General features: G+C 33.1%; 132 protein-coding genes (1 of these 132 running past the window's edge). 30 read left to right on the plus strand and 102 right to left on the minus strand.

Features of this window, described 5'->3' with window-relative positions:
- Positions 1-493 precede the first annotated feature (493 nt).
- The 7 genes from AC3WQX_RS06335 to AC3WQX_RS06365 all read right to left on the minus strand — a co-directional run bounded on the left by AC3WQX_RS06335 (position 494) and on the right by AC3WQX_RS06365 (position 7,734).
- Positions 494-1,558 (minus strand): Mrp/NBP35 family ATP-binding protein, encoded by a 1,065-nt coding sequence (locus tag AC3WQX_RS06335; protein ID WP_002432308.1) that lies wholly within the window; start codon positions 1,556-1,558, stop codon positions 494-496.
- A 143-nt stretch (positions 1,559-1,701) separates the two neighbouring features.
- Entirely contained in the window at positions 1,702-3,144 is a 1,443-nt protein-coding gene (locus tag AC3WQX_RS06340) for an MDR family MFS transporter (RefSeq protein ID WP_049428187.1), read from the minus strand.
- Between the two features lie 83 nt (positions 3,145-3,227).
- Positions 3,228-3,695 carry a SepA family multidrug efflux transporter gene (locus AC3WQX_RS06345; protein ID WP_002432814.1) on the minus strand — a complete coding sequence of 156 codons (468 nt, stop codon included), beginning with the start codon at positions 3,693-3,695 and terminating at the stop codon, positions 3,228-3,230.
- Between the two features lie 117 nt (positions 3,696-3,812).
- Entirely contained in the window at positions 3,813-5,159 is a 1,347-nt protein-coding gene (gene sdrM, locus AC3WQX_RS06350) for a multidrug efflux MFS transporter SdrM (protein WP_492739945.1), read from the minus strand.
- A 143-nt stretch (positions 5,160-5,302) separates the two neighbouring features.
- A complete protein-coding gene (gene trhA / locus AC3WQX_RS06355; RefSeq protein ID WP_002432569.1) occupies positions 5,303-5,986 on the minus strand; it encodes a PAQR family membrane homeostasis protein TrhA in 684 nt (227 codons plus the stop codon).
- Positions 5,987-6,005: 19 nt separating this feature from the next.
- Positions 6,006-7,193: a UTP--glucose-1-phosphate uridylyltransferase gene (locus AC3WQX_RS06360; protein ID WP_023351325.1), complete on the minus strand. Its 1,188-nt coding sequence runs from the start codon at positions 7,191-7,193 to the stop codon at positions 6,006-6,008.
- Between the two features lie 34 nt (positions 7,194-7,227).
- Positions 7,228-7,734: a metal-dependent hydrolase gene (locus AC3WQX_RS06365; protein WP_002432512.1), complete on the minus strand. Its 507-nt coding sequence runs from the start codon at positions 7,732-7,734 to the stop codon at positions 7,228-7,230.
- A 177-nt stretch (positions 7,735-7,911) separates the two neighbouring features.
- On the opposite strand from AC3WQX_RS06365, the gene AC3WQX_RS06370 reads away from it, so the two are divergent.
- Together AC3WQX_RS06370 and AC3WQX_RS06375 are read left to right on the plus strand one after the other, a co-directional pair.
- A complete protein-coding gene (locus AC3WQX_RS06370) occupies positions 7,912-8,172 on the plus strand; it encodes a SunI/YnzG family protein (protein ID WP_002432344.1) in 261 nt (86 codons plus the stop codon).
- A 148-nt stretch (positions 8,173-8,320) separates the two neighbouring features.
- Positions 8,321-8,632: a heme oxygenase gene (locus AC3WQX_RS06375; protein WP_002453758.1), complete on the plus strand. Its 312-nt coding sequence runs from the start codon at positions 8,321-8,323 to the stop codon at positions 8,630-8,632.
- 53 nt (positions 8,633-8,685) lie between these two features.
- Here AC3WQX_RS06375 and AC3WQX_RS06380 read toward each other — a convergent pair whose 3' ends face one another.
- The 7 genes from AC3WQX_RS06380 to AC3WQX_RS06410 form a co-directional block, all read right to left on the minus strand.
- Positions 8,686-10,059: a YjiH family protein gene (locus tag AC3WQX_RS06380; RefSeq protein ID WP_002432704.1), complete on the minus strand. Its 1,374-nt coding sequence runs from the start codon at positions 10,057-10,059 to the stop codon at positions 8,686-8,688.
- A 226-nt stretch (positions 10,060-10,285) separates the two neighbouring features.
- Positions 10,286-11,254, minus strand: coding sequence for a FecCD family ABC transporter permease (locus AC3WQX_RS06385; RefSeq protein ID WP_023351324.1), 969 nt, complete (start codon positions 11,252-11,254; stop codon positions 10,286-10,288).
- Complete coding sequence (locus tag AC3WQX_RS06390) at positions 11,251-12,282, minus strand: FecCD family ABC transporter permease (protein ID WP_049428193.1); 1,032 nt, start codon at positions 12,280-12,282, stop codon at positions 11,251-11,253. Before AC3WQX_RS06390 ends, AC3WQX_RS06385 begins: the two co-directional genes overlap by 4 nt.
- Positions 12,283-12,293: 11 nt before the next feature.
- Positions 12,294-13,292: an ABC transporter substrate-binding protein gene (locus AC3WQX_RS06395; RefSeq protein ID WP_047796549.1), complete on the minus strand. Its 999-nt coding sequence runs from the start codon at positions 13,290-13,292 to the stop codon at positions 12,294-12,296.
- 289 nt (positions 13,293-13,581) lie between these two features.
- Positions 13,582-14,637: an alanine/ornithine racemase family PLP-dependent enzyme gene (locus tag AC3WQX_RS06400; RefSeq protein WP_049428199.1), complete on the minus strand. Its 1,056-nt coding sequence runs from the start codon at positions 14,635-14,637 to the stop codon at positions 13,582-13,584.
- Between the two features lie 3 nt (positions 14,638-14,640).
- A complete protein-coding gene (locus AC3WQX_RS06405) occupies positions 14,641-16,398 on the minus strand; it encodes an IucA/IucC family protein (protein ID WP_492739949.1) in 1,758 nt (585 codons plus the stop codon).
- On the minus strand, positions 16,388-17,569 hold the full coding sequence (locus AC3WQX_RS06410; RefSeq protein WP_049428203.1) for an MFS transporter: 1,182 nt from the start codon (positions 17,567-17,569) through the stop codon (positions 16,388-16,390). The genes AC3WQX_RS06405 and AC3WQX_RS06410 overlap by 11 nt, the downstream gene beginning before the upstream one ends.
- A 104-nt stretch (positions 17,570-17,673) precedes the next feature.
- Here AC3WQX_RS06410 and AC3WQX_RS06415 point away from each other — a divergent pair, with 104 nt between their 5' ends.
- Complete coding sequence (locus AC3WQX_RS06415; protein ID WP_070597536.1) at positions 17,674-19,620, plus strand: IucA/IucC family protein; 1,947 nt, start codon at positions 17,674-17,676, stop codon at positions 19,618-19,620.
- A 200-nt stretch (positions 19,621-19,820) separates the two neighbouring features.
- Here the strand turns inward: AC3WQX_RS06415 and AC3WQX_RS06420 are convergent, their stop codons facing one another.
- From AC3WQX_RS06420 to AC3WQX_RS06445, 6 genes are all read right to left on the minus strand, one after another.
- Positions 19,821-20,342, minus strand: a complete 522-nt coding sequence (locus AC3WQX_RS06420) for an Asp23/Gls24 family envelope stress response protein (RefSeq protein WP_492739950.1) — start codon at positions 20,340-20,342, stop codon at positions 19,821-19,823.
- A 73-nt stretch (positions 20,343-20,415) separates the two neighbouring features.
- On the minus strand, positions 20,416-20,655 hold the full coding sequence (locus tag AC3WQX_RS06425; RefSeq protein WP_002432747.1) for a DUF2273 domain-containing protein: 240 nt from the start codon (positions 20,653-20,655) through the stop codon (positions 20,416-20,418).
- 12 nt (positions 20,656-20,667) lie between these two features.
- Positions 20,668-21,204 carry an alkaline shock response membrane anchor protein AmaP gene (amaP, locus tag AC3WQX_RS06430; RefSeq protein WP_002432799.1) on the minus strand — a complete coding sequence of 179 codons (537 nt, stop codon included), beginning with the start codon at positions 21,202-21,204 and terminating at the stop codon, positions 20,668-20,670.
- 183 nt (positions 21,205-21,387) lie between these two features.
- Entirely contained in the window at positions 21,388-22,962 is a 1,575-nt protein-coding gene (locus tag AC3WQX_RS06435) for a BCCT family transporter (protein WP_030058570.1), read from the minus strand.
- A gap of 198 nt (positions 22,963-23,160) precedes the next feature.
- Positions 23,161-24,174, minus strand: a complete 1,014-nt coding sequence (locus AC3WQX_RS06440) for a zinc-binding alcohol dehydrogenase family protein (RefSeq protein WP_049428216.1) — start codon at positions 24,172-24,174, stop codon at positions 23,161-23,163.
- 88 nt (positions 24,175-24,262) lie between these two features.
- Positions 24,263-25,267 (minus strand): NADP-dependent oxidoreductase, encoded by a 1,005-nt coding sequence (locus AC3WQX_RS06445; protein WP_049428220.1) that lies wholly within the window; start codon positions 25,265-25,267, stop codon positions 24,263-24,265.
- Between the two features lie 147 nt (positions 25,268-25,414).
- On the opposite strand from AC3WQX_RS06445, the gene AC3WQX_RS06450 reads away from it, so the two are divergent.
- A complete protein-coding gene (locus AC3WQX_RS06450) occupies positions 25,415-26,635 on the plus strand; it encodes an LLM class flavin-dependent oxidoreductase (RefSeq protein ID WP_049428224.1) in 1,221 nt (406 codons plus the stop codon).
- Positions 26,636-26,827: 192 nt separating this feature from the next.
- Here AC3WQX_RS06450 and AC3WQX_RS06455 read toward each other — a convergent pair whose 3' ends face one another.
- From AC3WQX_RS06455 to AC3WQX_RS06495, 9 genes are all read right to left on the minus strand, one after another.
- Positions 26,828-27,694 (minus strand): alpha/beta hydrolase, encoded by an 867-nt coding sequence (locus AC3WQX_RS06455; RefSeq protein ID WP_037579012.1) that lies wholly within the window; start codon positions 27,692-27,694, stop codon positions 26,828-26,830.
- 141 nt (positions 27,695-27,835) lie between these two features.
- A complete protein-coding gene (gene lacG, locus AC3WQX_RS06460) occupies positions 27,836-29,248 on the minus strand; it encodes a 6-phospho-beta-galactosidase (protein WP_492739953.1) in 1,413 nt (470 codons plus the stop codon).
- A 15-nt stretch (positions 29,249-29,263) separates the two neighbouring features.
- Positions 29,264-31,009 (minus strand): lactose-specific PTS transporter subunit EIIC, encoded by a 1,746-nt coding sequence (locus AC3WQX_RS06465; protein ID WP_492739954.1) that lies wholly within the window; start codon positions 31,007-31,009, stop codon positions 29,264-29,266.
- A gap of 5 nt (positions 31,010-31,014) precedes the next feature.
- A complete protein-coding gene (gene lacF / locus AC3WQX_RS06470) occupies positions 31,015-31,329 on the minus strand; it encodes a PTS lactose transporter subunit IIA (protein WP_002432608.1) in 315 nt (104 codons plus the stop codon).
- A 24-nt stretch (positions 31,330-31,353) separates the two neighbouring features.
- Positions 31,354-32,334: a tagatose-bisphosphate aldolase gene (lacD, locus tag AC3WQX_RS06475; RefSeq protein ID WP_492739956.1), complete on the minus strand. Its 981-nt coding sequence runs from the start codon at positions 32,332-32,334 to the stop codon at positions 31,354-31,356.
- 3 nt (positions 32,335-32,337) lie between these two features.
- Positions 32,338-33,270, minus strand: a complete 933-nt coding sequence (locus AC3WQX_RS06480) for a tagatose-6-phosphate kinase (protein WP_064212203.1) — start codon at positions 33,268-33,270, stop codon at positions 32,338-32,340.
- An 11-nt stretch (positions 33,271-33,281) separates the two neighbouring features.
- Positions 33,282-33,797, minus strand: coding sequence for a galactose-6-phosphate isomerase subunit LacB (gene lacB / locus AC3WQX_RS06485; protein WP_002432294.1), 516 nt, complete (start codon positions 33,795-33,797; stop codon positions 33,282-33,284).
- A 14-nt stretch (positions 33,798-33,811) separates the two neighbouring features.
- Complete coding sequence (lacA, locus tag AC3WQX_RS06490) at positions 33,812-34,240, minus strand: galactose-6-phosphate isomerase subunit LacA (protein WP_002432864.1); 429 nt, start codon at positions 34,238-34,240, stop codon at positions 33,812-33,814.
- A 286-nt stretch (positions 34,241-34,526) separates the two neighbouring features.
- Positions 34,527-35,282: a DeoR/GlpR family DNA-binding transcription regulator gene (locus tag AC3WQX_RS06495; RefSeq protein WP_049428234.1), complete on the minus strand. Its 756-nt coding sequence runs from the start codon at positions 35,280-35,282 to the stop codon at positions 34,527-34,529.
- Between the two features lie 253 nt (positions 35,283-35,535).
- On the opposite strand from AC3WQX_RS06495, the gene AC3WQX_RS06500 reads away from it, so the two are divergent.
- Positions 35,536-36,267: an NAD-dependent protein deacylase gene (locus AC3WQX_RS06500; protein ID WP_023351310.1), complete on the plus strand. Its 732-nt coding sequence runs from the start codon at positions 35,536-35,538 to the stop codon at positions 36,265-36,267.
- Positions 36,268-36,484: 217 nt separating this feature from the next.
- On the opposite strand, the gene rpsI is transcribed toward AC3WQX_RS06500, so the two are convergent.
- The 35 genes from rpsI to rpsJ all read right to left on the minus strand — a co-directional run bounded on the left by rpsI (position 36,485) and on the right by rpsJ (position 55,277).
- The gene (gene rpsI, locus AC3WQX_RS06505; protein WP_002443706.1) at positions 36,485-36,877 is read right to left on the minus strand and encodes a 30S ribosomal protein S9; all 393 of its coding nucleotides are present in this window, start codon (positions 36,875-36,877) and stop codon (positions 36,485-36,487) included.
- Positions 36,878-36,896: 19 nt separating this feature from the next.
- A complete protein-coding gene (gene rplM / locus AC3WQX_RS06510) occupies positions 36,897-37,334 on the minus strand; it encodes a 50S ribosomal protein L13 (protein WP_002432528.1) in 438 nt (145 codons plus the stop codon).
- 259 nt (positions 37,335-37,593) lie between these two features.
- On the minus strand, positions 37,594-38,397 hold the full coding sequence (gene truA, locus AC3WQX_RS06515; protein ID WP_194251417.1) for a tRNA pseudouridine(38-40) synthase TruA: 804 nt from the start codon (positions 38,395-38,397) through the stop codon (positions 37,594-37,596).
- A 3-nt stretch (positions 38,398-38,400) separates the two neighbouring features.
- On the minus strand, positions 38,401-39,207 hold the full coding sequence (locus AC3WQX_RS06520; protein ID WP_049428239.1) for an energy-coupling factor transporter transmembrane component T family protein: 807 nt from the start codon (positions 39,205-39,207) through the stop codon (positions 38,401-38,403).
- The gene (locus AC3WQX_RS06525) at positions 39,197-40,057 is read right to left on the minus strand and encodes an energy-coupling factor transporter ATPase (protein WP_049428244.1); all 861 of its coding nucleotides are present in this window, start codon (positions 40,055-40,057) and stop codon (positions 39,197-39,199) included. The genes AC3WQX_RS06520 and AC3WQX_RS06525 overlap by 11 nt, the downstream gene beginning before the upstream one ends.
- Positions 40,054-40,863 (minus strand): energy-coupling factor transporter ATPase, encoded by an 810-nt coding sequence (locus tag AC3WQX_RS06530; protein WP_023351309.1) that lies wholly within the window; start codon positions 40,861-40,863, stop codon positions 40,054-40,056. The genes AC3WQX_RS06525 and AC3WQX_RS06530 overlap by 4 nt, the downstream gene beginning before the upstream one ends.
- 489 nt (positions 40,864-41,352) lie before the next feature.
- Complete coding sequence (rplQ, locus tag AC3WQX_RS06535) at positions 41,353-41,721, minus strand: 50S ribosomal protein L17 (protein WP_002432926.1); 369 nt, start codon at positions 41,719-41,721, stop codon at positions 41,353-41,355.
- 16 nt (positions 41,722-41,737) lie between these two features.
- On the minus strand, positions 41,738-42,682 hold the full coding sequence (locus AC3WQX_RS06540; RefSeq protein WP_194251416.1) for a DNA-directed RNA polymerase subunit alpha: 945 nt from the start codon (positions 42,680-42,682) through the stop codon (positions 41,738-41,740).
- A gap of 76 nt (positions 42,683-42,758) precedes the next feature.
- Positions 42,759-43,148: a 30S ribosomal protein S11 gene (rpsK, locus tag AC3WQX_RS06545; protein WP_000101625.1), complete on the minus strand. Its 390-nt coding sequence runs from the start codon at positions 43,146-43,148 to the stop codon at positions 42,759-42,761.
- Between the two features lie 22 nt (positions 43,149-43,170).
- Complete coding sequence (gene rpsM / locus AC3WQX_RS06550; protein WP_002432712.1) at positions 43,171-43,536, minus strand: 30S ribosomal protein S13; 366 nt, start codon at positions 43,534-43,536, stop codon at positions 43,171-43,173.
- Between the two features lie 22 nt (positions 43,537-43,558).
- Positions 43,559-43,672 (minus strand): 50S ribosomal protein L36, encoded by a 114-nt coding sequence (gene rpmJ, locus AC3WQX_RS06555; protein WP_001829709.1) that lies wholly within the window; start codon positions 43,670-43,672, stop codon positions 43,559-43,561.
- A 31-nt stretch (positions 43,673-43,703) separates the two neighbouring features.
- Positions 43,704-43,922 carry a translation initiation factor IF-1 gene (infA, locus tag AC3WQX_RS06560; RefSeq protein ID WP_001829792.1) on the minus strand — a complete coding sequence of 73 codons (219 nt, stop codon included), beginning with the start codon at positions 43,920-43,922 and terminating at the stop codon, positions 43,704-43,706.
- Between the two features lie 188 nt (positions 43,923-44,110).
- Entirely contained in the window at positions 44,111-44,758 is a 648-nt protein-coding gene (locus tag AC3WQX_RS06565; protein ID WP_002432905.1) for an adenylate kinase, read from the minus strand.
- 17 nt (positions 44,759-44,775) lie between these two features.
- Complete coding sequence (gene secY, locus AC3WQX_RS06570; RefSeq protein ID WP_002432720.1) at positions 44,776-46,068, minus strand: preprotein translocase subunit SecY; 1,293 nt, start codon at positions 46,066-46,068, stop codon at positions 44,776-44,778.
- Positions 46,068-46,508, minus strand: coding sequence for a 50S ribosomal protein L15 (rplO, locus tag AC3WQX_RS06575; RefSeq protein WP_001829796.1), 441 nt, complete (start codon positions 46,506-46,508; stop codon positions 46,068-46,070). The genes secY and rplO overlap by 1 nt, the downstream gene beginning before the upstream one ends.
- A 16-nt stretch (positions 46,509-46,524) precedes the next feature.
- On the minus strand, positions 46,525-46,704 hold the full coding sequence (rpmD, locus tag AC3WQX_RS06580; protein ID WP_002432330.1) for a 50S ribosomal protein L30: 180 nt from the start codon (positions 46,702-46,704) through the stop codon (positions 46,525-46,527).
- Positions 46,705-46,720: 16 nt separating this feature from the next.
- Complete coding sequence (rpsE, locus tag AC3WQX_RS06585) at positions 46,721-47,221, minus strand: 30S ribosomal protein S5 (protein ID WP_002432477.1); 501 nt, start codon at positions 47,219-47,221, stop codon at positions 46,721-46,723.
- A 20-nt stretch (positions 47,222-47,241) separates the two neighbouring features.
- Entirely contained in the window at positions 47,242-47,604 is a 363-nt protein-coding gene (gene rplR / locus AC3WQX_RS06590; RefSeq protein WP_002432656.1) for a 50S ribosomal protein L18, read from the minus strand.
- A 31-nt stretch (positions 47,605-47,635) separates the two neighbouring features.
- The gene (gene rplF, locus AC3WQX_RS06595) at positions 47,636-48,172 is read right to left on the minus strand and encodes a 50S ribosomal protein L6 (protein ID WP_194251415.1); all 537 of its coding nucleotides are present in this window, start codon (positions 48,170-48,172) and stop codon (positions 47,636-47,638) included.
- A gap of 25 nt (positions 48,173-48,197) precedes the next feature.
- Positions 48,198-48,596, minus strand: coding sequence for a 30S ribosomal protein S8 (gene rpsH / locus AC3WQX_RS06600; RefSeq protein WP_492739962.1), 399 nt, complete (start codon positions 48,594-48,596; stop codon positions 48,198-48,200).
- 31 nt (positions 48,597-48,627) lie between these two features.
- On the minus strand, positions 48,628-48,813 hold the full coding sequence (locus tag AC3WQX_RS06605) for a type Z 30S ribosomal protein S14 (protein WP_001829713.1): 186 nt from the start codon (positions 48,811-48,813) through the stop codon (positions 48,628-48,630).
- 23 nt (positions 48,814-48,836) lie between these two features.
- Entirely contained in the window at positions 48,837-49,376 is a 540-nt protein-coding gene (rplE, locus tag AC3WQX_RS06610; RefSeq protein ID WP_002432757.1) for a 50S ribosomal protein L5, read from the minus strand.
- Between the two features lie 25 nt (positions 49,377-49,401).
- A complete protein-coding gene (gene rplX / locus AC3WQX_RS06615) occupies positions 49,402-49,719 on the minus strand; it encodes a 50S ribosomal protein L24 (RefSeq protein ID WP_002432326.1) in 318 nt (105 codons plus the stop codon).
- Between the two features lie 39 nt (positions 49,720-49,758).
- Positions 49,759-50,127 (minus strand): 50S ribosomal protein L14, encoded by a 369-nt coding sequence (gene rplN / locus AC3WQX_RS06620; RefSeq protein ID WP_002432661.1) that lies wholly within the window; start codon positions 50,125-50,127, stop codon positions 49,759-49,761.
- A 30-nt stretch (positions 50,128-50,157) separates the two neighbouring features.
- Positions 50,158-50,421 carry a 30S ribosomal protein S17 gene (gene rpsQ / locus AC3WQX_RS06625; RefSeq protein ID WP_002432741.1) on the minus strand — a complete coding sequence of 88 codons (264 nt, stop codon included), beginning with the start codon at positions 50,419-50,421 and terminating at the stop codon, positions 50,158-50,160.
- Between the two features lie 24 nt (positions 50,422-50,445).
- Positions 50,446-50,655 carry a 50S ribosomal protein L29 gene (gene rpmC, locus AC3WQX_RS06630; protein ID WP_000644737.1) on the minus strand — a complete coding sequence of 70 codons (210 nt, stop codon included), beginning with the start codon at positions 50,653-50,655 and terminating at the stop codon, positions 50,446-50,448.
- Positions 50,645-51,079 carry a 50S ribosomal protein L16 gene (rplP, locus tag AC3WQX_RS06635; protein WP_002432945.1) on the minus strand — a complete coding sequence of 145 codons (435 nt, stop codon included), beginning with the start codon at positions 51,077-51,079 and terminating at the stop codon, positions 50,645-50,647. The genes rpmC and rplP overlap by 11 nt, the downstream gene beginning before the upstream one ends.
- Before the next feature lie 2 nt (positions 51,080-51,081).
- Positions 51,082-51,735, minus strand: a complete 654-nt coding sequence (gene rpsC, locus AC3WQX_RS06640) for a 30S ribosomal protein S3 (protein ID WP_002432339.1) — start codon at positions 51,733-51,735, stop codon at positions 51,082-51,084.
- Between the two features lie 23 nt (positions 51,736-51,758).
- The gene (gene rplV, locus AC3WQX_RS06645; protein WP_002432623.1) at positions 51,759-52,112 is read right to left on the minus strand and encodes a 50S ribosomal protein L22; all 354 of its coding nucleotides are present in this window, start codon (positions 52,110-52,112) and stop codon (positions 51,759-51,761) included.
- Between the two features lie 27 nt (positions 52,113-52,139).
- On the minus strand, positions 52,140-52,418 hold the full coding sequence (gene rpsS, locus AC3WQX_RS06650) for a 30S ribosomal protein S19 (RefSeq protein WP_001829710.1): 279 nt from the start codon (positions 52,416-52,418) through the stop codon (positions 52,140-52,142).
- Positions 52,419-52,485: 67 nt separating this feature from the next.
- Positions 52,486-53,319, minus strand: coding sequence for a 50S ribosomal protein L2 (rplB, locus tag AC3WQX_RS06655; RefSeq protein ID WP_002432890.1), 834 nt, complete (start codon positions 53,317-53,319; stop codon positions 52,486-52,488).
- A 31-nt stretch (positions 53,320-53,350) separates the two neighbouring features.
- Positions 53,351-53,626, minus strand: a complete 276-nt coding sequence (gene rplW / locus AC3WQX_RS06660; protein ID WP_002432715.1) for a 50S ribosomal protein L23 — start codon at positions 53,624-53,626, stop codon at positions 53,351-53,353.
- Positions 53,626-54,249 carry a 50S ribosomal protein L4 gene (gene rplD / locus AC3WQX_RS06665; RefSeq protein WP_002432772.1) on the minus strand — a complete coding sequence of 208 codons (624 nt, stop codon included), beginning with the start codon at positions 54,247-54,249 and terminating at the stop codon, positions 53,626-53,628. Before rplD ends, rplW begins: the two co-directional genes overlap by 1 nt.
- 29 nt (positions 54,250-54,278) lie before the next feature.
- Positions 54,279-54,941 (minus strand): 50S ribosomal protein L3, encoded by a 663-nt coding sequence (gene rplC, locus AC3WQX_RS06670; RefSeq protein WP_492739966.1) that lies wholly within the window; start codon positions 54,939-54,941, stop codon positions 54,279-54,281.
- A 27-nt stretch (positions 54,942-54,968) separates the two neighbouring features.
- Positions 54,969-55,277: a 30S ribosomal protein S10 gene (gene rpsJ, locus AC3WQX_RS06675; RefSeq protein WP_001118667.1), complete on the minus strand. Its 309-nt coding sequence runs from the start codon at positions 55,275-55,277 to the stop codon at positions 54,969-54,971.
- Positions 55,278-55,630: 353 nt separating this feature from the next.
- On the opposite strand from rpsJ, the gene AC3WQX_RS06680 reads away from it, so the two are divergent.
- Positions 55,631-56,038 carry a hypothetical protein gene (locus AC3WQX_RS06680; protein ID WP_049428254.1) on the plus strand — a complete coding sequence of 136 codons (408 nt, stop codon included), beginning with the start codon at positions 55,631-55,633 and terminating at the stop codon, positions 56,036-56,038.
- 55 nt (positions 56,039-56,093) lie between these two features.
- Here AC3WQX_RS06680 and AC3WQX_RS06685 read toward each other — a convergent pair whose 3' ends face one another.
- A complete protein-coding gene (locus tag AC3WQX_RS06685) occupies positions 56,094-57,428 on the minus strand; it encodes an NCS2 family permease (RefSeq protein WP_194251412.1) in 1,335 nt (444 codons plus the stop codon).
- A gap of 111 nt (positions 57,429-57,539) precedes the next feature.
- Positions 57,540-59,675 (minus strand): DNA topoisomerase III, encoded by a 2,136-nt coding sequence (locus AC3WQX_RS06690; protein ID WP_049428256.1) that lies wholly within the window; start codon positions 59,673-59,675, stop codon positions 57,540-57,542.
- A gap of 221 nt (positions 59,676-59,896) precedes the next feature.
- Here AC3WQX_RS06690 and AC3WQX_RS06695 point away from each other — a divergent pair, with 221 nt between their 5' ends.
- From AC3WQX_RS06695 to AC3WQX_RS06705, 3 genes are all read left to right on the plus strand, one after another.
- Positions 59,897-60,781, plus strand: a complete 885-nt coding sequence (locus tag AC3WQX_RS06695) for a GNAT family N-acetyltransferase (protein WP_049428259.1) — start codon at positions 59,897-59,899, stop codon at positions 60,779-60,781.
- A 247-nt stretch (positions 60,782-61,028) separates the two neighbouring features.
- Entirely contained in the window at positions 61,029-61,892 is an 864-nt protein-coding gene (locus tag AC3WQX_RS06700; protein WP_047796573.1) for a GRP family sugar transporter, read from the plus strand.
- A 19-nt stretch (positions 61,893-61,911) separates the two neighbouring features.
- On the plus strand, positions 61,912-62,703 hold the full coding sequence (locus tag AC3WQX_RS06705) for a glucose 1-dehydrogenase (protein ID WP_002469711.1): 792 nt from the start codon (positions 61,912-61,914) through the stop codon (positions 62,701-62,703).
- A gap of 116 nt (positions 62,704-62,819) precedes the next feature.
- Here AC3WQX_RS06705 and AC3WQX_RS06710 read toward each other — a convergent pair whose 3' ends face one another.
- The gene (locus AC3WQX_RS06710) at positions 62,820-63,728 is read right to left on the minus strand and encodes an AEC family transporter (protein WP_002432674.1); all 909 of its coding nucleotides are present in this window, start codon (positions 63,726-63,728) and stop codon (positions 62,820-62,822) included.
- 149 nt (positions 63,729-63,877) lie between these two features.
- Here AC3WQX_RS06710 and AC3WQX_RS06715 point away from each other — a divergent pair, with 149 nt between their 5' ends.
- Positions 63,878-64,042 carry an SE1832 family protein gene (locus tag AC3WQX_RS06715; RefSeq protein WP_002432795.1) on the plus strand — a complete coding sequence of 55 codons (165 nt, stop codon included), beginning with the start codon at positions 63,878-63,880 and terminating at the stop codon, positions 64,040-64,042.
- A gap of 194 nt (positions 64,043-64,236) precedes the next feature.
- The gene (mspA, locus tag AC3WQX_RS06720) at positions 64,237-64,554 is read left to right on the plus strand and encodes a membrane stabilizing protein MspA (RefSeq protein WP_002432960.1); all 318 of its coding nucleotides are present in this window, start codon (positions 64,237-64,239) and stop codon (positions 64,552-64,554) included.
- A gap of 54 nt (positions 64,555-64,608) precedes the next feature.
- Here the strand turns inward: mspA and AC3WQX_RS06725 are convergent, their stop codons facing one another.
- Positions 64,609-67,788 carry an efflux RND transporter permease subunit gene (locus tag AC3WQX_RS06725; RefSeq protein ID WP_070597529.1) on the minus strand — a complete coding sequence of 1,060 codons (3,180 nt, stop codon included), beginning with the start codon at positions 67,786-67,788 and terminating at the stop codon, positions 64,609-64,611.
- Between the two features lie 91 nt (positions 67,789-67,879).
- Positions 67,880-69,130 (minus strand): lipid II:glycine glycyltransferase FemX, encoded by a 1,251-nt coding sequence (locus tag AC3WQX_RS06730; protein WP_037549993.1) that lies wholly within the window; start codon positions 69,128-69,130, stop codon positions 67,880-67,882.
- Positions 69,131-69,281: 151 nt separating this feature from the next.
- Here AC3WQX_RS06730 and AC3WQX_RS06735 point away from each other — a divergent pair, with 151 nt between their 5' ends.
- Positions 69,282-69,533: a hypothetical protein gene (locus tag AC3WQX_RS06735; RefSeq protein ID WP_002432919.1), complete on the plus strand. Its 252-nt coding sequence runs from the start codon at positions 69,282-69,284 to the stop codon at positions 69,531-69,533.
- Here AC3WQX_RS06735 and AC3WQX_RS06740 read toward each other — a convergent pair.
- Positions 69,530-70,291, minus strand: coding sequence for a VOC family protein (locus AC3WQX_RS06740; RefSeq protein WP_311002576.1), 762 nt, complete (start codon positions 70,289-70,291; stop codon positions 69,530-69,532). The genes AC3WQX_RS06735 and AC3WQX_RS06740 overlap by 4 nt on opposite strands.
- A 168-nt stretch (positions 70,292-70,459) precedes the next feature.
- Here AC3WQX_RS06740 and AC3WQX_RS06745 point away from each other — a divergent pair, with 168 nt between their 5' ends.
- Together AC3WQX_RS06745 and AC3WQX_RS06750 are read left to right on the plus strand one after the other, a co-directional pair.
- The gene (locus AC3WQX_RS06745) at positions 70,460-70,900 is read left to right on the plus strand and encodes a MarR family winged helix-turn-helix transcriptional regulator (protein ID WP_030056887.1); all 441 of its coding nucleotides are present in this window, start codon (positions 70,460-70,462) and stop codon (positions 70,898-70,900) included.
- Complete coding sequence (locus AC3WQX_RS06750) at positions 70,900-72,099, plus strand: MFS transporter (protein ID WP_049428270.1); 1,200 nt, start codon at positions 70,900-70,902, stop codon at positions 72,097-72,099. The genes AC3WQX_RS06745 and AC3WQX_RS06750 overlap by 1 nt, the downstream gene beginning before the upstream one ends.
- A 58-nt stretch (positions 72,100-72,157) precedes the next feature.
- On the opposite strand, the gene AC3WQX_RS06755 is transcribed toward AC3WQX_RS06750, so the two are convergent.
- The 7 genes from AC3WQX_RS06755 to AC3WQX_RS06785 form a co-directional block, all read right to left on the minus strand.
- Positions 72,158-72,508, minus strand: coding sequence for a SarA family transcriptional regulator (locus tag AC3WQX_RS06755; protein WP_002432752.1), 351 nt, complete (start codon positions 72,506-72,508; stop codon positions 72,158-72,160).
- A 323-nt stretch (positions 72,509-72,831) separates the two neighbouring features.
- Entirely contained in the window at positions 72,832-73,857 is a 1,026-nt protein-coding gene (moaA, locus tag AC3WQX_RS06760) for a GTP 3',8-cyclase MoaA (RefSeq protein ID WP_037549999.1), read from the minus strand.
- Between the two features lie 12 nt (positions 73,858-73,869).
- The gene (gene mobA / locus AC3WQX_RS06765; protein WP_037550001.1) at positions 73,870-74,475 is read right to left on the minus strand and encodes a molybdenum cofactor guanylyltransferase MobA; all 606 of its coding nucleotides are present in this window, start codon (positions 74,473-74,475) and stop codon (positions 73,870-73,872) included.
- 5 nt (positions 74,476-74,480) lie between these two features.
- Positions 74,481-74,714 (minus strand): molybdopterin converting factor subunit 1, encoded by a 234-nt coding sequence (moaD, locus tag AC3WQX_RS06770; RefSeq protein ID WP_002432537.1) that lies wholly within the window; start codon positions 74,712-74,714, stop codon positions 74,481-74,483.
- A complete protein-coding gene (locus tag AC3WQX_RS06775) occupies positions 74,711-75,163 on the minus strand; it encodes a molybdenum cofactor biosynthesis protein MoaE (RefSeq protein WP_037550003.1) in 453 nt (150 codons plus the stop codon). Before AC3WQX_RS06775 ends, moaD begins: the two co-directional genes overlap by 4 nt.
- Positions 75,163-75,642, minus strand: a complete 480-nt coding sequence (gene mobB / locus AC3WQX_RS06780; protein WP_311002578.1) for a molybdopterin-guanine dinucleotide biosynthesis protein B — start codon at positions 75,640-75,642, stop codon at positions 75,163-75,165. The genes AC3WQX_RS06775 and mobB overlap by 1 nt, the downstream gene beginning before the upstream one ends.
- Complete coding sequence (locus AC3WQX_RS06785; RefSeq protein ID WP_311002579.1) at positions 75,639-76,898, minus strand: molybdopterin molybdotransferase MoeA; 1,260 nt, start codon at positions 76,896-76,898, stop codon at positions 75,639-75,641. Before AC3WQX_RS06785 ends, mobB begins: the two co-directional genes overlap by 4 nt.
- 61 nt (positions 76,899-76,959) lie before the next feature.
- Between AC3WQX_RS06785 and moaC the strand changes: the two genes are divergently transcribed.
- The gene (gene moaC / locus AC3WQX_RS06790) at positions 76,960-77,448 is read left to right on the plus strand and encodes a cyclic pyranopterin monophosphate synthase MoaC (protein WP_049428275.1); all 489 of its coding nucleotides are present in this window, start codon (positions 76,960-76,962) and stop codon (positions 77,446-77,448) included.
- Positions 77,449-77,541: 93 nt separating this feature from the next.
- On the opposite strand, the gene AC3WQX_RS06795 is transcribed toward moaC, so the two are convergent.
- The 5 genes from AC3WQX_RS06795 to modA all read right to left on the minus strand — a co-directional run bounded on the left by AC3WQX_RS06795 (position 77,542) and on the right by modA (position 81,287).
- A complete protein-coding gene (locus AC3WQX_RS06795) occupies positions 77,542-78,060 on the minus strand; it encodes a MogA/MoaB family molybdenum cofactor biosynthesis protein (protein WP_037550012.1) in 519 nt (172 codons plus the stop codon).
- Between the two features lie 17 nt (positions 78,061-78,077).
- The gene (locus tag AC3WQX_RS06800) at positions 78,078-79,082 is read right to left on the minus strand and encodes a ThiF family adenylyltransferase (protein WP_070597527.1); all 1,005 of its coding nucleotides are present in this window, start codon (positions 79,080-79,082) and stop codon (positions 78,078-78,080) included.
- Between the two features lie 113 nt (positions 79,083-79,195).
- Entirely contained in the window at positions 79,196-79,807 is a 612-nt protein-coding gene (locus AC3WQX_RS06805) for an ATP-binding cassette domain-containing protein (protein ID WP_049428281.1), read from the minus strand.
- On the minus strand, positions 79,808-80,479 hold the full coding sequence (modB, locus tag AC3WQX_RS06810; protein WP_002469706.1) for a molybdate ABC transporter permease subunit: 672 nt from the start codon (positions 80,477-80,479) through the stop codon (positions 79,808-79,810).
- A gap of 13 nt (positions 80,480-80,492) precedes the next feature.
- Complete coding sequence (gene modA / locus AC3WQX_RS06815) at positions 80,493-81,287, minus strand: molybdate ABC transporter substrate-binding protein (RefSeq protein ID WP_002432765.1); 795 nt, start codon at positions 81,285-81,287, stop codon at positions 80,493-80,495.
- Between the two features lie 217 nt (positions 81,288-81,504).
- Here modA and fdhD point away from each other — a divergent pair, with 217 nt between their 5' ends.
- The gene (gene fdhD, locus AC3WQX_RS06820; RefSeq protein WP_311002581.1) at positions 81,505-82,293 is read left to right on the plus strand and encodes a formate dehydrogenase accessory sulfurtransferase FdhD; all 789 of its coding nucleotides are present in this window, start codon (positions 81,505-81,507) and stop codon (positions 82,291-82,293) included.
- A gap of 45 nt (positions 82,294-82,338) precedes the next feature.
- Here the strand turns inward: fdhD and AC3WQX_RS06825 are convergent, their stop codons facing one another.
- The 6 genes from AC3WQX_RS06825 to yut form a co-directional block, all read right to left on the minus strand.
- Positions 82,339-83,094, minus strand: a complete 756-nt coding sequence (locus AC3WQX_RS06825) for a GNAT family N-acetyltransferase (protein ID WP_492739973.1) — start codon at positions 83,092-83,094, stop codon at positions 82,339-82,341.
- A gap of 36 nt (positions 83,095-83,130) precedes the next feature.
- Entirely contained in the window at positions 83,131-83,679 is a 549-nt protein-coding gene (locus tag AC3WQX_RS06830) for a biotin transporter BioY (protein WP_002432276.1), read from the minus strand.
- A gap of 94 nt (positions 83,680-83,773) precedes the next feature.
- Positions 83,774-84,712 carry a nucleoside hydrolase gene (locus AC3WQX_RS06835; RefSeq protein ID WP_165764339.1) on the minus strand — a complete coding sequence of 313 codons (939 nt, stop codon included), beginning with the start codon at positions 84,710-84,712 and terminating at the stop codon, positions 83,774-83,776.
- A 125-nt stretch (positions 84,713-84,837) separates the two neighbouring features.
- Complete coding sequence (locus AC3WQX_RS06840) at positions 84,838-85,758, minus strand: ABC transporter substrate-binding protein (RefSeq protein WP_049428290.1); 921 nt, start codon at positions 85,756-85,758, stop codon at positions 84,838-84,840.
- A 152-nt stretch (positions 85,759-85,910) separates the two neighbouring features.
- A complete protein-coding gene (locus AC3WQX_RS06845) occupies positions 85,911-87,056 on the minus strand; it encodes an acyl-CoA dehydrogenase family protein (RefSeq protein WP_023351291.1) in 1,146 nt (381 codons plus the stop codon).
- Positions 87,057-87,303: 247 nt separating this feature from the next.
- The gene (gene yut, locus AC3WQX_RS06850) at positions 87,304-88,203 is read right to left on the minus strand and encodes an urea transporter (RefSeq protein WP_049428292.1); all 900 of its coding nucleotides are present in this window, start codon (positions 88,201-88,203) and stop codon (positions 87,304-87,306) included.
- 256 nt (positions 88,204-88,459) lie between these two features.
- Between yut and AC3WQX_RS06855 the strand changes: the two genes are divergently transcribed.
- The 7 genes from AC3WQX_RS06855 to AC3WQX_RS06885 are packed head-to-tail and all read left to right on the plus strand — an operon-like array spanning position 88,460 to position 93,507.
- Positions 88,460-88,762 carry an urease subunit gamma gene (locus AC3WQX_RS06855; protein ID WP_002469713.1) on the plus strand — a complete coding sequence of 101 codons (303 nt, stop codon included), beginning with the start codon at positions 88,460-88,462 and terminating at the stop codon, positions 88,760-88,762.
- A 13-nt stretch (positions 88,763-88,775) separates the two neighbouring features.
- Positions 88,776-89,183 carry an urease subunit beta gene (locus AC3WQX_RS06860; protein WP_023351289.1) on the plus strand — a complete coding sequence of 136 codons (408 nt, stop codon included), beginning with the start codon at positions 88,776-88,778 and terminating at the stop codon, positions 89,181-89,183.
- Entirely contained in the window at positions 89,183-90,898 is a 1,716-nt protein-coding gene (ureC, locus tag AC3WQX_RS06865) for an urease subunit alpha (RefSeq protein WP_023351288.1), read from the plus strand. Before AC3WQX_RS06860 ends, ureC begins: the two co-directional genes overlap by 1 nt.
- Before the next feature lie 11 nt (positions 90,899-90,909).
- Positions 90,910-91,362, plus strand: a complete 453-nt coding sequence (gene ureE / locus AC3WQX_RS06870) for an urease accessory protein UreE (protein WP_049428293.1) — start codon at positions 90,910-90,912, stop codon at positions 91,360-91,362.
- Complete coding sequence (locus AC3WQX_RS06875) at positions 91,355-92,044, plus strand: urease accessory protein UreF (protein WP_002432764.1); 690 nt, start codon at positions 91,355-91,357, stop codon at positions 92,042-92,044. The genes ureE and AC3WQX_RS06875 overlap by 8 nt, the downstream gene beginning before the upstream one ends.
- A gap of 12 nt (positions 92,045-92,056) precedes the next feature.
- Positions 92,057-92,671: an urease accessory protein UreG gene (gene ureG, locus AC3WQX_RS06880; RefSeq protein ID WP_002453820.1), complete on the plus strand. Its 615-nt coding sequence runs from the start codon at positions 92,057-92,059 to the stop codon at positions 92,669-92,671.
- Positions 92,671-93,507, plus strand: coding sequence for an urease accessory protein UreD (locus AC3WQX_RS06885; RefSeq protein ID WP_070597523.1), 837 nt, complete (start codon positions 92,671-92,673; stop codon positions 93,505-93,507). Before ureG ends, AC3WQX_RS06885 begins: the two co-directional genes overlap by 1 nt.
- A 110-nt stretch (positions 93,508-93,617) precedes the next feature.
- On the opposite strand, the gene AC3WQX_RS06890 is transcribed toward AC3WQX_RS06885, so the two are convergent.
- From AC3WQX_RS06890 to AC3WQX_RS06905, 4 genes are all read right to left on the minus strand, one after another.
- The gene (locus tag AC3WQX_RS06890; RefSeq protein WP_002432301.1) at positions 93,618-93,959 is read right to left on the minus strand and encodes a SarA family transcriptional regulator; all 342 of its coding nucleotides are present in this window, start codon (positions 93,957-93,959) and stop codon (positions 93,618-93,620) included.
- Positions 93,960-94,346: 387 nt separating this feature from the next.
- Positions 94,347-94,670, minus strand: a complete 324-nt coding sequence (locus tag AC3WQX_RS06895) for a PH domain-containing protein (protein WP_002432947.1) — start codon at positions 94,668-94,670, stop codon at positions 94,347-94,349.
- A 36-nt stretch (positions 94,671-94,706) separates the two neighbouring features.
- On the minus strand, positions 94,707-95,435 hold the full coding sequence (locus tag AC3WQX_RS06900; RefSeq protein ID WP_037550054.1) for a transcriptional regulator, SarA/Rot family: 729 nt from the start codon (positions 95,433-95,435) through the stop codon (positions 94,707-94,709).
- 35 nt (positions 95,436-95,470) lie between these two features.
- Positions 95,471-97,441 (minus strand): helix-turn-helix transcriptional regulator, encoded by a 1,971-nt coding sequence (locus AC3WQX_RS06905; RefSeq protein ID WP_492739976.1) that lies wholly within the window; start codon positions 97,439-97,441, stop codon positions 95,471-95,473.
- Between the two features lie 601 nt (positions 97,442-98,042).
- Here AC3WQX_RS06905 and AC3WQX_RS06910 point away from each other — a divergent pair.
- Positions 98,043-98,753, plus strand: coding sequence for a CHAP domain-containing protein (locus AC3WQX_RS06910; RefSeq protein WP_492739977.1), 711 nt, complete (start codon positions 98,043-98,045; stop codon positions 98,751-98,753).
- 390 nt (positions 98,754-99,143) lie between these two features.
- On the opposite strand, the gene nhaC is transcribed toward AC3WQX_RS06910, so the two are convergent.
- On the minus strand, positions 99,144-100,541 hold the full coding sequence (nhaC, locus tag AC3WQX_RS06915) for a Na+/H+ antiporter NhaC (protein ID WP_037550066.1): 1,398 nt from the start codon (positions 100,539-100,541) through the stop codon (positions 99,144-99,146).
- 65 nt (positions 100,542-100,606) lie between these two features.
- Positions 100,607-101,677 carry an NAD/NADP octopine/nopaline dehydrogenase family protein gene (locus AC3WQX_RS06920; RefSeq protein ID WP_070597519.1) on the minus strand — a complete coding sequence of 357 codons (1,071 nt, stop codon included), beginning with the start codon at positions 101,675-101,677 and terminating at the stop codon, positions 100,607-100,609.
- Positions 101,678-102,028: 351 nt separating this feature from the next.
- Between AC3WQX_RS06920 and AC3WQX_RS06925 the strand changes: the two genes are divergently transcribed.
- From AC3WQX_RS06925 to AC3WQX_RS06945, 5 genes are all read left to right on the plus strand, one after another.
- Positions 102,029-102,589 (plus strand): DUF4870 domain-containing protein, encoded by a 561-nt coding sequence (locus tag AC3WQX_RS06925; protein ID WP_049428303.1) that lies wholly within the window; start codon positions 102,029-102,031, stop codon positions 102,587-102,589.
- A 327-nt stretch (positions 102,590-102,916) separates the two neighbouring features.
- On the plus strand, positions 102,917-103,591 hold the full coding sequence (locus tag AC3WQX_RS06930; protein WP_049428305.1) for a CHAP domain-containing protein: 675 nt from the start codon (positions 102,917-102,919) through the stop codon (positions 103,589-103,591).
- A 190-nt stretch (positions 103,592-103,781) separates the two neighbouring features.
- Positions 103,782-104,165: a DMT family transporter gene (locus AC3WQX_RS06935; protein WP_492739979.1), complete on the plus strand. Its 384-nt coding sequence runs from the start codon at positions 103,782-103,784 to the stop codon at positions 104,163-104,165.
- A complete protein-coding gene (locus AC3WQX_RS06940; protein WP_002432642.1) occupies positions 104,101-104,415 on the plus strand; it encodes a DMT family transporter in 315 nt (104 codons plus the stop codon). Before AC3WQX_RS06935 ends, AC3WQX_RS06940 begins: the two co-directional genes overlap by 65 nt.
- A 138-nt stretch (positions 104,416-104,553) precedes the next feature.
- Positions 104,554-105,513 carry a 2-hydroxyacid dehydrogenase family protein gene (locus tag AC3WQX_RS06945; RefSeq protein WP_193626863.1) on the plus strand — a complete coding sequence of 320 codons (960 nt, stop codon included), beginning with the start codon at positions 104,554-104,556 and terminating at the stop codon, positions 105,511-105,513.
- Positions 105,514-105,574: 61 nt separating this feature from the next.
- On the opposite strand, the gene AC3WQX_RS06950 is transcribed toward AC3WQX_RS06945, so the two are convergent.
- From AC3WQX_RS06950 to AC3WQX_RS06980, 7 genes are all read right to left on the minus strand, one after another.
- The gene (locus AC3WQX_RS06950) at positions 105,575-106,699 is read right to left on the minus strand and encodes an FAD-dependent monooxygenase (protein WP_492739980.1); all 1,125 of its coding nucleotides are present in this window, start codon (positions 106,697-106,699) and stop codon (positions 105,575-105,577) included.
- A 143-nt stretch (positions 106,700-106,842) separates the two neighbouring features.
- Positions 106,843-107,616 carry an N-acetylglucosaminidase gene (locus AC3WQX_RS06955; protein WP_002432770.1) on the minus strand — a complete coding sequence of 258 codons (774 nt, stop codon included), beginning with the start codon at positions 107,614-107,616 and terminating at the stop codon, positions 106,843-106,845.
- A gap of 21 nt (positions 107,617-107,637) precedes the next feature.
- Entirely contained in the window at positions 107,638-107,859 is a 222-nt protein-coding gene (locus AC3WQX_RS06960; protein ID WP_002443867.1) for a hypothetical protein, read from the minus strand.
- A gap of 168 nt (positions 107,860-108,027) precedes the next feature.
- Complete coding sequence (locus AC3WQX_RS06965; RefSeq protein ID WP_002432356.1) at positions 108,028-108,495, minus strand: helical membrane plugin domain-containing protein; 468 nt, start codon at positions 108,493-108,495, stop codon at positions 108,028-108,030.
- Positions 108,495-111,449, minus strand: coding sequence for a formate dehydrogenase subunit alpha (gene fdhF, locus AC3WQX_RS06970; protein WP_311002586.1), 2,955 nt, complete (start codon positions 111,447-111,449; stop codon positions 108,495-108,497). Before fdhF ends, AC3WQX_RS06965 begins: the two co-directional genes overlap by 1 nt.
- Positions 111,450-111,739: 290 nt before the next feature.
- Positions 111,740-112,690, minus strand: a complete 951-nt coding sequence (locus AC3WQX_RS06975) for an LCP family glycopolymer transferase (RefSeq protein ID WP_002432962.1) — start codon at positions 112,688-112,690, stop codon at positions 111,740-111,742.
- 236 nt (positions 112,691-112,926) lie between these two features.
- Entirely contained in the window at positions 112,927-113,715 is a 789-nt protein-coding gene (locus tag AC3WQX_RS06980) for an inositol monophosphatase family protein (protein ID WP_049428315.1), read from the minus strand.
- Positions 113,716-114,180: 465 nt separating this feature from the next.
- Between AC3WQX_RS06980 and AC3WQX_RS06985 the strand changes: the two genes are divergently transcribed.
- On the plus strand, positions 114,181-114,879 hold the full coding sequence (locus tag AC3WQX_RS06985) for a helix-turn-helix transcriptional regulator (protein WP_002432593.1): 699 nt from the start codon (positions 114,181-114,183) through the stop codon (positions 114,877-114,879).
- A 23-nt stretch (positions 114,880-114,902) separates the two neighbouring features.
- Here the strand turns inward: AC3WQX_RS06985 and AC3WQX_RS06990 are convergent, their stop codons facing one another.
- A protein-coding gene (locus tag AC3WQX_RS06990) for a CPBP family intramembrane glutamic endopeptidase (protein WP_193626861.1) crosses the window boundary here: on the minus strand, positions 114,903-115,343 show its 3' portion. 306 nt of this gene lie beyond the right edge of the window; only the last 441 of its 747 coding nucleotides appear in the window; its start codon lies beyond the right edge, outside the window — the gene reads right to left on this strand; the stop codon is at positions 114,903-114,905.

The raw sequence follows: 115,343 nt of genomic DNA on the forward strand, positions 1-115,343 counted from the left end.
CTGAGCCAGGATCAAACTCTCCATAAAAAATTATGATGTTTGATTAGCTCATAAATACTAAATAGTTTGTAACGTTTCGTTACATTTATTGGAATTAACGTTGACATATTGTCATTCAGTTTTCAATGTTCATCTCAATAAAATCAATCTTTTCAATCATATCTTTTCTGAGAAGAAATGTCAATGATTTCTTAAGATTACTTTATTTATTTTAAAGTGTTTTTATAATGTTTGCAAGGGTAATTTTTACACTCGCTTAACAATTAAATTAAATACTTTACAATCGCTTTTCAGCGACTTTTATATGATATCAATTTCATGTTTTTAAGTCAACATTTAAATTGAATTATTTTTTAATTTTGTGAACAGCTAATTCGTAGCTCACAAAGAAATATTCTAGCACGATTTCTAAATTTTGCAATAGAAAAATCACACAAAAACAAAATTTGTTTCTGTGTGATCAGTATACCTTTGGTTAAATTACATTGAGATACTATTTTTGAGTACTGGCTATAACTTTTCTGGCGATTGATGTATAAATTTCTCCTAAACGATCTTCAGGCTGATAAATAGATGGTGAAAAATCTTTAGGGTTCCACGTAGGTTGTTCAAGAGGCAACTCTCCAAATAGCTGTGTTTCTAATTCATCAGCAAGTTTAGTACCTCCACCTTTACCAAATACATATTCCTTATTACCAGTTTCTTTACTTTCGAAATAACTCATATTTTCGATTACACCTAAAATAGAGTGTTCTGTATGTTTAGCCATAGCTCCAGCTCTAGCTGCTACAAACGCTGCTGTAGGGTGCGGAGTAGTAACTATGATCTCTTTACTAGAAGGTAGCATTGAATGTACATCTAAGGCTACATCTCCAGTGCCAGGTGGTAAATCAAGTAAAAGATAATCTAAATCTCCCCATTGAACCTCTGTAAAGAAATTAGTAAGCATTTTTCCTAACATTGGACCTCTCCAAATAACAGGTGCGTTTTCCTCTACAAAGAAAGCCATTGAAATAACTTTAACGCCATGACGTTCAACCGGAATAATTTCTTTGCCATCTACTCCCGGTCTTTCATCAATCCCCATCATATCTGGAACGCTGAAACCATAAATATCAGCATCTACGAGTCCAACTTTTTTACCTTCTCTTGCCAAAGCTACAGCTAGATTAACAGCTACAGTTGATTTACCTACGCCACCTTTACCGGAAGCAATTGCAATAAATTCAACTGGATTATTTTGAGAAAGTAAACCTTCAATTGTTTTAGGTTTTTCTGTTCCTTTACCACGATACTTTTCTACTGTCTCCGGTGGTAATTCTTCAAAACGAATACCTACTGTATTAGCACCGTTTTCTTTTAGAGCTTTTACAATTGCCATTTGTAAATCTAATTGTGGTTGTCCCCCTAATTGAGCCATTGCAACTTTAACACTAACGTGCTCAATATCTTCTTTGATGGTAACGTTAACTATACCATCAGTTTCTTTCAAAGGTACATCAATAATTGGGTCTTTTAATGCACCTACTATTTCTTCAACTTGATTTACCGTTAACAAAGTAAATCCCCCTTAAATATAATAATTTATCTACATAATAACAAAAGTTATTCGATTACGTAGTTTATCTTTTTTATTATAAGTCTTTTTTTATTATAAAAAAAGAAGTTAGCCCATAATAATAGGCTAACTTCATATATAATTTAGACTTCTCTCATATTTTGAGATTTTCTATTAGGTTCTTTAATAAATAACGCAAATAAGAATGCAACAACAACAAAACCTGTAACTAGAGCGAATGAAACATCAACTCCGGCAGCAACACTTTGTCTATGTAATAATTCTTTACTAGCATGTGCAGACGAGGATGGCCCAATCCATTTCGAACCAATACTCATAAACGTTACCATTAATGCAGTTCCTAATGAACCAGCCATCACACGACCAAAGTTCATAATAGCAGTACCGTGTGAAATATCTTTATTGTCTAATGCATTAATACCAGTTGTATTAATAGGCATCATTAGTAGAGAAACAGCAAACATCCTAATCGCATAAATGACAATAAGATAAATATAAGATGTGTCTGCTTTTAAGAAACAAAGCAATAATGTGCAAATCGTTAATAAGCTAAAACCAGCATATATTAATGGTCTCGGTCCATATTTATCATAAAAACGTCCAGTAAATACTGACATTATTCCATTTATAATCGCACCAGGCATAATCACTAAACCTGATAACAACGCAGATAAACCTAAAGCGTTTTGTACATATAGAGGGATAAGTAGTGCAGGTCCAACCATAGATAACATAATAATCATTGATGTAATTGTACTGAAACAAAAGATTCTACCTTTAAATACATTGAGGTTAAGTAATGGGTTGGAAATCGTTAGTTGTCTTCTAACAAATATTGAGATAATAATAATACTTATGATTAACGATCCTATAACTATTGGATTAGAAAAACCTAAATTTCCAGCACTACTAAATGCATACAGCATAATACCAAAACCTATAGTCGAGTATACAACAGAGCGTTTATCTAATTTTGAATCCTTCGTTTCGTTATAACTAGAAATAGAAATTAAACCAAAGATAAAAGCAATTAAGGCGATACCGACTATAATAATAAATGGCACTCTCCAACTTGCATTATCAATGATTAAGCCTGTGAATGTAGGTCCAATAGCTGGAGCGAACTGTATGACTAAACCAGCTAGTCCCATAGCAAAGCCACGATGTTCTTTGGAGAATAAAGTGAAAAGTGTAAATTGCATTAAAGGCATCAACACACCGGCGCCTATTGCTTGAATAACTCTTGCTGTCATCAACACACCAAAATTAGGCGCAACCGCAGCTACAATTGACCCTAATAAAAATGTACCCATAGCTCCTAAATATAAAGGTCTAGTTTTAACTCTATCCATTAGGAAAGCTGTAAGTGGTATCATGACACCATTTACAAGCATAAATCCAGTAATTAGCCATTGGGAAGTGCTTTCATCAATTTTTAATTCTCGCATAATGTGAGGTAAAGCAGTGTTGAGTAAAGTTTGATTTAAAATTGCTACAAACGCACTCACTAACATCACTGCTACAATTAAATTCCGCTTCGTTTTGGGTAAATCGATACTAGACATGAACGTTTACTCCTTTATTATTTTTATAACAGTGTTATATTCAATCAAATTATAATTAGCAAAGCAAAATAAATGCTTAATTACTATTTCTTGTTATTCAAGTTTTCACTTTCAGGATAAAATATCTCCTTACAAATAAATAGAAATCCTATGATTAACATAATTACCCAAAATTGAATATTAATATATACATAGTGAATATGTACTATAAAATAAAACATCACTGTCGTTACTATATAAGAAATAAGATGAAATGTAATACCCTGAAAATAAGGATTGTTAGGCAATTTCTTCTTAAAGTAGTCCATTAAATGCTCAACAGCAAAAAGAGTAAAATATCCCAATACTATATAACTACCATAGTAAAACAAATTGTCATAAAATCCTTTATTGTAGCCAAAATAACCTAAATGAAAAAATATTAAAATCCTACTTAACCCATATAATCCAAAACCAAGAAATGTTAAGAATATCGCCCCGGATAATACAAAAATAGCGAGAACAATAAGTGTTACAGCTAAATTATAAAATTTATTTTTAAAGAATTTCATCACTCATTGTCCTCCCCTCTTTTTTAATACATATTTATAGTATCACGTATTCATCACCTTATAAAATTTAAAAACGCCTACTCTTATAGTAGACGTTTTTTGTATTTGAAAACCTTTTTAATTATTAAAATTTGAAGTTTTATTAGATTTATAAAATAAAATCCACATCATTGACAAGCAAATTGAAATGACGGCAATCAAACCTAATACATTGTGTAGATGAGTGCCGAATAAACCTGATTTTAAAGTATACATATATCCCATAATTGTAGAACCTACAGATGAACCTAAGTTTTTAGTTAATGCATAAAATGACATCATCTTCTTCATATTTCTAGGAGAGCTTTCCTCTTGTACAATCACGCTATCTTTAGTGTATACATATCCAAAACTAAGTCCAGCAAAGATAACTGAAAATGCTATCAACAATGGCACTTTCATGCCAAATAAAATAATAACACTGCAAATTAAGAGAACTGTAAACGCACTAATATATAATGCTTTTCTAGTAAAGTTTGCTTCAATCTTCGCTAAATTAAAATTTAATATAACCCATGTAACTGATAGTGGTAAAATAACAAACCCACTTTGAAGAGGTGATAAACCTAATTGTTCTTGTAAATATACTGGTATATACAGGTTATATCCTATTAATGACATAGCTATAAATAAATCAGTAATGAAAGCAAGCATTATCGATCTATTAAACTCATTAGTCGGAAGAAATGGATTATTTTGTTTTTGTTCTATTTTAAACAAGCCAATCAATACTAATAAAGCCAAGATGATTGCAATAATATTGAGATATAAATGTTGTTGATTTAATAATCCAAACATAAGCAATGCTATAAATATATAAAAGATTGATAATCCTTTCACATCAAAGTGTGTTTGATTACCATGTTCTTCCTCTGGAAAATGAAATGTCATTAGTACTAATACAATAGCAATAATTGCTATAGGTATATTAATAAAGAACAGCCAGTGCCATGTCGCAAATTCTAAAATCGCACCACCGAGTATGGGTCCAATGATACTGGAAATTCCCCAAACACTACCTACAATTCCCATAATTTTATATCTTAAAGGAATTTCAAACGCTAGTTTAGGGACTATCTGAGATAAAGACATCATGACCCCTGCCCCAAAACCTTGAATCATTCTTGAGATAATTAAAAAAGTAAATGTTTCACTTAAACCTGACATCAAACTACCAATTGCAAATAAAGAAACACCTGCAACGGCAATATATAATATCTTAAAACGAGATAACAGCTCACCTACAATAGGGTTAGCTATGACCAAAGCAATAAAATAAACAGTAAAAACTAAAGATACTAAATTACCTGCATGTAAATTTATCTTAATTGTTGGTAAGGCTAGAGATATAATAGATGTCTCAATTGCAGCCATAAACATGATTAGTATCAATGCGGTTACTGTTAATATCGACCTAAACTTCATTTATATTTACTCCTTTTGTTCTATCTATTTCGAACCCTTAAAATATTAATACGATGATGTTTAGTTCGCAATCATGCAATAGTATTAATTTTCTAGGTTAAAATAAAACGGCAGAGCCATTTAAACTCTACCGTAAACTTACTTTACATAAAATATAATATCCCTATCATGTGTAAAACCGATGCAATCACAATAAAAATATGCCATATCATATGAAAATAAGGTCTATTCTTTTGCGCGTAAAACCAGGCTCCTATTGTATAAGAAAGGCCACCCAGGAATATAAATAAAATAAATAACCAAGAGGTGCGCATGATAATCACTGGTATAAATATCACACCAACCCATCCCATCACTAGGTAAACAATAAGACTGAGCTTATGATTAACTTTCGTAGCAATGGATTTATATAATATTCCCCATAATGTAGTCCCCCATAAAAATAGGGTCACTACCCATCCTATCCATCCACCTACTATAGTAAGTAATACTGGCGTATAAGTACCTGAAATAGCTACGTAAATCATGCTATGATCGATAATACGTAAAATATACTTATGAGCTGTATAATTCTGCATAGAATGATAAATAGTTGAAGAAATAAACATCATAAAAATACTAATAATATAAATAGACACACTTACCGATTCCAATGTGCCACCATGATTGTAGCTATGAACAGCTGCATAAGGTAATACAAACAATGTTAATAATGCAGCCGCACCATGTGAGGCTGCATTACCTATTTCCTCGCCAAAAGATAAGGGAATGATGTCCTTAAATGATTCAACTACCGATGCTTTTTTATGCTTAGATGTATGAGACATCTATTCCACCACCTTTTATTTAAATCAAACTCATACGTTTTAAATCTTCTGTAGCAGTTTCCACACTATCTTTACCTACTTTATTTTTCAGTGGTGAAAACTCCTCTTCTCTAGGAACTTGTAATGTAACAAAACTTGTTCCATATTTGAAAATATCGAAATAAAACAATTCAAATTTTAATGTTGGTAGCTCTACAACGCCAAAGTCTTCATCTAGTTGTTTTAATTTTTTAATAGCTAAATGATATGGTAGTTCCCTATCTACTGCACTTTTAATATAGGCCAGTTTAAATGCATGGATACCAATATTAGCATTATCAAAATCATTGGCTACTTCGGGATCCAATTCTGAATACTCAAGAACTGTATCTTTACTATCAATGTTGACTAAACGTCCAACACTCTCTCCATGTTTAGGTTGAATTGTTTTAGATGTAACATCTTTATTATTACTTACAGTGTAACCAGCAAATAATGGATCTAAGACTTTCACAAGAACATTGTCAATATTATTTAAGAAGATATATTTTACATGATCCTTTTCCATTTTATCTAAGTATCCAGCCTCTTTAAGAGATTTAAATACTCCACCATTACCATTTGGTGTTTCCATAATATGACCATCTCTGTTAAGTACAAGTTTGCCGTCTTCACCTAAGGCTACAATATTTGCTTGTTTAAAGAAATGTACATGTTCTGGATCATAATCAAAATATTGATGTTTCTTAAAATACTCTATTGTTTCATTATGATTTATATCACTAGTCATTATATACCAATTAATTGTATGACCCGTTTGATTCTTTAAATTAATGAGTTGGCGAGCCTGTAACTCAAATAAACTTACACCCTCAATTTCAAAAGAACCTTTAGGCCCTTTATAACCTAATCGCGTTCCTTGACCGCCAGCCATAAGAAGTACCGCGAATTCACCATTTCTAATCGCTTCATAACCCTTTTGTTCATATGTATGCTTATCTTCATCAGAAAGTTGAGATTTCACTTCATACTTAACTTCTGATACCGATGATACATCATCTATTGATTTTCTATTAACATATAAATCATGATATAGTTTTTGAATTCCTTCTAAATCAAGCTCATCAACTTTATTTTCAAGTGCATCTTTTTCATTATTACTCATTAATTTTTCATATTCATACAAATGCTCTTGGTTATATTTCTCCAATTGGTTTTTATCTAACATGATTACTCTCCTTATGTATAAATGATTCAAAGAATTAATTTAGCCACTGTAACATAAATTCATTAAAAAAGGGTTGAAACAACGTGTATACTGTTCCAAAGCTAAAAGCTGTAGCTAAAGATAAATCAACTAATCCGCCTGTTTTAAAATGAAGCGGCGATACAACATTCAATGGTAAGGGATAGAATAATTTAACCCCTTTAGGTGTTAATATATCTAGTATAACATGTGAAGCTATTCCAATAACAATTGCAACCATATAATACATGGGTGTTTGAATTAAGTACAGTAAAAAACCAATGATAATGATGAAAGCAAGAGAGTGAGTAAATGTCCTATGGCCAAATAGAAGCCTAATAACAAAACTTAAAACTCTGAAACGTCTTCCAATTTTACTTTGGGTATGACATATGTCTGGCAATAGGCTTGCTAGAGTTGATAATACCAATATAGTGACTGAAGTAAATAAATCAGTATGAAAATATTGAGTTGTCAAAGCTCCTGTTAAAGCCCCACAGGAGGCATGTGTTTTACCTGTCATTTCTAGTTCTCCTTTTCAAAACATTTTAACACACAATTACATATAAAGCGAACATACTTTCGTATTAATATTTTATTAGTATGACATATTATATTCAAAAGTATCACATAAATCCTTGAAAACGATTTCAAAATAATTTATGATGAATATACAAATTATTTAAAGGATGTGTTTTTAATGGCAATGACAGTAAAGAAAAACGATAATGAAGTACGTATTCAATGGAGAGTAGCAGATATTAAAATACCTAATAATGAAATTAAAAATATCTCACAAGACCAAGATATCCATGCAGTACCTGAAAAAAATGGAAAAGAAATCTCTCGTATTGGTTCTACATTTGGAAAAACAAACCGCGTAATTATCGATACTGATGACCATGAATACATTATTTATACTCAAAATGATCAAAAAGTTTACAATGAACTGACTAAGTAATTAAAATATATATAATTAATAATCCATACAAAAGCCACCAACCATGTATCTATTACGGTTGGTGGCTCTCATTTTTGATATATGAAAATTGATAAGTATAAACAATCCTATTATATTGGAATCAATAATGATTATGGAGGTGAAGTTATTGTTCGTCGTAACAAATAGAATAACCGTGAAAAAAGGTTTTGCAGAAAAAATGGCACCTAGATTTACAAAAGGTGGTCAAATCCAATCCTTACAAGGTTTTAATGGTATTGAAGTTTGGCAAATTGATAGAGATGATTATAGTGAAGATATGTATGTAAATACATGGTGGAATACTGAAAAAGATTTTAAAAATTGGGTAAATAGTGATGCTTTTAAAGAAGCTCATAAAAATACTGGAAAATCCGAAGACTCTCCAGTAATTAAAAGTGAAATTGTTAAAGCAAATGTATTGTCGAAATTAGATAAATAATTTTTTAATAGAGGATTGCTTATTATAATAAAGTATATTAATAAGCAATCTTTTTAATGGATAAATAAATGCGCAAGTAATGCAATAATAGGAAGCGTGATTAAAGTACGTATTAAGAAAATCATAAATAGTTTACCTATGCTGACAGGAATTTTTGAACCTAAAATAACACCACCTACTTCTGACAAGTATATTAATTGGGATATACTTAATGCTCCAATAACAAAACGTGTTATGTCACTTTTGACCCCCTCAATTAATATAGATGGTAAAAACATATCGGCAAAACCTATGAGAATAGTTTGAGAAGCGTGTGAAGCTTCTGGAATTTGCAATAATTCTAGTAGTGGAACGAATGGTTTTCCAATAACTTCAAAAATAGGTGTATAATTCGCGATAATTGTTGCGATTGTTCCTATACTCATTACTACTGGTAAAATGACAAACCACATATCTACAACGGTTTTAAATCCAGAAATAAAGAACTTTTTGAATCCTGGAGCTTTTATACCAACCTCTGTCGCCATGTCATATCCATGTCTTAATGCCGTTTTTCCTTCTGGTAATTGCTCCGTTCTTGCATCCTCTGAAACATCTTTAGCATATTCATCTGGAATATTTTTTAAAGGCCAAATTCTTGGCATTATCATTGCTGCAATTAAACAAGAAACAATTACAGTGATATAAAAATAAAAGAATTGATCTTGCATTTTAATAGTTGAAGCAATAACTATAGCGAAAGTAATAGATACTACACTAAACGTAGTAGAAATGACTGTTGCTTCTCTTCTAGAATAATAGCCTTCCTCATACTGTCTACTTGTAATTAAGACGCCTACCGTTCCATCACCAATAAATGATGCTAGATTATCTACAGTTGATCGACCAGGTAGAGTAAATAGCGGTCTCATTACTGGTCTAAACACAGGTCCTAATAATTCTAATAGTCCGTATTCCATCAATAACGGTAAAAATAGTGCCGCAAATAAAAATACGGCCACAAGAGTTGGTAATAGACTATAAAAGACTAGCCCCCCCGTATCTTCTGAATAAATCATTTTAGGCCCTACCTTCAAATAAGTAAGCCATACAAATACAACTGATAATACTCTTAATATTAGCCAACCTAGTTTGACATTAAATGCATTATACATTAGGCCTTGTGGATTTAACTTGTGTTTATAAATTGTTGAGCACAAAAGAGTTAATACACCTGAAATTGTAATAATTAATACAATTAATATGGGCATAATATTCCCTAACAGATCTTTTAAACAATTTGCAAGAAATGCCACAGGTAATGTTGTTTGTTTTTGTCCATCTTGAACAACTGGTATAGGAATTAAAAATAATATGATACCTAGAATGGACATTGTTATAAATTTAATTCTACCTTTTATAATTTCGCTTTTAGTATATCCGTTCATTACTTTTCAATCCGTTTCTATCTATTTATATCAACTTGAAGTAATCAAGATTCATCTTCACAAATGTTTATATATACAAAAATATGAATAATTACGTATAAATACTATACGCTAATCTATCACTTTTCGCAATTAAAAATTTAAAAAAGGCCGATTTCAATAAACTATAAATTGAAATCGGCCATAGCATACCTAAGAGCGCTCAAATTCATATTTAATGAATAAATCATTTCATTCTACGTAGTAAGAATAAGAAATATGGTGCTCCAATAACTGCAATAACTACACCTACTGGAATATCAAGTGGCGGTTGAATTCCCCTAGCTAACCCATCACCAAGCGTTAATAGTATAGCGCCTATTAAACCTGACATGATAATGACATGTATATTTTTGTGTCCGACGAGTTGTCTTGCTATATGAGGTGCTATAAGTCCTAAGAAACTAATACCACCGACAACTGCAATAGAAGCTCCAGCTAACATTACAGCCAAGATGAGTAATATCATTTTTAAAAATCGAACACGTGCACCAAGAGCTGTAGCGACATTATCTCCCAAGTTTAAAATATCTAGCTGGTAACCGAGTAATAATACTACCGGTACAGTGATAATAAACCAAGGTAAGACACTATAGAAGTTAGAAATATTATGTCCATATAAACTACCAGTTAACCAAACTAATGCATTATTTGCATCCATAGGATTACGAATAAGTAAGAACTGTACGATAGCCGTACAAATTGCGCCAATGGCTAAACCTATAAGAGCAAGTTTCGATCCTTTTACATCAAATTTGGAAATAAGGAAGGACAATATTAAACTAATCACCAATGCTCCAACAAACGATCCTAAAGGTAATACAAATAAAGGTGCCGACGGAAATATCATAATAATAATCACCGCTGCTAGACTTGCTCCTTTAGTAATTCCAATAACATCCGGAGATGCAAGCGGATTTCTAATTACACCTTGAATAACAGCACCAGATATAGCTAAACTGCTACCTATTACTAATCCCAATAATGTTCGAGGTATACGATATTCATTTAAAATAAAGTCATCTTGTGTGAAAAAACCAACAATAGCGTGTATAGGGTCTATCATAACTGAACCTATACATAAACTAAATATTGTACTGACGACTAATAAAATAATCACGATTCCATAACGTATACTATTGCTACTCTTAATCATACGCGATTCACCCCTCTTACAGTAATGAATAAGAAGTAAAAGGCGCCGACAAATGAAGTCACTATACCAACTGGAGATTCAAATGGATAAGTGATTAAACGACATAGAACGTCAGATATTAACAATAAATCTGCACCAAAAATAAACGTGAGAGGTAGCATAATTAGATAATTTTTACTTACATAACGTTTAACTATATGAGGAACAATGAGGCCCACAAAACCGATGGGGCCTGCAATTGAAACAGACATCCCTGCTAATACTATCACTAGCAATCCAATAATCATTCTTACAATTTCAGTACGTTGACCAAGGCTTCTTGCAATGTCGTCTCCGAGTTCCATAATTGTAAGCTGTCTTCCCATAAAAATAGTTACAATTACAGCAATGACTATACAAGGTAAAATCATCATAATTTGATTCCATTTTATCCCAGCTAATGATCCTACTAACCAAAACATGACAGTATCATTAGAATCCTCATTTAAAAGAATGATTCCTTGGGTCATGCTACTAAAGAATAGATGTATCGCCATACCTGCTAAAGCAAGTTTCACTGGCGTAATTGATTTCGTAGATCCTGACAACGTATAAACAGTAAATCCACCAAAAAAGGCTCCAATAATTGCTAGGATAGTTGAATAAGAACCTAGGGATGGAATTAAAACTGTAATTAAAACAATGACGAAGGACGCTCCAGCATTTACACCAAATATTTGAGGTGAAGCAAGTGGATTTCTAGTTATTGCTTGCATAAGTAGACCGGCTATCCCCAATGCACCACCTATCACTAACCCTGCAAGCATTCGAGGCATGCGTACGTTATGAATTAAAAATGTTTGTTCTGATTCAATATGTCCAGTGAAGTAACTTAAAATATCATGAAATTGTATTTTTGAAGAACCAATCGCTAAATTCAAATAGATTGAAATAAAAAGAAAGCACACACCCACTATATAAGTGAGTGTAGTGCGCTTTCTCTTTTTTTGTTCAATAGCGGATTGACTATTTTTAATACCCATAGTCATTATTTTCCACCTTACTTATTATCTTTATTACTATCTTTCTTTGAAAGTTCTACAAGTTCTTTTGCCATCTCTTCAGAAGAAATTAAACCACGTGATCTAGCCCATAGGTCACGATCTAACACATCTACACGATTATGTTTAACAGCGTCTAATTTTTTCCATACAGCATCTTTTTCTAATTCTTTAAGAGAAGGCTCATTAGGACTTGCTTTATCAGTCATGATGAACATACGGCCTGGATTTACTTTAGATAATGTTTCAGTGTTCATTTGTAAGTAAGGTCCTTTAAGATACTTACTTAAACCTTTTGTCACATCATCAGTTAATGCTTCTTTGAATCCAAGTTGATTTAAGAATTGTCCTACATATGAATAACTAGGGTGTGCTAATAAACCTGATTTAGATGCAACTGCAGGTAACACTTTCTCATCTTTATTCATTGTAATTTCTTTTTTATATTTTTCAATCTTTTCATCATGTTCTTTTAGACGTTTTTTACCTTCATCTTCTTTACCTAATGCTTTAGAAATTGTTTTGAAGGCATCAATGTTTTGATTATAGTTTCCATCAAAACTCTTAAGTTCAATTGTTGGAGCAATTTTACTTAAATCTTTATAAATTCCTTTATGTCTATTACTATCTGCAATAATTAAGTCTGGTTTTAGTTTACTAATTTCCTCTAAGTTAGGTTGTTTACGTGCACCTACAGACGTATAGTTACCAATTTTATCTCTTAATGGTTTGATGATACGTTCCTTTTTCTTATCATCTGCTATACCTACAGGTTTTACATCAAGTGAAGCTAATGCATCTACGAATGAATATTCAAGTACAACGACACGTTTAGGGTGCTTAGGTACTTTAGTTTTTCCTTCTTCGTGTTTAATTTCTACACCATCTTTAGATGCAGATTTATTACTTGAATTATTAGAACCATTACTTCCACAGGCCGCAACAAGAACTAATACTAGCATTAAGCCAACAGCACTAAAAAATTTTAGACCTCTCATTGTTCCACTCCTTAATATGTATATGCTTACATATACAGTTTATTGATAACGATTCTCATTGTCAATATCATTTTGTATTGTTTTATGAATATATTTTACTCAAATATAATTTAATTCATAAGTCAGACTAACTACTATGAAAGATAAATCTGAATATCACTTTATATTTGCCTTATATACAATTTAGAGAACAATAACTAACTAAAATAAATAAAACTGCTCTTTTAAATAGAAAATTAAAGAGCAGTTTAAAGTGAAATATAATTTAATGAATAAAATTGAGTCTTCATTACGTATTGGCAAATATGGTTGTGTTAAAATTTTCAATCAAAGTTTGAATCTTTGAATCGTCGTAATATGATTTAGTTAAATTTTTCATATACATACTCTGTGACAAAGCTTCATAATTTAAACTAAATTGAATTCTATCCCCAATTTGATAGTGATCTTGATTATTCAAATCAATCATTAAATGATCGCTTGAGGCGCCAACCATTTTCAGATCATTGGCGATAGGCTTGATACCATCTGTAAATGTATCTAAATAACCTATATCCACTATTGCTTGTAAATAGGATTGGTGTGTCACTTGATTAATACGTGGTTTAATTTCAATAATTTCCGCTTCAAGTACAATCGCATCTTGATAGAGACTTGCAATAGGTTCATTCGTGGTAGTATCTATTCCTCTAAAGAGTGCTTCTCCTATTCTTAATTCATTAATCTTGCCAAGATCATTGTACATTGTTTGAGGTAACATGCTTGAGTTACCTCCTGAAATAATTTTAAACTTGTAACCTATTTCCTTTTCAACGGCACTAATGAACTTATTAATCATAAAGACATCATTTTCTTCTGGAGCTTTGGATTTAAAGCACATAAAATTAAATGCTAATCCTACTAGTTGTATATGACTCATACTCATAATTTCTTTAATATAATCTAATACATCATAAGTTAAGACACCTTCACGGCCGTCTTTCCAATCTACCATTAACATGATTTGATGCTTTACATTCATTCTTTTTGCAATTACATTCAATTGTTTAATCGTATCAAGTTCTGTTTGAATACTCAGTTTTACAGTAGAAACCATAGTTTCAAATTCTGTCGTGGGGCGTAATAGTGTAAAGGTGATATTTAAATCTCTTAGTCTTTCAATATTATCAATTCTTGATTCAGCAAAGTGTGTAATTCCAAGAGATTTTATTGTAGAAACGATGCGTTCATCTCCGGCAACACATTTTACTACAGGGGTAAAGTGAATCTGTCTACGTTCAAGTAATGTCTGAAGTACTTTGGCATTGTATTGTATTTTTGATAAGTTAACTTTGATTCTAGCCATGTACTACACCTCTTTTTTAATAGGATTTTCTAATTCAGTGTTTAAATATTTTTTAACTTTATTTTCCATCCTCATACTTAATAACGCTTTAACTGTTATTGTCGGACCAAATAATACTTTCCTCAAAATGTCGGCATGGGATTTATCATCATCAATCGCTAGATCAATCTCTTCACGAACGATATCAAATAACTCTTTTTCTTTAACATCTTCATATTGATTAAAGTGATGAATCAACTCTGCTAATTGATTTTGTACAACAGCATGTTGAAACTTCGCAATAACTTCCTCAATGGATTGAGCTAATAAACTTTCATTCGTTACTTCAATATTTGTTACCTTCTGTTGTAAAGTATCTAAATCTATACGTGAACCACCTAAATCACGTACTAAGAATTTCATTTGATAGTTAGGACCTAGATTGACAATCGTATTTTGCATATGTGCTTCTAATGCAATTCCATAATCTTGAATGTATGCAATGAGTGGTTGGACTAATGTTTGTGTGTAAGTTGCAATAAAATGTTTAATGTGGTCAATTGTTATTTCAGTTTCAAGCCATTCTAAATAGCTATCTACAATCGCTTTACGATCAATTGGATTAGGATTAACTAAACTTGCTGTGACCACTGTTGAGCCATTTTCAAAGATAACGGGTTTCTGACGAATAATGCATGCAAGTTGTCTTGCCAAATCAGAATCCACGTCGGCATATGCACCAAAGGGTTCCATCGCCACTTGGAGTCCTGGATATTGATCAAGAAGTCCTTGTAATGCATAACTTAATTTAGGTCCATCTACCGTAGTAACCGTAGAAACAGTTCTTACTGCACTAGTTGCTTGAACATTCACAGGAAGTTTAACGTGATAAGGTTTATGAATTAAATCCATCGTTCTAAATGATAACGTTGCTTTAGATTCTACTGTGAATGGTGTTGGTATTAGTATTTTACTAGCAATCCACTGACTAAATTTTCCGCCTATAGTGTGATCGTATTGCCAAGGATGAACAATCATGACTCTATAATCCTCTATATTTAAATTTAAAGGCTCCAAAAATGAATTGAGTTGATGACGATATTCCGGAATGACACGATTTAAAATATATTGGTCATCGTCTTCCATTGACGTAGTGACAATGTGATTCTTTTCAATAAGCATAATTTTTAGAGGAATAACCTTTTCAAACTCTGAAGCATACGCTTTCAACTCGCTTTTATTTAACGGAAGTTTTGTTTTAGTTAAAGGATGGGTAGGATGTCCTTCAACTATCAAACTCTCCGAATAACTTAAATCATCTATAATGCCACTATCTTGTAAATGTTGTAGCCAGGATATAAAGTTTAATGATTCAGGCAATCTTGAAAATTTCATACTTTGATGTATGAGTGATTGTCTGTTGTTAAAATGTTTATATGTTTCAATAAAACTGTCTCTACTATGAATCAATTCTTCATTCAAACGTTCTGAAATTTCAATATTAAAATCCTGTGTTAATGTTTCGAGCAGATCTTCTAAGCTTTCAATAGGTTGTGACTTTTGACCACAACCATACATAATATCGCCTTTAAACACATATCTTTCCATAGCACTTTTACGTTTTACTTGAACAGTTAATCTTTTGCCTTGGTACTGAATTTCCACCACACTATCATCTTTCGTTATTTTCATGCCCTCTGGTGAAATACGTTCCTTAATTATTGCGTTCATGATACGGTATTGTATATTTTTATCTGCTAACAGCCATTCATTACGCTCCATTATTACTTTCCTCCAACTTCGTCATACGCTGTATTAGGTAAAATATTACTGAAATGGCTACGGTAGTTATACCCATGATCATGAATGTCGTCAGTATTCCGAATACATCTGCAAAGAAACTCATAACTAAACTACCGAGAGGTATCATACCACGGTCCATCATAATAATACTTAATACCTTCCCTCTCTCATAGTCTTTAACACTATGTTGAAAATAAACTCTATTCGTTGTTCTTGCCCATTGGCTAAATAGTCCAATTAAAGTGATACAAATGAACATAATAACCAAATTATGTATAACGACGCCTAGTAAAGCTAACCCAAATAGCAAAGAACTTAAATAATACATTTTAACTGCGCTTAGATGATTTAAAATGGTAGGTAAAATAATTGTTGCTACGATACCACCAATAGCACAGAAGGTCATCGCTATACCAAATACTTCTGATTTTCCTGGAAAAATATGATTCGTAAGTACGGGTAATACTGTTGTATAAGAGAATCCTGTAGCCATGATTAATAGAGAAGTAACAAATATCTTACTCCCCTCTAGATTACGTTTGAAATAATTCATAACTATCTTTAATGAGAATTCTTTATTTTCGAGTTGATTTGAAACAACTTCAAAGTGAAGAGGCAGACTAAAAAGTACAGCAACTAAATAACATATCGCTTGTGCTAAGAAAGTTGAAGGCGCATGATAAGCTGCTAGAATGACTCCAGCGATTGCGGGACCTATCGAACGACAGATGTTAATGATAAACGAATGAAACGATACTGCCTGTGTTGTAGAAATTTTATCTGATAAATCAGGTAACACCGCTTGTCTTACTGGTGTTTCTACTGCACTTAGAATACCTCTTAACGATGCATAAATGAGTATTACAGCGATTGGGATAGAATCAATAGTAAATGTCAAAACACATAATACCGCAGTGACTATAAATGAAGAGGAAATCGTTATTCTAAGTAAATTTCCTTTATCATATTTATCAGCAATTGAGCCTGCCCATACACTTAGCAATAAAATTGGTACGAGTCGGCAAAAATTAACTAATCCCAGATAAACTGCGTTATGATATGTAGTAAGTACAAACCAGTTTAATCCTATTTGCCCAATCCAATTCCCCAAAAACAGAAGAAAAGAACTGGAAAAGAAAAATTTTGCCATTTAATTTCCACCTGTCTTTTTTATTGATAATAATTATCATTATCATTAATATGGATTATACAAATCTTATTTATTTTTGTAAAATATTTTTTTAGAGGTGAATTATGAATTTCAATCAATTTATTAACAAACAAGACATTGAGATGACCCAAGATGAGCAAAATGTTTTTCAGTTTTTACAACAATATGATGAACAATGGGCATCTATTTTCCAAGATAAATTATTAACTGGTCGAGATAAAGTAACAAAGCGTTTAGTTACTTCTATACATAGAGAGAATTTAGTTCATGGTAATGATCATAGTCAGTTACTTAATAGACGTAAATTTGCTGGTTATGACACTCATGTAACTGACATTTTAGAAATTCATTTTCCTAAATCAAAGCTATACTTATACGCACCAGTAACTGGTCAGCATGCATTTAATCGTATAGATGTTGAAGGCCCCTTTTATTATAAACGTGAACAATATCAAGATGAATTTAAGCGTATTTTACATCCTAATGACATATTAGACTGGATTCTTACTGAATCACCAGAGTTGGACAATGAAGCGAGCCAACAATTCAGAGATGACCAAACGAACAGTGCAGCCAATATGACATTTGCGCTGAGCTATCAATATTTTAAAATGAAGGATGATCGAGCACCTCTATACGATATTATTAAAAATCATCAAGATAGTTATCTAAGGTCTGAGCAAGCCGTAGTAGAAGGCCACCCTCTTCATCCGGGAGCAAAACTGCGTAAAGGTATGGATGCGTTTGAAACATTTAGATACTCTTCTGAATTTACTCAGCCCATCGAATTAAAAATTGTATTATTGCATCATTCAGTGGCTCGTATTCAAGCTTTAGATGCAAATTACAATGATACGATGAAACATATGTTTCCTGATATATACTCACACTTAGAAAAAGAATTTAGCGGACAAGTCAATTTAGACGACTATCAATTGATGATTATGCATCCATGGCAATACGACCATGTCCTACATCAAGATTACATGGAAGAACTTGATCAACGACTTATGATTGTGAGTGAATATTCTATCCCATATTATGCTGGTTTATCATTTAGAACGTTGGTTCCTGAATTACCTAATAAAGCGCCACATATTAAATTATCAACAAATGTACATATTACTGGCGAAATTCGTACACTTTCAGAACAAACAACTCATAATGGACCTTTAGTTACACACATCTTAAACGATATCTTGACTAAAGATTCAACATTTAAACAGTATGCTTCTACTGTAATTGATGAAGTGGCAGGAATTCATTTTTATAATTCTAATGATAGTGATGAGATACAAACGGATCGTAGTGAACAACTAGGTACGTTATTTAGAAATAATTTCTATCATTCTATAACGAATGATGTGGTACCTGTCATTCCATCAAGTTTAGTTGCAACGTATCCTTACAACTCTGAAACGCCTATTCAAACATTAATTCAAACATATCAAGTTTCTAAGGGATTTCAGTCATTTGAAGAAGCAGCTAAAACTTGGATGAATGAATATAGTAAAGCGTTACTAGGTTTAGTCATTCCTTTATATTCTAAATATGGTATTGCTTTAGAGGCACACCTACAGAATTCTGTTGCAACCTTTAACGAAGACGGTTCACTTAATAAACTATATATTAGAGATTTCGAAGGTTTACGTATTGATACTGAGCGCTTAAATCAATCGGGTTATGAGACGAACCATTTTCATGAGAAATCTAGAATTTTAACAAATTCTAAGACTTCCGTTTTTAATAAAGCATTTTATTCTACAGTTCAGAATCACTTAGGAGAGCTTGTGCTTACAATAGCTAAGTCATCTCATTCTTCTTCACTTGAAAATGAAATCTGGAAGGATATGGCACTCATATTAAAGGATATTTTAAGTAATATCACAGAATTATCTGAAGGTCGTCGTAGTAAAATCGAAGAAGTTATCTTTGCCCCAACAATTGATTATAAATGCGTGACGACTATGCGATTAGAAGATCAAGCACATGAATATACGTATATTAAAGTAAACAATCCACTTCACTAATTAAAATATTAATGTAATTGTAGCTTATAATAAGCAGTCTATGTTTAAGAAAGTCATCTTTTACGCAGACTGCTTATTTTTTGAGGAAAATTAATTATTAATAAACAAAAAGCCTATAAATGGTGTGAGAACACTTTCCATTTATAGGCTAATATCATATAAGTTTCAACTTAAATGATTTATCAAATTGCAATTATGAATTATTGTAAACCTTGTCTATCACTGTGGTTGTTGTCTTTGTTGTCTTTGTTGTCTTTTTCATTTTTTTGTTGCCATTCTTTTTTAGTCATTACATCGTCAACTTGCATGTTCACTTCAACAACTTCTAAGCCAGTGATGTATTTCACTTGTTCTTTAACTAAGTCAGTTACTTTACGGAAGATTTTTGGTGCTGATTCACCATATTCTAAAATAACTTTTAAGTCGATAGCAGCTTGTTTTTCGCCAACTTCAACTGACACGCCAGTAGTCACGTTATTACCACTTGAGAATGCATTAGTGAAGTTGTCAGTGAATCCGCCTTTCATATCTAAGATACCTTTAACTTCACGAGCAGCAATACCAGCAATTTTTTCAACTACTTCATCAGAGAAAGTTAATTTGTTTTCGAATTGTGGTTGTTGATTTTCTTGAACTTCTTTTTGTTGTTCTTGTCTTTCTTTTTCATTTACACCAGTTTGGTTATCGTATGCTTGTTTTGCTTTGTTATTATCTACTGCCATAGTAAATTCTCCTTTACTTTCAAAATTTAGTTATTATTAATAATTAGATTTAATTAATTCCTTTAGAACTGGACTAGCTCCATCTATTGAGGAAATTCATAAAGTCTTGCGTACGGTCTTTAATATACCCGATACCAATTCCAATTAAACACAAGACAATGATTAAAATTGTTTTCCAAAATCCAAGAGTTAGGAATAATATAGCTATAAGTAAAAATGCTAAAAATCCAATAATACGCCACTTAAATGCTTTAAATATATTGATTAATTGTTGTGTAGAGTCTTGTCCGTTTTGATTATTATTTTCAGCCATGATATCCCTCCCTTACAACACACGTGGACCAGACGTTTTCTGGTCACGAACATTAACTTCTAATTTTCGTACTGGAATTTCTGTGAAATGTTCAACATTTTTCTTAATGTCAGAGCGAATACTTTCAGTTAATGATTTCACTTGAACATCATTTGGTACGAAGAAATCTGCTTTAATGTCGATAAATGATTTCTTTTTCTTACTATAAAGCTTACTTACTACATTAGGTTGTCTTACTTGATCATATTTAGTTAATGTATCGTACGCAGATTTTTCAACTGCTTTTCTTGATACATAAATATGACCATCATCAAAAGTTTTATAAAGTCCAGGTTTACGATACGTAGGTTTGAATATGCTTAATACTAATATGAGTCCAATCAATATTAGTAATCCCGCAAGTCCAATTAATAGTGGTTGGAACCAATTGAAATGAAGGAAGTAGTCTTGATAGCTTTTAATACGACTATCCTTTATGTACATAAACAATAGGAACCCAACAATTGCGACTATTAAAAGGCCGAGGATGAAATTTTTTAGTCTTTTCACCTCGCACGGCACCTCCTTATGTCATTGTTGAATTTGTTTACATTTTAAATGAGTACCCTATAAATATTTTTTTGAAACATAAATAAAACAATTTTTTATTCTATTTTTAAAAATATTTAAAGAAGCACTACTTATAATACATTATTCCCATTCTAATTAGATGAAAAACGTATATTTTTATTATTATGTTAAATTTTTTTCGTTTTTAGAACTACGGTATTCTAGAATGTCAGAATTCTTATCCTTAACTAATACCTTATTGCTAGGACGTGGCTTTTCATCACTAAGCGACTTAAAGAGCGACCAAATCATAACTATGATTACGAGTGAAAATGGTAATGCAGCTATGATAAGTAAGTTTTGTATTGCTTGTGTGCCACCAGTGTAAATCATAATTATTGCAAATAGTGCCATGATAATACCCCAGCTTACCTTTACAAATGAAGCAGGATTTATATCTCCACGAGCACTTAACATACCCAGTACATAAGTAGCGGAGTCGGCTGAAGTCACAAAGAAAATCATAATCACTACTAGAGTAATAATACTTAATATAAATCCAAGCGGATATTGTTCTAACGTTGCAAATGTAGCTGTCTCTGTAGCTGCTTTAGCAATATTAGCTATATGATGATCTTGTAAATAAATTGCTGAAGCACCGAAGACTGCAAAGAATAAGAAACATACTAGTGCTGGAACAAATAGTACGCCTAAAATAAATTCTTTGATTGTTCTACCTCTTGAGACACGTGCGATAAAGATTCCAACAAATGGCGCCCATGAAATCCACCATGCCCAATAGAAAATTGTCCATTGTTGTAACCATTTAAATTTCTCTCCACCTGATGGAATTCTCAAACTCATTTTAAAGAAATTGGCTATGTAATTCCCTAAACCATTCGTAAATGTGTTCAAAATATAAAGTGTCGGTCCAACAATGAATAATCCGACTAAAACTAGAAATGCTAACCCCATATTGATGTTACTTAAAGTTTTAATACCTTTATCAATACCTGACCATGCTGACCAAGTAAATAATATAGTAGCAACGATAATAAGGATAACTTGTGTTCCAAAGTTATTTGGCACTTTAAACAAGAAGTTAAGGCCTTCATTAATTTGTAATGCTCCAAATCCTAATGTTGCTGCAACACCTGTTACAGTCGCTATGACTGCTAATACATCTATCGCACCACCTATCGGACCTCGCATAGCTTTTTCACCGAAAATGGGCGTTAATGTTGCACTTACAAGACCGGGATATCCCTTATGGAAACTAAAATACGCAAAGACGAGCGCTACAATGCCGTAAACTGCCCAGGCATGTATACCCCAATGGAAGAAAGAAAATTGCATGGCGTCATTAATGGCTGACTGCGTTCCAGCTTTATGTATTGGAGTTAAAGTAAACGCGTGACTTATAGGCTCCGCAGTGGTCCAGAATACTAATCCGATACCCATACCTGCACTAAATAACATAGCAAACCATGAAGGAAGTGAGAATTCAGGATCTTCTCCTTCTTTACCTAATGTAATTGATGCATATCTAGAGAATAATAAATAAACACTTACTATAAGTATGAGTAGGACAAGTAGAAGATAATACCATGAAAAATGAACTGCTATAAATGAAGTTACAGTTTGCGTAACTTGTTCAAGTTGTTTAGGTAGAATCGCACCATAAATAACAAATGCTGTACAAATTGCTAATGCTACCCAAAATACAATGCTGATTTTACTTGTATTTGTTGATTTCATAAATAAAACAATCACCTCTTTCCTATGTTTATTACCCATCCCAAGTATTATCAATCATTTATACTTTGTATTTTTAAAATATATAACTTTTTAATTGTATAGTTATGATGGCGACAAGATTGAATATAAAATTAGCAGTAAGATGATTCATAATTGAAATCATCTTACTGCTATTCTTTCTAGGAAATATGTCGATAATTATTTTTCCACATTAATAACTAATTTACCTATCATCGTATTTGACTCTAAAATTTGATGAGCTTGGTAAAGTGTCTCGGTGGTTAAACCATTAATCACCTTCGTAGTTGTATGGTGATATTGCCCTTGTTCAACCCTTTCAGAAATATCTTTCAAATACTCATGATGTTTAATCATGTCATTCGTGCGATTGACTGGTCTGGCGAACATAAATTCATGAGTAAAGTTAACACTCTTAGGTTTGAGTAGATTTAAGTCTTGCTTTTCTTTAAATGCAACAATCGTTGCGATATGACCTAATGGTTTAATAAGTTCAATCATTTTCTCATAATATAAATCTGTATCAAATGTGCAGAAAATGTAATCTACTTCATTAATATCGTGATGCTCAAGTTGTGTCTTTAAATCTTCTTTATGATTGATTACAATATCAGCACCCATAGACTTCGTCCATTCAATCGTTTCCTCACGAGATGCAGTGGTAATAACCTTTAAGCCATGTGCTTTAGCAATTTGTGTAGCAATACTACCTACCCCACCGGCCCCGTTAATGATAAGAAGAGATTTACCTTTGTTCTTTTCAGGGTCATGAGATATTTGAAACACATCAAATAATGTTTCAGATGCTGTGAGACCAGTGAGAGGTAAACTTGCCGCTTGTTCAGGCTTAAGATTAGATGGTGCTTTCGCTACTAATTCTTCCTCAATTAACTGATATTCTTCATTAGAGCCATGCTGATTTGGAGAACCTGAATAAAACACATAGTCTCCTGGCTCAAACATTGTGACATCTTCTCCAACTTGTTCGACAATACCTGCCGCATCAAATCCTAATATACGTGGTGCATGGTTAACTGGTAAGATGCGTTGTTTCGTATCAACCGGATTGACACTTATACTTTGAACCTTTATTAATAACTGATTCCTAGTTGGATTTGGAATATTAAATTCAATTTCTTGAAATTGATTACCATCTTCTAGATTGAACGGTGCATTAAATCCTATTGCTTTCATGATTCCACCTCTATGTTGATTTTATTAAATTAATTATAGCATTTAATTCAATTCACTCATTTAAACAGTTTTTTTGAAGATGAAGATACTAAACGTCAGAGACTTTAATTACTTGTTTACCAAAATTATCACCAGTGAGTAAATTTCTAAATGCTTGAGGTACTTTATCGAAACCCTCTTCTACAGATACTTGAGTCTTAATCTTACCCTCTTGTACCCATTTAGCGAGTTGTTCGCTTGCATTTTTAAAGTCATCAGCGAATTCGGCAACTAAGAAACCTCTCATCATCGCTTGTTTCTTGATGAGTGTCCCTTGAATACGTGGACCAATATCTTCTTCAGGATGGTTATAAGAAGAAATGGCACCGCAAACAGGAATACGTGCATGTGTGTTTAGGTGTTTAAATACTTCATCACCTATTTCACCGCCTACATTTTCATAATAGACATCGATGCCATCTGGAACAGCATCTGCTAATGTTTGGGCGAAATCATCTTTCTTATAATCTACACCTGCATCAAAATCTAATTCTTTAGTAAGATAATTTACTTTCTTATCTCCTCCTGCGATACCTACAACTCTACATCCTTTAATTTTAGCAATTTGGCCGACAACTGAACCTACTGCACCTGAAGCTGCTGAAACAACTACGGTTTCACCTTCTTTAGGCTGTCCAATGTCTAAAAGGCCATGATAAGCAGTTTGCCCTGGCATTCCTAGGACGCTTAAATATAAGTCAAGTGGCACATCTGTTGAAGGTACTTTATCGATATGCTCTGTTGATACAGTGTTTATTTTCTTCCACGGAAGCATGCCCACGACAATGTCACCTTCATTATAATCTTTAGCATTTGATTGAATAACTTTAGCTACGATATGTCCATTGAATGGCTCTCCTTTTTTAAAAGGCTGGACATAGGAATCTGCATTCGTCATACGGCCTCTCATATATGGATCCACTGAAATATATAATGTTTCTAATTGAACTTCATTATTTTTAGGTTCTTGTACATCAGTTTCTTCATATTTGAATGTATCATCTTGTGGCATTCCATCTGGAACTTTGTTAAATACGATTTGTTCATTTTTCATATGATATCACCCTTTTTTGAATATTAATTCTGTAAATATCATACCTCGAACAAGGTCATCGCAATCATAGAAAATCACTTGTATAATAAGAGCAAGCATTGAGAAATTGGTTGAATCATGACGTATGGGAGGTTTAATTTTCCTAAAATGAAATTAAGCATATTAGATTATGTACCGATATTTGAAGGTAGAAGTGCACACGAAGCATTTCAGCATAGTGTAGAGTTAGCACAACGAGCTGAACAATTAGGTTATGTGAGATATTGGGTGGCTGAGCATCATCAAGTTCGTTCTGTGGCATCAAGCGCCCCTGAAATGGTCATGATGACATTATTGGAACAGACGAGTAATATCAAGATTGGAAGTGGTGGTGTCATGTTGCCACACTACAGCCCGTATAAAGTAGCTGAACAATTTAAGATGATGGAAGCACGCCATCCTCATCGTGTAGATATGGCGATAGGACGCTCTCCAAGTTTCAACAACGTGAACGCTGCATTAAATGAGAATAAAGAAAGAAAACTAGATTTTGATACACAGTTAGATGATTTGAATAAATACTTGAATGATGACATTGATAAAGCGCACCGCTTCAAGACGTTATTAGCTACCCCGTTAATCCCGACCAAGCCTGAAATGTATATTTTAGGTATGAGTGAACGAAGTGCAAAGTTAGCTGGCAGACGCGGTTTGCCATTTGTTATTGCTAAAATGGGACAATCGTCAAGTGCTATTGAAGAAGTTATAAATGTCTACAAAAATGAGTTTGCACGTTGGCATGGTAGATATTGGAAATCGTCTGGCGATGGCGATAATCGTGCTTTTGGTAGGACATCTCATGGAAGTTCAGAGGAAGATTTTGCTGGGGATTCACATAGAGGTGTTAAGGATTATTCTGGCGAACATGTGCATGAGGCTTTTGAAGAAGAATCTAGAGACCATGTGCATGAAGCTTCTGAGGAAGATTCTAGAGGCCATGTGCATGAAGCTTTTAAAGAACTTTCTGGTGGTGTGAAACCGTATGTGATATTAGCTACATTTGTAGTAACGGGTGATAATGAGGTTGAAGTTGAAGAGCTTTTAAGCGCATTACAACTTTGGTTGTTACGTATTAATTATTTAGATCAACCTCAGTTTTACCCATCTATTGAAACCGCTAAGAATCGAGTTTATAGCGAGCGCGAGAAAGAGAAACTTGAACAGAATAAGCGTAGAATTATTTATGGCTCGCCTCGCGAAGTATCACGTCAGTTAAAGGATATTAAAAGTTTGTTTGGAGTAGATGAGTTAATGATATTGCCAAATGTTTATGGAGAAGATGCGCGTTTTGAGTTAATTGAATTATTGGCACGAGAATTAGATATTTAGTGTGTTTGCATTATTAGGCACAATATTGAATCATTTTATTCGTTGAATAGAGTGGGACTAGATAACTGTATGGAGTGTGGGCTGTTGATTCAACATGATGGTGTTTAAGAAGATATGGTTTTAATAGAGAGGCGCACTGATGCATTAAAATTGTGAGGAGCCAAATGCATGAGTGCGCTTCAACTATATGAATTATTTGCTCCATAGAAATTGAATGATGTCGTTTGCTATATTTTTATTTTCGTGTAATTGGCTATGTTGAGCTGTTTTACCGGTAAATTTATTTTCCGTGTAAGATTTTGGACTATTTCCTAGTAAATATTTCAAAGATTTTGATGAACTATTTGATACACGACCATCAGAATGTGTGCCATCTTGAATATCTCCATAAATATTGAGTACATCAATGTTTTTATCTTTATAAACTTCTTTTAAAGATAATAACTTTTTGAAATCATCGTTCATTTTATTTGGCTTACCATTTCGATCTAAGTTTATTTCATTTATCTTTTCATTAAGATTTAGTACGCCATTATAAGTACCTGCAATATTTACTTCTTTTTGAAGGTGTGGCAAATATTTATCATTTCCATAGTTATTCATATAATAAGCAAATGACATATTCCCCATTGAGTGTGCTACAAAATTAAATTTATTGATATTATATTGGGATTTCAATTGAGACAAGACATTTTTAATCCATCGTGCATTTTCATTAAAATCACCATTGCGATTATTTTCAAATTCGATTTTTATAATTGGATTTTTTACATTTTTATCTATAGAACCAATAAAAGTCACATTACCATTGCGAGATACTTTTGCTATCATCACATCCTTTGTAACGCCCTTTTTAACTGCTTGATTAACCATGAAACTTTCTGATTTTTCGCTTCCTCCATATCCATGCATAAATAGAGTGGCCACAAGTTTATGTTGATGTTGAGTAACTGAAGACGGAATATGTTTGCCCGATTGACGGCTACAAAGTACAGTAAATAATATCAAAGTAACAATAATAATAAGTATAAAGACCATCGCAGAAGATTTTGATTTCATCATCTTACCTCATTTTGTTTATTTTATATATTATATACGATTAGAGAGGTATTTGCTCATATTTAAAGACTCACTACATCTAATGTAATGAGTCTTTGGAACATACAAGCTGTATTTAAATGATAAATTTTTAAAAGGAAATTATTTGATTTCTTTTGTTTTAGCTAATTCTTTGTACCAATAAGCACTTTTCTTAGGATATCTTTCATGTGTATCAAAATCGACGTAGAAAAGACCGTAACGTTTTTCATAACCATTTGACCATGAGAATACGTCCATCAATGACCATAAGAAGTATCCTTTCACATTAGCACCATCTGCAATTGCATCAGCAATCACGTTTAAATGTTTCTTAACATAATCAATACGGGCATCGTCATGTACAGTTTTCTCTTTTTCATCAAATTCATCTTTGTATCCTAAACCATTTTCAGTAACATAGATTTTATGATAATTTGGATAATCTTTCACAACCCTCATAATTTGATCGTATAATCCTTGAGGATAAATCATCCAATCCCAATCTGTTCTAGGTACATCTACATCAAATTCTCTTTGACCGACACCTTTAAGTTGGTATTTAGAACCACCTTTATCTCCAGTCGCATTGTGCGTAATCTCAGATTCACCTTCATAACCTCTCATCCAATCACTCATGTAATAATTGATACCTAAGAAGTCATTTAAATCTTTAGCAGCATCTAAAATTTTATAATCTTCGTCAGGGATATTCAATTTACCACCATTAACAGATAAGATATGTTGAACACCTTCCATTGTTTCACGAGAATACTTACCTAAGTATGTGACATCTAAAATAAATTTATTATGGATAATGTCCTCTAGTTCTGCTGCTTTAACATCTTCAGGATTAGAAGAATCAAATGGATATTTTGTAGGTAAGGCATGAACTACCCCTATTTCACCTGAATATTGCCCATCTTTAAATAACTTTACAGCTCGAGCATGTGCAACCATCATGTTATGGTGAGATTGAAAAACCTTTTCAAAGTCATATTTAATACCTGGAGGGAATTTACCTACTAAATATTGACCATCACCGATTGGCCCTATCTCATTGAAAGTAGTCCAGAAATTAACTTCTGGGAATTCTTTAAAGCAAAATTCTGCATAATCTACGAAATAATCAATGGTTTTACGATTTAAAAAATCTCCATCTTTATGAAGTACTTCTGGTGTATCAAAATGGTGTAAAGTAACGAATGGTTCAACATGACGTTTATGACATTCTTTAAATAGCTTATGATAGTACTCTACCCCTTTAGGGTTTACTTCTCCATAGCCTTTAGGAAAAATTCTTGACCATGCAATTGAAATTCTTATACCGTTAACTCCGAATTTCTCACTTAATTCTAAATCGATTGGATATTTATTATAGAAATCACTTGCTGGTTCTGCTGTATACCAATAATTTTCCTCAAGATATGTATCCCAAGCGACACGCCCCTTACCATCAGTTTGAGTTGCTCCTTCTGCTTGATAAGCTGCTGTTGCTCCACCAAAAATAAAATCTTCAGGTAATTTCTTAGTCATGAATAAAACTCCTATCTAATTTTTAAATTGTTGTTTTACAAATTCGAGTGCTGCTTGACCATCTCTAGTTAACTTAATGTATTCAGCGCCTTGTGTTTTAGCTAATTTTATACCTAATTTGTCAGTGTCTTGTTTAATATCTTCATAATTTGAGGCTACTTGTGGTGCTAATATAATTAATTGATATTCTTTCATAATATCCATATGTGCACCATAACCACCAGCCGCTGCTGTAACAGGTACACCGTATTCATCTGCTGCTTTATTCAAAGCATTAGCTAATAAACCACTTGTACCTCCTCCTGCGCATAATACTAAGACATTTGTTTGTTCAGTAATATTGCTGTCAGAATGATCTTGATTCACTTCTGGTTGTGAATCATGACTTTGCGAAGCTTCATTCGCTCCGGCAGTTGCTAAAATAGCATCAGCTTTTTTAGTATCAAAGTTAGCTGAAACTTTTTCTTTTAATTCATTATTAACTTCTTTATTACCTAACTCTTCTTCCAAAATCTGCTCATCATAAACCTTAACGAATGGATAATAAATAATGACATCTACTACGATTAAGACAATGGCTAATACAAATGACCAAAACGCAAAACCAGTACCCATCACGATACCTAGAGGACCTGGAGTAGTCCAAGATAAGAAGATACTAAAACTATTCATATTCAGAACATCAACAAAAAATTTAAATATCCATACATTGACAATTGGCGCTAAAATAAATGGAATAAAGAACACTGGGTTTAATACTAAAGGCGCACCAAACAAGATAGGTTCATTTACACCAAAGAAAGTAGGAACTACTGAGGCACGTCCAATTGCTTTATTACGTTTAGACTTAGTTAGCCACATAAACATGAAAGGTACGACTAATGTTGCACCAGTACCTCCCATAGTTACAACAAACATTTGAGTACCAGGTGTAATGACTTTATCAGCATGTTCGCCTGCTTGAATTAAATGTAAGTTCGCTTCAAGGTTAGCGTAAGTAATTGCTGCAATGGCTGGTTCAACGATTGATGGTCCATGAATACCTACAAACCAGAAGAAAGCGAATGCACCAAAGATAATTGTCACTCCGACCCAACCATCAGCTGCTGTAAATAATGGTTCAAAGATTTTTAATACTGCGTTAGCTACATTGGTATGAATAAAGGCTCTAGCAATTAAATCTAACGCATAAAGAATAATGATTACTGCTGATAATGGGAATATATCTTTGAAAACTTGTGATATATTAGGTGGCACTTCTTTAGGCATTTTTATTGTAATATTATGTTTGATAAAGAAACTATAAACATTAACAGTTATAAACGCTGATAAGAAGGCTGTTAATAAGCCTTTTGTTCCCATGAAAGCACTTAAAAACCCTCCATCTTTTACAGGATCGGCTGCTAAGAACAAGAAACCACACATTGCAGCCATCATTGTTGAAATAAAGTTAATTTGATTCGTGCTTTCCAATCGTCGATTAAATGAATCAGTCAGTGATTTGGCTGTTGTCCCTGCTACAATGAAACCAACAATTCCCATCGTAAAGTTATAGGGTTTCATTAATATACCTTCCATTGTTTTACTCCAAGTAAATCCAAATACATTCGGTACATAAGTGACTAAAATAAATATACTTGAGAACAAGATAATAGGAATTGCTGCAATAAATCCATCACGAATCGCTCTTAAATAAATATTACGAGATATTTTTTCAAAGAACGGCTTTCCTTTTTCTATCCATGCTATTAACTTATTCATAAAGGTCAACTCTTTCTTTTATATAATTCGATTAAATGCTTCATTAGATCTTTTAATAAAATAGTAGTCATTAAATGATCTTGACCATGCATCATCGTTACACTATAAGCAATGTCGTCTCCTTGAGCTTCTTTTTGTAATAAACTAGTTTGAGCACGATGTGCATCAGCAATGCACTGATTACCCTCTTCTATTAAAGATTCGGCTTTATCATACTCTCCCTCTTGTGCGGCTGTTAATGCCTCTAAAAACTTAGACCGTGCATCTCCAGCGTAAGCAACAATTTCAAAACCTAATAATTGTACTTCTTCTCTATTCATGATGTGTCTGTCCCCTTTCGAGAATTAAACTCTCTCTTTCCATGATGTTGCAGTCGTTTCTAAAACTTTATTCAACTCGTCAATGTTTTTGAATCCTGTAGTACGAAGCCATTGTCTAGCCGCTTCTTCACCTTTTTCGATATATACTTGAACTGCGCCTGCCCAAGTAGCTTTACCACAAAGTACTCCATTGAATTGAGCTCCTGCGTCATGTGCAAATTTTAAAGTCTCTTGGAAAAGTTCAGCAGAAACGCTTGCACTTAAGTAAATATATGGTAATTTTGTTGAAGCGTCTTGGTCTTTAAAATATTGTGCTGCTTCTTCTTTAGAATAAGCTACTTCTCCATCAGTGAATCCTTCAACATATTTCATATTTACTGGTACTTCTACTTTTAAGACATCAACATTAAAGCGATCTTCTGAGAATAGTTTCATCGCTTCATTTACTTTTCTTGGTTTCACTTTCGCAAATTCTAGACTACTATTATCTGGAATATTATCGTCATAAGTGAGAACTTCTAAGAAAAATGGAATATCTTCAGCTACACATTCAGATCCAATTCGTTCAATGTAAGCTTTCTTCTGAATATTAATTTCTTCTGCATCGTCGACGTCATAATAAAGCAAGAATTTAACGGCATTTGCACCTTGCTCTTTAAGTCGTTTAGCTGACCATTCTACTAAACAGTCAGGTAATCGACCTTTTGCGTTAACGTCATATCCTGTTTTTTCATAGGCAAGTAATAAACCACACTCTTTATTACGAGCTTCTGATGCAGGTAAACCATATTCAGGGTCCAAAAGAATAGATGACGCGTATTGCGTTAACTCTTCTGATACTAAAACTTTTAATTGTTCAATTTGCTCAATTGTAGGTTCATCTGTTTGATGTTTTGCCATCATACGTTTTAACGCACCACGTTGGTCAAAAGCTAAAGCTGAGATGACACCTTTATCATTACTTAGATGTTCAATTGATGCCGTTTTTTGAGTTGTTTTTACCATGTTTTACACCTCTATAATTTCAATTTGGTCAAAGAGCTGAGAATAATTAGACATATTTACATAACCTGTTTGTGCCTCTTGAGCATTTAACATTCCTAAAGTGTTCGACTTCTTAAGTAGATTCTCATCACTTTCATGATGAACAATTGCTGAAGCTATTCCTGCAACTGTTGAATCTCCAGAACCCACTGGATTAAGTACTTTAATCGAAGGAATGTTTACTTTATAAAATTGATTATTATGTTTAGCAAACGCACCATTCGCACCTAAAGAAACAATAATCCACTCAATACCTTTAAATAATTGATGATTTAAAGCTTTTTTCAGCTCTTCAGTTGATTCATTAAGTTCTGTAGAAATCAATTGTGATAATTCTTCAATATTTGGCTTTATCACTGTCGGTTTGTGATTATTTTGTAACGCTTCCTTTAATGTTTCTCCAGCACAATCCAGCACGACTGGTTTATCATTTTCATTACATATATCAATAATTTTTGAATAATAATTTGAATCTACACCTTTTGGTAAGCTCCCAGAAATAACAACCGATTTAGCTTTTGGTATTAGATCTTTTAAATGCTTCAAAAACCCGGTTGATTCATCCACAGTTATTGTTGGTCCTTGCTCCAAAATCTCTGTTTGGTTGCCATTATGCAATATAGCAATACAATTCCTAGTTTCACCTTTAATTTTGAAAAATGAATGTTTCACTTGATTGTGATTCAACTTTTCTGCTATAAAATCGCCTATTTTACCACCCAAAAAGCCAGTGGCAACAACTTGTTCATTGAGTTGTGATAACACCCTAGTTACATTGAGTCCCTTTCCACCAGCTGTCTTACTAACGTTTTGAACTCTATTAACTGTATCAATATGTAATTCATCCAATGGATAAGAGATATCTACCGAAGGATTTAATGTTAAAGTTAAAATCATGTTGTACTTCCTTAATCGTGATATTCGCCTTTATCCCACTTTTCTAAAAATTCATCAAAGAAATGTGGATCTTCTTGTTTAGCATTATGACTTTCAAGATGATTAATTTTTGCAATTAATTTTTTATTTTCTTCTGTTGGTTTATACTCAGCATTGATAAATGCTTCAATAATGTCGCACATTAAAAGTTCGCCGATGATTTTACCACCAAAACCAATAACATTTGCATTTAATTCCTCTTTCGCATATAAAGCTGAAGTCATATCACGTACAAGTGCAGAACGAACGCCAGCAACTTTGTTAACCGCATTATTAATACCAACACCAGTACCGCAAATACATACACCTAAGTCAGCATTACCGTTTACAACTTCTTCTCCTACTTTTTTACCGAAAATAGGATAATGCGTACGTGTGAAGTCATATGTTCCAACATCAATAACTTCGTGTCCTTTTGACTTTAAAAACTGAGATACTTCCATTTTTGTATCAGTGACAATATGGTCACAACCTAAAGCAATTTTCATTTATTCTCCTCCTATTAGCACATTTTATTGAGCATATCTACGCGAATTTGGTGACGCCCACCATCGTAGTGTCCATTAACGAAACCTTTAACTACATTCTTAGCTAATGTGTCCCCAACAATTTCTGAACCTAGAGTAATCATTTTTGAATTATTATGACCTCTAGTCATATATGCTGAACGTTCGTCTGAAACTTCAGCTGCAATCATCCCTTTAATTTTTGTAGCAACTATAAAACTACCTGCACCATAAGCGTCGATGGCAATACCCAAATTGTCGTCAGACTTTTGAACTTCACGTGCAACAGATACTGTTGAATCTACAAAATCTAAATCTTTACCCTCTGTTACATCTAATACTTCGAAATCGTTCTCTTTCAAATAAACTTTAATTAAATCTTTAAGACGTTTACCATCTACATCAGAACCAATAATAATTGTCATTTTAAGTCTCCTTTTAAAATGATTTTGAAAGCAAACACATATCAATTAAGAAAAGCGCTTTCAATTACCTATGTTTAAATTATAAACACTATACAACAATAATTCAACATATATTGTTTGAACTTTGTTTATTTAATGTTTGTTTTCAAACATTTAGTGAACTTAGTGTTTATACTGGCTTTGTAAATCAACAAAAAAGAGCGGAAATGAAATCTCATTCTCAAAGAATGAATTCATTTACCGCTCTATAAAGGATAATTAATTAATAGATATTAAATTCTATATTTTAGTCAATGACCTCAACATATTTTTCAACTTGTTCTGTCTTTTCCGAATTATTATTATCCATTAATACCGCATTTAATTCTTTTAATTCACAGAAAGATGAAAAATCATCTTTTCCAATTTTTGAAGAATCAATAAGTAAATATTTCTCTATTGAATGTTTTAAAGCAAGTTGTTGGGTGTAAGCTTCATCTATTGAAGATGTCATCGCTACACCATCTTTAACTCCATTACTACTAAAAAACATCTTACTAAATCTCAAGTTATTCAATAATTGATTCGTCATTTCTCCTACGAAAGCTTCAGTTAAATCTCTCATTTCTCCACCTAGCAGATACACTCTAAAATGTAAGCTCTGTTTATTCATGAGAATTTTAAAAACTGGTAAACAATTGGTGATAACAGTAAGTGAATGGTGGTGAATTTCTTCTGCCAATTTTTGCACAGTAGTACCTGGCCCTAAGAATATTGTGTCACCATTTTCTATAAGCTCTACTGCTTTTTTGGCGATATAGCGTTTCTCCTCAATGTAGTGCGTATGTTTTTCTTGGTGAGACATTTCTTTATATTGAAATGCAGAATTACGACGAGCTCCACCATGTATCTTAGTGAGAACGCCTTTCTCTTCTAACTCTGCTAAATCACGTCGAACAGTCATATCTGATACATTAAGACCTTCTACAATTTCATTTGTTCTAACCGTTCCTCTTTTGTTGATGAGTTTTGTAATTTCGTCGAGTCTATCATATTTATTCATATCTATATCCACTTCCTACGATTACATCATTTACAATCTTAATTTGTTTAAACTTTAAATTACTTTTCTTATGTCTTAATATAATTTTATAACATACTTTAAATACTTTAAAATGATAAAGTAATATTTTATGTGAAGTTGTTGCTACTAAAAAATCATAACATGGAATCTATAATAATATCCCTGCTGTTATTTGAGATAAGAATTACAGATTTCCATTAATTATAAATAAATCAAAAACTGAGGTGATTCAATGGAAAAGGAAATTCAACTATTAAAAAGTATTTTAGAAAGATCCAATAACATTGTGTTTTTTACAGGCGCGGGTGTTTCAGTAGCAAGTGGTATTCCAGATTTCCGCTCGATGGGAGGTCTATTTGATGAGATATCAAAGGATGGTCAATCTCCTGAGTATTTACTAAGCGTAGATCATTTAAATGATGATAAAGAGAGTTTTATTGATTTTTATCATAAAAGATTATTAATAGCTGATAAAAAGCCAAATATTGTACATCAGTGGATTGCTGCTTTAGAACGTGAACACAAATCTTTAGGTGTTATTACTCAAAATATTGATGGCTTGCATTCAGATGCAGGAAGTCGTCATGTCGATGAGTTGCACGGCACTTTAAATCGCTTTTACTGTATCAAATGCTACAATGAATACTCAAAATCTCAAGTGATGGAAAATCACATAAGATATTGTGAAAAATGTGGGCAGATTATAAGACCAGATATTGTATTATACGGAGAAATGTTAAATCAAAACACAGTATTTAGAGCTTTAGAAAAATTACAAAAAGCTGACACGCTAGTTGTTCTAGGGTCTTCACTCGTAGTACAACCAGCAGCCGGCTTTGTTTCAGAATTTAAAGGTGACAATTTAATAATAATCAATAGGGATCGCACGCCATATGATCAAAGTGCTGACTTAGTCATACATGATGATATGACAGAAGTCGTCGAAAAGATCATGAAAAAATAGACCGTATACAAGTAGCGTGAAACAATCATGCTACCTTTTTAATTTAATAATTAGTAACTAAAAATATAGAAAAGCTCGCTTAAAAATGAATATATAAAATAAAAAGTTATAAACGACAACACTCGGATTCTAATTACTTATTTCTATAACTAATGATAATTGAAAATAAAAAAACACTTCCCATATAATGGGAAGTGTTTTTGCGCGTTCGCCAAAATTAACGTTTTGAGAATTGAGGAGAACGACGAGCTTTTTTAAGACCTGGTTTTTTACGTTCTTTCATACGTGGGTCACGAGTAAGTAATCCAGCGCGTTTTAAAGAACCTCTGTATTCAGGGTCAGCTTCTAATAAAGCACGAGCGATTCCGTGACGGATAGCTTGAGCTTGTCCAGTGAAACCACCACCGTGAACGTTTACTAAAACGTCATAGTTACCTTTAGTTTCAGTAACATCGAATGGTTGATTTAAGTCTAAGATTAATGATTCGAATGGTAAGTAGTCACGTACGTCACGGTTATTAACTGTAATGTTACCTTCACCTGGTACTAAACGTACACGTGCTACTGAGTTTTTACGACGGCCTGTACCTTTATATTCAACTTGTGCCAATGTAATTTCCTCCTTCTAATTAACCACGTAACTCGTAGTTTTCTGGTTGTTGTGCAGCGTGTGGATGTTCAGCGCCACCATATACAAATAATTTTTTACCTTGTTTTTCACCTAAGCGTGAACTTGGTAACATACCTTTGATAGAAGTTTCTAATAAACGTTCTGGGTTTGTTCTTCTTAATTCACCTGCTGTGATTGATTTTAAACCACCTGGGTGATTTGAATGACGGTGGTACATTTTATCTTGTTCTTTATTACCAGTGAATTCGATTTTTGAAGCGTTGATGATGATTACATAGTCACCAGTATCAACGTGTGGTGTATAAGTTACTTTATTTTTACCGCGTAAGATAGCAGCTACTTCAGATGATAAACGACCTAATGTTTGGCCTTCAGCATCAATAACATACCATTTGCGCTCAATGTTTGATTCATTTGCCATAAATGTTTGACGCATAATAATTGTCCTCCTAAAAATAAATGCTTCATTCTTAATTGTTTTGTCAATCGATCACATTCGAACCTATGACCAAAAAACGCACAATTTTAATATTTGTTACGATTTAAAAGCGTAAGATTTCATTTATTTTATTAACTGTAGTTCTACTTTGCTTATATATCTAGTAACACAATAAGTTTCCGGGGCTTATCGTGGGGTGATATAAAACAATACCGTTAATAATCTTATAATTTCACAATGCTTTTGTCAATGACATTCAGTCATTTTCCAATGATTTTTTAAGATGTATTTTAATATCATTTCCAAACTCTTCTGTTAGTGATTCTGGCGACAAATAAATCTTTTCTAAGTAAAGTCCTTCTGCCGGAGCAGTAAAAGGCACATTGTTTCTATTTTTTTCTTCAAGTAGTTGCGGAACTTCGTCGGGTTGTCGCTTCCCTTTTCCCACCTCTATTAAAAATGCTACAAGAACACGAACCATGTTATAAAGAAATCCAGAACCAGTAACCACATAATCAAAACCTGTCTCAGTTTGAACCACTTCACTTTGGTATAACGTTCTTACTTTACTTTCCACTTCCGTTTTCTGAGAACAAAACCCCGTAAAGTCATGTGTACCAATAAAATGATGCGCAGCTTCATTCATTTTTGATAAATCTATATCACTATTTATAAATGTTTCGAGACCACTTTTAAAGGGATTACGATGTTCACCTTGATAAACTTTATAGCGATATCTCTTGCCGACACAATCATATCTACAATGAAAGTTTTCTTCTACTGTTTGAACGTTTTTGACGTAAATATCATCAGGTAAAAAACGATTCATCGCATATTGCCATTGTTGATTATCTATATTTAACTCAGTATCAAAATGGAAAAATTGTTGATACGCATGCACCCCTCTATCTGTACGACTGGTAGGATGAATTCGTACATGCCGTTTATGCATACGTTTTAAAATCTTTTCAAATTGTTGCTGTACAGTTCTTCCTTGTTGTTGGATTTGAAATCCTAAAAATTGATTACCCTGGTATGCTATTTCTACTAAAATTCGCAATGTCTACACTCCTGAGAATTTAATAATAAATAGGATAATTGCAATTGGTATTAATGTTAATAAAGCAAATGTATCTCTTAGACGCCAATGTAATAACCTATAACTCGTACGTTTAACATTCATATCATATCCTCTAACTTCCATCGCTATTGCTAATTCTTCGGCTCTTTGGAAAGCAGAAATAAATAATGGAATCATTAAAGGGATGAATGCTTTTATTCTAGTTACTATGCTACCTGAACTTATTTCGGAACCTCTTGATTTCTGAGCTAAGATAATTTTTTCTAATTCATCCATTAACGTAGGAATAAATCTTAATGCAATGGACATCATCATGCTTAATTGATGCACTGGCACCTTAACTAGCTTTAGAGGTGATAATAATCTTTCAAATGCATCAGTCAAATCTATAGGGCTAGTAGATAATGTCATTATTGTCGCAATCATAACAATAAATATAAGTCTTAGAGAGATATAGATACCTTCAAGAACACCATCGGACTCTATTGTAAGGATTCCCCAATGAAAAAGTATCTTACCCCCATTGGTAAAGAAAATATGCATTAAAAAAGTAAATATTAAAAAGAAAAATATAGGCGTGAGACCTTTCATTAAAAATCCGAATGGTATTTTAGCCAATTTCATAAAAACAATTATCAGTAAAAATATCCATGCGTAAGTTCCAAACGAATGGCAAAAGAAAATATAGACTATAAACACAAAAACAAAGATAAGTTTTGCTCTAGGATCGAGATGATGTACAGTCGAATGATTTGGGAGATAACGTCCAATGATTAATTTATTTTTCATTCTGCCACTCCCTATATAAACTCGCAAATTCTTCTTCGTTTAACGCTAATTTAGGTAAAGTAGTATTATACTTATATTCAAAGTCTTTTTGTAATTTTACTATGTTGGGCAAAGTAATATGCCAATCTTCTATTTGGCTTGTAGACCTAAATAACGCTCTCGGCTCTTTAGTTTCTACCACTCGCCCTTTATTTAGGACTATGACCTCGTCAGCATAACGTGCGACATCATTCATGTCATGTGAAACAAGAATGATTGTCTTGTTTTCTTCTATTTGTATGCGTTTAATTAAAGACATGATTTGTTTTTTACTTTGTGGATCTAAACCTGCTGTCGGCTCATCTAAAATAATAACTTCAGGATTCATAGATAATATAGATACGATTGCTATTTTTCTCATTTGCCCGCCAGACATTTGAAAAGGAGAAAGAGACATAATATCTCTAGAAAAACCTAAATCTAATAATAATTGATAAGACTTTTCCTTTACCTTTTCTAAGTCCAATTTAAAATTTTTAGGGCCAAACTCTATTTCTTTTTCTACACTATCTTCAAATAATTGAGATTCAGGAAATTGGAAGACCATTCCTACCTTTTTACGAATAGGTCTTAAGTATTTATCTTTAGTTTTATGAGATATTTCTATTTCATCAAATGTAATAGACCCTTTTGTTGGTTTTAAAAGTGCATTAATATGCTGAATTAAAGTAGATTTGCCACTACCTGTTTGACCGACTATAGCGTAATAATTACCTTGTTCAAATGTTAAATTGACATCTTCTATTGCATTATACTCATATGGCGTTCCTTTTTGATAAGTGTAGCTGACATTATTCATCTGTATAGTCATAACTTTTTGACCAACCCTTCGTAAGTAACAAATGACGAATCGAAACCTAATCGTTGATTTATTTTCATAGAGAAAGGTAAATCCAAACCTATAGCAGTAAGTTCATCTGTATATTTAAATATTTCTTGAGGGGACCCCTGTTTGAATACCGTTCCATTATTCATCACGATAACATTATCTGCTTCAATAACTTCATCTAAATCATGCGTGATTGAAATTATCGTAACGTCATTATCCTCTTTAACTTCATGAACGAGTTTTAAAAGTGATGCCTTTGCATTAGGATCAAGCATTGTCGTCGCCTCATCTAAAATTATAACAGACGGGTTTAGTGCTAGAACTCCAGCTATAGCAACGCGTTGCTTCTGCCCTCCTGAGAGCGAATGTGGTTCATAATCAGCTTTATCTAACATATCTACTTCCGATAAGGAACGATCGACAATCTTTTGCATCTCATCATGAGGTACGGCATGATTTTCAAGGCCAAATGCCACATCAAACTTTACTGTAGAACCAACAAATTGATTATCAGGATTTTGAAATACAATACCTATGTGATTTCTAACTTCTTGAATACTATTAATATCAATTTTTTTATTTTTAAATAGTATATGTCCTTCATTAGCTTTCTCAATTCCGACTATTAATTTAGCAATAGTTGATTTACCTGACCCATTGTGTCCAACAATTGAAGTCCATTTTCCAGAAGGAATTGTAAAACTAACGTTATTTAATGTAAAAGCCGCATCACTTTGATACTGAAATGATACATTATTAAATTCAATGATATTATCAAGACTTTTCACATTAAACAACTCCTTAAACTCGAATATTGAATATTACTTTAAATATTTTACAATAATTCAATTTATCTGTATATCACATATGAGTTATTTACATCGAACTAAATAGGTATTAGATAAAAATAAAAAGCTGGGACATATAGCATTAAAAATGTCTCAGCTTAAATAAAAAAATAAGTGACTGATATTAAGTCCGAATGACTATAACCTCTATATAATATCAGTCTTATTTACTAAAATTGGACAACGAAATAGAGGTTAAAACTGAATTTTAGTCCAATTCAAATAAAAAAGCGCGCACCCCATCAAATTGTTGAGTTCACGCTTATAGAAAATATTTAGTTAGATGGGGTACTCTGAGCTAGACAATATTTGTATGTGGCAAACATTATCGTTGCACTCATTTGCTTTATATATAAGTAGTAAGTGTATTTATTAAGGTAAGGGTAAGGATAATGAAATCTAATTGTAAATTATCCTACCCTATTTAAATTATACTAATTCGATAATTACTGATTCAGCACCGTCACCGCGACGTGGGCCTACTTTAAGGATACGAGTGTAACCACCTTGACGTTCATTATAACGTTCAGCGATTTCACCGAATAATTTTTGAAGAGCAGTTTGTGTTGATTCATCTTCATTTAAGATTTCAACATTACGTAAAGTTTTAGCTGCATTACGACGAGAAGCTAAATCTCCTTTTTTACCTAAAGTGATTAATTTCTCTACAACACTGCGAACTTCTTTAGCACGAGCTTCTGTAGTTTCGATACGTTCACTTACGATAAGAGATGTCGCTAAGTCACGTAACATTGCTTTACGTTGATCAGAAGTACGACCTAATTTTCTGTAACCCATGAGTTAACCTCCTTTATCAATCTTCTTTTCTTAATCCTAATCCTAAATCTTCTAATTTATATTTAACTTCTTCTAGAGATTTACGACCTAAATTACGCACTTTCATCATGTCAGCTTCAGATTTATCAGCTAACTCTTGTACAGAATTGATTCCTGCGCGTTTTAAGCAGTTATATGAACGTACTGATAAGTCTAATTCTTCGATAGACATTTCAAGTACTTTTTCTTTTTGATCTTCTTCTTTTTCAATCATGATTTCAGCATTTTGAGCTTCATCAGTTAGACCTACAAAGATATTCAAGTGTTCAGTCATTATTTTAGCTGCTAATGATACTGACTCTTGTGGAGTGATTGAACCGTTAGTCCAAACATCTAAAGTTAATTTATCAAAATCACTACTTTGACCTACGCGTGTATTTTCTACAGTGTAGTTAACACGTTCTACAGGTGAATATAGTGAATCAACAGGAATTACACCAATTGGTAAATCACTAGTATTATTCTGTTCAGCTAATGCGTAACCTCTACCCTTATTAGCAACAAGACGCACTTTAAGATGTCCACCTTTAGACACTGTTGCGATTTTAAGTTCTGGATTTAAAATCTCAACATCGCTGTCGTGAGTAATGTCACTTGCAGTTACTTCGCCTTCATCTTTAACATCAATTTCAAGAGTTTTGTCTTCTTCAGAGTAAATTTTTAATGTTAATTTTTTAATGTTCATAATAATTGTTGAAACATCTTCTACAACATTGTCTACTGCTGAAAATTCGTGTAAAACTCCTTCAATTTCGATGTACTTAACGGCTGCACCTGGTAATGAAGATAGTAGGATACGACGTAAGGAGTTTCCTAGTGTAGTACCGTAGCCACGCTCAAGTGGTTCAACAACGAACTTACCGAATTTAGCATCTTCACTAATTTCAATTGTCTCAATTCTAGGTTTTTCAATTTCTATCATTTACAAATATCCTCCTTAAATACGTCGACTAGATTTAAACTGTTTGCTCAGTGACCTGTAACAATACAATCATAAATTAGACGCGACGACGTTTTGGTGGACGACAACCGTTGTGAGGTACTGGAGTAACGTCTCTAATTGCAGTTACTTCTAATCCTGCAGATTGTAATGCACGGATAGCTGATTCACGGCCAGGGCCAGGTCCTTTAACTGTTACTTCAACAGTTTTTAAACCATGCTCCATAGCTGATTTAGAAGCTGTTTCTGAAGCCATTTGTGCTGCGAATGGTGTTGATTTTTTTGATCCTTTGAATCCTAATGCACCAGCTGATGACCAAGATAATGCATTACCGAATTCATCAGTGATAGTTACGATAGTATTATTGAATGTTGAACGGATATGAGCTACACCGTTTTCAATATTCTTTTTCACTCTACGTTTACGAGATACTTGTTTACGTGCCATTATTTTTTGCCTCCTTTACCTATTATTTTTTCTTATTAGCTACTGTTTTAACTGGGCCTTTACGAGTACGTGCGTTGTTTTTAGTTTTTTGACCACGAACTGGTAAGCCACGACGGTGACGAATTCCACGGTATGATGAAATTTCCATTAAACGTTTGATGTTTAAGTTTTGTTCACGACGTAAGTCACCTTCTACTTTGTAGCTATCTACAACTTCACGGATACGACCTAATTCGTCATCAGTTAAATCTTTAACGCGAGTATCTGCTGATACGTTAGCTTCTTCAACAATTTTGTTAGCAGTTGAAGTGCCGATACCATAAACGTATGTTAATGAGATAACAATGCGTTTTTCACGTGGGATATCCACTCCTGCAATACGTGCCATATTAATTTACACCTCTCTTTTATTAACCTTGTCTTTGTTTGTGCTTAGGATTATCACAAATTACCATTACTTTACCTTTACGTTTAATGACTTTGCATTTTTCGCAAATTGGTTTTACTGATGGTCTTACTTTCATTTTTATACCTCCCTATATTATGGAGTGACGATTATTTATAACGATAAGTAATTCTACCGCGTGATAAATCATACGGAGACATCTCAACAGTTACTTTGTCGCCAGGTAGAATACGAATGTAATTCATTCTGATTTTACCACTTACGTGCGCTAAAATCTCATGACCATTTTCTAATTCTACTTTAAACATTGCATTTGGTAAAGTATCTAATACAGTACCTTCTAATTCAATTACATCTTGTTTAGCCATTGATTAACTTCCCCCTTTTTGCAATAGTAAGGTAATCGTCAATAGACAACTTAACGATACGAATCTATTCGTGACTAATTAATATAAGTTTAACAAAAATACGGGAATTAAAAATCGTTATTTGTCACTCATTCTATTAAATTTTACTCAAATATTCACTAAGCAATAGACCGTATAGTGTTGATCTATTATAAATGATCTAAGATATCAATGACATCGTTGGTTACTTCTTCAATATCTTTTGAACCATCAATGTTTTTCAAGACACCTTTTTCATTGTAATACTCTAAAATAGGTTTAGATTGTTTTACATTAACGCTCAAACGATTTGATACTGTTTCTGGATTGTCATCTTCTCGTTGATATAACTTTCCACCATCGATATCGCAAATACCGTCAACTTTTGGAGGATTAAATACAAGATGATAAGTTGTACCACATTTCTCACAAATACGACGACCTGTAAGACGATTCATAAGTTCTTCCTCAGGAACTTCGATATTGATAACTGCATCAATTTCTCTATCAAGCTCAGACATAATACTATTTAATGCCTCAGCTTGTTCGATAGTTCGAGGGAATCCATCTAGTAAGAATCCTTTTTTTGCATCGTCTTCAGAAATTCTTTCTTTAACGATACCTACAGTAACTTCATCAGGAACTAATTCTCCACGATCCATATATGATTTAGCTTCTTTACCTAAATCAGTTTCATCTTTAATCGCTTTTCTGAACATGTCACCAGTAGAAATATGTGGTATTGGGAATTTCTTAACAATTTCACTCGCTTGAGTTCCTTTACCTGCGCCAGGTAAACCCATTAAAATGATATTCATAAGTGCCCTCCTACAAATTATCTACCACCAAAGCCTTTATACTCTTTTTGAGTCACTTGAGCTTCTAATGTCTTCATAGTTTCAATAGCTACCCCGATAACAATTAATAAGCTCGTACCACCAATTTGAATTGATTGTGGTAAGCCCATAAATTTAGTTGCTACTATAGGTAAAATAGCTATAACTGCTAGGAATATAGAACCTACAAATGTCAGTCTGTAAAGAACTTTAGTAATATATTTTTTGGTTTGTTCACCAGGTCTTATACCTGGGACATAACTACCTTGCTTTTTAAGGTTATCAGCCATCTTTTCAGGATTAACTTGAACAAATGCATAAAAATATGCAAAAGCAATAATTAATACAATATAAACGATCATTCCAATATTACTTGATGGATTAGCAGTGTCCGCAATATTCTGTGCCCATTCAGCTTTAGGGAAGAATAAAGTCAACGTTCTTGGTAATAAGAAAAAAGCCATCGCAAAGATTACTGGAATAACCCCGGCTGAGTTAACTTTTAAAGGTAGATAAGTTGCTTGTGTACCTAATCGTTGAGTAGATTGTTTCTTTGCATATTGAATTGGAATTTTACGCTTAGCTTCAAGTACGAATATAGCACCAACCGTTAGTAAGATTAATGCTACGATTAAGCCAGCAATTTTTAACCATGCTAGTGAAGTATCATCTTGACCAACAAATAAAGATTGGCCAAATTGTTCTATACTAGATGGCAATGTAGATAAAATCCCAGCAAAGATGATAAGAGAAATACCATTACCAACACCAAACTGAGTGATTTGGTCACCAAGCCAAATTAAGAAAGCTGTTCCTGCTGTTAACACAACTGCAATCAATAAATAACTCATAATTGATTTATCCATAATCAATTTGCCACCAAGATAATTGTTAAATTGGAAAGCCATGCCTATTGATTGGATAAAAGCTAGAATAATAGCGAAATAACGTGTTACATTATTAATTTTTCTTCGACCCATTTCACCTTGCTTAGCCCATTCAGAGAACTTAGGCACAATATCCATTTGCAATAATTGCATTACAATGGATGCGGTGATATAGGGCATAATACCCATCGCAAAGATAGAGAAACGTTTCAAGGCACCGCCACCAAAAGTATTTAATAACTCAGTGGCACCTTGAGAACCCTGTGGATGGTTAAATGCTTCAGGATTTACACCTGGAGCAGGAATATACGTTCCTATTTTAAAAATTACTAACATTGCTAGAGTGAAGAAAATCTTGTTACGCACTTCTTTAGTTGTAAAGAAACGCACAAGCGTTTGAAACATTAGATCACCTCGTGTGCTCCACCTTTAGCATCAATAGCTTCTGCTGCTGAAGCTGAGAATTTATGAGCTTTCACTGTTAATTTCTTATCAAGTGAACCATTACCTAGTACTTTAATACCAGATTTTTCATTCTTAACTACACCAGATTCTACCAATAAAGCTGGAGTTACTTCAGTACCATCTTCAAATTTATTAAGTTGGTCTAAGTTAACAATAGCATATTCTTTACGGTTAATGTTAGTGAAACCACGTTTAGGTAAACGACGGAATAGAGGTAATTGTCCACCTTCAAATCCTGGTCTTACTTTACCACCTGAACGTGCTTTTTGACCTTTTTGACCACGGCCACTAGTTTTACCGTTACCAGTTGCAGCACCACGACCTACACGGTTACGTACACGACGTGATCCTTCAGCTGCTTTTAACTCATGTAATTTCATTTCGGCACCTCCTTAATTATTTTTCTTCAATTGTTAATAAATGTTTAACTTTGTTGATTTGCCCACGGATAGCAGGGTTATCTTCAACAACTACTGAACTATTAGTTTTTTTAAGACCTAATGCTTCAACAGTTTTACGTTGTGTTTCAGGACGACCAATAACACTACGAGTGAGGGTAATTTGTAATTTAGCCATAACTTATTTTCCCTCCTTAATTGTATAATTCTTCTACAGATTTGCCACGTAATTTAGCAACATCTTCTGCATTTTTTAAGTTTTGTAAACCATTGATTGTCGCACGAACCATGTTAATTGGAGTATTTGATCCTAATGATTTACTTAAGATATCAGTGATTCCAGCTAACTCTAATACCGCACGAACAGGTCCACCAGCGATTACCCCAGTACCAGGTGCAGCTGGTTTCATTAATACGCTACCTGAACCATAGCGACCAGTAATAGTGTGAGGAGTTGTACCTTCAACACGTGGAACAACTACTAAATCTTTTTTAGCTGATTCTACAGCTTTTTTGATAGCTTCAGGTACCTCTTGAGCTTTACCAGTACCGAAACCTACACGACCATTTTTATCACCTACAACTACTAATGCAGTGAAACGGAAACGACGACCACCTTTTACTACTTTAGCAACACGGTTTATCGTAACAACGCGTTCTTCAAATTCTTTAGTTTCTTCTTCTCTACGAGCCATGAATGTGTCCCTCCTTTAAATTAAAATTCTAATCCGCTTTCTCTAGCAGCATCTGCTAATGCTTTAACACGTCCGTGGTATAAATAACCTCCACGGTCGAATACGATTTCTTTAATACCTTTATCGTTTGCTTTTTTAGCAATTGTTTGACCTACTTTAGTTGATAAATCAACTTTAGACGCAGATTCGTTTGCAATGTCTTTATCTTGTGATGAAGCTTGAGCTAAAGTTTCGCCTTTAACATCATCAATAATTTGAGCGTAGATGTGTTTGTTTGAACGATACACATTTAAACGTGGCTTTTCAGCTGTACCTGATAATTTAGTACGAACACGAGCATGTCTTTTCAAACGTACTTTATTTTTATCAATTTTACTGATCATTTCAATACTCCTTTCTTTAGAGTGTTATCTATTATTTACCAGTTTTACCTTCTTTACGGCGAACATATTCACCTTGGTAACGAATACCTTTACCTTTATAAGGTTCTGGAGGTCTTACTGAACGGATGTTAGATGCAATCGCACCAACTTGTTCTTTAGAAACACCAGATACTTTAACAGTTGTGTTTTTCTCAACAGCAAAAGTAATACCGTCTTCAGCTTTAATTTCAACTGGGTGAGAATAACCAACATTTAGTACTAAGTCATTACCTTGCATTTGCGCACGGTAACCGACACCAACAAGTTCAAGTGATTTTTCGAAACCTTGAGAAACACCTAGTACCATATTACTTAATAAAGCACGAGTTGTACCATGGTCTGTTCTATCTTCTTTAGAATCAGAAGGTCTTACAACTTCGATTGTGTTTTCTTCTTGTTTGAATGTCATTCTTTCATTTAAAGTTCTTTCTAATTCACCTTTTGGACCTTTAACAGTTACATGATTATTATCAAAAGTTACTGTTACGTCACTAGGAATGTTAATAATTTTCTTACCAACACGACTCATGTTATGGCACCTCCTTATTAATTAATTACCAAACGTACGCGATAATTTCTCCACCTACGTTACGTTTTCTAGCTTCTTTATCAGTGATAACACCTTCAGAAGTTGAGACTAATGTAATACCTAAACCGTTTAATACTTTAGGTACTTCGTTAGCTTTAGCATATACACGTAAACCAGGTTTAGAGATACGTTTTAATCCTGTGATAACACGTTCATTGTTTTGACCATATTTTAAGAATAAACGAATAACACCTTGTTTATCGTCTTCTACGTATTCAACGTTTTTAATGAAACCTTCATTTTTTAAGATTTCAGCGATTTCTTTTTTAATATTAGATGCAGGTAATTCTAACTTCTCGTGACGAACCATGTTTGCATTTCTAACACGAGTAAGCATATCTGCGATTGGATCTGTCATTGTCATTGATTGTTGCCTCCTTTCAGACTCTTAATTATTACCAGCTAGCTTTACGTACGCCAGGAATTTGGCCTTTGTAAGCTAATTCACGGAAACAAATACGGCATAATTTAAATTTACGATATACAGAATGTGGACGACCACAGCGTTCACAACGAGTATATTCACGTACAGCGAATTTTTGTTTTTTTTGTTGCTTAGCAACCATTGAAGTTTTAGCCACTTAATTAGCCTCCTTTTTAGAGATTATTTACGAAATGGCATACCGAAGTTTGATAATAACTCACGAGCTTCCTCGTCAGTATTAGCAGTTGTTACGATAACAATATCCATTCCTCTAACTTTACTTACTTTATCATAATCAATTTCAGGGAAAATTAATTGTTCTTTAACACCTAAAGTGTAGTTACCGCGTCCATCAAAAGCTGTTTTAGAAACGCCTTGGAAGTCACGTACACGAGGTAATGATACTGCAATAAGTTTATCTAAGAATTCATACATTCTTTCACCGCGAAGTGTTACTTTAGCACCGATTGGCATACCTTCACGTAAACGGAATGTTGCAACTGATTTTTTTGCTTTAGTTACTAATGGTTTTTGACCAGTAATTAATTCTAACTCTTCTACAGCATTATCTAATACTTTAGAGTTTTGAACTGCGTCACCTACACCCATGTTCACTACGATTTTTTCGATTTTAGGTACTTCCATTACTGAACTATAGTTGAATTTTTTTACTAAGTTCTCAGTAACTTCAGAGTTATACTTTTCTTTTAAACGGTTCAAAGTGGATCCTCCTTTCAACTAGTTATTAATTATTAGATTTGATTTCTTCGCCTGATTTTTTAGCGACGCGAACTTTTTTACCATCAACAATTTTGTATCCTACTCTTGTAGGTTCGTTTGTTTTAGGGTCTAATAATTGTACGTTAGAAACATGGATTGCTGCCTCTGTTTCTAAGATTCCACCTTCAGGATTTAATTGAGTTGGTTTTTGGTGTTTTTTAATTACGTTAACACCTTCCACAACGACACGGTCTTTTTTAGGTTCAGTCGCTACAACTTTACCTTCTTTACCTTTGTCTTTACCTGCGATAACTTTTACGTTGTCACCTTTTTTGATATGCATGTGGGCACCTCCTTAAATAGTATGATTGGTATTTTTGTATTATAGTACTTCTGGTGCTAATGATACGATTTTCATGAAGTTACCTTCACGTAGTTCACGAGCAACAGGACCAAAGATACGAGTACCACGTGGGCCTTTGTCATCACGGATGATAACACATGCATTTTCATCAAATTTGATATATGAACCGTCGTTACGGCGAACACCTGATTTAGTACGAACTACAACAGCTTTTACAACGTCGCCTTTTTTAACAACGCCACCTGGTGTTGCATTTTTAACAGTACATACGATGATATCACCGATATTCGCTGTTTTGCGACCAGATCCACCTAATACTTTAATTGTAAGAACTTCACGAGCACCAGAGTTGTCTGCTACTTTTAAACGTGTTTCTTGTTGGATCATTCGTTAAACCTCCCTTATCTCTAATCTTGATTAAATAATTACTGACTCTTCAACAATTTCTACTAAACGAAAACGTTTTGTTGCTGATAAAGGACGAGTTTCTTGAATTTTAACAATGTCTCCTAATTTAGCTGAATTGTTTTCATCATGAGTTTTGTATTTTTTAGAGTATTTTACTCGTTTACCGTATAATTTGTGAGTTTTGTAAGTTTCTACAAGAACTGTAATAGTTTTGTCCATTTTGTCTGAAACAACTCTACCTACATAAACTTTACGATCGTTTCTTTCGCTCACTTTCGTAACCTCCTCTTTCAATTATTATTGATTAGCCTTACTTTGTTCAATTTCTCTTTCACGAGCAACAGTTTTTAGACGTGCAATCGTTTTTCTTACTGTGCGAATACGTGCAGTTTCTTCTAATTGACCTGTAGCTAACTGAAAGCGTAGGTTAAAAAGCTCTTCTTTTGAAGATTTGATTTGTTCTTCGATTTCTGAAGTGGTTAAGTCTCTAATTTCCTTAGCTTTCATTTGTTTCACCACCCAATTCTTCACGTTTTACAAACTTAGTTTTTACTGGAAGTTTGTGACTTGCTAAACGTAATGCTTCACGTGCAACTTCTTCAGATACACCAGCTACTTCGAATAAGATTCTACCAGGTTTAACGACTGCAATCCAGCCTTCAACCGCACCTTTACCGGCACCCATACGTACTTCTAAAGGTTTTTTAGTATACGGTGTATGAGGGAAGATTTTAATCCAAACTTTCCCGCCACGTTTCATGTAACGTGTCATTGCAATACGAGCAGATTCGATTTGACGAGATGTGATCCAAGACGTTGTAGTTGCTTGTAAACCATACTCACCAAATGTTACGTAGTTACCGCCTTTAGAACGACCAGTTGTTTTTGGACGATGTTGACGACGATATTTTACACGTTTTGGTAGTAACATTATTATTTTCCTCCTTCACTAGTGTTCTTAGTAGGAAGAACTTCTCCACGATAAATCCATACTTTAACGCCTAATTTACCATAAGTAGTGTCGGCTTCAGCGTGTGCGTAATCGATGTCAGCACGTAAAGTATGAAGTGGAACAGTTCCTTCTGAATATTGTTCAGCACGAGCGATGTCAGCTCCGCCTAAACGACCTGATACTTGAGTTTTGATACCTTTAGCACCAAGTTTCATAGCTCTTGTTATAGCTTGTTTTTGTACACGACGGAATGAAGCACGATTTTCTAATTGACGTGCGATATTTTCAGCTACTAAACGAGCATCAATATCAACTTTTTTGATTTCAATTACGTTAATGTGTACTTTTTTATCTGTTAAAGCGTTTAATTTATTACGAAGTTTTTCAATTTCTGAACCGCCTTTACCAATTACCATACCTGGTTTACCAGTGTGAATAGCAATGTTGATACGGTTAGCAGCACGTTCAATGTCTACATGAGAAACTGATGCTTCTTTAAGTTCTTTATCAATAAATTTACGGATTTTTAAATCTTCGTGTAATAATGAAGCGAAGTCTTTTTCAGCATACCATTTCGCTTCCCAGTCACGGATAACTCCGACACGAAGTCCGATTGGATTAATTTTTTGACCCACAGTATTCCCTCCTTAGAAAGTTATTAAGCTTCTTTAGCTTCTTCTTTACCGTCACTTACGACGATTGTAATGTGGCTTGTACGTTTATTAATTGCACTTGCACGACCTTGTGCACGTGGGCGGAAACGTTTTAAAGTTGGTCCTTCATTTGCATATGCCTCTTTGATAACTAATTCATCAGTGTTCATGTCATAGTTATGCTCTGCATTTGCTAAAGCGGACATTAATACTTTTTCGATTACTGGTGATGAAGCTTTGTTAGTTAATTTTAAAATAGCAATAGCTTCAGCAGCATTTTTACCTCTGATTAAGTCAAGAACTAATCTTACTTTACGAGGTGCGATTCTTATTGTTCTAGCAACCGCTTTTGCTTCCATTAGGATTTCCTCCTCTACTTATTAAAATTATCTTCTAGTTTTCTTGTCGTCTGCAGCATGTCCTTTAAATGTACGAGTAGGAGCAAATTCACCTAATTTGTGACCTACCATATCTTCTGTTACATATACAGGTACATGTTTACGTCCATCGTATACTGCAAAAGTATGACCGATGAAGTTAGGGAAAATTGTAGAACGACGAGACCATGTTTTAATTACTTGTTTCTTTTCACTTCCGTCTTGTGCTTCTACTTTTTTCATTAAGTGATCATCGACGAAAGGTCCTTTTTTAATACTACGAGCCATTTGGGCGCCTCCCTTCTTATTGTGTGCGTGCAGCTTTTAAGCCGCACACCCAAATAAGTTGTTATTATTATTTTCTCTTACGTCCACGAACGATAAGTTTGTCTGATGATTTTTTACCACGACGTGTTTTCTTACCAAGAGTTGGTTTACCCCATGGTGACATTGGAGATGGTCTACCGATTGGTGCACGACCTTCACCACCACCGTGTGGGTGATCGTTAGGGTTCATAACAGAACCACGAACTGTTGGGCGAACGCCTTTCCATCTAGAACGTCCAGCTTTACCAACGTTAACAAGTTCATGTTGTAAGTTACCAACTTGACCGATAGTAGCACGGCAAGTAGATAAGATCATACGTACTTCACCAGATCTTAATCTGATTAATACATATTTACCTTCTTTACCTAATACTTGTGAGCTAGCACCAGCTGAACGAGCAAGTTGTCCACCTTTTCCTGGTTTTAACTCAATGTTATGAATTACAGTACCAACTGGAATGTCTTGTAGTGGTAAAGCATTACCTACTTTAATATCAGCTTCTGAACCACTTTCAACAGTTTGACCTACTTGTAATCCTTTAGGTGCGATGATATAGCGTTTTTCACCATCAGCATATACTAATAAAGCAATGTTTGCTGAACGGTTTGGATCATATTGAATTGAATCTACTTTAGCAGTGATTCCATCTTTATTACGTTTGAAATCGATAACACGGTATTGACGTTTATGTCCTCCACCATGATGGCGAACAGTCAATTTACCTTGGTTGTTACGTCCCGCTCTTTTCGGTAGCGGCTGTAATAATGACTTTTCAGGTGTTGTCTTTGTGATTTCTGCGAAATCCAAAGTAGTCATATTACGACGACCATTTGTTATTGGCTTATATTTTTTAAGAGCCATTGTCGCTTACCTCCTTATTGGTAATTTATTTTTAGTTAAATAAGTCGATTGAACCTTCTTTTAATTTAACAATCGCTTTTCTTCTTTTATTTGTATAGCCTTGATAACGGCCCATACGTTTTTTCTTAGGTTTATAGTTCATGATATTAACACTTTCAACTTTTACATCGAAGATTTCTTCTACAGCAATTTTGACTTGTGTTTTATTAACACGAGTATCAACGTCGAAAGTATATTTATCTTCTGCCATAGCTTCTGAAGATTTCTCAGTGATTACGGGGCGCTTAAGAATATCTCTTGCTTCCATTATCCGAGCACCTCCTCAACTTTTTTAGCAGCAGCTTCAGTGATTACTACACTGTCAGCGCTTGTAATATCTAAAACGTTTAATCCTTGTGCAGTTGAAACTTGTACTCCAGGGATGTTGCGTGCTGATAATTCAACATTTACATCTTCGTCTTCAGTAACAACTAAAACTTTTTTTGGTTGTTCAAGAGTAGATAAAACATTTTTGAATTCTTTTGTTTTTGGAGCGTCAAAACCGAAAGAATCAACAACTGTAAATCCATTTTCTTGAACTTTGAAAGATAATGCAGAACGTAAAGCTAAACGACGCATTTTCTTAGGCATTTTGTATGAATAACTTCTTGGAGTTGGTCCGAATACGATACCACCACCGCGCCATTGTGGAGCACGGATTGTACCTTGACGTGCACGACCTGTTCCTTTTTGTCTCCATGGTTTACGTCCGCCACCACGTACAGCTGAACGATTTTTAACAGCGTGTGTACCTTGGCGTAATGACGCACGTTGTAAGTTAATAGCTTCGAAAAGAACGCTATTATTAGGTTCAATAGCGAATACTGAATCGCTTAATTCAACTGAACCAGATTTAGATCCGTCTACTTTTAAAACATCATAATTAGCCATTATGCAATTTCCTCCTTTCGCTTCTTGAATTATTTATTACCTTTTTTAATTGAAGTTGTGATTTCTACTAAGCCTTTTTTAGGTCCAGGTACGTTACCTTTAACTAAAATTACGCTATTGTCAGTGTCTACTTGAACGACTTCTAAGTTTTGAACAGTTACAGTGTTTCCACCCATGCGACCTGGCATTTTTTGTCCTTTAAATACTTTTGAAGCGTCTGAAGCCATACCTACAGAACCTGGCGCTCTGTGGAAATGAGAACCGTGACCCATTGGTCCACGTGCTTGACCATGACGTTTGATAGCACCTTGGAAACCTTTACCTTTTGAAACACCTGTAACATCAATGATGTCACCAGTTTCAAATGTATCAACTGAGACTTCTTGACCTACTTCGTATTCGTCAACGTTAACGTTGCGGAATTCACGAATGAAGCGCTTAGGTGCTGTGTCAGCTTTTTTAGCGTGACCTTCAGCTGGCTTATTTGCATATTTATTAGATTTAGAACCTTTTTTATATGCTTGTTTGTCTTCAAATCCAACTTGGATTGCGTTGTAACCGTCAACTTCTTCAGTTTTCTTTTGTAATACAACGTTTTGGCTTGCTTCTACTACTGTTACTGGGATTAATTCACCGTTTTCACCGAAAACTTGTGTCATCCCGATTTTTCTTCCTAAGATTCCTTTGGTCATCGAAAGTCCACCTCCTAAAAATTTCTATTATAATTTAATTTCGATGTCTACACCTGAAGGTAAGTTTAAGCCCATAAGAGCATCAACTGTTTTAGGTGTTGGGTTAACAATATCGATTAAACGTTTGTGAGTACGTTGTTCGAATTGTTCACGAGAATCTTTGTACTTATGCACGGCACGAATGATTGTATAAACTGATTTTTCAGTTGGTAACGGAATTGGTCCAGAAACATCTGCACCAGAACGTTTTGCAGTTTCAACAATTTTCTCTGCTGATTGATCAATCACACGGTGATCATAAGCTTTTAATCTGATTCTGATTTTTTGTTTTGCCATAATTTTCCCTCCTTGTTCGTCTACATTTAAGTGATAGACTTCTCCACGAAAACTATCTCACACAACGCCATGGCAAAGCGGCCGGGTGTGTCAGTAACCTTTCGCTTCATCGCTTTTCATAAAGTCCAACATTAGATATGTTACATGAAAAACACCGATAAATCAAGGTTTTTCAGCAACTTTCTATATATCTGTCTAACACATACTTGATTATTGTACTTGAAATAAAGAGCATGTTCAACCGTTTTATTGAAATTTTTTACTTTTATTTTAGTTCATTTCCTAAACGGAAACATATTAATATATTTATAACGTTAGCTTTAATATAATAGGAAGAGAATAGGAGTGATTAGATGAAAAACGGAGTTAAAATGACTTTAGCAATTTCAGGGGTTTTCCTTATCGTTTGTGAATTTTTCTATGGGATTCCTTTTTTAGGTGGTAGTGTCATTTTAAGTTTTGGTTGGCAACCATTATTACTTAATGCTTTTCTCTATCTTATTATTACAATTATCTTACTTGTAGATACTCAAAATTCTATTAAACCAATGGTTATTATACCGATTTTAGGTATCGTAGGATCATTTATTGCATTTATCCCAGTAGTTGGTATGGTAGTACATTGGATTTTATTCTTCTTAATGATATTTTTTGTATTCATTGTTTTATCTGCTCCAACTTATCTACCAAATAAAGATGCTCGAGTAATCTACACTCAATATAAGAACGATAATAGAGAAAAAGAAGAAATTCATAGATAAATATCACTTATAATAGTAGAAAAAGGTCGGCCCATATATGGGTCGACCTTTTTTATTATTTATGAACAAACACAAAGTAAAGTATAAATAATGCCATGAGTACATACATAATAGGATGTACTTCTTTATGTCTTTTGGTGATAACCATTGTAAGTGGATAGAATATAAATCCACACGCAATACCTGTAGCAATTGAATATGATAAAGGCATCATAATAATGGTAATAAATGCAGGAACCGCAACTTCAAATCGCTTCCAATTGATTTCAGCAAAGTTAGAAGCCATTAACACACCTACAACTACTAAAGCAGGCGTAGTCACAGCACTTGTAACCACTTCGATAAGTGGACTAAAGAATAGTGCAAGTAAGAAACAAATACCAGTTACAATACTAGCAAAACCTGTACGGGCACCTACCGCTACACCTGATGTAGATTCTATGTATGAAGTAGTAGTTGTTGTACCAAAAATTGCTCCCACAATCGTAGCAAGTGAATCTGAGAAAAGCGCTCTTCCTGCTCTAGGTAATTTATTATCTTTCATGATACCAGCTTGTGTTGCAACAGCTACAAGTGTACCTGCCGTATCAAAGAAGTCAATGAATAAAAATGTTAAAATGACGATTAAAAATTGAACTGTGAATAATTGACCAGGATCTTTAAATGATTCAAACGCTACACCAAAAGTTGGTTTAATACTAGGAATATGACCTACAATTCCTGATGGAGTATGGATTTGACCTGTAAACATACCTACAATCGCTGTAATAATCATCCCTATAAATATAGAACCTGGTACTTTTTTAGCGTATAAAATAACAGTAATTATAATTCCAAATATCGCTAATAATACTGGCGCTTTAGTTAAGTGACCAAGTGTAACAAGTGTTGAATCATTTTTAATAATGATTCCAGAACTTTGAAGTCCTACAAAGGTGATAAACAATCCTATACCTGCTGAAACAGCCATTTTCATCTGATAAGGTATAGCATTAATAATGATTTCCCTTAATCCTGTGGCAGTTAAGATAGCAAAGAACACCCCAGAGAAAAGTACGCCGGTTAAACCTACTTTCCATGGAATTCCCATTGTAAGCACAACAGTAAATGCGAAGAAAGCATTTAATCCCATTCCTGGCGCTAAGGCTATTGGATATTTAGCGATAAGTCCCATAAATAAAGAACCAACGAAAGCAGCTAATGCAGTGGCAACAAAAATTGCTCCTTGGTCCATTTTCATATCGCTAGAAACACCTTTTACCCCAGCCAAACTTAAAACTTGAGGATTTACGGCAAGGATATAAGCCATAGATAAAAACGTCGTGATACCACCTAAAATTTCATTTCTATAATTTGTTCCATGCTTATCGAACTGAAAGTATTTTTTCACGGTAAATGCTCCTTTATTTGAAATACTTTAATATTTTAATACCTAAATTCACAAAAAACAATACCAAAAACGAACCTTTGGTTATATTTATATTTTTTCGTTCGCTATTTTTTAAAGTTTTAAATTTTTTAAAGCGTCTTTAAATGGATTATTATCTATCTCTTCTGTATTATTCATATATTTCTTCATTTCTTTACGTGAAACTTTACCGTTAGTTTTCTCTTTCATACGCTTATTCATTTGAGCTTGTGTTTCAGAATGACCACAAACACATCTGTATACTGCCTCTTTCCCTCTTCCAAATAAAGTCATTTTCTTCTTACAATTAGGACAACGCGCATTCGTTTTACGTTGAACATTTTTCTTAGTTTTACAAGAGGGGTCTTGGCATACAAGCATTTGACCATTTTTAGTTTTTACTTTGATCATGAACTTACCACATGTAGGACATTCGGTCGTAGTTAAATTATCATGTTTATATTTTTGTTCACTATTTTTAATTTTGTCTACAATTTGTTTAGTGAAGTCTCTCATTTCGTTCATGAATTTCTGAGAGTTATATTTCCCTTGTTCAATAAGAATCAACTTTTCTTCCCACTGAGCAGTTAAAAGAGGTGATGTTAATTGATCAGGCGATAACTCTAAAATTTGTTTACCTTTAGATGTAACTTTGATTTTACCATCTCTTGATTCAAGTGCATTCATATTAAAAAGCTTATCAATAATGTCTGCACGAGTTGCAACTGTCCCTATTCCTCCAGTTTGTTTAAGAGTTTGAGCATACTTTTTATTACTAAAATTAATATAATTTTGTGGATTTTCCATCGCTTTTAATAGAGAACCTTCATTAAAATAATCAGGTGCTTTCGTTTCATGTTCATGAATATTCACTTTTTGAACTTTGAACTTAAGATTTTTAGTAAATCGATGTGATGATGTTTGACGTAATTCCTCTTCTTTAAGTGCCTTAAAACCTAATTGTTTAGGAATGTTTTCTTTCAATGTAAAGATTAAATCTTTTATACCAAAGTTAATCACAACATTTTCATATTCGTAAGGTTTCATTAAAGTTTCTAAAAATCTTTGAACAATAATTGTATAAATTTTTAATTCTCGTTGACTGAGTTGATCAAGTGATGGTCTTACTTCCGTAGGTATAATGGCATGGTGATCTGATACTTTTCCATCATTAAATATATTCATTTTAGGTGAAAATGACTGACTCATAAGTTCTCGCACATGGGCTTTATATTCAGTAGCGAGTAAGGCTTGTAAACGTTCCTTAATCGTATCCACCATATCATTCGTTAAATAATTAGAGTCAGTACGTGGATACGTCACAATTTTATGTCTTTCATATAAGTTTTGTAATGTATTTAACGTGTCCTTCGGTCCCATTTTAAAACGTCGATACGCGTCTTGTTGTAAATCCGTTAAATTATATAACATTTGTGGGTACATTTTCTTATGCTTAGTTTTTATATCTAATATTTTGCCTTCTTGGTTTTTTACTTGTTGTGCAAGTGCTTCTAAACCTTCTTTATTTTTATAACGTTTATTTGAATCTAATTGAAAGTCGTACCCATCTACCTTAATTGATAATGTATAGTACTTCTCAGGTTGGAAATGATTAATTTCTTCCTGTCTAGATTGCACTAATTGTATAGTTGGTGTTTGAACACGTCCTAGTGATAATTGTGCATCATACTTTGTTGTCAGCGCACGTGTGGCATTAATTCCTACAATCCAATCCGCTTCACTCCTCGCTAATGCTGCCTGATAAAGACTATGATATGCACGTCCATCTTTTAAATGTTTAAAACCGTTCTGAATGGCCTTCTTAGTTACCGAACTAATCCATAACCGTTGAATTGGTTTCTTGTTGCCAACTTTATCAAGTATGAGCCTTGCGACAAGTTCCCCTTCTCGCCCCGCATCAGTTGCTATAATGATGTTGTTCACCTTTTTATCCATTATTAATGATTTTACAGTTTTAAATTGCTTACTCGTTTTACCAATAACAATAGTCTTCATATGTTTAGGTATAATAGGTAAATCCTCAAGTTTCCATTCTTTATATGAAACATCATATTGTTCTGGTGTTGCATTTGTGACTAAATGGCCTAATGCCCAAGTCACGATATACTTTTCATTCTCAATATATCCATTCTTTTTCTGCTTGATATTTAATGCCTCAGCTATATCTCGAGCTACCGAAGGCTTTTCAGCTAATATTAAGGATTTCATGATAACTTCCCTTTCTGAAAATGAATTTGACGTTAGCTTAATTTTTACAATAATAATTTTTGAATCGTAAAGAAGAACTCTCTCAAAATATTTTTTCAAAATTAAACTTATTCATTGAATAGTATTAGTCATATTGTAACATGTGTATCTATCGATAAACTTTCATTTCTCTATAAATATAATATAATTGAAGAAAGACTATAAGAGGCGGAGGTAGAATGATGAATATCGTTCAATTGCGTGAACCACAAGAAATAAAAGCATTTATAGACTCATCTCGTTACCTATCAACATCTTATTTATATAAACTACCTCAAGAATATGAGGATTTTGACACATTATTAAATGAAGCTATTACTCATCCAGGCGTGATTGCAATGACTGAAAATAATCAAATTCAAGCGTTGATACTTGCTTTCTCATATGATAATCATCGGTACAAAATAATAGGACCATTTATTGCACAAGACTTTACTTTGACTGATAATCAATTCAAATTACTGTTTGATAAATTGATAGAACAACAACCGGATGAATCCATATTCAACTTTTCATTTGAAGAAGGTGCACAAGAATATAAAACCTATATGAAGACAATCCATGCTAGTTATAATTTTACTGATTATTATTTGGAAGCACAAAAAGACCTTGGAGATCATTTTAATAATCAAAATATCATCGAATATCAAAAAGGTTTTTATCGTGCATTTAGCAAATTACATATGATGACCTTTAAACATAACGCAATGACTCCGGATGAAATTATAGAATCACTAGATGAACATAATCGATTATTTATATTTGTAAGTGAAGGTCTATTGAAGGGGTATTTATACTTACAAGTCGATACTGAACGCAACAATGCCGAAATTAAGTACTTTAGTTCCCATATGGATTATCGACTCAAAGGGATTGCTTTTGATTTACTTGAGTATGCTTTGAAATACGCTTTCGAGCATTATACTATTCACAAAGTCTACTTTAAAATACGTAATAAAAATAGCAAATTGGTTGAACGTTTCAACGAGTTGGGCTTCCAAATTAACTATGAATATAAGAAATATAAATTTGAACCTAGACATTTGCACCAGGATTTCTCAAGTTGATTAGTACACTTTCACATAATTAATTTTATACTTTAACCGTAAACGGCTGTTTATAAATATCTTGTATACATAGAGTGTTTATAGACTTAACTTAGTTTACGGTTTTTTTATTAGACATTTCTCAAACTTTTACTCTGAGTTGTCATTCGTAAGTTTTTGTTTTTTACTTATCAAATTTTTTGATTTAGAATAATTTCAAGTGTTAAAGAGTACACTTAATAAAGTTTTTTAGGAGAGTGAGTAATAAGTGCAATTTTTAGACTTTCTCATCGCACTATTACCAGCCCTGTTTTGGGGTAGTGTTGTAATTATAAATGTGTTTGTAGGTGGTGGACCTTACAATCAAATCCGTGGAACGACTTTAGGTACTCTAATTGTCGGTATCGGTTTACTACTAACTGGTAATGCTGCTTTTGATAATTTAACAGTTATTATTGTAGGTTTAATCTCTGGTGCGCTTTGGGCCTTTGGTCAAGGTAATCAGTTAAAATCTGTCAACTTAATAGGCGTTTCAAAGACGATGCCTATTTCTACAGGAATGCAACTTGTTGGTACTACTCTATTTAGTGCCATTTTCTTAGGAGAATGGAGTACCATGGTTCAAGTTGTAATGGGCCTCATCGCAATGGTTTTACTAGTGGTTGGTATTGCTCTAACATCACTTAAAGCTAAAAATGAAGGCACATCCAATAATCCAGAATTCAAAAAAGCAATGGGTATCTTGCTTATTTCAACTATTGGTTACGTAGGCTATGTTGTTCTTGGAGATATTTTCGGAGTCAGTGGTACTGATGCCCTATTCTTCCAATCAATCGGTATGGCCATCGGTGGATTTATTCTCTCTATGAATCATCAAACTTCTATTAAATCTACTGCATTGAATTTAATACCTGGTGTAGTATGGGGTATTGGTAACTTATTTATGTTCTACTCACAACCTAAAGTTGGTGTAGCCACAAGCTTCTCATTATCACAATTACTTGTTATCGTTTCTACTTTAGGTGGTATCTTTATTTTAGGTGAGAAAAAAGATCGTCGCCAAATGATTGGTATATGGTCAGGTATCATTGTGATAATCATCGCATCAATTATTCTAGGTAACTTGAAATAAAACGTTAGGGGGACGTAAAATGTTTAAAGAATTAGAAAACAAAGTAGTTGTTATTACTGGAGCTGGTAGTGGCATTGGTAAATCATTTGCCGAAAACTTTGGGAAAGCTAAATCTAAAGTAGTATTAAACTATCGCTCTGATCGTCATTTAGATGAAATAGATGAACTAAAAAATACGATTCAAAATGCTGGCGGACAAGCTATTGCAGTTCAAGGTGATGTTGCTGTAGAAGAAGATGTTAAAAATCTTGTTCAATCAGCAGTTGATCAATTTGGTACATTAGATATTATGATTAACAATGCTGGTTTTGAAAAACCAATCCCAACACATGAAATGTCTAATGCTGAATGGCAAAAAGTCATAGATATTAACTTAACAGGTGCATTTACAGGTTCTCGTGAGGCGATTAATCAATTTCTTAAAGAAAATAAAAAAGGTGTCATAATCAATACCTCAAGCGTTCATGACACAATTCCTTGGCCTAACTATGTCAATTACGCTGCAAGTAAAGGCGGATTAAAGTTAATGATGGAAACTATGTCAATGGAATATGCTCAGTATGGTATTCGTATCAATAATATTTCTCCAGGCGCCATTGTCACTGAACATACTCGAGAAAAATTTTCTGATCCTAAAACACGTGAAGAAACGTTAGAAATGATCCCAGCACGTGAAATTGGTGAAGCTCAAGATATTTCAAACGTCGCATTATTTTTAGCCTCTGATTTAGCAAGCTATATTCATGGTACAACTATTTATGTTGACGGTGGTATGACTAATTATCCAGCATTTATGGGTGGTAAAGGATAACCCCTTTTAAAATTCACACTCAAAAAAGCATGCGAAGACTTTTTTATAAGTCATTCGCATGCTTTTTTCATACATTGCTATTAGATTTTATTTTTCAAAAATGAATGAACAAACAACTAAACAAAAAGTGCTTGATAAACATATAGAATAACAATACTAATTATTATAGTTAAGTTAGTGACCATCCCAACAAATGGCAACGTCTTATACTTAAATTGAATGGAGTAAGGTATGATAGCTACACCTACTGGTAAGAGCCACGTAATTAATAACGTCGTCTTAATCATTGGATCTGATACCGGTAAAAAGAAATGTACAAGTGTTCCTGCTACAATAGCTAATCCATAATGTAAGCAAAGATACTTAATGGTTACAGGTAAGTATTCTCTATCAATGCTAAAGCTCAACATAACACCTAGTAATATCATAGATAATGGCATATTAGCTTTAGAAAGAATGCTGAAGAAGTCTATAGCTGGCTTCCATATATGAATATTAGACATATTTAGTGTAAACATAACGATATATGTTACTAATGGTACAGACTGAATCAATTTCTTCCCTAAAAATTTAAAATTGAATTGGTCTCCACCTTCACTGAAATAACTTCCCACAAAGTATGTCAAACCGAACATAATCATTGCCCCACCAATATCAGCCATTCCAAAATATACCATACCTTTTTCTGGCCAAATAGCATTAACTAAAGGATACGCGAACAGACCGATATTCATTGAACCTGTCATCATTCCTACAGAACCACGCATTTGGTTACTATACTTCCTAAAGAACCATATCACAATGATTTTGGCAACAATACCATAGACTATCATCATGATTGGTAAGATTGAGAATGACATATTTAGGTCAGCACTATTTAAGTTAACGATGACAAGAGAAGGTAATGTGACGTTTAATACAAGCGTTGAAAGAACTTGACTATCAGTTGCTTTTAAATAATTAATGCGCTTAAGAAAATAACCGAGCGCAATAAGTAATATAATCATGACAAATTGTTCAGTCACATCTATACCTTCTTTCTCTGGATTTTCATTTTTACAGTTGATAACTTTAACATATTTCTCACAATTTTTAGAAGCGTCTTGTTTCGTGATATAATCTAATTTAAATATAGTTACTAAACAATTTCAATGATAAAAGGAGATTTGTTTCTATGGATTTAGAATCTAAATTAACAGAACTAAAATATGATTATGTACGATTACAAAATGATTTAGATAAAAAGGAATCGCTTAATCAAAATGTTGATCCACTACTAAAACAGCTAGAAGATATTGAACAACAAATTTCTGACATTCGAGCTAAAATGAATGAGTAATTTAATGGTAGACAGAAATTTAAAATTTAGTTATTACAAATTAAATGTTAGACATAAATGAGAACAAGACTTTTCTTTAATCATTTATTGACAATGAGCATATTCAAATTAACTTACATATGAATTATTAAACATCCTAGTCATCAATTTTTGAACGTGCTAATATATAATTCGTAAAAGAAAGGATGTCCCAGATGCAATTTTATCTAATTTTGTTGCCCATTTTATACTTAATTGTCGCATATATTAGTATTTTTAAAATGCACTCGATTTTCACGAGAATTTTAAGAATTATTATGGGTATTTTATTATTGTTCGTCGTTGCGATTACGACGCTACAATTTCCGAAAGAAAATTGGTGGGTATTTATCGTGTTATTACTCCTAGTTGGTAACATCGAGGTTACAGGCTTTAAAGAACTTAAAGGCGATAAAAAAGGTGTTAACATTTTAAATATCATTTCAATTATTTTGATAGTAATTTATGTAATTTTAACGCTATTTTTATATTAAAAAATATGAAAATCGACTTAGGCTATAATATGAGGATGCCTAAGTCGATTTTTTCTATTTATTATTCCATTTTCTAGAAAGTTTATTCTTTAGGGTGAACAAGATTTCGTAAATAACTGGAACGACGATGAGTGTCAATATTGTTGAAGAAACTAAACCGCCTATTACAGTAGCTGCCAATCCTTTTGAAATAAGAATTGAACTATCTTGACCAAATAATAATGGAATTAATGCACCAATTGTTGCTATTGCAGTCATTAAAATAGGTCTGATACGAGTGCCACCCGCTTCAATCAATGCTTCTTTCATTTCCAAACCATTCTTCTCATTGTTTATTACTCGGTCAATTAAGACTATTGCGTTAGTTACCACAATACCTATAAGCATCAACATACCAATTAAACTTGGTACGGAAATTGTTTCGCCAGTTATAACAAGAGCCAATACAACACCTACAACAGTAAATGGTAATGAGAAGAGTATTGTAAATGGAGCTAGGCCACCTTTGAAAGTAATGACAAGTATTAAATAAACAATAATAATAGCAGCTAACATAGCTATAGCTAATTGAGACATCGCCGTATTAATATCATCTGTCGCACCACCAACATTCATTTTAACGTTGTTCGGTTTATGAATATCATTTAGTTGAGACATGACTTCGCGAGACTTACCTCCGACATCTTTATCAGAAACTTTACCTGTCACAGTCGTTGCATAGTCTCCATCTTCTTGCGTTAACTTACTTGGTGTCGTAGTTTTCTGTAATGAAGCTATTTTACTTAATTTAATTGTTCCACCTGTTGGTTTTTTCAATTCTATATTATTCAGTTTCTTCGGAGACCAATCAGTTTGCTTATTCTGTTTAACTTTAACATCAATTTTCTTGCCTTTATCTTTAACTGTAGTAATTGTCTTTTCAGGCAAGTTCTCATTAAGATTCATAGCTAATTGACTTGCCGAAATACCATTATCTGCAGCCTTATTCTGATCTACTTTAATTTCATATTGATCATATGTTTGTGATAAATCGGATTTAACATTTACGATACCATCAATATTTTTCATTTTCTTCTCGATATTTTCAACCGTATCTTTAATTGCTTCTGGTGAAGGACCTTTTACAGTCACTTCTATTGAATCATTACCTGCACCAGTTCCTAAATCCTGATTTTTCCAATCTCCTGGTTGCTTAAACGTCTCAATGTGTTTAAGCACTTTATCTGGTTCCTCATCAAAGTGAGGTGTATTTGAATCATATTTAACCATAATTGCCATACTATTTGTGCTACCTGTTGGATCTTGAGGTGTCGGTCCTCCAACAGAATATTGTACGGTTTGAACTTTATCTTTACTATCTAAGTATTTTTGTACTTCCTTCGCATGATTTAAAACTGACTTTTCAGTTTCGCCGGGTTTGGGCGTATAAGTTAATGCTAAGAATTTATTATCTCCCGATGAAATATAGCTTGTTCCTAATGTTGTCGCACCTAACCCAATACTACCAATCAGAATCACTATACTAATCACAATGACTATCCATTTATGATTGAGTGACCATTTTAGTATTCGTCTATATTCTTTGCTAATCACACCTAAACCTTCACGCTGACGCTTCGTTTTCACACCTTTTCTGAAAAGTGTAGAACCTAAAGCCGGCACAACTGTAATGGAAACAAGGAGTGACGCTAAAAGACTAAATGTGATTGCCAGCGCAAATGGTCTAAACATTTCACCGACGGAACCTGATACAAAGACAAGTGGTAAAAATACGACAATTGTCACTAAAGTAGAGGACATGATAGGTTTAAATACTTCAGTTGTCGCATTTATTATTAAATTTTCACCTTGCATTGTCTCATTGGAATCTGATAGTCTACGATAAATATTTTCAACTACGACGATAGAGTCATCAATCACACGTCCTATTGCGACAGTTAATGCACCTAATGTCAGAATATTTAATGATACATTACTTAACTTTAAAGCCACCATGGCTATTAGAATGGACAATGGGATTGATACTACTGAAATAGCTGTTGTTCTAATATTACGTAAGAATAGAAGAATTACTATAATAGCTACAATCGTACCTAGAGCTGCTTTTTCTACCATGGTATAAAGGGAATCTTCAATGGGTTTAGCTGTATCCATCGTCTTCGTTGATGTCATAACCTTATTATTCTTAACAAATTCATCTACTTTTTTCTGGACTTCTTTGGCAACTTGAACAGTATTAGCATCTTGAGATTTCATAATTTGTAAGTTAACTGCGTCTTTACCATTCGTTTTAGATATTGAAGTTCGATTATCTCCTACAGAAATGTCAGCTAAGTCTTTTAAGCTTACTGATGGCATTTTCCCATTACTACTTGCCATTTTTGATCCTGATTGCGAAGAGTTGGAATTTTCTTTAGGCATTAAGCTCTCATTATCAGAATCGCTACTATTATTAGAATCATCACTACTTTGATTGCCTTGTCCTGCTATAGATAAAGGAATCTTTAGATTTTTTAAAGCATTAACTGATTTAAATTGACCGTCAACGACAAGCGATTTATCAGTTTTACCAAATTGGAATAACCCTAACGGTGTTTCACGAGTAGCAGTTTTTATGTAATTTTCGACATCATCAGCAGTTAACCCTTTATCATCTAGAGCATCTTGCTTAAATTTAAGTGTTACTTCACGATTAGTTTGACCATTTAATTGAGCATTTTGAACACCATTAATCGTTTGTAATTTAGGGATAAGTTGTTGATTAAGCTCTTTAGTTACATCTTTTAAGTCATGTTTATTACTTGTAAATGAATATGCAACGATTGGAAAGGCATCCATAGAGTTTCGAGTTAATTCCGGATCTCCCACTCCGTCTTTAAATTTAATTTTATCAATTTCTTTTTTTAGTTGTTCTTCAGCTTTATCCATATCTGTGCCATCATTATATTCAACTGTTACAATTGATGCATTCTGTATGGATTCTGTCTTCACACTCTTTACATAAGCCAAGGAACGTACTTGATTATCTATTTTCCTACTAATTTCATCTTCAGTTGATTGAGGGGTAGCACCAGGCATAGTAGTTTGAACAGAAATCATCGGATTCTCAACATCTGGTAAAAGTTCGAGTTTTAATTTTGCACTCGAATAAATCCCGCCTAAGATGACTAAAACAACCATTAAAAATATAGCGAATTTATTACCTAGCGAGAACTGTAATAATTTTTTAATCATTCTAGTATTCCCTTCTATATTAAAAATTATATTTAGTAAAAAAATCTGAACGATCTAGTTGAGTCACAGAAGCGTTCAGATTTTTGTTGCATTATTTACCTTTTAGTTTACGTGATAATTTAATCTTAGCCTTAGTTAAACGAGGTTTTACTTGTTCAATCAATTGATATAGCGGTTGATTAAGGACATAATCAAATTCACCTATTTTTTCACTTAAGTATGTGCCCCAAACACGCTTAAATGCCCATAATCCATAATGTTCTGAATCTTTATCTGGATTATTATCAGTTCCACCAAAATCATACGTGGTAGCACCGTGCTCTCGAGCATACTTCATCATTTCGAATTGCATATGATGATTTGGTAAGAAATCACGGAAATCATTTGAAGAGGCACCATATAGATAATATGACTTATTACCTGCGAACATCAATAATGCACCCGATAAATAGATGCCATTTGGATGTTCTTTTTCAAGCTCTGTTAAATTCACCTTTAGTTCATGCGTTTTCTTAATTTTATTTTCAGCATCGTTTATTTTATTTAATGTTTTTTTGTCTTGCTTTTTCTGTTGTAGCTTTTCTTTTTCTTTTGAAAGATTATCTAAGTCTTTATTAACTTGTTCTAAAACTGGCTTAGGTTCTAATTTCACTAAGAAAAGTTCTGCATCTCCATCTTCATGTAATGCATCATAAATATTTTCAAAGTAACTAATATCACGCGTTAAGAACCCATCTCGTTCACCTGTAATTTTCATCAAATTAGCGAAAGTTTTTAAGCCCTCACGTCCAGTACGTTCAACTTTAGTACCTCGTTTAAGTGCTAAACGTACTTTAGAACGATTGCGTCGTTCAAAACTTTGGATAAGTTCATCGTCAGATTTATCGATAGGCGTAATCATTGTCATTCTAGGTTGGATATAATCCTTTGATAATCCTTCTTTGAACCCTTTATGTTTAAATCCTAAATCACGAAGGTTTTTTAAAGCCTCTGCGCCTTTATCAACCTCAACGTCAGGATCAATTTTGATTGCATAAGCTTTCTCTTCTTTAGCTACCTGTTTAGCAATTTCCAACAGTGTCTCTAAAGCTTCTTTATTATTATAATCAGTTACAAAACCTCTTGATATATAGCATAAAGTGAATGGTAATTTAGGTATTTTTTTGAATAGTAATTGTCCTACACCTTTAATTTCACCATTTTCACCAACCGCAATTCGTCTTGAGTACCATCCAGTTAATTTCTTAGTATCTGCCCATTTAGATAATTGCAGTAAGTCGCCATTTGGATGAGATTTTACAAATGCGTCATGTTCTTGATTAGTGATATTCATCTTTTCCATGCTTTATAATATCTCCTTTATTTTACAGTAATTTTAATTATACATCCTAACCTTGATACTGTCGATTAAGGACGTTATAAACCTTTTAGTTATGTCTATACAGTGTTGCTTGTTATAATGATGATTATTATTAGATAAAGAGGTTTTCTTAATGAGAAAAGTCATTCTATTCTTATTTATCATTTTAAACTTATTAGCTATTATAACATCGTTAGCTCAACCGCTCACTGTATCAAATTTTAGTTTGAGAGTAATGTTTGTAGCATTATCATTTGTTTTATCTATTTTCTTCTCACTTATAAGAACATCTCGTTTTGACACTATTTTAAGTATGATTTCAGTAATCATTGCATTCATTCACATTGCAATCATTGCTCAAAGTACTTATGAATACCTATATTAATTTATAGGTTCAAAGCGATATTTTGCACCTCTAATTATTATAGAATATGGTGATGTGGCTTCTGAATCTTTAATTACTAGAGTGTGATAGCCTGGGTCTTTTCCATCTTCAATTCTAAAAAGGATATCATCATCCGCTAAAATGAGGTCAGTATACGTATCAGTTTCATCTACAACTTTCATGTCATACCATTTGATCCAATTGTCTACTGTTAAGTTGCGTTTTTCACTACTCACAACAAGCGTTTCTATTGAAAATTGCTTCTGATACAAGTCTTTTAAACTTTCATTTTTATATGCTTCACTCTCATCCCATTGAATGAAGAATGGAGGTTTAACATTATAGCTAGGATCTGCTATATATAAAAGTTGCCATCCTACTTTATCCCCTTTTTTATTTTCCCTTTCCATACGAATAGGTCCTATGACATCAATATTTTTCTTTTGTAAAGTTGCTTTAACTTCTTCTATGTCTTTAGTTCGCAAACAAATTGTCTTGAACCCTTGATTAAAGTCATCTTGGGCTATTTTAGTAGCAAATGAGACACGTCCCTCTTCTGTTTTAGCTACTTTCTTAAGTTTTTCTTTATCTTCAACATCTAACAATTCAATATAATTACCATTAATATAAGATAACTGGTTATACGTACCAAATTGATGATGTTTCCCACCATTATATAACTTTAATAATTTCCCAGGAAATTCAAATTGATTGAGTTGATTAATGTAATGAATAATGTGATCAAACTTAAGCTCCATCAACCTTCCCCCCTCTACCTATAATTATTTTTTATTTTAACAAAAAGCGTGCCATTTTACTTTAAATATCTAAAAGAATAAAAAGGTATTGCAATATTCATATATTAGTTATATAATATTTCTTGCGTTCAAAAAGGTTAGCCAAGCTAACTAAATATCATGAATGAGGTGCTATTAATGTTAAACAATGCTTTCTTCAATAGTTTTATAGGTGTATACAGACCATACACAAAATTAACTCAACCGATTTTAGATAAACATGATATTCATACTGGGCAATGGCTTGTTTTAAGAGACATAGCAAATTTTCAACCAACCACATTAGTAAAAATTTCTAATCGACGTTCTATCGAAAAACCAACTACTCGTAAAATAGTTAAAGTACTCCTTGATAACAAATGGATTAGTACAGAACAAGGTAGTGATAAGAGAGAGAAATTACTAAGACTAACCACTGAAGGACAAGCCCTGTTTGAAACTATAAATAAAGAAATTTCGGTAATACAAAAAGATATTATAAAGAAAGTAGGCTTAACAGAAGCACAACTAACAGAAATTACAAAAGTTATGTCTCAAATACATGAGACACTTATTAAGGAGGAAAAATAATGAACGAAGCGATACCTACTAAAGATCCCATATTTACTAAAAGCTTTAATCTCAATTTTGTAATTAACTTTTTCGTTTATTTATGTATGTATCTTTTGATAGTAGTCATAGCTGGTTATAGTAAAACAGAATTTCATGCTTCTGATTCACTTGCTGGGCTGGTCGTAGGTTTATTCATAGTTGGCTCACTTATTGGACGATTTATCACAGGAAAATACGTTAACTCTTTTGGGCCAAAAAAGATACTCATTTTCGGATTAATTTGTTTAATCATTACTCAATTACTTTACTTCATTCCGGGTTCAGTGTGGTTCTTGATGATAGTAAGATTACTTAACGGTATTGCTACTGCAATCGCTACTACCGCAACAGGTACCATTGCTGCTTACGTGACACCAACTACACGTAAAAGTGAAGGAATTAGTTTATTTTCTTTAAGCTTAGTTTTGGGTACAGCGATTGGTCCTTTCTTCGGCATGTTGCTAATGAATTCATTTTCAATTCAAATTCTATTTATGATTTGTGTAATATTAGGAGTATTGAGTGGTTTACTATCACTCTTTATAAAAATTGATTTTAAAAATGTTGCATCTAAAAATGATACGTCTAATCGAAAAACATTTAGTTTGGGGAATTTTATCGCAAAAGAAGCAATTCCTGTTGCGATTGTCATGATGTTAATTGGTGTCACATACGCTGCGATTCTCACTTACTTACAAGCATTTGCAGTTGAGAGAAACTTAGTAACTGCCGCAAGTTACTTCTTTATATTTTATGCAGTGGCCTCACTTGTGACACGCCCAATTGCAGGTCGATTAATGGATGATAAAAATGAAAATGTAGTTGTTTATCCTGCATTTATTTTCTTAATCATAAGTTTTGCAATGTTAATGTTTAGTTTTGATGGCTGGGTATTACTCATTGCTGGTATTGCATTAGGTATCGGGTATGGTAACTTATCTTCCTCAATGCAAGCCATTGCAATTAAAGTATCACCTTCAACGAAGTACGGTTTAGCTACATCAACTTATTTTATCGGTTTAGATATCGGTATTGGCTTCGGACCATCATTCCTAGGCCTTTTCACACATATGATTACTTATAGTCAATTATATGGCATTATGGCAATATTAGGCATAATTACGTTATTTATTTATTTTGTAGTTCATGGTCGTAATGTTAAGCATCAATCGATTTAATAGGTTTTAAACTATAAAAGCGCCTATCCCTTATATTTTGGGATAGGCGCTTAATCTATTAATTAGCAATACTAATTGTTTCAATTTCACCAGTCATTTTATCTAATAATTTCTTTTGTTTAGCATCAAAGAAATAGAATACTTGTCTTTCATCTGTTTCAGAACGTAATTTAGAAATTAACTCTTTTTTGTAAATCTTTCTTATAATTACATCAATTTTACTTGTATCCCATAACATTTCAAAATGTAATGTATCACGGAGTTCTTTACCACTAATCTTAGTATCTGCATAAACTTTGTATAAAACCACAAATTCTTCAATCGAAATGCGATAAGTCGTCTTTAACCAATGTTTAAGTTGACTTAATTCTCTTTCAGATGCGATAAAACGTTGTACTTTGTTACTCATAATAAAATGCCTCCTAATGTTGATTCTTAGATGTTATGTTTGCATTATAAAATTCAATTGCTTAACTTTATTATATAACAAAGTTTGCATTTAATCTATTACAAATATTAAAATAGATTTTGCTATAGCTATGTTACATAATTAAACGCTTTAAAATATAAACATTTAAAATTAAAACAACACACAATAGTTAATTTGAAGCTATAAAGCGAAAATCGCCAGACTCTAAAAAGTTTGGCGACATAAAATGAGGAGTTAATAAGGAATTCCAATCTTTTTTGACTAGATACAGTTTTCTATGAAATACTCTGTTGGTCTGGCTACTATCCTCCGATATAATTCATATTTATTTTTTTACGTTTGCGATTAGCAACAGTTTGTTCTGTTCGTTCATCAGAATATCGGTCATCTCGAATATGCCACAGCGCTTTGAATTGTTCTTTTAATTCTTCATCTGTTGCTCCAGATCTCATGAATGATTTAACGTTAAATCCATCCACAGTAGCAAATAAACATCCGTAAAATTTACCATCTGATGAGAGTCGTGCTCGAGTACATGTAGAACAGAATGATTGAGACACACTAGTTATCAAACCAAACTTCGCTCCGTTATCATTATGCCTATAATATTTAGCAACTTCTCCAAAATATTTAGGTTCTAGTGGCTCAATATTAAAATGTTCTTCAATCATATTTAGCATTTCATCTTTGGTAACAACTTTACTAAAATCCCAGCCATTGTCATTACCAACATCCATAAATTCTATAAATCGAATTTCAATCTGCTTATCTTTAAAATAGTCTATCATTGGTATGATTTGGTCATCATTCACACCTTTTTGTATGACGACATTCACTTTAACGTGAAATCCGATTGAAACTGCATAGTCTATTTGTTCTAAAATAGTAGAAGCTTTAATATTACGGTTATTAATTGCTTGGAAAACCTCATCGTCAATCGCATCTAAACTTACATTGATGCGACGGAGTCCTGCATTATAGAGATTTTGGCCATGTTTCTTTAAAAGCAAGCCATTTGTCGTTAAGCCAATATCCTCAATACCCTCAATCTCATTGAGCTGTTCAATCAATTGATATAAATTACGACGTAATAAAGGTTCGCCTCCAGTAATTCTAATCTTTTTGACACCTAATTCAGCATAAATACGTGATATACGAGTCATTTCTTCAAAAGTTAGTAGCTCTTCTTTAGGTAAAAAGACAAAATCATCTCCAAATATCTCTTTAGGCATACAATAATCACACCTAAAGTTACATCTATCTGTGACAGATAACCTTAAATCACGTATAGGGCGGCCTAATTTATCTTTAATTTGCTCTACTACCATATTTGGGCCTCCTTAATTTCTTATCTTCGTTTTTAGAGAGTCCAAGTCTTGCTGATAGTTAATATTATCGTACCAATAATGAGGAGAATGAATTTCAGAAACGTCTAACCAGTCAGTGGATAATTGATTGTACACATGTCGCAAACTATAGTCATCTGATTGCAAAGCTGCCTCTATCGTTTTCAATGCATGCGGACTATAAAAGGCAATCGTGGGTATTTTTGTTTCTGCGTCTTTAAAAGCCGCAATATCTAAGTGATCCTCAATGAGATGAGAAATCATAAACTGATATAATCCACTTATAGCTTTACTTGTAATCATAGGTGTATCAACTGAAACTACAAAAAATAATTCCTCATTAGAATATTGTTTCATTACTGAATAAATTCCTGCTAATGGGCCCTTATTTCTACTATTATTATCGTCAATAACAACGTTTTGATGTTCAAATAAAGGCGCTAATTGTTCATTGGTGCTAATAATAACCTCGTTAAACATATTTGTTGAAGTCAAAGTGTTTATGATTTTTTTATAAAATGGTTGCCCTTCTATTTCTGCAAATGCTTTAGGTTTACCAAAGCGTTCAGAATGACCACCTGCTAATATCATTGCTTTCACTAAACTTAACCTCCACTAACTGGTGGAATAAGTGCTACAGTATCTTGAGGTTGTACAATATCATCTTTTCTGACAAACTCCTCATTCACTGCGACTTGAAATTTTTTACTTTCAATTTCCGGATGTTGTTCAAACAGATATGCTTCAAATTCTTGAACTGTCATCGTTTTTTGAGTATCTATCTCTTCAGATGATTGATTCAAAATTTCTTTCAATTCTGCGAAGTAAAGTACTTTCATAATGTTCTCCCCCTCTTCGCTTCTTGATGGGTACCCTTTTGGTGGCCTTGCCACTCTTCACCATCTTCCCAAATTTCTTTTTTCCATATAGGAACAATTTCTTTTATGCGTTCAATTGCATACTCATTTGCTTGATAAGCATCTTTTCTATGTGGTGAAGATACCGCTATAAGCACTGCGATATCAGAAATTTGTAACGGTCCGATACGATGCACAATTGTAGTTATCGTGCCGGGCCAACGTTGCTTAATTTCATCGCCAATTTGGGCTAGTTTCTTCTCTGCCATAGGAGTATAAGCTTCATATTCTAGATATTCTGTTCGAACTCCCTTTGTCCATTCTCTAACATGACCAGTAAAAACCACAACTGCACCTTGATGTTCATTAAGTGTGTAATCTCTGTATAGCTCAGTTTGAATCGGTTCAGTCACGATTTCAAATTGCTTCATTAATTTTTCAATCCTTCTATCTTAATCAATTCTAACAATGCAATCTCAAATTTTTCATAAACATTTGATTCGTTCAAATTGATAGTGAAACATACATTGGTTAGCTTAGATAACATTTCTAAGTCGCTATCATCTCTATATACAACAACTTTTTTGAACGATTCTTCTTTAAAACCTTCTACCAAGATGATATTACAATCAATTGTAACAGATTCTTTAATAATATCAGTAAGATTCTGTTTACTTATACGTGTTACTGTTTGTTGAAATGTTTCACCTTGTACAATGCTTTGATCAGCGCCTGCATTAAAATGTTTCATATGATCAACGTCATCATTTTGCAGTGTAATATCATTACCCAAATGGCCATGATGTTTAATTGTCGCTACAGTAAATCCCTTTTCTTTTAGAAATGAAACCGCATGTGCCATTAAAGTTGTCTTTCCTGAATTTTTATATCCTACAATTTGTATAATCACAACAACAATTCCTCTTCAAACGCATTGGATTCTGTAAGTATTACATCCACCGTGTGCCCTGCTTTGAATCCTCGTGTTCCACTAGGTAACATAATCATCGCATTGGCATGTGCAATCGCTACAACAGCACCTGATTTATTAAAACCTGAAGGGACAACTGTAGTACCTGAAGGTGTTAAAGTCGCTTTAGCTCTGATAAAACGAGTAAAAGGATTAGGCTTAGTAAAATCTTCCATAAGTGTTGCTTTGATTATTTGAGGATAACACTCACTTGCGCCTATCAATTTATTAACAGCTGGTTTAACGTATAATTCAAAACCAGTAAAACAAGCTGAAGGATTCCCAGATAAACCAAATAAATATTGTCCATTACTAAATGCGACTGTTGTAACACTTCCTAGTCTTTGAGCAACCTTATTAAATAAGACATTTGCATCTATCGCTTTATATATTTCTGGTAGATAATCGAAATCACCTACTGACACACCACCTGTAGTAATGACGATATCATGTTGAGATAAAGCATCTTTAACTACTTGAATGCTACTTTCCAAATTATCCTGTTGTAATTGATATGTGCCTACTTCTAAACCAATTTTTTTAGCTAACGCTTTAATCATAGGTCCGTTTGAATTTCTAATCTTACCAGGTTCTAATTCATCTTCTACATCTAACAACTCACTACCTGTCGCTATAATTGCTACACTTGGTTTAATCGTTACAGGAACTTGTGTATAGCCATACGTTGCTAATACTGCAATCGCACCAGGATTAATATGTTGTCCTTTTTTAAGTACGATATCTCCAGTTGTCGTTTCTTCGCCTTTTAGTGATATATTTTCAAGATGATCAAACGGCTTACGTATAGTAAAAGTTGATTCAGATTCAATAGTTTGTTCAAACATCACAACTGCATCAGCACCCTCTGGTATTTGCGCACCAGTCATAATGCGAACCGCTTGATTTTTCCCTAAAGTCTTAGTTGAGACTGAACCCGCTCCTATATGATCGATAACCTCAAATTCAATGCGATGTTCACCGCTAGCATCTTTAGAATCTTCACTACGTATGGCGAACCCATCATATGGTGACTTATTAAAACGTGGAATATCATACGTTGCAACAATATCTTCTGCAAGAACATGCCCCAAACTTTCATCTAAATCCACTTTCGTAGTACGAATCGACACATTTTGTTTCATTATGCGAGAAATCGCTTCTTTTACTGGAATAGGATTTCTTTTTTCAACTGGCATATTTTCATCTCCAAAAATAAATTATTTTCATGATATACTAAATCCTGCTAGGAGGAATAGTATGAATAACTTTACACATATAAACGAACAAGGGAACGCTAAGATGGTTGATGTTTCTGACAAAGAAGTAACTAAACGTCAAGCACGTGCCCATTCAAGTATTACTGTAAATGAAACGATTTATAGGCAAATTATCGATAATACTAATAAAAAAGGTAATGTACTCAATACTGCACAAATAGCAGGAATTATGGCTGCTAAAAACACATCTACAATTATACCTATGTGCCATCCTTTACCTCTAACAGGTATAGATGTCAATTTTGAATGGGATACATCTCAATCACCTCACTATATATTGAATATCACTGCAATTGTTTCAACAACTGGTAAAACGGGCGTTGAAATGGAAGCACTCACTGCCGCATCAGCAACAGCTTTAACTGTTTATGATATGACTAAAGCAGTCGATAAAGGGATGGTCATTGGTCAAACCTATTTAGAATCTAAGTCTGGTGGTAAGTCTGGTGACTATCAAAGAAAAGTATGAGAAATACTTTCATGTCTTGATTGTTGATTGAAATAAGGGATGGTAATGTAAATCAATGTAGTTTACCTGCTATCCCTAAATCTTTATTCACTATTATTTCGTTAATTCATGAACAAGGTGATTTAATTCAGGTTTAATTAGTTTTTCAATTGCAAGTTTGACTGCCCCAGTTGATCCAGGTAAAGCAAAGATTAATTTATCTTTTGCTGTGCCTCCAATAGCGCGTGATAATAATGCGCGTGTACCCACATCCTCTGTGTAACTTAAATAACGAAATAATTCTCCAAATCCTTCTATTTCTTTAGTTAATAGTGGTCTTACCGCTTCAATCGTAACATCTCTTTGAGAAATACCAGTACCACCTGTTGTAATAATGACATCTATATTTTCATTGTCTTCTAACCATTGTTTTATCTGTAATGTAATTGCATTTTTATCATCTTTAACAATCTTATAATGGTGTTCTTCTATACTTACATTAATCTCTTTTAGAAGTGATTGAACTAATTGCCCGCCTTTATCACTATCGAAATCCCTTGTGTCAGAAACAGTTAGTATTGCTACATTAATATTTCTTTCTAATTGAACATGTTCATGTTGATGATTGTTCATGATAATTCCCTCCTTTATTATCCAAACAATTGATTAATTAATTGTATCGCTTGTTGAGGTTGAGTCATATTATGAATAAGGAACCTGCCCCCATTGAATGCAACAATACGATGACCCCTAAATTTGAAAATAGTCATATAATGATTCGTGCGATAATGTATATGATGCTGTTCTAGAAAGGTAGTAAGTATTTCCTGAGAAATATTTTTATTCTTATACTGTACTGTATCTCGCCCACAAAGTGTGGCATAATTTTGGCGTTCCTGATTTAAATATGGAAAATGAGGGCGACTACCGCATGTCGGACATTGATCTTGATGCATTTTACTAAACCCAATCCTATAATGATCACCTTCCCATATATCTCCATAAGTCAACTGAGGCTTAATATCATGACCTGTTAGCAACTTTAATGCGTCTTTTAATTGAAGACTTGTAGTCATAGTCACCGCAGGTTGAATCACGCCTACAGTATCACATGTTAAATTTACTGAAGGCAATTGAGGCATAAGACAATTAAAACAAGGTGTTTGTTTTGGGATAAATGTAGCCTCGGCGTAAGTACTTTGAACTACCCCACCATATATCCAAGGAATATGATGCTTATAAGAGAAATCATTGATTAATTGTCTTGTATCGAAATTATCAGTCGCATCAAGTATTAAATCTACTTCTTTACCATGTTGTTCTAAAAAAGGATAATCCACATGTTCTATCCATGTCTCAATAACGACATCATTACGTATTTGAATTAGCCTGTGCTTTGCAGCTATCACTTTAGGTAATGCTTCATGTGCATCATTTTCTGTGTAAAGTGTTTGTCTTTGCAAGTTACTATATTCAATATAATCTCTATCAACTATAGTTAATTTACCAATGCCTGCTCTAACTAACCCTTCTGCCAAGTGCGTACCCAATGCGCCCATTCCAATAATAAGGCCATGTTGATTTTCAATCTTTCTTTGTCCTTCTTGCCCAATATGTTTAAATAACATTTGCCTAGAATAACGTTCTTGATTCATATTGGATATCCTCTCATCAATATTTGTTTCTATTATAATGTCTATTTTTATAAGTAACAAAATTTATACACACAAACACCTCTCCCATTATAGAAAGAGGTGCTAATGATCATTTATTCATTGCCAATATTTACAATTTCGTGTGCCATCTTCTTAGCTTCATAATTTGAATGTGTAACAAAAATAATAGGTATCTTCCACTCATCAAATATCTTTTGCACTAGTGCAATACTCTCATCCTTCGTCGCATCATCTAAACTTGAGAAAGGCTCATCAAGTAATATCAAATCAGGCTTCGTACTTAATGAACGTGCTAATGCAACACGTTGCGCTTCTCCACCAGATAAAGTCATTGGATATTGAGTAACTAAGTGAGAAATGTTTAGTGTCTGAATTAAATTATTTATATGCTCAGATGGTTCAGTCATAAAAGTGATATTTTTATACACGTTCATATTTGGAAAAAGCTGATAATCTTGAAATAGATATCCAACATTACGTTGTTGAATTTTGACATTAATTTTATTTTCCGTATCAGTCAAGATACGATTATTCACTTTAATTAGTGCTCGGTCAGCTTTCTTTAAACCAGCTATGATATTTAGTACAGTAGTTTTACCTATTCCCGACGGACCTCGAATGGCATATATTTTAGGGATTTCATCATTAATGTCGACACGGATATTGATATCTTTTAATAAGTATTCTAATTGAATCTTCAACATCTAATCGACCTCCCTATATTTATCATGATTGATTAAATTAATCGTAGTAATAACGACTACAGAAAAGGCGACTAGAACGAGTACCCATAGCCAAGCTTCATTTTCCTTACCTTGTTCAACTAAGAAATAAATTTCAAGCGGCAACGTATTTGTCTTATTAGGAATATATCCAGCCACCATTAACGTCGCACCGAACTCACCAATCGCGCGAGCAAAGCTCATCATAATGCCTGCTAATATAGAACGTTTGGATAAAGGTAATATCAATTTGAAAAATATTTTAGTTTCGCTTGCACCCATTGTACGCGCAGTATTTAGCATTTTCTTATCTATCATTCTAAATCCACCAATTGTATGTTGATACATTAGAGGAAAACTAACAATGACAGATGCAAGTACTGCACCTGTCAAAGTAAAAACTACTGGTAAGTGTAGAATATTGGTGAAGAACTGACCTATAGGTCCTCTTGTTGAAAAAACTATTAATAATATAAAACCAAGTACTGTAGGTGGAAGTACTATTGGTAATATTATAAAACTTTCAAGGATTTTTACCCAATGCCCTTTTTTATTATATAACCATTTGGAAACAAATATTCCTAAAATTGTTACAATAATTGTACTTGTAATCGCGACACGTAATGATATCCAAAATGATGTTAAATCAGGCATAGTTTAATACTCCTTAAGCCGAGAATTGGTATTCTTTAAGAATTTTTTTAGCTTTATCAGATTTTAAGAATTTCATCCATTCTTTAGCTAGTTTCTTCTCAGAAGTTGCACCAGCTTTATAAGTGATTGGTTTACTTAATTTAACTTGTTCAATCTCTTTTACTTTATCGGTCTTTTTCTTTTGATTGTATAAGTCAGTTTTATATACAAAACCTTCTTGTGCATTACCTTTTTCAACATAATTCAATACTTGTTTAACGTCTTTGGCATTAATGATTTTATCTTTTACTGAATTATATAAATTATTATCTTCTAAATATTGTTTAGCGTACTTACCTGCTGGTACAGTTTTCACTTCACCTAAAGCAAGTTTATCACCATCTTTTAAATCTTTAACTGATTTATAATTCTTATCCTTGTCACCAATTAATACAAGTTTATTTTTAGCATAATTATATGTATCATGCGCTTTCTTCTTGTCTTTTAATTGATCCACATCTTTAGTGTTTGCAGACATAAATACATCTACAGGAGCACCTGTTTCAATTTGTTGTCTTAACGCACCAGAACCACCGTAATTAAATTTAATATCAGCGTTTTTGTGATCCTTTTTAAATTCTTTCGCAAGTGCTTTACTAACATCAGTTAAACTCGCTGCAGCAGAGATTTGTAATTCTTGCTTTTTACTATTATCAGACGAGCTTTCATCTTTTTTATCACTATCTTTACTACTATTGCTAGAGTTCGAACATCCTGCTAACACTAGACACAGAACTAACATAGCAACTAAAAAATGTTTTATTTTCATAAACTAATCCCTCCACTCTATTTACATTATACTCTGAAGGAGAACCTTGAAAAGTCCTTTTTTTGAAAAATAATTACAATTAATAGAACATTTGAATGAGCATTTTCTTTTATAGTTCTTACATTAATTATTAAAAAGTTTACATAAACAAAAGCATTTAAATTTTTAATATTTAGCATTATGATTGTATTATGACTAAAATGGGGAGCAAAACAAGATGAATAATGATGTTTCGAGTAATCAATCAATTATAAGATATGAAAACGGGCAATTATTTGCAACCGAAGACTTTTATGTTACAGAATTCCCTTTAACTATCATGGTCAACGGCGAAGAATTTGCTACTATTATTTGTAGCCCAACCAATATGGAAGAACTTGTACTAGGATTTCTCGCTTCAGAGGGAGCCATTCTAAAGAGAGACGAATTAAAATCAATTCAAATTGATGATAGTAAAGGGTTTGCTCATGTAGAATTAACTAAATCATTGGGAGATCGTTTTGAATATTCTACGAAACGTATGATTGCCTCATGTTGTGGGAAAAGTCGTGAGTTTTACTTTCATAATGATGCCGCCATTGCTAAAACTTCGATGTCTAAAATCGAATTACATCCTCAACAGATTTTAAGGATGATGACTCAACTTCAAAGTGCTAGTGTGATCTTCAAACAAACCGGCGGCTTACACAACGCAGCAATTAGTGATGGTAATACCTTTTTTGAACATAGACAAGATATTGGACGTCATAATGCACTTGATAAGTTATATGGTTATTGTATACAAAGACATATTTCGGTAAGAGATAAGGTATTAATATTTAGCGGTCGTATTTCTTCTGAAATATTAATTAAAGCAGCAAAAATTGGCGTAGGTGTGATACTTTCTAAATCAGCCCCAACAACATTAGCTGTGCAATTAGTGAAAGACTTAAACATTACAGCAATTGGATTTATTAGAGATGGTAACTTTAATATTTATAGCCATCCAGAACGTATAAAAGGCTAGTGAAATATAGGAAATTTGTTTTTCCTAAATTCACTAGCCTTTTTATTAGATGTTTTCTTTTAAAATTTGATACCTAAAACCCAAATATGTATAACCTTGCTTTATGTACATATCCTTAGCTGTATCTTCACCATCTGCGACAAGAATTACTGGCTTGGTTTTAGCTATTTTACCGACGTGCGATTGAATTGATGAACCAATAGCGTTATGTCTGTATTGCTCCATCACACCTAATCCATCTATTTCCAACGTATGTGATGTAATAATTAAATCAACAATTCCAACAGGCTTTTTCCCTAAGTACGCAATTAACCTATTTTTTCCATCTGACAAGAAGCATTCCTTGATTTGCTTTGCACTTTCTTTGGCATACTGTTCTCCAAAAGGCAGAGCAAAGTAGTTATGAATATATACATAATCATCAATGTTTTGCTTTGTCACTTGCTGAATTATCACTTGATTATTTTGAGGCAATTGCCTTAGTTCATTAGCCTCTATTGCATACAATTCCAAAATACCTAGTTCAAAACCTTGTTGTCTAATAATATCTAACCATTGTTTACTAAGAACTTCATTTTCAGGAAAATAAAACGACAAATGATTTGAACCTTGTTTAAGATGATATTCCTGTTGTTCTTTCAAATCTTCTGTCCATTGACTTATTGTGGGCATTTTTTTATAGATCCATGTATTACTATCAAATTTAAGTGGATGTCCCGGCGTTAAATAAATGATTTTACGGTTGTCTTCTGAATATTTCACACCATCGACATAGATATCATTTAACGTGATGTGATTCATAGATTTCTACCTCGCAAAGTTTGATATATATTAATGTTATTGTATCAAACTTTTAAAACGAGTGTGATTTAAGATGGTCGCACCAATCAAGCTAGATATAATAGCTTTAATAATATCTCCAGGCATAAATGTAAATGATAGTAAAAATGCCTTAGAAATCGGTATATGTATAATGAATCCCATAATGATAGTACCGATGATATCTAAAGCTAGAACCCCGATAATTAATGTAGTGACGAAGAGTATAAGGAAATTAATTTTCCCATAATAACGGTCTCTAATTAATCCAATAAAGTAAGCTATAAATGGATATAAAAATAGGAATCCTGCTGATGGGCCAACAAATACACCTATTCCTCCACGTCCTCCGGATAAAACTGGTAAACCTGTGGCAGCTAACAATAAAAAGACAATCACACTCAATGCGCCCATTTTACGCCCTAATATGATCCCAGCTAAAAAGATACCAATGTTCTGTAACACAATTGGTACCGGCATAAACGGTAAAGGCACACCAGGTACTAATCCTAAAATGCAAATAATGGCAGTCATCAAAGCTGTAAAAACTAAATTCTTTGTACTCACTTGTTCATCCTCCTTACATGAGAATGATTATAACACCAATGTAAACTTTAATAAATAAAAAGTTTACATATCCTGAAATTATTAATTCTACTTATTAAGCTTTTTTCGCTAAATAAGAAATATAATCGAAAAACGCATTATGTTCAACATAATTAACTACATTCACTTTACGCCCGTTATCATCTTTGTATGTCTTTCCTTGACTCGGCCCATGACTTATTACATTCACATTCATTTTTACTGATTTTACTAGTTTAGGCATACCAACATATGCAGTTGTTAGAACATCCCATAAAAAGTATGTAGAATTTGTAAAGAAATGCGTTAATGGTGGTACTGCAGCATAACTTACTCCTAAAAAATCAATCCCTACAAATTCTCTCTCGTCCGCCCATTTTTGGCGCACATCTAATGTCAAAGGCACTTGATTTGTACTTTCCAAAGCTACCATATCAATCTTAAGATTACTATCGAACACCGTTTTAACCGCTTCAGGGTCCCAGAACGCATTCCATTCTGCAGTGCCATCGTGTTCTGGTTCTTCAACATTGCCTTTATCTAGAAAAGTTCCACCCATCCATACTAATTTTTCTACATTTGATAGGAATGATTGATCATGACGCATCGCTTTAGCTAAGTCGGTAAGTGGACCAGTAAAGAGTAATGTCACCTTTTCAGTACTTGCGTTTACTTTTTGGATTATATCTTCATAAGCTTCATAGTTACTTTCATTAGCTCGTTTAGGCGTTTGGCTTTCATTTAAAATTGGTAATGCATCCATAAAGAAGGCGTGCATTCTCCATTCTTTAGGAAATGGATTTTTACCTCTTTCGTAAGATGGTGCAACTTGTATCGATTGATTAGAAAATCGATTAATAATTTTTACTGATGCACTCAATGAAGGTTCAAGATAACAGTCGGCTCCAATTGTACTCACACCAATTAATTCAACATCTTCCATTTGCAGTAATAAAAATAAAGAAATTAAATCATCAACTCCACCATCATGGTTAAAATAAACTTTAGTCATAATTATCTCTCCTCCATTCTTAATTATTATTTTATCAAAATTCTCATAGTGTATTAAAAACAGGTTGCCACTATTGTAGCAACCTGCAATATAACCAATTGATATTCGTTAATTCCCTTTTTTGAATATTATTTTGCATCCATTAATTTTTTCTTCAAGTCTTTACGCATAAAGTCTAACGTATAAGGATCATTATACCAATAAGTTTCAGCTTTTACCTTAACAACGTGGCCTTTTTTAACTGCAGGTAAATTTTTCCAGATATTTGTTTTTTCATAACCTGGAGTAGATTTACCGGCACTTGTTGACACGATATAATCCCCTGCAACTTTCTCAATTTGCTCTTGATTTACTTCTGCCCAACCTGCTTTTTTAGTTAAATCATTTTGACCTTTAGACATCTTTAATCCGAATGCTTGATATAATACTTCGCCACCACGGCCCCAGTTATCACCGTATGTATATAATTTTTTATCAAATTCATCGAAGATTGAAACTGTAGCATCTTTACCTATCTTGTTCTTGATTTCTTTACCGTCTTTAGCTGTTTTTTCTTTCCACTGTTTTTCCCATTTTTTAACTTCGTCTTCTTTACCAAGTAATTTACCTAATTCCTCTTGTTGCTCTAGGTATTTATGCTTTTGGTAATTGAAAGGTACAGTAGCTGCAATTTTTTTATATTTTTTAATATTTTTATTTTGATCTAAAACGATGATTAAATCTGGTTTTTGCTTGGCAACTTTTTCAACATCGTCGTCTCCCACTTTAGTAACACCTTTAAATTTATCTTTTAAAATATGACTTTGATCAACTTGATTACTTACTGCAACGATATTTCCACCTAATTTTTTAATTCCACCTGCGTATGAAGGTGCAACAACTGCAATACGTTTTGGATCTTTAGGTATTTTAATTGTTTTACCATCATCTGTTTTATATGACTTAGTTTCTGCCTTTTTATCTGAGTCCTTTGAGCTGTTTCCTGAGTTGTTTCCGCATGCTGCTAATACTAGGACTAAGACAAATAAAGGTAATAATAATTTTCTCATAGTTCCCTCCTAAGTGATAACGATTATCAATTTCGATATTAATTATACGAAAATCATTGTAGTTTTACAATAGTTTATTAAATTCGTATTTTTAAAAATTAAAAAAACAACATGTTATCCGAGAACGATAACATGTTGTATTAAGACACCCCTTACATCTTACCTGTAATACTTTTAGCAATATTCGTATAAGCCATGTCTTCCATAGGAGGATTATGCAATCCAGCCCTCATATCTCTATAATAACGTTGCAACGGCCGATCCATCTCTAAACTTTTAGCTCCAACGATTCTCATTGCTAAATCTATGACTTCCATCCCTTGATTCATCACCATTACCTTACTAGCTGAAGTTACATTCCAAATTTGTGCATCTTCTTCATATATTTGGTAACCTTGTGCAGTACTCCATAAGAAATGGCGCGCCGACAATAATAAACTTTCCATTTTACCTAAATTCTGTTGAACGGTCGGCAAATCTGCTATTGTTCCTTCGATGCTATTGGGGCTATAATTTTCCGCAAAATGAACTGCATAATCTCGAGCAGCTTGCGCAATACCCAAATAACAACTTGGTATATGAAGAATCCACCCATTCGGTTGAGGTTTACGACTAGCTTCAACAAAATACTCGTATGGTATATGAACATCATTAAGAACTAAGTCATGACTTTCAGTGGCACGCATTCCTACCATATTCCAATTATCAGCAACTTCAACGCCATCAAATTCTCGAGGTACTAAGAAGAATCCAACTGTATCGAGCTCTTCTACATAAGCTCCAACAATGTAATGCGTTAATGCTTTACTCATTGAGGTAAATGTTTTAACTCCATTTAGCACATAACCATTGTCTTCTTTAACAGCATGTGTACCTGGCCGCCCACCTCTAGTAGGACTACCGGTTTCTGCTTCGCTAACAGCACGATTAACTAGCGCTCCATTTACAATCTCATTCGCGAATGTATTGAGCATACTTTGCTCCCACATATTTTGTTCATATAATTGACCAACCACACTGAGATGCCATCCAATTGATAAAGCCGTTGCGCCATCTATTGCACCTAAATAACTTTGTAAGATGACCATATCTTCTATTGTTGCACCTTCTCCACCGTACTCTTTAGGTAAAGTCAATTTAGTATATCCCTCATCGACTAACCATTTTATATTTTCAAATGGAAATTGACCTTGAATATCATTTTCCGCAGCTCGTTGTTTAAATATATCTTCCACTTGTTTAAACTTTGCGATCCATCTTTTTTGAATTTCTGTGCGTACTAGAAACGACTGTACCACTTCTCTCACCTCAAATACATTCCCTTTTAATTAATCCTAGTTTAACACTCGACTTTTATATTTGAAAGTCTCCTTTTTGAAAATGTTTCTCATGATTAAAATATATTTCCGAACCCTCTAAAAAACCCTTGAATGATCTCCAAATTGTATCATCCAAGGCTTTATTTTCTACATTACGTAATTAATATTTAACACTTAACTTAGCGAACAACTTTCCTAAATCGAACTACATCTTCAGCAAAATAATTTAAGTGCGATGTTTCCCTCCTGCAAACAGCATCAACCACGTTGCTAAAATAAACGGCATGGTTAATGCAGGCAAACCAAAAGGTTCAAGCAACGTATTTAATCCGAGATGTATAAATACTGTTAACAATACACCACAACCTGTAACCAAATAGCTATTCATCGTTGTTTTAAAAGTAACACCTAGTGCAATTGCCGTTAAAACTAAATTATAGCCGAATAAACCTTCATTGATGTCTGTATAATTACCACCTAATAATCCAACGATGACGAAACCCACAAGATTAGCAATAACTGCGTAAATGCCAGCCTTCCTAGAACCTATAAATATACCAACTAGGATAAATAAACCACCTATAAAATTTGGTACAAGAAATACTTGGCTAAACCCTTCTATAAGAGATTTAAAAAATTGGATATGTTCATTCCCAAGATCAAATGACGCTTTTTTAATATGACCAGGAATGATATCTAGTTCAGTAGTTAAATGTTTAACTTGTCCAGGTATTAATACAGTAATCCAAGTCATAATGACAAAAGGTGAAGTTAGCATAGATACACCATATGATTTCAGAAATTCTCTAATTGCTGAACCCATAGGTAGTGTTAATATTGTTGCAATTAACGTAATTAATACACCACTCCAATTATTGTCTATGAATAATATTAATGCTATAGCAGTTAGTACCGGACTAAATCCTGCTAACCCATTGTCAATTTCTTCTTGTGAGTAGTTCATATACGGTGCAAGTAAGTAAGCAATACTACTAGCAAGAAGTGCACTTAAACCCACTTTCCAATTCGCAACAAATAAACCAATCAATACTAATAAACCAGTCCATTTACTATTAATCAATAATACCTGAGCGATATTTTTCAATATTACTTCAATTGTTTTCAATTCTTTCACCTTAATTCTTAAAAATTTTAAGTATATTCTAGTGCTAAAATAAAATATCTTAAATATTAATAATCCTTTTTCTAATAGAATATTTTTAAATATTAGATAAAAATTATATTCTATGTTATTTGTACACTAATTGTAAAACATCTTTATTAAAATAACAAAATTATCTTACCGCATTACTTGTTTATTCAATTAAATCGTTCTAAGATTAATTTTGCAAGGCAAATTTTTTTGAAAGAAGGGATTATTTTTGCATTTCACACAACGAGAGCAAGATAAGTTAATGATAGTTGTGGCTGCAGAAGTTGCTCGTCGCCGTAAAGCACGAGGCCTTAAACTCAATCATCCTGAAGCACTTGCTTTGATTAGTGATGAACTACTTGAAGGAGCAAGAGATGGTAAAACTGTTGCTGAACTAATGAGCTATGGCAAAACGATTTTAAATGAAGACGATGTCATGGACGGTGTTGCAAGTATGATAAAAGAAATTGAAATCGAAGCAACATTTCCAGATGGAACTAAATTAATTACTGTCCATCATCCGATAGTTTAAGGAGGACTATATAATGATTCCTGGTGAAATAAAAGTTAAAAGTACAGAAATAGAAATCAATAAACATCATCCTGAAACTGTTATTGAAGTAAAGAACACAGGTGACAGACCTATCCAAGTTGGTTCTCATTTTCATTTCTTTGAAGCTAATAAAGCTTTAGCATTTGATCGCGAAAAAGCTTATGGAAAGCATTTAGATATCCCTGCTGGAGCTGCTGTTAGATTTGAACCTGGTGACGAAAAGGAAGTTCAACTTGTTGAATATGCTGGTCATCGTAAAATCTTTGGTTTCCGCGGTTTGGTCAATGGTGATATAGACGAAGAACGCGTCTATCGTCCAACTGGTAAAAATGATGAAAATGCTGGCATTTTCGGTGATGAAGGCGAACAAAATGCGAATAAAAAAGGTGGTAAGCAATAATGAGTTTTAAAATGACACAATCTCAGTATACAAGCTTATACGGTCCTACCGTTGGTGATTCAGTGAGATTAGGAGACACAAACCTTTTCGCACAAGTTGAAAAAGACTATGCTAATTTCGGTGATGAAGCTACTTTCGGTGGTGGTAAATCAATTCGCGATGGCATGGCACAAAATCCGAATGTAACCCGAGATGATAGAAACGTAGCAGATCTTGTATTAACGAATGCCCTAATTATCGATTATGACAAAGTTGTCAAAGCAGATATTGGCGTTAAAAATGGCTACATTTTCAAAATTGGTAAAGCAGGTAATCCTGATATTATGGATAATGTAGATATTATTATTGGTTCAAACACTGACATTATCGCTGCAGAAGGTAAAATCGTTACAGCCGGAGGTATAGATACACACGTACACTTTATCAATCCGGAACAAGCTGAAGTAGCCCTTGAGAGCGGTATTACTACACATATTGGTGGTGGTACTGGTGCATCTGAAGGTACTAAAGCAACTACTGTGACTCCAGGCCCATGGCATATACATCGTATGTTAGAAGCCGCAGAAGAACTCCCTATTAATGTAGGATTTACTGGTAAAGGTCAGGCCGTAAATCATACAGCGCTGATTGAACAAATTCATGCTGGTGTAATCGGTCTAAAAGTACACGAAGACTGGGGTGCTACGCCTTCAGCATTAAGTCATGCATTAGATGTCGCAGACGAATTTGATATCCAAATCGCACTTCATGCGGATACGTTAAACGAAGCTGGCTTTATGGAAGATACGATGGCAGCTGTTAAAAATAGAGTGTTACACATGTACCATACTGAAGGTGCTGGTGGCGGACATGCTCCAGACTTAATTAAATCCGCTGCTTATCCAAATATTTTACCGTCCTCTACGAATCCTACCCTACCTTATACACATAATACTGTAGATGAACACTTAGATATGGTAATGATTACCCATCATTTAAATGCTTCTATACCTGAAGATATTGCTTTCGCAGATTCAAGAATTCGTAAAGAAACGATTGCGGCCGAAGACGTACTTCAAGATATGGGCGTATTCAGTATGATTAGTTCTGACTCACAAGCAATGGGACGTGTGGGTGAAGTGATTATTCGTACTTGGCAAGTTGCCCACCGCATGAAAGAGCAACGCGGATTACTAGAAGGTGACTCTGAATATAATGACAATAATCGTATTAAAAGATATATTGCTAAATATACAATTAACCCTGCTATCACTCATGGTATTTCAGATTACGTTGGTTCAATTGAACCGGGTAAATTTGCCGACCTTGTCGTGTGGGACCCAGCATTCTTTGGTGTCAAACCTGAACTCATCGTTAAGGGGGGGCTTATTAATTCAGCTGTGAACGGTGATGCCAATGGTTCTATACCAACTTCAGAACCACAAAAATATCGTAAAATGTATGGTCAATACGGTGGTAACATTACTCATACAGCAATGACTTTTGTATCAAACACTGCTTACGAAAATGGTATATCCCGTCAATTAAATTTACAACGCGTGGTTCGTCCTGTTAAAAATATACGTCAGTTATCTAAAGCAGATATGAAAAATAATAATGCTACACCTAAATTAGATGTAGATCCACAAACCTATGAAGTATTTGTAGATGGTGAAAAAATCACTAGTGAAGCTGCTACTGAATTACCATTAACTCAAAGATACTTCTTATTCTAGGAGGCATACAAATGATTATCGAAGAAATTCAAGGCAACATTGCGAATTTATCTCCTGAAGAGAAACAAAAACACATTGAAAAAGTTTACTTAGAGAACTCTGATTTAGTAAAAAGAATTCAACGTGTCAAAACTGATCACGGTAATGAAATAGGTATCAGATTAAAACAACCGATTGATTTACAATACGGCGATATCTTATACCAAGATGAAACAAATATTATTGTGGTCGACGTAAACTCTGAAGATTTATTAGTAATTAAACCTAGAAACCTTAAAGAGATGGGAGATATTGCACATCAACTCGGAAATCGTCACCTTCCAGCACAATTTACAGATACTGAAATGTTAGTTCAATATGACTATTTAGTTGAAGATTTACTTAAGCAATTAGGTATTCCTTTTAATCATGAAGATAGAAAGGTAAATCAAGCATTTAGACATATAGGACATTCTCATGATTGATCATCAACATCTAAGACTTTTTCAGTTCTGTGATTCTCAATTTCCGACTGGTGCATTTAGTCACTCATTTGGTCTTGAAACTTATATTCAACGACAGACGGTACATGATGCTGAATCATTTACACAATGGCTTACACTCTTTTTAAATGAACAGTTGACTTATTCAGATGGTTTAGCAATGCGAATTGTATATGATGCTTTAGAAAATAATAATCAGACAAAAATTTTGGACATCGATAAAAAAATATTTGTTCAAAGTGTGCCAAAAGAAACTCGAGTTGGTACGAAACAAATGGGCACGAGAATGGTTAAATTGGCAATGGAACTTTATGATGCACCGTGGATCCAGTGGTATCATGAACAAATGAATCTCAAAAAAGCAAAGCTACATCCTGCGATATGCTTTACTATTTTAGGTCATCATTTAGGAATGAACATTGACACAATCATAGATTATTATTTATACCAAAACGTATCCAGTTTAACTCAGAACGCTGTTAGAGCTATCCCTCTTGGTCAAACTGCCGGACAAAAAGTCGTAACGAACATGATTCCATATATTGAAAAAACACGTCAACACATATTAGAGCTAGCAGAATCTGATTTTGGTATGACTGCTCCAGGATTAGAACTAAACCAAATGGAACATGAAAACGTGAATGTGAGAATATTTATATCATAGGAGGCATATTTTATGGCTGAACCAATTAGAATTGGAATTGGAGGACCTGTAGGTGCAGGTAAGACTCAATTAATAGAAAAAGTTGTTAAACGTCTATCTCAAGAAATGAGTATCGGTGTCATAACTAACGATATTTACACTAAAGAAGATGAAAAAATATTAGTCAATAGCGGTGTGCTACCTGAAGATAGAATTATCGGTGTAGAAACAGGTGGTTGCCCGCATACTGCAATCCGTGAAGATGCTTCTATGAACTTTGCTGCTATTGATGAATTATTAGAACGCAATGATGACATTGAACTCATTTTCATTGAATCTGGTGGCGATAATTTAGCAGCTACTTTTAGTCCTGAACTTGTAGACTTTTCAATTTATATTATTGATGTGGCTCAAGGTGAGAAAATTCCTCGCAAAGGCGGACAAGGAATGATTAAATCTGATTTCTTCATTATAAATAAAACAGATTTAGCTCCTTATGTTGGTGCTTCGTTAGAACAAATGGCAGAAGATACGAAAGTCTTTCGTCGTAACCGCCCTTTCGCTTTCACTAATTTGAAAACGGATGAAGGTCTAGATGAAGTGATTGAATGGATTGAGCGAGATACACTACTTAAAGGATTAGCTTAATGGCACAATCTAAATGGACAGGAGAACTCGACTTAACAGTCTTTAATAACGGGCATCGTTCCGTTGCTCGAAATATCTTTTTTGAGAAAGCACTGAAAGTCCTTCGTCCTGTGTATCTTAATCAATCTACAATTCCAACATTTTATATTGTTAACGTCGGTGGTGGCTATTTAGATGGAGATCGGTATCGTCTAAACATAAATCTTGAAGAAAACGCCCAAGTTACCTTGACATCCCAAGGCGCCACAAAAATATACAAGACACTAAATGATCGCGTAGAACAATATCAATCTTTTAATTTGGCGAATCACTCTTATATGGAATTTGTAGCCGATCCAATTATCGCTTATGAAAATGCAAAATTCTATCAACATAATACGTTTCGTTTAGAAGCTGAAAGTTCTATGTTTTACACAGATATTCTAACGCCTGGCTATTCTTCAGACGATCATGATTTCACTTATAAATATATGCACTTAATTAATGAAATTTACGTAGAAGACGAGTTAGTCACATATGATAATATGCTATTAAACCCTGAGAAAAATCAACTTAGTTCAATAGGCTATATGGAAGACTATACACATTTAGGCTCAGCTTATTTTATACATCCAAAAGTAAATCAGAATCTTATTGATGATATTTATAAACAAGTATCGCATTATGAAAATGAATTGAATTGTAGATTAGGCATTACACAGTTACCCACACACGGACTTGCAATACGTATTTTAGCGAATCGTACACAAACTATCGAAAAAATATTAACGAAAGTTCAATCATATATCGCTCAAGTACTTTATCAGCGCGAAATAGAATTTTTAAGAAAATATTAACTATTATTCACATTAAAAGACTAGGCATACTACTCCGATAGTAGACCTAGTCTTTTTTTAGAAATCTTCATCCTTAAAACACACATGAAACTTCAGTTCTCTAGTATTTTTTAAATATATTGTTCTAATTCAACAATTAATTTTTTAATTTTCTCTCGTTGCTCCGCTGTTACAAATACAATAACTGTTCTTTCATCATGCACGCTTCGTTTTTTTGATAATAAATTCAAGTCTTTTAATTTTTGTAATGCTTTAGTTAAATAATAAGGTTTAAATTCTGAACATGTAGCAATTTCTTTAGAAGAGATTTCGTTAGATTCACTTTTTAAAATGTGATTAAGAATATAAATTTCTTCATAATTTAAATTATATTGCTTTTTAGTATCTCTGAAAAACTTTTTTACTTGAAATGTAGCATTGACCAAATCATTGATATCTTTGATTTTTCCCATATTAAAACCACTCCTCTGATGCACATCTTGTTGTAGCAAGGTTCACATGTATTTTATCTAACCGAAAATTTCTCCGCCCATGTTACAAAATACATTTTAAACAAATAGGTATAAAAATTCAATATTTTTATTACTACAAAATGCATTTATAGATTTATTTCTTAACCTATACATTTATATAAGTGAATTTGATGTAATTAAAAATTATAATCCAATTTATATAACACTAATTGCATCATAGTAATTTTAAAATTTTATATAATTCCTATCAGTTTAATTAGCTTTATCGCATAGTCGTCAAGAGTGGTTTTTATTGTTTACTATTCTTTACTGTTCATAAGCATACCAATATTTTGGAGTATTAATGAATAACTTAGCATATACTAGTTATTGAATTTTCTGTTTAACATAATCTACAAATGCTTGAACATCTTCAGTTTTAATTTGTTTCATAGGCACTTTACCGATATTAAATTCAAACATAATATCTTTGCCATCAAATTCCACTTGATTTACTTCATCATATCTAATATTTCTATAATAGAATTGACCATTCATATCTACATTCATAATCAAACGTTCATTAGTAGCAATGAATGCACCTTCAAATTCACTTTGCCCCTGTACATTGTATTCAATGATACCTAATACAGAAGGTCCTTTCTTTTCAGTTGGGAACAAATCGTCCGGATTTACATTATCTAAAATCATTATCTATTCTCCTTACTTTATCAAATCAATTTTGTTTTATAGTCGTTCTATTCCCGTTTCCAAGCTATTGTAACATTCACTAATGGTTGATTTAATGTAGTCCACTTTTTCTTCATTAACACTTAAAACAATATTTCTCTCATCTTCAGTACTTCTACTTTTATTAATATATCCTTTGGCATACAATTTTTTGATAATAGGGCTGACTGTAACAACCCCTTTTAATAAATGAGCTTTAATATTTTTATAAGTGGATGGTTCATTACTAATAATCAGTAGCCCTAATATATATAATTCTTCTAAAGATAACTGGTCTTGAAACGGCACTTTTTCAATGCTTTCAAATTGGTCATGACAATTTAAATAATAAGGAAGTGCAGTATGTTGATTAATGTAAGCGATGGATTTAGATTTTAATTCTAAAAATGATTTAAAATCCTCAAACATAAGGGCTATTTTTTCATGTTGCACTGCTGATAGACAAATGATTAATCGTCGTTGATCAAGCGGATCACGTTTTTTAGTGAGCCAATTAAAATCATATAGTTGATTTATTAATTTAAGAAGATGGTTTTTTGAATAATTTCTATAAAAGATAATAGCATTCAAACTTAATCCTTCTTTATGTTTCTCAGTAAAATGGTATATGAATTGTAATAATTTTAATTGTTCCACCGTTAAATTATAGGAAACTCTCAAATATTCTATCGAAATGTGATCTAATACAAAGTGAGCTAGAAAACTTTTAATCTTCTGTTGATGCATATGATGACAATCCTCTCTTAGCAACCAACCACGCTCTACAATGAAATAAGAAATTTAATATGGGCAATACTATCTTTAGGAATTTCTATCGAAGATGTTGAAATTTCTTTGAAATTTAATTTTGCTAACCAATGGTGTTGATGATAAAGCATTAGATTGTCCAGACTATTGTTCTCACTTATCGCATACCTTTGAATATCGAAATACTCTACCTCTGCATGGTTGAGTTGTTTAATATCTGAAAAAATTAATCGATATTGATTCACATTCATCTTTGATTTGATATTTAAAAAATATGTAATTACTTGATACTCGTGTTTATATCGAGTCATTACCATCTGGTTATTTCTATAAACTATTTCGCCTCTCAGTTGGTTTAACATACTGATTACATAAGATACTAACTGGAATGCATTCGGCTCTTGTTGAGCTATATTAACTACCACATATTTTTCTAAATAAGGTAACGATAAACCACTCACTTTATCATATTGGTTCATTAATAATCTTATATAATCAATTGTTTGTATATTTAGTAGTTTTTCCTTATTTTTTATTAATTGGTCTACTTCAATAATTATTTTAGACTGATAAATATCGAGGTCCTCTAATAAGTTAATCGGTATCATTATTTTATCCACATCATTTACTATTCGCGCTAAACCTAACTCTTCATATTGGCCAGGTTTTACTCGATAAATCAATTGATAATCATCAAAATACTTATTAATAGATTGTTGTAACTGGTGGATTAAACTACACTTAACTTCTTCTATTAAAAACCCTAATTGAAAATGATTAAATTGACGCAAAAATATAAATAATACTTCCAATGCTTGATGAAATGACATTTTCTCTGATGAGTTAAATACATCTGGCCTTGAAGTTGATACTTTAAATATAGGATGCATATTTAAATCAGATATAAATTGAAGAAGTTGTAACAACTCTTTTATAAACGACTCTATATCTTTAAATATATCTTTATAATTTAAATCTACTATATAATGTACATTTCCTTTATTGATATTTAGTGCTCTTTTCATGTTTAGAAATGAACATTGGTCAAAATAATTATTGTTAATATGTTCAATATAAAAGTCCGGTGATTGATATATATTGTTACTTTCTGCCACTTTAATTGTACGCTCTTCTATTTCAAGTGAAGTTTCTTCTCTGAATTCACTTAGAGACTTTAGAATATGTCGATTTAAATCAATTTCTTCAGATTTATTTTGGAAGATAGACGTTGCTATATAATCTCTTCTAATTAATTTAGGTGTGTTACCATAAGTATCTTTAAATAATTGTATAAATCGAGAATAATGGTGGAAGCCATGATCAATTGCTATCTCTTCTATAGGTCGACGTGTAGTTAAAAAATCATTTAGACAAAACTTTAAACGTAGATGGTTAAGGTATTGGTTAAATGTTTGAAAGGGCGTTTCTTTAAACATACTTGTAAGTGTTTGATTAGATAACTGAACTGCATTAGCTAAGTCTTGCTTATTTATTTTATTTTCATGGTGATTAACTAAATATTCATGAACTTCTTCTGAAATGTACATTTTTTGATTAAATGGGTGGTCAGTATTCTCAAAATGACTTAGTTCAACAATTAAATACAGAATTAATTTATTGGCCTCTGTTTTGTAAGCTTTTTTTAGAGTATGTAATTCCAATAACTTTATTATCCAAAATTTAACTCTTTCTTGCTCATTTTTATTTATTTTTAGACCATTAGATAACATTGAGTTATTCGCAATTCTAAGATATGAATCATAAGGTATATCAATAACACAGCAAATTGAATCATTTTCACTTTTAAATGAGTATGTATCATTTAAAAGTACGAATGCAATTTCATCTTTAATTAATTCATACTTGTTCAAATTAATAGTTAACTCACTCTTACCTTGTAAACAATAGAATACTCTTACATTTAATGCTTTAGTTGTTTTAATAGCTAATTGATTAAAAACACGTATCGAATAATTCTCTCTCATATGTCTGCCTCACGATGTAGTATTGTGTTTTTGTTTATTAAAATTCTCCCCGATTGTTAAAAACTAAATTTAACTAGACAACATCTATATTTCATTCTTAATTATACAATCTTTAAATTTTTAGCTGTAGCAAATTAGATTAATATTATATCAATTTTCTTTTTAATTTAAATAGCTTTACCTAATATTTTTCGATTAATATCCTTAATAAATCTTTCAATATCCACACAAACGATTTATTGAACAGGCAAACATCATCTAGTTTATTCAATATATAATTCAATAAATATTTAAATACATTTGCTTTAAGAATTTTCTGTAAATTTACAGTGTTGTAACAACAAAATATGTTTTTTAATTCAAACAAAAATAAAATGCCGTCATAATCGTTTTCCAACAGATTCGACTAAAATGTTGGATTATAACAAACCGTGTAACAATATTAGCAAAAAATTACAAAACGTTAACAAGCCACACAAGCATACTTTTTTCTGATAAAGTATTGCTTGTCGTTAAAAAAGAACGAAAGAAATTAGTAACTCATTGGTCACATGACTATTAAATAAAAAAGATAATTTAATTCTCAGGAGGATATTTAACAATGAAAAAAATCGCTACAGCTACAATCGCAACTGCGGGAATCGCTACTTTCGCTTTTGCACACAACGATGCTCACGCAGCAGAACAAAATAATGGTGGTTATAATCCAAATGATCCAACTTCATATAGTTACTCATACACTATCGATCAACAAGGAGATTACCACTACACTTGGAAAGGTAACTGGAGCCCAAATCGTTTAAATTCTCATAACAATTATAGTTACAGTAACTACTCAAATAATAATTACAATAGCAGTAATTATAGTAATTCTAATAACCAAACTGGTGGCTTAGGTGCTAACTATTCTTCAACAAGTCGTAACGTACATGTAACAACAACTTCTGCTCCATCTTCAAATGGTGTGTCATTATCAAACGCATCTTCAGCAGGTGGTAACTTATATACTTCAGGTCAATGTACATACTATGTATATGATAAAGTTGGTGGAAAAATCGGCTCTACTTGGGGTAACGCTAATAACTGGGCAAACGCTGCCGCTTCAGCAGGATATACAGTAAATAACTCACCTTCACAAGGTGCGATTTTACAAACTTCACAAGGTGCATTTGGTCACGTTGCCTATGTTGAGAGTGTCAACAGCAATGGTTCAATTACTTTTTCAGAAATGAACTATGGCCACGGTGTAGGTGTTGTAACATCACGTACTATCTCAGCTAGTCAAGCTGCTTCTTATAATTATATTCACTAATAATGCAATTATATTTAATAACGTCAAGCATTCATTCCATTTTAGGTATGAATGCTTTTTTTATTCATTGAATGCCCTATCAATTTAAAAATAATTAAACATAAAAAAGGCCTATTACTTAGAAAGTAATAGGCTAAAAATAGTTTTTTCTAAAACAAATTCAAATGTTCTTGTTTAGTCTTTCTATATCATTTTAAAATTGATAATTAAGATGTATAAAAGAATTCGTTACATACAGTCAAGTATTTATTCCGCTACAAAATAAATACAATCACTATATAGAAGGATATTAATATGCTAAAACCAACACTAGATATAATCGCTACAAGTTATATCTATGTATATTGTTTCAACATATTTAGTATATTCCACTCTGTAAAAATATTAAACTTAACTTTTATTTAATTTCTTTATACCTATACCTGTAAAACCGTAAGTAATTGCTATTAGTGCACACAAGTAACAAGGTACTGTCCAAATAAAGAAATCTCCTACTGACACATTTAATTGGTGTGAATAATATATACCTGAAGTTCCCCATGGAATAAGTGGTAAAATCATAGTGCTTGAATCTTCAAGTGTTCGAGATAATACCGATCTTGATAAATTCATCTTTTCAAACATTTCTTTCATTAACACACCAACCATGATAATTACAATAGAAGCAACACCTGCTGCAAAAACAAGCATCAAACTACAAACCACTGTAATAAGTATAAGAGTTCCAACTGATTTTACACCTTTAGATACAGTATTTAACATGACATCTAAGCATCCTGCTTTTTCTACAATACCTGCAAAGGCATAGCCACAAAAAATAGTAACAATAATTTCTGTCATGCTCATCATACCACCTTGTTCTATTAAAGTGGTCACATTCTTAGATAAGTGTGATTGATTTACCATACTATGATTAAAACCTTCAAACATTGCTTTCAAACCATCAACTATATTGAAATGATTATTAAATGTCCCAACAATTAAAGCACTTAAACTAGAAATGAGCATGGATGGTACTGTAGAGACTCTTAAAAATAAACAAACCGCAATTACAACTAAAGGAATCCATACAATTAAATTAATGTTATAAACTTTATCTAACTCATGGAGTAATGTCTGTATTTGTTTAGGATTCGTATGACCTTTTGAATGCAATCCCGCAAAGAACCACACAATCATGCCAATGATGGATGCAGGAATTGTTGTCCACATCATTGATTTGATATGAGCAAAGATATTCACTTTAGTAACTAATGCGGCTAAATTAGTTGTATCTGATAAAGGCGACATTTTATCGCCAAACACTGCACCTGCAATAATTGCACCTGCAGCCATACCAGGCGCTACGCCTAACTGATTTGAAATTGAAATCAATGCTATACCTGCTGTGGATGCTGACCCCCAAGCTGTACCTGTAGCGACCGAAGTAATTGCACTGATGATAAATGCAGAAACTAAAAAATAACTCGGATTTAAGAACTTTAAGCCATAATAAATCAATGCTGGCACTGTTCCAGAAAACATCCAACTGCCAACTATAATCCCTACGGCTAAAATGATAAAAATAGCAGGCATAGCTGTAGTAAGCCTCTTAGTTATACCTTCTTCTAATTCTTCCCATCTTAACCCAACTCGATATGCAATAAATGCAGCATAAGCTGATGATATTAATAATAATATCTGAATAGGTATATTAAAGAAGATAAATCCTATTACTACCACTATTACCATAAATATAATCGTAGATAAGGACTCCAAAAATGTGGGTTTCCTGTACTTATGCGTCATATTAATTGCTCCCTTCAGCAGTTTTTTGATGCAAAACCTCTTTTCGTAAACTTGTGATTAAATTTTTATTCTAAATCTAATTTTTCTAATCCTAATTCTTCTATTGTCAACCCTTCTTCAAAGAAGTCTCGTTCGAGAATTGTTGATGCGATAACTATAACCGCATCAATATTAGGTGTTGGTACATCTATAACTCTCCCTAAACTAGACCATAAGACTAATCCATAAGCGATATCTTCAGTTAAATATCTATTTTCTACATGGTTAGGTCCCGGTATTTTAGAAAATACTGGACTCGTATTAAATAGACGATTTAAAGGTTCATCTTCATCTTGTCGTTCTAAATAACCTCTTTGAATACGAGATTCTTTTGCTGTAGATAACTCAAACCCTAATTTTCTCCCTAAATTCAATCGTTCAAGTTCAATCGCATGTAATAATCGAACTGTATGTTTAGTTATCCCTTCTTTATATAATGAGAAATTCTCAGCATAATCTATTCGACCTACGTTTAGTAAAGTAGGACCCGGGTGTACTTCTGGGTTACCATTCTCTAGATTTGTCTTTAACAGACTTTCCTCTTTAACTAGATATTCATAAATTTGTGATACTTTTTCGTAACTATCATTTAATTCACTTCTATCAAATGTTGAGAAAAATACTCTACGTACATTAAGTGATAAATCTACTCGCGCATTTTCAAAATCAACACGTGTACCATAAGTAAGCGTGTTGGCTTCAGCAAAATTAGGGTGTACATCAATGTGACGATCCTCTAAAACGTTCATAAAACGAATAGACCCCATAGAAGCAGCTATGTTGAAAAAGATAAGATGATTATCTGTCACAAAGTGAGACATGACTTTAGCATAATATTCAATAAAGGATGATGGAATAATGACTTGAACGATATCTGCATCTTCTAGAACATATTCAATATCATCACTAATATTTGTGAAAGGTATAAATTTTTCTTGTCCTTCATTATTAAAATCAAAACCGCCTTTTTCGAAAGCAGCATTAAATTTTTCAATTGACTCGTTACGACAATACAATCTTACGTCATGACCTTTGTCTACCATATCGACAGCCGCAGTTACTGCACCATTACCTGAACCTACAATAGCTATTTTCATAATTTTCCTTCTTTCTTCATTAAAATAGTTGCGTTCATGTTTGTTAATTTAAATAATCCAATAAAAAAGGAGTGGGTCTGAATTCATCAATCGTATAGGAAGAATTCTGCGGCCCGCCCCGCGATAACTATAAATAACGTGTTTAATAAGTATGAGTCAAAGCCATTCACTTACTCAAAAACATGACTTCTTCTGTATAATAACAATACTATATAACCGAATAAACCATTTTTTAAACTTATTCAATATTTGAAGTTGAAAATTTAAATTTATCATTTAATAATATATTCTATTTTGATATAGTAATAAGTGTATTATGTATATAAATAATAAATTCGGAGGCTATTCATTATGAATAATAGTGAAAATCATCGTTTTGATCATTCAGAAACAACTTCAGAAGGTCAAATGTCATCTCAAAACTTAAATAGTGAACGAAACCAATCTAATCAAAATAGTGATTACCAACAATATAATAGAAGCAATCAGTATACTTCACAAGAAAACAATCAAATCGCAAAAGATGAAGAGCAAGACGAGCGATTAATGTCAATGTTAATTTATCTATTAGGTTTATTTACAAGTTTTATTGGTCCACTTGTAATATGGTTAGTAAAACGAAAAGATTCTAAACTTATAGATACAGCTGGAAAGACATATCTAAATTACTACATTTCTTATTTTATATATTCTGTAGTTGCAGTGATTTTAGTCTATGGCTTTCTTTTCATATCAACCTTGAGTGATAATAATACAGGTATTCAAATTTTTGCATTAATTTGTATGTTAATTCTCACTCTTGCCTTACTTGTTTTATCAATTATTAGTATAGTATGTACTATTATTGGGTGCGTTAAGTATTTTTCAGGCAAAACCTATAAAATACCATTCAGCCTCCCTATCATAAAATAAAAGTTAGGTCTTATTTTATTACAATAACCTGTAACAAAAGCTTAAGTTTTTAAACAACAAAACCTATTTAATTTTAAGAACAGTGCTTCATTGAAGTTTTGTAACACACTGTAACCTTGACTAACGTTTATTACAACGATGGTCAAGGTTTTTTTAATTGGTTTACGAAAGCGTAACATCAATCACAAACATAAAATATTTTGTTAGAGTTGTTGTGTCGTCAAAGATGACGAATAAATAACATAAAATGATATATTCTTACTCATTGGTCGCTACACCTTTAAGATATATCATATTATTGTTTTATTTTTGGGAGGACTTTTAATTATGAAAAAATTAGTTACAATTACGACATTAACAGCAGGTATTGGTGCATCTTTATTTGGAACTACGACAAACGCACATGCTGCAGAAAATAGTCATGGTAATCAACAGTGGAATCAACATTCTCACCATCCCATGAACAATGGTTTTCAAGAACATAATAATCACTTGAAGCATTTTAACTATCACCCACAACGTCCATTTAACTACTACAAGGATCAGCATAGCTTAAATCAAAATACACATACACACACTTTTAAAAATACAATTACAACATCATCTGACTTAAACTCCTCATCAAGCTCTAATTCAAGCAGCTCATCTACTACTTCAACTAAGATAACGTCTTCTTCAGGAAACTTATATACAGCTGGTCAATGTACTTGGTATGTTTATGATAAAGTTGGAGGTAAGATAGGTTCAACTTGGGGTAACGCAAATAACTGGGCAACATCAGCTCAATCAGCTGGTTATACTGTTAATCATACTCCAGAAAAAGGCTCAATTCTTCAATCATCTGCAGGTGCATATGGACATGTTGCTTATGTAGAGAGTGTTGGTAGTGATGGTTCAGTTACTGTATCAGAAATGAATTATAATGGTGGACCATACGTTGTAGATACACGTACAATCTCATCTAGTGAAGCAAGTTCTTACAATTACATTCACCTCGACTAAACACTATATTTACAACTATCTTATAGCTCTAACTCCCGTCAAAGTTGCGATTTATATCTAAGTAACTTGACGGGTTTTTAATTCAATATACTAAATTAATACTTAACTATTACGTCAATTTTTAAATATTGCTACACTATCACTTATTTGAGAAAATAGTGATATCACTTTAAATTGGAGGCAATTGATAATGCAATGGCTAAAGGTAATTATAGCTGGATTTGTAGAAATCATCTGGGTTACAGGATTAGATAATGCGCATTCTTTATTAAGTTGGGTTGTTACCCTCTTTTTTATTGCCCTCAGTTTCTATCTTGTCATTGATGCATCTAAGCATTTACCAGTAGGTACCGTTTATACTTTTTTTGTAGGTATAGGTGCTGTAGGTACGGTACTTGTAGATATGATTTTCTTCAATCAACCCTTTACACCTACCAAGCTTATATTAATCATAATTCTTATTGCAGGTATTATACTACTAATGAAAATGAAGAAGGAGGTCAATAACGATGGCGTGGATTTTTCTTTTAATAGCCGGAAGCTTAGAAATACTCGGTGTGGTACTACTGAATGAATTATCACGTACACAAAATAAATTATTCATCATATTACTTGGCCTCGCCTTTATTTTAAGCTTTAGCACTTTAAAACTTGCCATGCATGAAATACCTATGGGCACAGCTTATGCTATTTGGACAGGTATAGGAACCGCAGGCGGTACCATTATCGGCATGTTATTTTATAAAGAATCGAAACACTTTAGTCGAATTATTTGCATTTTAATGATACTTGTAGCTGTAGTCGGATTACGTTTGATTGGCTAATTTATATAGTGAAATAGTTCATAAGAATCTTATATACTGCCATTAGCCAAGCTATTTTAATCTTAATGTGGTTGAACGCTTTCTATTGTTTGCGCTTTCTTCTTTTACTATACTATTAATAAAGAAGGAGTGATAATTATGGAAAAAGTATATATCGCAGGCGCAATTCCTGAAGTAGGATTAAACTTATTGAAAGAACATTTTGAAGTTGAGATGTACGATGGCGAGGGAATTATTGATAAAGAAACTTTAAAAGAAGGCGTTAAAGATGCCACTGCTTTAGTAAGTTTACTCTCTACTAATGTGGATAAAGACGTAATAGATAGCGGTAAAAATCTTAAAATTATTACTAACTATGGCGCTGGTTTCAATAATGTTGATGTCGATTATGCAAGGGAAAAAGATATCGATGTGACTAACACACCTAAAGCATCCACAAATGCAACTGCTGATTTAACAATTGGCTTGATACTTAGCGTTGCCCGTCGAATTGTCGAAGGTGATGAATTATCAAGAACTAAAGGCTTTGACGGCTGGGCGCCTCTATTTTTCCGTGGAAGAGAAGTTTCAGGCAAGACAATTGGAATTATTGGTTTAGGAGAAATTGGTGGTGCTGTTGCCAAACGTGCACGTGCATTTGATATGGATGTATTATATTCAGGCCCACACCGTAAAGAAGAAAAAGAAAGAGAAATCGGTGCTAAATATGTAGATTTAGATACTTTATTAGAGAATGCAGACTTCATTACTATTAATGCGGCTTATAATCCTGACCTTCATCATTTAATTGATAGTGAACAATTTAAACAGATGAAATCCACAGCATATCTAGTTAACGCTGGTCGAGGACCTATCGTCAATGAACAAGCACTTGTACAAGCGCTTGAAAATAAAGAAATCGAAGGCGCTGCCCTAGATGTATATGAGTTCGAACCTGAGATAACAGATGAGCTCAAATCGTTTAAAAATATTGTTCTTACACCACATATCGGTAATGCGACATATGAAGCTAGAGATATGATGGCTAAAATCGTTACAAATGATGCAATTAAAAAATTAAATGGTGAAGAACCACAATTCGTCGTAAATCGTAAATAATTTATCACTCTAAACGTACAAAAGGTGAGCGGAACATTTAATGTCGTCCGCTCACCTTTAATTATTTTTCTTTTGATTTATATAAAAATGTTGCTTGTGATGATGCATAAGCGTTAGGCATCATTTTCATAATTGAATTGCGTATGTTCACAATTAATTTATTACGTTTCTGTGCAACCTTTCCAATTTTTCTTGATCGCTTAATTACCTTGGCAGTGTGCTTAACACGTAATTTATCATATCGTTCAAGTGCTTTATCGATATCATAAGCTTCCAAGCAATTGACTAAAACGATTGCATCTTCCATCGCTTGTCCAGCACCTTGCCCCATATTTGGTGAAGTAGCATGGGCAGCATCTCCTAATAAAATTGTTCTTCCATATACAAAGGTTCTTAAAGGTTTCATATCATAAATGTCATTTAATAATATGCCCGTCTCACTTTGCTTATCAAGTATTTGTCGTACTTCATTTGGAAAATGATTAAAATATGCTTGTAAATGCGGTTTACCAAATGTTTGATATTTAGGATCCCTTTCTTTAGCTGGAACCGTAATGAACCAATAAGCTTGGTTATTTAATAATGGAACAACACCAACTCTTCCCTTTGCACCCCAATATTCATTAGCTACATGTTCATTTTTAAGATTGACATCATCAACAATCCCTCTAAAGCAAGTATAGCCCTGATAAATCAACTTGGTAGAGGCACCAACAGCTTCCCTTACATTTGAGTGAATGCCATCTGCTCCGATACACAAATCAAATGCTTCACTTTCTTGTGTTGAAAAGTGAACTGTTACTTTAGAATTTGTTTGTTCTAAACCAGTCACTAAATGATTAGTATATATTGAAGAAGACTTAACATATGATTGAATAATATCTATTAAAGTTTGTCGCGCTAGCGTTACATTTAAAGTATTATTTTTTAATTTAGCGGACACTAATTCGCGCCCACGTTCATCATATACATTCATAGCTGTTAGATTTTGACCAGCGTTTTTAATGCCCTTTTGAAGATCATGATTACCCAATTTTTTTAGTACATTATCCCCTATTCCTATCCCTGCACTTACTTCACTAATTGAATTAATCTTCTCGAAAATTTTCACTTCATGACCTTGCTCTTCTAATAATGCAGCGACAGTCAAACCACCAATTCCTGCGCCTACAATTGCAACTTTCATTGTTTTTACACCTCAAATTTATCATTCGTTAATATTTTATCATATGTTTAGTTGTTTAAAAGTTTGTCGTCACACTTTTAATGGTAAATTTTACATATCTAAATAAGGTTAGCGACATTGATGACCATGTGCTAACCTCATTGCTATCTATAGTATTTTTTTCGTATATTTTCTTTTTTAATACCAAAGTTGTCATAATATTTTTTCATCATATCAGCAATATTGTCTACCCACTTAATATCACTCGCATATTGGTGTTGCCCAGGATTCTGTGGATTCCAACGCATTTGATATAAATTAAGTTGATTATTTTCAAAATAATGATTACGTACGAAAGATGCGCCACCCATAATTGCTTTACTAGGTGTAGTCCAGGATTGTTGTTTAGCATAGCTTTTACCAGTATGGACAGCATTTTCATCGAAAGCGCCAATTCCATAAAAGTTGTAGTATCTATGACTTCCATCCTTAACGCCTTTAGCAAGTTCTGATTTCCCGTTCCCAGTTTCTACTAATGCATGACTTATTAAGTAAATAATATTAACTTCATATTTATCTTGAGCTTTTATAAAGGTATGGCCTTGATCTTCAAGAATACCTTTACCTTTTAAAATATGATTGACTTCTGATTCAGACATAGGCACTTTTTCAGAAATATCCATATATTTCAACGGATTGTCTCCATGGCTAATACTCATGGCTTGTTCAACATCTTTTTCTTTCGCATTGACAAACTTTCCATCTCTCTCTTTAGTATTTAGCGTACCTTCACCTATCTGTCTTTCTACAGCTTCATTGAAAGTATATTTGATATCATTTTTGAAAAGATTAGTATCAAAAATGAGGAATAGAATTCCAAATATTACTAAAATAGCTATTATTAAGATTGTCGTTATACGAAATCTAGTATTCTTCATTGTTATCTAACTCCCAAAGCTTTATTTTGATAAAACGAAATATGCGATAACAATTGCAATGACAACAATAAAGAATGATACATTGATTGCAATCTTCATACCTGTGCGATCTCTAAACATGACATTAAATATGACTAGACTAATAGCTAAAGATACTGCGAAGAATGCTATTGCAAGCATAAGTTTTAGCATAATTAGAAATACAATACCAATAACTAATAAGACATTGGAAGTGATTGCCATGGCTTTCAAAATATTAGGATTGATACGACTTCACTCCTTTATTTAAACTTTTCAATATACATTTCATCATACATGAAAATTTATAGATATGCGATATTAAAATAGAGGCTCGGAAGTCATTATAGAATGCTTCTTCGCCCCTATGCTCACATAATCATTGATATGATTTTATTCTCGTGACATGCCCTTAAGTAAATTAAGCATGTAAGTTAAACTACGATTCATGTCGTCATCTTTAAGGATACCCATTAAGTTTCTAATAGATGTACGTGCATTAGGACTTGCTTGGTTTGCAACATGAAGACCTTTGTTAAGACGATTAAGCATTTCACTTAAATCTTTCACATTTAAGTCACCAAGTAAAAAGACCATTTGTGCCATATTAGATAATAATCCTGTGTAAATATCCTTATTTAACTCCACTGCAAACTTATTGATAATTACTTGTCGTGCTTTAAATCCACCATTGAGTGCATCTAAAATTTTCGCTTCATCTAAAGTATGAATTAAACGGATTGCTTTAAGAATGCTATCTTTATTCTCAGCAATAGCATCAAGGACTTCGTTTAAATTTTCATTCTTTATTTGCTCAGGTGACTTTTTTAGACGTTTAATTTCAGTAATTCTTTCAGCCATTATTTATCACTCTGCTTCCCTGGGAATACGTAATCAGAACGATTCCATTTTTTCTGTACTTGAACACTATATTGAGGATGACGATGTTTATCAACACGGAAGTTAGTTGGATTTAATGGTGACTTACCACGTTTAGATATAACCTCCATGCGTGCATTTGTTCGCTTGTATGACGGTGTATCAGTGTATTTATCTACATCACTATTTGTGAGTAAGTTAATTGCTCCCATATCTCCATTTTCTAAAGCATCATTATTAAGTGGAATATAGATTTCTTTACCTTTAACTCTATCTGTAATATGAGCTACCAACGTTGCTTCACCAGTTTCTGAAATCAATTTGATTTCAGCACCTTCATGTATATCACGATCTTGTGCTAGTTCTGGTGAAATCTCAACAAATGGATGTGGTACTTTATATCTAATCATTTCAGTTTGATAAGTCATGTTACCTTCATGGAAATGTTCAAGTAAACGACCATTATTAACATGAATATCATAAACTTCATCTTCTTTGAAGAAATTATCAAATGTTAATGGATAAAGCTTTGCCTTTTTATTTTCAAAGTTAAATCCATCTAAATAAAGAATTGGAGAATCTTTCCCATCTTTATCTACAGGCCATTGAAGACTATTAAAACCTTCTAAACGGTCGTAGCTTACACCTGCATATGACGGAGTAAGTCGAGCGATTTCATCCATCACTTCTCCAGGGTGACTATAATCCCAATCTGCGCCTAATTTATTAGCAATAAGTTGGAATATTTCCCAGTCTGGTTTAGAATCCCCCAGTGAATCTAACGCTTTATATAAACGTTGCACACGACGTTCCGTGTTGGTAAATGTACCATCTTTTTCTAGAGAAGGACTTGCAGGTAATACCACATCAGCATAAGTAGCAGTGAATGTTAAGAATTCATCTTGTACAACCATGAAGTCTAATTTCTCAAAAGCTGCTTGAACAAAATTAATATTAGAATCTACGATACCTGTGTCTTCACCATATAAATAAAGTGAATGAACGTCTCCATTATGGATACCTTCTATCATTTGATGATTATCGCGACCAGGAGTTGCACTTAATTCTACGCCATATTCTCTTTCGAATTTAGCTCTAATTTCATCATCAGTAACAAGCTGGTAACCAGGGAATTGATCAGGCATACTACCCATATCACTACAACCTTGTACATTATTATGACCACGAAGAGGATATGCTCCAGCGCCAGGCTTTCTATAATTACCAGTTACAAGTAATAAATTAGAAACAGCTGTACTTGAATCACTACCGATGTCTTGTTGCGTGATACCCATCGCCCAGCAGATTGCAACTGATTCAGCTTTCGCAACTTCATGAGCGAACTTAATTAATCGTTCTTTTGGAATACCTGTTGTTTCTTCAGCGAACTCCATTGTGAATGGTTCTAATGATTTATAATATTCATCAAAATAATCGACCCATTCGTCTAAGAATGCCTTATCATGTAAATCATTATCGATAATATACTTTGTCACCGCGCCTAACCATACTAAATCAGTACCTGGTTTGGGTTGATAAAATTCATCTGCACGTTCAGCCATTTCATGTTTTCTAATATCAAAGACATGGGATTTTTGACCGAATAATTTTTGAGCACGTTTCATTCTTGAAGCAATGACAGGATGTGCTTCAGCAGTATTTGTACCAATCAACACTGTCATAGCTGCCTTTTCTAAATCATCAATACCACCAGCGTCGCCGCCGATTCCTACTGTACGAGTCAAACCTTTCGTAGCTGGTGCTTGGCAATAACGTGAACAATTATCTACGTTATTTGTTCCTATCACTTGTCGAGCAAATTTTTGCATTAAACATGACTCTTCATTCGTCGCTTTAGAAGATGAAATAAATGACAAGCTATCTGCACCGTGTTGATCTTTAATATTGTTAAAGTTATCTGCCATCACTTGCAGTGCTTCTTCCCATTCTACTTCATGGAAAGCACCATCTTTCCTTACTAATGGCTTAGTAATACGTTGATCAGAGTTGATGTGCCCCCATGAGAATTTACCCTTAACACATGATGCAATTTTATTAGCAGGAGAATCATGAGATGGTTGAACTTTTAAAATTTCTCTATCTTTTGTCCAAACTTCAAATGAACAACCAACACCACAATATGTACATACTGTTTTAGTTTTATTTATACGTTCTTTACGCATTTCAGATTCTGAGTCAGAAAGTGCCAATAATGGACCATATCCTGGTTCAGATTTTTTGATTAAGTCGATCATTGCTACAAGTGACCCTGGCTCAGTATCAGTCATGTAACCAACGTTGCCTTCCATATTCACTTCCATCATGGCATTACATGGACATACTGTTGCACATTGACCACATGATACACATGAAGATTCATTAATTGGTACATCATTATCCCAGATGACACGTGGATGTTCACGATCCCAATCAATGCTTATTGTTTCATTTACTTCTATGTCTTGGCAGGCTTCAACACAACGACCACATAATATACATTGGTCTGGGTCGTAACGATAGAATGGACCATAATCTTTCTCATAAGGTTTTTCTTTATATTCATATGTTTGATGCTGGATGCCCCACTCATCCATAGTATTATGGATTTCACAGTCTCCATTATTATAGTCACATACCGTACAATAAAGCATATGTTTTTCTAAAATACGATCTAATGCTTCTTTTTGACTTGATTTAACATCGTTGTTATCTGTTTTTACATTCATTGGACGGTCTATTGTTGTGCCACATGCACGCGCAATTTCTCCATCAATTTCAACCATACATGTATCGCATGTTTGAATTGGCCCCATCGATTCATTGTAGCAAATCGCTGGAACGAAAGTATCTCGAGATCGAATAAACTCAAGTAAATTTGTGCCTGGTTCGACAAGATAATCTGTGCCATCAAGTGTGACTACCAAATGTTCTTGCATAGGCTCACCCCATTTATATTAATTTTACCGTAATAGACTTTTCATGTTAGCTAGATCTATCTGAAAAATACCCCACATATATTTCAAGATAGAATTATCTAAATTGTATTACTTTACTTGCAAAAAGTTAAGAATTTATAAATAATTTATATTCATAAATTACTTATTTGAAAATCATTATCAATTAATGATCCTTTTACTTATTACATTTAATACTTATATACCTTGTAAAAATACATTATAAACACAAAAACACTGTGAGAATGGTTCTCACAGTGCTCATATACAGTTTATAAATCTAAATTATCTCTTAGTAGTTGCGTGTTGCTATTTTTAGAAGCATCACTTGGGACAAAGTAATATAAACCATCACTTTGAATACCACCTTCTCCGTCAAGTTGATGACGGTTTACGTTATCGTTAGCATCTTTATAATTTTTTCTGACAAGATTCAGATCACTTAATGATAAATCAGTTTTAACATTTTGCTGTATTTCGCTCATTAATGAATTAAAATGTGTTATTGATGTTGGACTTGTCATTTTATTAGCCATAGCTTCAAGTACAAGTTGTTGGCGTTCTTGTCTACCAAAGTCCCCACCAGCACCTTCTTCCTTGCGGCTACGTATAAATCTCATTGCAGCATCCCCATCAACATGTGTTTTTTGCCCTTTTACAAAATGTAAACCACTAATTGTGAAGGTGTCATTACTTACCACATCCACACCACCTAAGGTATCAATCATATCGTGTAATCCATCCATATCAATTGTTGCATAGTGGTCAATTGGTACATTCATTAATTTCTCTAAAGAATTTACCGCCATATTGGGTCCTCCGTAAGCATAGGCATGAGCAATTTTTTCTGTCGTACCTCGTCCTACAATTTGAGCTTGAGTATCACGAGGAATACTAACGAGTTCTGTTTTTTTCTCTTTAGGATTAATTGATAAAATCATAATGGTATCGCTACGCTCTCCACCACCTTGATGTTTTCGCTCCGCATCTGAATCCACACCAAATAATGCAATTGTAAAAGGGTCGCCTTCTTTTAAATTAACCTTTCCTGAGCGTAACTCTGAATGGCTTCTATTTAGAGGATTATGTATCTTATCCCCTGTAATAAATATCTTGGCACAGATGTATATTACTGCAATAACAGCGAGTAAAAATAATACTCCTACTATCCAAAGTAAAATTTTAGTTGGCAGGCTCATTTTTCTTTTATCTGAACGTTTCACTCCTACCACTCCTTTACATTTATTTCATATTCATATTCCATAGATAATTATATTATAAAATAAATTATTTACTATACATCTGTAGACCTATTCATTTATACATTTCGAATAACTTAAAAATGAATTTTAACTCACATAATTATAATTGAGGACAACAATAAAGCCTTAAAAAGAAACTCTTTCTAAGGCTCCGACATTAACAATTCACTTATACAATTATATTAATATAATTGTACTTATTTTTGATAGCCCTTACCGCTATTCAAAATATCCAGTACATCTTGATGACAACCAGGGTTACTAATTATAAAAGGGCCACCCTTACCAAAATCAACTTTGCCACCATCTAAGCTAGTCATTTTCAAATTAAGTTCTTGCGCAAAAAGAAACTGAGCGGCTATATCCCAAGGTTTAGGATTCGTATTCATGTGAGCGCCGAATTGACCTTTAATGACTCTAATTGAATCTAAACCACATGAACCAATAATTCGATAACTAAATGAAGTTTGGAAAAGTGCGTTTATCGTTCTATCATTTAAAACATGTGGGTTAAACGACAATATTGCATCTTCAATGGTTAGTGTTGCAGGCTTTAACATCGGTAAATCATTCTCATATGCTCCCTCACCTGCTATTGCTTTATATAATTTATTATGAGGATAATCGTAGATATAAGATAGTTTTGGCTCTCCATCCACAAAGTATCCTAGTATAATACAATAATCTTCTTGTTGCTTTACAAGGTTAGCCGTACCATCAATAGGATCCATAATCCAAACATGTCCATGATAAGGATCAATATCATCATTATTTTTTTCTTCAGCTAATAGTAGATGCCCAGGTAATTGATTTGACAAGAATGTTTGAAAATGGTCTTGAATCTGTTTGTCTACGTTAGTAACTAAATCAAAACGATCCTTTTTAGTATCTGTATGCATCTCTTGAATAAGACGCGGTAAAATATCATCAACAATTTTTAACCAATCACAAATTAAACGATCAATCTGCTTTAAACTTTCTGTCATCCTATGTTTCACCACCAAATAAAATAAATTTATGTAGAATTAATAAATCAGTTATATATTATAAGTAAACTTTAATTATCGAAATCTCTCTATTTACTTATATTTATTTTATACGAAGTCATCAAGATTTTGGAATAATAATTAATAAGTTTTTAAAAAAGAAAAAATCGGCTAGTCACGAGCTAGCCGACAAATAGAAAGGAAAGTAAGTAATAAATATTGAAGATGTTTTGATGTAACTCGAACGATTACACAGCTATCTGTTATATAGCTCTACCCCTTTGTCTAATCGCTCCCCTGTTACAAATATTATAGTAACATAATGATTTTTATATTGTAAGCGTTTTCTAAAAGAAAAATAAGAAATTTTACACTTTTGTACCGACCAAAAATAAGAAAATGTCATCATTGTCGCTTATATGTTATAATAAATGTAATATGTAATGTTTATGGAGGTGACTTTCATTGAATAAATTAGAACGCCAAAATCAAATCATTCAGTCTATACAAAATTCAGATAAAATGACCGCTTCACAACTTGCAAAACTATTTAAAGTTTCGAAACGTACTATTTTAAGGGATATTGATGATTTAGAAGAACAAGGTGTAAAAGTGTACGCACAACACGGTAAACTCGGTGGTTATCAAATTAAAGATGCTCAATCAAAAATTTCTTTATCTTTAACAGAAAATCAACTGTCAGCGTTGTTTCTTACACTAAATGAAAGTCAGTCTTATTCTACTCTCCCTTATCAAACAGAAATTCAAGCCATTATTAAACAATGTTTAGGTTTACCTCAAACACGATTACGTAAGCTATTAAAAAAGATGGATTATTATATTAAATTTGAAGATAGTAATAATTACTCATTACCACAACTATTTTCGGATATATTAATATACTGTACAGAACGAAATGTCATGCTTGTTGATTATATTGAAGAAGGAAAAGCGCACGCTGAAAATGTTATTTTTATAGGTTTATTGTGTAAAGATGGTCAGTGGCATGCAGTGATCTTTGATATAGGTCGTGGTCATACACGTGAATTATCAATCATGGACATACACGATATTTCTTACTCATTCGAAAAAACTATTAAAACTCAAGATATCTCAATAGATAACTATCAGCAATTTTTAAACCCAGCTGACATAAACAGTTAATGTGAATCAGCTGGGTTTTTAAACTAATTATAAAATATTGACCATAGAGTATAGATAAATGACACTAGATTATTTAACATATGCAAGCTAATCGATGCTGCTAAATTTCTCTTTGAAACTAAATACACTGAGACTAAAGCAATGGCTAAAATAAAGTATGCTCCGAATTCAAACGGTGATTTCGCATCAGTTACATGTATGTAAGTAAATAATACAGCTGATATGATCCCCATTACAATAAAATTAAACTTCTTTCCTAACTCTCCTATTAGTATGTGTCTAAACACTAATTCTTCGACGATAGGTCCTACAATCACGATTAATAAAAACGCGAAAGGTATAAATGCATGTAATTTGAACAATTTATCTAAAGCCATCTCATTTTGCGTATCAGAATATTGTAGATGCTTAGGTAAAAACTGCATTAACCATTCATATAAACTAGACAAACCATACGCTAATAA

The organism is Staphylococcus sp. FW104-15G4D (assembly GCF_058790135.1).

What these genes read in the sequence shown, in the direction of transcription:
- moaA (WP_037549999.1), bottom strand. Translation starts at nt 73,857, where the DNA reads ATGGTAGTAGAGCAAATTAAAGATAAATTAGGCCGCCCTATACGTGAT.
- AC3WQX_RS06725 (WP_070597529.1), bottom strand. Translation starts at nt 67,788, where the DNA reads ATGATTAAAAAATTATTACAGTTCTCGCTAGGTAATAAATTCGCTATA.
- AC3WQX_RS06885 (WP_070597523.1), top strand. Translation starts at nt 92,671, where the DNA reads ATGGCACAATCTAAATGGACAGGAGAACTCGACTTAACAGTCTTTAAT.
- lacD (WP_492739956.1), bottom strand. Translation starts at nt 32,334, where the DNA reads ATGGTAAAAACAACTCAAAAAACGGCATCAATTGAACATCTAAGTAAT.
- AC3WQX_RS06925 (WP_049428303.1), top strand. Translation starts at nt 102,029, where the DNA reads ATGAATAATAGTGAAAATCATCGTTTTGATCATTCAGAAACAACTTCA.
- ureE (WP_049428293.1), top strand. Translation starts at nt 90,910, where the DNA reads ATGATTATCGAAGAAATTCAAGGCAACATTGCGAATTTATCTCCTGAA.
- AC3WQX_RS06900 (WP_037550054.1), bottom strand. Translation starts at nt 95,435, where the DNA reads ATGCATCAACAGAAGATTAAAAGTTTTCTAGCTCACTTTGTATTAGAT.
- rplR (WP_002432656.1), bottom strand. Translation starts at nt 47,604, where the DNA reads ATGATCAGTAAAATTGATAAAAATAAAGTACGTTTGAAAAGACATGCT.
- AC3WQX_RS06935 (WP_492739979.1), top strand. Translation starts at nt 103,782, where the DNA reads ATGCAATGGCTAAAGGTAATTATAGCTGGATTTGTAGAAATCATCTGG.
- mspA (WP_002432960.1), top strand. Translation starts at nt 64,237, where the DNA reads ATGCAATTTTATCTAATTTTGTTGCCCATTTTATACTTAATTGTCGCA.
- infA (WP_001829792.1), bottom strand. Translation starts at nt 43,922, where the DNA reads ATGGCTAAACAAGATGTAATTGAATTAGAAGGTACTGTATTAGATACT.
- rplV (WP_002432623.1), bottom strand. Translation starts at nt 52,112, where the DNA reads ATGGAAGCAAAAGCGGTTGCTAGAACAATAAGAATCGCACCTCGTAAA.
- rpsM (WP_002432712.1), bottom strand. Translation starts at nt 43,536, where the DNA reads ATGGCACGTATTGCAGGAGTGGATATCCCACGTGAAAAACGCATTGTT.
- AC3WQX_RS06785 (WP_311002579.1), bottom strand. Translation starts at nt 76,898, where the DNA reads ATGCCAGTTGAAAAAAGAAATCCTATTCCAGTAAAAGAAGCGATTTCT.
- AC3WQX_RS06730 (WP_037549993.1), bottom strand. Translation starts at nt 69,130, where the DNA reads ATGGAAAAGATGAATATCACTAATCAAGAACATGACGCATTTGTAAAA.
- rpmJ (WP_001829709.1), bottom strand. Translation starts at nt 43,672, where the DNA reads ATGAAAGTAAGACCATCAGTAAAACCAATTTGCGAAAAATGCAAAGTC.
- AC3WQX_RS06945 (WP_193626863.1), top strand. Translation starts at nt 104,554, where the DNA reads ATGGAAAAAGTATATATCGCAGGCGCAATTCCTGAAGTAGGATTAAAC.
- rpsS (WP_001829710.1), bottom strand. Translation starts at nt 52,418, where the DNA reads ATGGCTCGTAGTATTAAAAAAGGACCTTTCGTCGATGATCACTTAATG.
- lacA (WP_002432864.1), bottom strand. Translation starts at nt 34,240, where the DNA reads ATGACAATTATTATTGGTTCTGATGTAGATGGTAAACGTCTTAAAGAT.
- AC3WQX_RS06775 (WP_037550003.1), bottom strand. Translation starts at nt 75,163, where the DNA reads ATGAAGCAATTTGAAATCGTGACTGAACCGATTCAAACTGAGCTATAC.
- AC3WQX_RS06340 (WP_049428187.1), bottom strand. Translation starts at nt 3,144, where the DNA reads ATGTCTAGTATCGATTTACCCAAAACGAAGCGGAATTTAATTGTAGCA.
- trhA (WP_002432569.1), bottom strand. Translation starts at nt 5,986, where the DNA reads ATGTCTCATACATCTAAGCATAAAAAAGCATCGGTAGTTGAATCATTT.
- lacB (WP_002432294.1), bottom strand. Translation starts at nt 33,797, where the DNA reads ATGAAAATTGCTTTAGGTTGTGACCATATTGTCACTGATACAAAAATG.
- AC3WQX_RS06345 (WP_002432814.1), bottom strand. Translation starts at nt 3,695, where the DNA reads ATGAAATTCTTTAAAAATAAATTTTATAATTTAGCTGTAACACTTATT.
- AC3WQX_RS06690 (WP_049428256.1), bottom strand. Translation starts at nt 59,675, where the DNA reads ATGAAATCCTTAATATTAGCTGAAAAGCCTTCGGTAGCTCGAGATATA.
- AC3WQX_RS06980 (WP_049428315.1), bottom strand. Translation starts at nt 113,715, where the DNA reads ATGACAGAAAGTTTAAAGCAGATTGATCGTTTAATTTGTGATTGGTTA.
- AC3WQX_RS06950 (WP_492739980.1), bottom strand. Translation starts at nt 106,699, where the DNA reads ATGAAAGTTGCAATTGTAGGCGCAGGAATTGGTGGTTTGACTGTCGCT.
- AC3WQX_RS06385 (WP_023351324.1), bottom strand. Translation starts at nt 11,254, where the DNA reads ATGATTAAGAGTAGCAATAGTATACGTTATGGAATCGTGATTATTTTA.
- AC3WQX_RS06410 (WP_049428203.1), bottom strand. Translation starts at nt 17,569, where the DNA reads ATGGCAAAATTTTTCTTTTCCAGTTCTTTTCTTCTGTTTTTGGGGAAT.
- AC3WQX_RS06705 (WP_002469711.1), top strand. Translation starts at nt 61,912, where the DNA reads ATGTTTAAAGAATTAGAAAACAAAGTAGTTGTTATTACTGGAGCTGGT.
- modA (WP_002432765.1), bottom strand. Translation starts at nt 81,287, where the DNA reads ATGAAAATAAAACATTTTTTAGTTGCTATGTTAGTTCTGTGTCTAGTG.
- AC3WQX_RS06955 (WP_002432770.1), bottom strand. Translation starts at nt 107,616, where the DNA reads ATGAAGAATACTAGATTTCGTATAACGACAATCTTAATAATAGCTATT.
- AC3WQX_RS06365 (WP_002432512.1), bottom strand. Translation starts at nt 7,734, where the DNA reads ATGACAGGTAAAACACATGCCTCCTGTGGGGCTTTAACAGGAGCTTTG.
- rpmD (WP_002432330.1), bottom strand. Translation starts at nt 46,704, where the DNA reads ATGGCTAAATTACAAATTACCCTCACTCGTAGTGTTATTGGTCGTCCT.
- AC3WQX_RS06450 (WP_049428224.1), top strand. Translation starts at nt 25,415, where the DNA reads ATGAAATTAAGCATATTAGATTATGTACCGATATTTGAAGGTAGAAGT.
- AC3WQX_RS06390 (WP_049428193.1), bottom strand. Translation starts at nt 12,282, where the DNA reads ATGACTATGGGTATTAAAAATAGTCAATCCGCTATTGAACAAAAAAAG.
- rplM (WP_002432528.1), bottom strand. Translation starts at nt 37,334, where the DNA reads ATGCGTCAAACATTTATGGCAAATGAATCAAACATTGAGCGCAAATGG.
- rplC (WP_492739966.1), bottom strand. Translation starts at nt 54,941, where the DNA reads ATGACCAAAGGAATCTTAGGAAGAAAAATCGGGATGACACAAGTTTTC.
- AC3WQX_RS06455 (WP_037579012.1), bottom strand. Translation starts at nt 27,694, where the DNA reads ATGAAATCAAAATCTTCTGCGATGGTCTTTATACTTATTATTATTGTT.
- ureC (WP_023351288.1), top strand. Translation starts at nt 89,183, where the DNA reads ATGAGTTTTAAAATGACACAATCTCAGTATACAAGCTTATACGGTCCT.
- AC3WQX_RS06750 (WP_049428270.1), top strand. Translation starts at nt 70,900, where the DNA reads ATGAACGAAGCGATACCTACTAAAGATCCCATATTTACTAAAAGCTTT.
- AC3WQX_RS06425 (WP_002432747.1), bottom strand. Translation starts at nt 20,655, where the DNA reads ATGGCTGAAAATAATAATCAAAACGGACAAGACTCTACACAACAATTA.
- AC3WQX_RS06680 (WP_049428254.1), top strand. Translation starts at nt 55,631, where the DNA reads ATGAAAAACGGAGTTAAAATGACTTTAGCAATTTCAGGGGTTTTCCTT.
- AC3WQX_RS06715 (WP_002432795.1), top strand. Translation starts at nt 63,878, where the DNA reads ATGGATTTAGAATCTAAATTAACAGAACTAAAATATGATTATGTACGA.
- rpmC (WP_000644737.1), bottom strand. Translation starts at nt 50,655, where the DNA reads ATGAAAGCTAAGGAAATTAGAGACTTAACCACTTCAGAAATCGAAGAA.
- AC3WQX_RS06805 (WP_049428281.1), bottom strand. Translation starts at nt 79,807, where the DNA reads ATGTTGAAGATTCAATTAGAATACTTATTAAAAGATATCAATATCCGT.
- rpsE (WP_002432477.1), bottom strand. Translation starts at nt 47,221, where the DNA reads ATGGCTCGTAGAGAAGAAGAAACTAAAGAATTTGAAGAACGCGTTGTT.
- AC3WQX_RS06420 (WP_492739950.1), bottom strand. Translation starts at nt 20,342, where the DNA reads ATGGCAGTAGATAATAACAAAGCAAAACAAGCATACGATAACCAAACT.
- AC3WQX_RS06445 (WP_049428220.1), bottom strand. Translation starts at nt 25,267, where the DNA reads ATGAAAAATGAACAAATCGTATTTAACAAAGTTCCAGATGGAATGCCA.
- AC3WQX_RS06360 (WP_023351325.1), bottom strand. Translation starts at nt 7,193, where the DNA reads ATGTTAGATAAAAACCAATTGGAGAAATATAACCAAGAGCATTTGTAT.
- rplF (WP_194251415.1), bottom strand. Translation starts at nt 48,172, where the DNA reads ATGAGTCGTGTTGGTAAGAAAATTATTAACATTCCTAGTGACGTAACA.
- AC3WQX_RS06495 (WP_049428234.1), bottom strand. Translation starts at nt 35,282, where the DNA reads ATGAATAAATATGATAGACTCGACGAAATTACAAAACTCATCAACAAA.
- AC3WQX_RS06540 (WP_194251416.1), bottom strand. Translation starts at nt 42,682, where the DNA reads ATGATAGAAATTGAAAAACCTAGAATTGAGACAATTGAAATTAGTGAA.
- AC3WQX_RS06500 (WP_023351310.1), top strand. Translation starts at nt 35,536, where the DNA reads ATGGAAAAGGAAATTCAACTATTAAAAAGTATTTTAGAAAGATCCAAT.
- fdhD (WP_311002581.1), top strand. Translation starts at nt 81,505, where the DNA reads ATGAATAATGATGTTTCGAGTAATCAATCAATTATAAGATATGAAAAC.
- rplP (WP_002432945.1), bottom strand. Translation starts at nt 51,079, where the DNA reads ATGTTACTACCAAAACGTGTAAAATATCGTCGTCAACATCGTCCAAAA.
- rplB (WP_002432890.1), bottom strand. Translation starts at nt 53,319, where the DNA reads ATGGCTCTTAAAAAATATAAGCCAATAACAAATGGTCGTCGTAATATG.
- AC3WQX_RS06465 (WP_492739954.1), bottom strand. Translation starts at nt 31,009, where the DNA reads ATGAATAAGTTAATAGCATGGATAGAAAAAGGAAAGCCGTTCTTTGAA.
- AC3WQX_RS06740 (WP_311002576.1), bottom strand. Translation starts at nt 70,291, where the DNA reads ATGGAGCTTAAGTTTGATCACATTATTCATTACATTAATCAACTCAAT.
- AC3WQX_RS06895 (WP_002432947.1), bottom strand. Translation starts at nt 94,670, where the DNA reads ATGATTTTAGATAATGTAAATCCGGACGATTTGTTCCCAACTGAAAAG.
- AC3WQX_RS06380 (WP_002432704.1), bottom strand. Translation starts at nt 10,059, where the DNA reads ATGAACGGATATACTAAAAGCGAAATTATAAAAGGTAGAATTAAATTT.
- AC3WQX_RS06960 (WP_002443867.1), bottom strand. Translation starts at nt 107,859, where the DNA reads ATGGCAATCACTTCCAATGTCTTATTAGTTATTGGTATTGTATTTCTA.
- AC3WQX_RS06755 (WP_002432752.1), bottom strand. Translation starts at nt 72,508, where the DNA reads ATGAGTAACAAAGTACAACGTTTTATCGCATCTGAAAGAGAATTAAGT.
- rplN (WP_002432661.1), bottom strand. Translation starts at nt 50,127, where the DNA reads ATGATCCAACAAGAAACACGTTTAAAAGTAGCAGACAACTCTGGTGCT.
- AC3WQX_RS06370 (WP_002432344.1), top strand. Translation starts at nt 7,912, where the DNA reads ATGGCAATGACAGTAAAGAAAAACGATAATGAAGTACGTATTCAATGG.
- sdrM (WP_492739945.1), bottom strand. Translation starts at nt 5,159, where the DNA reads ATGAAGTTTAGGTCGATATTAACAGTAACCGCATTGATACTAATCATG.
- AC3WQX_RS06920 (WP_070597519.1), bottom strand. Translation starts at nt 101,677, where the DNA reads ATGAAAATAGCTATTGTAGGTTCAGGTAATGGTGCAGTAACTGCGGCT.
- AC3WQX_RS06480 (WP_064212203.1), bottom strand. Translation starts at nt 33,270, where the DNA reads ATGATTTTAACTTTAACATTAAATCCTTCGGTAGATATCTCTTATCCA.
- rplD (WP_002432772.1), bottom strand. Translation starts at nt 54,249, where the DNA reads ATGGCTAATTATGATGTTTTAAAAGTAGACGGATCTAAATCTGGTTCA.
- AC3WQX_RS06910 (WP_492739977.1), top strand. Translation starts at nt 98,043, where the DNA reads ATGAAAAAAATCGCTACAGCTACAATCGCAACTGCGGGAATCGCTACT.
- nhaC (WP_037550066.1), bottom strand. Translation starts at nt 100,541, where the DNA reads ATGACGCATAAGTACAGGAAACCCACATTTTTGGAGTCCTTATCTACG.
- lacF (WP_002432608.1), bottom strand. Translation starts at nt 31,329, where the DNA reads ATGAATAGAGAAGAAGTACAATTATTAGGTTTTGAAATTGTTGCTTAC.
- moaD (WP_002432537.1), bottom strand. Translation starts at nt 74,714, where the DNA reads ATGAAAGTACTTTACTTCGCAGAATTGAAAGAAATTTTGAATCAATCA.
- rplW (WP_002432715.1), bottom strand. Translation starts at nt 53,626, where the DNA reads ATGGAAGCAAGAGATATTCTTAAGCGCCCCGTAATCACTGAGAAATCT.
- AC3WQX_RS06795 (WP_037550012.1), bottom strand. Translation starts at nt 78,060, where the DNA reads ATGAACAATCATCAACATGAACATGTTCAATTAGAAAGAAATATTAAT.
- AC3WQX_RS06825 (WP_492739973.1), bottom strand. Translation starts at nt 83,094, where the DNA reads ATGAATCACATCACGTTAAATGATATCTATGTCGATGGTGTGAAATAT.
- fdhF (WP_311002586.1), bottom strand. Translation starts at nt 111,449, where the DNA reads ATGCAAGAACATTTGGTAGTCACACTTGATGGCACAGATTATCTTGTC.
- AC3WQX_RS06905 (WP_492739976.1), bottom strand. Translation starts at nt 97,441, where the DNA reads ATGAGAGAGAATTATTCGATACGTGTTTTTAATCAATTAGCTATTAAA.
- modB (WP_002469706.1), bottom strand. Translation starts at nt 80,479, where the DNA reads ATGCCTGATTTAACATCATTTTGGATATCATTACGTGTCGCGATTACA.
- rpsH (WP_492739962.1), bottom strand. Translation starts at nt 48,596, where the DNA reads ATGACAATGACAGATCCAATCGCAGATATGCTTACTCGTGTTAGAAAT.
- AC3WQX_RS06435 (WP_030058570.1), bottom strand. Translation starts at nt 22,962, where the DNA reads ATGAAATCAACAAATACAAGTAAAATCAGCATTGTATTTTGGGTAGCA.
- AC3WQX_RS06800 (WP_070597527.1), bottom strand. Translation starts at nt 79,082, where the DNA reads ATGAATCAAGAACGTTATTCTAGGCAAATGTTATTTAAACATATTGGG.
- moaC (WP_049428275.1), top strand. Translation starts at nt 76,960, where the DNA reads ATGAATAACTTTACACATATAAACGAACAAGGGAACGCTAAGATGGTT.
- AC3WQX_RS06440 (WP_049428216.1), bottom strand. Translation starts at nt 24,174, where the DNA reads ATGAAAGCAATAGGATTTAATGCACCGTTCAATCTAGAAGATGGTAAT.
- AC3WQX_RS06890 (WP_002432301.1), bottom strand. Translation starts at nt 93,959, where the DNA reads ATGGGAAAAATCAAAGATATCAATGATTTGGTCAATGCTACATTTCAA.
- AC3WQX_RS06525 (WP_049428244.1), bottom strand. Translation starts at nt 40,057, where the DNA reads ATGACTATACAGATGAATAATGTCAGCTACACTTATCAAAAAGGAACG.
- AC3WQX_RS06405 (WP_492739949.1), bottom strand. Translation starts at nt 16,398, where the DNA reads ATGGAGCGTAATGAATGGCTGTTAGCAGATAAAAATATACAATACCGT.
- AC3WQX_RS06415 (WP_070597536.1), top strand. Translation starts at nt 17,674, where the DNA reads ATGAATTTCAATCAATTTATTAACAAACAAGACATTGAGATGACCCAA.
- AC3WQX_RS06395 (WP_047796549.1), bottom strand. Translation starts at nt 13,292, where the DNA reads ATGAGAGGTCTAAAATTTTTTAGTGCTGTTGGCTTAATGCTAGTATTA.
- rplO (WP_001829796.1), bottom strand. Translation starts at nt 46,508, where the DNA reads ATGAAATTACATGAGTTAAAAGCAGCTGAAGGATCACGTCGTGTACGT.
- AC3WQX_RS06875 (WP_002432764.1), top strand. Translation starts at nt 91,355, where the DNA reads ATGATTGATCATCAACATCTAAGACTTTTTCAGTTCTGTGATTCTCAA.
- ureG (WP_002453820.1), top strand. Translation starts at nt 92,057, where the DNA reads ATGGCTGAACCAATTAGAATTGGAATTGGAGGACCTGTAGGTGCAGGT.
- AC3WQX_RS06965 (WP_002432356.1), bottom strand. Translation starts at nt 108,495, where the DNA reads ATGGCTGAAAGAATTACTGAAATTAAACGTCTAAAAAAGTCACCTGAG.
- AC3WQX_RS06735 (WP_002432919.1), top strand. Translation starts at nt 69,282, where the DNA reads ATGAGAAAAGTCATTCTATTCTTATTTATCATTTTAAACTTATTAGCT.
- AC3WQX_RS06400 (WP_049428199.1), bottom strand. Translation starts at nt 14,637, where the DNA reads ATGGCTAGAATCAAAGTTAACTTATCAAAAATACAATACAATGCCAAA.
- secY (WP_002432720.1), bottom strand. Translation starts at nt 46,068, where the DNA reads ATGTTTCAAACGCTTGTGCGTTTCTTTACAACTAAAGAAGTGCGTAAC.
- rpsJ (WP_001118667.1), bottom strand. Translation starts at nt 55,277, where the DNA reads ATGGCAAAACAAAAAATCAGAATCAGATTAAAAGCTTATGATCACCGT.
- AC3WQX_RS06520 (WP_049428239.1), bottom strand. Translation starts at nt 39,207, where the DNA reads ATGAAAAATAAATTAATCATTGGACGTTATCTCCCAAATCATTCGACT.
- AC3WQX_RS06565 (WP_002432905.1), bottom strand. Translation starts at nt 44,758, where the DNA reads ATGAATATCATTTTAATGGGTTTACCTGGCGCAGGTAAAGGAACTCAA.
- AC3WQX_RS06930 (WP_049428305.1), top strand. Translation starts at nt 102,917, where the DNA reads ATGAAAAAATTAGTTACAATTACGACATTAACAGCAGGTATTGGTGCA.
- AC3WQX_RS06695 (WP_049428259.1), top strand. Translation starts at nt 59,897, where the DNA reads ATGAATATCGTTCAATTGCGTGAACCACAAGAAATAAAAGCATTTATA.
- rplX (WP_002432326.1), bottom strand. Translation starts at nt 49,719, where the DNA reads ATGCATATCAAAAAAGGTGACAACGTAAAAGTTATCGCAGGTAAAGAC.
- AC3WQX_RS06940 (WP_002432642.1), top strand. Translation starts at nt 104,101, where the DNA reads ATGGCGTGGATTTTTCTTTTAATAGCCGGAAGCTTAGAAATACTCGGT.
- rpsK (WP_000101625.1), bottom strand. Translation starts at nt 43,148, where the DNA reads ATGGCACGTAAACAAGTATCTCGTAAACGTAGAGTGAAAAAGAATATT.
- AC3WQX_RS06840 (WP_049428290.1), bottom strand. Translation starts at nt 85,758, where the DNA reads ATGAGAAAATTATTATTACCTTTATTTGTCTTAGTCCTAGTATTAGCA.
- rplQ (WP_002432926.1), bottom strand. Translation starts at nt 41,721, where the DNA reads ATGGGTTACAGAAAATTAGGTCGTACTTCTGATCAACGTAAAGCAATG.
- AC3WQX_RS06860 (WP_023351289.1), top strand. Translation starts at nt 88,776, where the DNA reads ATGATTCCTGGTGAAATAAAAGTTAAAAGTACAGAAATAGAAATCAAT.
- lacG (WP_492739953.1), bottom strand. Translation starts at nt 29,248, where the DNA reads ATGACTAAGAAATTACCTGAAGATTTTATTTTTGGTGGAGCAACAGCA.